The following is a 99535-nucleotide window of genomic DNA, read 5'->3' on the forward strand; positions in this document are numbered from 1 at the left end:
ACTTCTGTGGCAATTAATACCTGCAGCTTCGCCGATTTGAAATCGGCAATAGCCCGGCGCCGGGCGCCCTGGCTTTTATCGCCATGGCACACTGCGGCGTCGATGCCGCGTTGTTGTAAGCCGGCTAACAGTTGGTCGGCCTGCTGTTTGGTGCTGGTAAATACCAGCACCTGAAACCAGTTCTGCTCGGCTAACAGCTGCTCAAACAACTCGATTTTGCGGCTCTCTTCTACCGGGTACACCACATGCTGCACCGTATCTGCCGTGCTGTTTACTTTGGTTACCCGAATTTGCTGGTGGTTTTTCAAAAGCTTATGCGAAAGCTCATTTACTGCCGGCGAGCTGGTGGCAGAAAACAGCATGGTTTGGCGAGAGGTTGCTGTTGAGCCGACAATTTTCAGCACGTCGGTACTAAAGCCCATATCCAGCATGCGATCGGCTTCATCCAGCACCACAAATTCCACATCAGACAAGATCACATTACCCAGTGCCATATGCTCTAACAACCGCCCGGGGGTGCTGACGACTATATCAACGCCTGCGCTGAGTTTATTGGCCTGCAAACCCATTTTCACGCCGCCGTACAATGCGGTGGCGCTAAGTGGCAGTAACTTCGCATAACGTGTTACGGCGTTGGCAATTTGCTCGGCTAACTCGCGGGTGGGCGTAAGTATTAATGCGCGCGGGCGCTTGGCCACGTTAGCTTTGGGTTTATCCAGCATGCGCTGCAGAATCGGTATAGTAAAGGCCGCCGTTTTACCGGTGCCGGTTTGGGCGGTAACCTGTAAATCTTTGCCGCGCCGCGCTGGAGGTATGGCCTGCTGTTGTACCGGTGTCATCTCGCTGTAGCCACAGGCATCCAGCGCCTGTTGTAGCTCAGCGGCTAAATCTAATGATGAGAATTGCATAAGGTGTCCTTGGTAGCAGCGCTACCCTAAAAAGCTGTAGCTGCGCAAGCATAACATGCGCTGGCGAAATTACTCGGCGCTGTCAGTATCCGGCCGTGGCTGATGCTTACAAGCGCGGGCCAAAATTTCAACGTACACCGCGTCCAACTGCTGTGCGGCCGCGGCATCAATATGTTTATTAATTTCCGAGGTGAATATTGCAACGGCTTCGTCTGCTGTGGCGCCAAAGCGGCAATCAAAGGTCCAATAGTCCATACCGTCAGGCAGGGCTTTGCGCCGCTCGCGGTTTAAATACTTTTTAATGTCATGCTTAACAAGTTCAACCCAGCGCTCGGCTTTATGTTTGGGGTGGGTTAACAAAAAGGTTTTTTTCATCTGTAGTCCTGCCAATAGGCACCAGGGCGCCAACACGGAGTGTGTTATAAAGCGCGCATTCTACATGGTTAGCGCCAAGATAACCGGCATTATCTGCTATTTTGTTACAACAGCCTGAATGTGCATGGTATTTGCCGGTAACTGCAACGTTAAGCCTGCTTGCGTTTTACTAACCACCAGGTAAAGAGCCGGGCGTAGCACTTGTTGGAAGTTCGCCAGGCGCAGCTCATGCGTAAATGGCCTGGCACGCAACGGCTGCTCAGCTTGTGTTCATCCCTCTGCAGGTTAAACTTAGTGCACATCTTTACCACTAAGGCATGGTGCTTTATGGCGCGAACCTTATCTCCCAACGCGACATCATTGCTTTATCGGCGGCACATTTTTGTTTATCTGGCGATGGCTGCTGCCTCGTTGTTGCTTATCCCTTTTACTGCCATGCAGTTAACTGACGAAGTTAATTGGAGCAATGGCGACTTTATTATGATGGCGCTGCTGTTGTTTTTCAGCAGCAGCGCCTTTGTAGTTATTGCGCGTAAAGTAGCACCGGCGCAGCGGCTGTGGCTAGCATTAGGTGTGGTACTGGTGTTTTTTTACTGCTGGGCCGAGCTGGCAGTGGGGATCTTTTTTCAGTTTGGCAGCTAGTGTTACACCAGTTTGACATGGTGAAGTGAGTTTAAATGATTGAGACAATTACCCCAGCGCAGTGGCAAACCCAGCGCTGGCAAAACGGTGGCGGCGTTACCCACCAGCTATGTCGTCAGGACGATGAACAGGGCCTGCTATGGCGTTTATCCATCGCAGAAGTAGCCAGCGACGGGCCGTTCTCCCGCTTTGATCATATCGATCGTATTATTATGCTGCTTGAAGGCAGTGGTTTTCGCCTGCATGGCGTGGCAGATAGCCCCAAATTGCTGGACACACCGCTTGTCCCCTTTGCCTTTGCCGGTGAAACGCCTATTCACTGTACTTTGATAAACGGCGCCGTGCGCGACTTTAACCTGATGACCCGCCGCGCTGCAGTACAACCCCAGCTGCAGGTGCTCAGTATTGGCAGCGAAGCCCAAACATTAGCGCTAAGTGCGCAAACACTTATTTATGTCGCCAGTGATAGTGTGGATATCGTGCTTGGCCATCAGACATTAACATTAGCGGCCCAGCACACGCTAAGCCTAAGTAATGAAAGCGGCAGCGTGCAGTTAAGCAGTATTGCGGGCACTAAGGTGATTTTTATAGGGGTGTCATTTACGCAGGATTAGTAAACGACTTTTAATGGGGGGCAGGACGGTCGCTAATATTCGCTCCTACAAGAGTTTAGTGACTTTGACAGCTGGCTGAGGTAGGTTTAGCCGATACTGCTTTGATAAAAAAGCCTCTAATGCCACTAACTTCTGCGCGTCTGTATATGACGCCACTTACTCAGCAAGACTGGCCGTTGTTTCAGCAACTGCACAAGACACCTGATGTTATAGCGCAGTGTTTTGATGAACCAACAGACGCCGAGTTACAGCAGAAATTTCAATCACGGCTGCAGGCTTGGCACAAAGACGCCAACCATTGGTTATGTTTGGTAATGCGCCAGCGGGATACCGGTGAAGCTATCGGTGTTACCGGTTTTGGTATGACAGAGGGTAGAGCCGAAGTAGGGTATTTGTTGTTACCCGCGTTTTACGCTCTAGCTTTTCTGGCAAGTAGCATTAGCTTGGATAATTCAATCTAAAGGTGTACTATGTACATCATCTTTGGCTTACAAGGAGGTAAGTTTTGATATGGCATGCCATAGAGTTTATTGAAACGTCGCTGTTTACCAGGCAGATAAAACAGATTGCCACTGATGAAGAGCTGAGAATATTACAGCAACAGCTGATAGCTCAGCCGATGAAAGGTGATCTGATAGCTGGTACTGGTGGGCTACGAAAGGTGCGTATGGCAACTGACGGGCAGGGTAAAAGTGGTAGCGCCAGAGTCATCTATTTTGTGGCAACGGCAGAGATTATCTATCTTCTGTTGGCTTACGCTAAGAACGAAAAAGACAGCCTGACCGCAGCTGAAAAAGCTGAGTTAAAGCAGTTAACCAAGTTACTTAAAGGTGAGGTGTAGTATGAGTATCTTTAATGAACTAAAGGATTCTCTGACAGAGGCAGTACAGATTAAGCAAGGCCAGAAAACGGCGAGCCGGGTGACCCGCTACGAGGTTGCCGATGTGAAAGCCTTGCGTGAAAGCCTGGCCATTACTCAAGCGCAGTTAGCCCAAGCGCTGGGTACCAGTGTTGATACCATTAAAAGCTGGGAGAGCAAGCGGCGCAACCCAACCGGCCTGGCCGCCAAAGTGCTGGCCACTATTCAGGATAACCCCGAGTTCTACCACCAACTGGCCGCACATTAATCTGGCAGGTACACCAAACAACCAAAAAGGCGCATTATTTCGCCCTTAACTTTTGCAGCAAATAAAGCCTTGACCAAGTTTGGATTTTCGGTAAATGTACCTTAGCAGTTAAACCAGCAGTTCTATTTGTATTGGAGTGAGTCAAGCAAAAGCGAAACCTGACGACGAAGAGGCGATATGCGAGTCGGTTGGAAAAAGAATAAGTGGACTTAACATTCTGAGCTCGTACGCACGACCATTCGCCTTTCCCCACCACTCCTTGTATAATACGCGCCCTTGTTACACTCAGGTGCTTAATTTATGTCCACTGTTGCTACTACCGTTTCCCGCAAGTCTGCCCCTGTAGCACGCATGGCGCCTGAGCGCGATTTATTCTCCTACCCGAAATACTGGGCCGAGTGCTATGGCACGGCGCCGTTTTTACCTATGTCACGCGCCGAGATGGACAAACTGGGCTGGGATAGCTGCGATGTTATTTTGGTAGTAGGCGATGCCTATGTAGACCACCCCAGCTTTGGCATGGCGGTAGTCGGGCGCATGTTAGAAGCGCAGGGCTATCGGGTGGGCATCATTGCCCAGCCAAACTGGCACAGCAAAGACGACTTTATGCGCCTGGGTAAGCCGAACCTGTTTTTTGGCGTGTCGGCCGGCAATATGGACTCGATGATTAACCGCTACACCGCGGATAAAAAGCTGCGCCATGACGATGCCTACACACCGGGCGATGTCGGCGGCAAACGGCCGGACAGGGCTGTTACGGTGTATACCCAGCGCTGTAAAGAAGCCTATAAAGACGTACCGGTAATTATCGGCGGTATTGAAGCCAGTTTGCGCCGTATTGCGCACTATGATTACTGGTCAGAGAAAGTGCGCCGTTCGGTGATTTTCGATGCCAAGGCCGATATCTTAATTTACGGTAATGCCGAGCGTCCGTTGGTGGAAGTGGCACACCGCATTGCCTCGGGTATACCGGTAAGTGAGATACAGGATGTGCGCGGCACGGCGGTTATTCGCAAAGAGCCTCTGCCTGGCTGGCGCGGGGTAGATTCCACCGCTATTGATAAAATCGGCAAAATTGACCCTATTCCTAACCCCTACGGAGCTGATGATGTCGGCTGTAGTAGCTACTCTGAGTTTGCCAAAGCCGGTATCGATTTAACTAAGCCTGCGGAAGTGGAAGCTAAACCCATTATGGTGCAGCCGCCGCGGCAAAAACCGTGGGAGCAAACCTACGTTAAGCTGCCGGCCTTTGAGCAGGTAAGCGTAAATAAGCCGCTGTATGCCCATGCCTCGCGCATTTTGCACCAGGAAACCAACCCCGGCTGTGCCCGCGCTATCATGCAGCGCCACGGTGACCGGCACATTTGGGTGAACCCGCCGGCATTTCCGCTTAGCACCGAAGAGATGGACTTAGTGTTTGGCCTGCCGTATCAGCGCGTGCCGCACCCGGTATATGGCAAAGAGAAAATTCCGGCCTACGAGATGATTAAAACCTCGGTGAATATTATGCGCGGCTGCTTTGGCGGCTGTTCGTTCTGCTCGATTACCGAGCATGAAGGCCGCATTATTCAGAGCAGGTCGAAAGAGTCGATCATGCAAGAGATCAAGGATATTCGCGACAAAGTTCCCGGTTTTACCGGCGTGATATCCGATCTTGGTGGCCCAACGGCCAATATGTACCGCTTAAACTGTAAGAACCCGAAAGCCGAGCAAACCTGTCGTCGTCCGTCTTGTGTGTATCCAACCATTTGCGAGCATATGGATACCGACCAAAGCCCGACGGTAGAACTGTACCGCGAAGCGCGTAATTTACCTGGCATTAAAAAGGTGCTGGTCGCTTCAGGCGTGCGTTACGATTTAGCAGTAGAGGACCCTAACTATGTGCGCGAGCTGGTGCAGCACCATGTTGGCGGCTATTTAAAAATCGCGCCGGAGCATACCGAGGAAGGCCCGTTATCAAAAATGATGAAACCGGGCATGGGCGCCTATGACAAGTTTAAAGAAATGTTCGACCGCTTTAGTAAAGAAGCCGGCAAAGAGCAGTTTTTAATTCCGTATTTTATTGCCGCGCATCCCGGCACCACCGACATGGACATGGTTAACCTGGCATTGTGGCTTAAAGAGCGTGATTTTAAACTGGACCAGGTACAAAACTTTTACCCCAGCCCGATGGCAAATGCGACCACCATTTACCATACCGAAATGAACTCGCTGAAGAACATCAACAAAGCCAATGATGAAGTGGTACCGGTGCCCAAAGGTGAACGGCAGCGCCGCTTGCATAAAGCCATACTGCGCTACCACGACCCGAAAGGCTGGCCAATGATCCGCGAGGCACTAATCAAGATGGGTTTGGCACATTTAATTGGCCGCACCAAAGGCTGTTTAGTGCCGCCCGAGAGCAAAGACGAGCAGTTTAAAAAGCCACTTAAAGGCGGTAAGCCTGCGCTAAGTCGCCATACCGGTTTAAACCCGGCGGCCAAGGCGGTAGCCAAGCGCAGTGAGCATGGAAAGCTTAGTGAGAATGGTAAACGCAGCCAGACGGAAAGCCAGGGCAAGCAGCCGTTTAACGCTAAGGCTGGAAGCAAAGCCAGCAACGGCGCTAAAAACGGTAAAGGCCGTAAGCACTAATCGGCGGCCGTTTTTACTTAGCTGGCTTTACTGTTGAGTGATTTTAGTGTCGTAGCCAAATCTTGCAGCAGGGTTTGATTGCGGCTTACTACACTATTAATCTCACTGGCTGAACTGCCGGCTTTGGCGGCCAGGTTACGTACCTCGTCGGCGACTACAGAAAAACCGCGCCCGGCATCACCGGCGCGGGCCGCTTCAATAGCAGCGTTCAGTGCCAGCAAGTTGGTTTGATCGGCAATGGCATTAATGGTCGATACCATCTGATTAATACTGCTGCCTGACTGCAACAGCTGTTGCATCACTTGCTCTGACTTACTGACTACTTTCAAACGTTCAGAGATATCAGTGCCATATAAAATGACCTTATTTACCTTACCGTAAGGATCAGTTATCGCGCTGATATTGGCAGCAAACCAATATTCTTTTTGTTGAGGTTTAAACATAAGCTCTTTGCTAACGGAGCCGCCTTTCATTATTGTGCTGATTTGTTGCTCGCTGAGTAAGTTTCTCCAACTACCAACGGCAGTTCGGAATTTATCACTGCTAATATCTGAGTGACCATCCAAATAGTTATTTATACCAACAAGGGTGCCATCGAGGCGCCACTCCAATACCAACTGTAACTCATTAAGCGCCGCCAAACGTGTTTCAGACTCCAAGGCGGCCATTTTCACCGAGGTAATATCGGCCAAAATTGCAATATAGCCGCTGTAGTGGCCATTTGCTGACGTAACCGGGTTACTGGTGACAGATATCCATAACGAACTACCGTCTTTTCGGTGCACTTCAATTTCATCATAAAAAGCATTCGGTGCGTCTAACTCCGCCGTCATACGATCAAAGGTGGTTTTGTCAGAGCGCGGGCCAATTAAAAACTCTTTCGCCCTATGGCCAATCACCTCTTTTGCGCTATAGCCCGTCATTCGCTCAAAGCCGCGGTTTACATACAATACCAACTTTTGGCTGTCAGAAATGATAACGGCATTGTCTGTTTCGTTGGCTACTAATGACAGTAATTCAAACTCTTCCCGCTGTAGTACGTCGGCCGTGATGTCACTGGCAAACTTAACAATTTGTACTACTTTGCCGTCAGCCGATTTAATCGGGTTGTAGGTTGCATGGATCCACACTTCTTTACCGTCTTTGCCAAAACGGCGGTACTCAGCAGTCTGAAATGTGCCGCTACGCAAATTCTGCCAGAATTTCTGATAGGCGCTACTTTGCGCCTCGGCCGGTGCGACAAACATTTTATGGTGCTTACCCTGGATCTCTTGCAGTGAATAACCCATGAGTGACAAAAAGTTGTCGTTGGCGTCTTCGATAATGCCGTCAGTCGTAAAGGTAATAACAGCCTGGGCACGATGAATGGCTTTTATTTGTGATTCTACCGCAGCACGCGCCATAACTTGCTGTGTTACATCGCTGGCAAATTTTATAATGCGTTCAACTTTACCCCGGCGCAGAATGGGCGTGTAAGACGCCTGAATCCAAACCGGCTTACCTTGTTTGGTTCGGCGGCGAAATTCTGCTGTTTGTGCTTTGCCGTTTCTAAGTTGTTGCCAGAAATCTTTATACTCTTTGCTATTGTGCTCTTGCGGCTCAACAAAAATAGCATGATGCTTACCCGTGACTTCATCCAGGCGATAACCCATCAGGTTAAGAAAGTTATCATTAGCGCTTTGAATATTGCCGTTCAAGTCAAATTGAATGACGGCTTGTGTTGAGTTTATCGCAGAAACAATATCGTTGGCTGAAGAGCGAATTCCGAACATAGCGACACTCCGGTTAGTTTGCTAGTTAATGTAGGTGAGCAATTGCTGCCGATCAACCTGTTAACAAAAGTATTTATGTTTTAAGCGATAGAGTGGAGCGGTGAAATTGAGATTATTTTTCAGCCTTAAATTTACCCCTGAGCAGCAACAGCTTTTGCAGCCTTATCAACAGCAGGCGCTTGATTTGTGCCCGGCAGCCAAAGCGGTTGATGTCGATAATTTGCACTTAACGCTGTTTTTCTTGGGGCAGGTTGATGCAACACAACAGCAGCAGCTGATTAGCGCAGTAAAGCAGATTACTATTCCGCCGTTTGGCCTGACACTGGACACTCTGTCAGGCTTTAGCAGGCCGAAAATTGTTTATCTGGCGCCGTCTGAGGTACCAGATGCGCTGTTACAACTTCACCAACAGCTGGCGGCGCTGTGTTAAGCAGCGGGCTTTAGCGATATCCATGATAAGTACCGGCCGCATATTACCTTGGCGCGGCACGCTGTGCGCGATGCTGCATTGCAGCAGCCGGTGGAGCCATTAACTCTACAGGTTAGTGAGTTTGCACTGTATCAGTCCGGTCAGTTTGACGGCCGTTTGCAATACCGGCCACTACAGTGTTTTTCGCTGTTATAACAACTCTTTACCAACACAGGCTTAAGCCTTAATCGCTTAACTGCTATAGTTCATCGGTGATTAACCTTCACTGCCTATACTCGCTTAACGTTTTGCTGTACTGCCCGTTTACAAGGATGGCTTATGTCTGGCTCTATTTCATTTTTTCATACTTTGTTTCGAACGCTGTTTGGTGATATTAGCTGGCGCGCGCCAGCCTGGTTTAAGCGGCTTAAACACAGCGCTAAACAGCAGCCACTGAAGTTTTACAGCGCATCGTTGCTAATATTGGCAGGCATAGCAGCCCTGACCGGCGGTTATTACTATTATCAGCAGCTACCCAAACCGTTACAGGTGATTGCCCACGTAGAGGCACCTGTGATTGGCGATTATGTTGATGATACCGAGCAGCCGACACCGCTAACCCTGCGCTTTGCGTATGATATGCCTGACAGTCCGGCACAGATCATGCCGGCAACGCCGCTATCCGCCGCCCGGCTGGATTTAATCGGCGAGGTAATCACCGCAGGCGTTAGCCTAAACCCCACACTTGCCGGTAAATGGTCATGGCAGGATGACAATAGCCTGGTTTTTACCCCTGAACAGGCCTGGCCGGCTGGCACCGCCTATACCGTTAACCTGGATAACGCCATTTTTGCGCCTGCCACCAGGCTGGCACAACGCCAGTACCGCTTTAGCACGAAGGAGCTCACGGTTGACATTGAGCAGCTGCGTTTTTATCAGCACCCCACCGAACAGGCTACACGCCAAGTAGTGGCGACACTGAATTTTAGCCACCCGGTACAGCTTGACAGCGTAAAGCGTAACCTATCACTGCTCATGCGCCCCTCTGGTGCAGATGTGAACAGTAAAGGCCAGCCACTAGGCTTTAGCTTAACGGCTGATAATAGCGGCCGTCTGTTGTATCTGCAGTCTGATGCGCTGACCTTACCCGCACAAGAGCAGTATTTAACGCTGCGCCTGAAGCCGGGCATCGCTGCTAGTAATGGCAAGGCCAACACGTCGCAAGAACAAGAACAGCAGCTGCTGATCCCTGATAAAAGCAGCTTTTTAAAAGTGGCCGAGCTTAAAACCGATATTGTTAAAAATGACGCGCAAGAGCCCGAGCAGGTGCTGCTACTAAGCTTTACTGACCGCATTAACCGCACTGAGCTGGCGCAAAAGCTGAAGCTGTATCAGCTGCCGAAGCATCCAAAGCGCAGCTCAAATTATTGGGCGCCGGGTGAAGTAACCAGCGCGGTATTGCAGCAGGCCAGCCTGCTGGATTACACGCTGCTGCCAACCCCAGAGGCGCACGACAGTGCCTTTAGTATTAAGCTGGACTTACCGCCCGGCCAAAGCCTGTTTGTCAGTCTGCAAAAGGGCCTGGCGTCATTTAATGAATTTACTTTAGCCAATGAATATCGCGCTGTGGTGCAGGCACCACAATACCCGAAAGAAGCGCGCATTAATGGTGAAGGCGCACTGCTTACGCTAAGTGGCGAGCAAACCCTGCAGCTGTTAAGCCGGGGTGTTAAGGGTGTGCGGGTGAGCTTAAATAAGTTACTGCCCGGTGAGCTGCAGCATTTTATCAGCCAGAGTGGCGGCGATATCAGTAAGCCCTATTTTTATAACTACGAATTTGATACCAGCAATATCAGCCACCGCTTCGAGAAAACCTTTACCCTGGCTAATAGCCACGCTAAGGCGGCTAATTATTTAGCGCTGCCGTTAAAGCCTTACCTGGCTGAAGCGGGAATGGGCGTGTTTTTTATTGAGCTGACAGAATACGATCCGGCGCGGCCGGATGATACCGGCCAAACGCTGGACAAGCGCGTAGTGCTGGTGACCGATTTAGGCTTACTGGTAAAACACAACAATGATAGCAGCCAGCAGGTATTTGTGATGTCACTGGCCAGCGGTAAACCGCTGGCCGGCGCGAAAGTGGCGTTGCTGGGTAAAAATGGCTTGCCGGTATTAAGTGGCAGCACCGATGAGCGCGGCAGTGTGATGCTGGGTAAAACCAATGGTTTTAACCGCGAGCGTCAGCCAGTGGTGTATCTGGTTAGCCACAGCGCTAATGGCGTCAGCGACGCCAGCTTTATTCCGTATGACAGATACAGCCGGCAGCTGGATTACTCGAAATTCGACACCAGCGGCCGCTACCAGTACGAGCAAACTGACAAAGCGCTCAGTGCCTATATGTTTAGCGATCGCGGCATTTACCGCCCAGGCGAGCAGGTGCAGCTGGCGGCGATTATCCGTCATAGCGATTTATCCGCCGCGGCGCAGCAATTGCCGCTAAGAATACAGGTGCAGGGCCCGCGCGGCGCTACCTTTTATCAGCAAAACTTCAGTTTATCCGGCCGCGGACTGCACAGCTTCAGTCTGGAGACCCAGCCCTACAGCGACACCGGGAATTACCACGCCAGTATTAGCCTGCTGGATAAAGACGGTAATGCCAGCGACTATTTGGGCTCGGTCAGCTTTGCGCTGGAAGAGTTTTTGCCTGACAGCTTAAAAATTAGCAGCCGCTTTAATCAGGCGCTGGCTAATGAGGAGCCGGGCTGGTTATCGCCAACCGACTTGGTCGCGCAGGTGCAGTTAGATAACTTATTTGGCACGCCGGCACAGCAGCGCCGCGTCAGTGCGCGTTTTGAGCTTATCCCCAGCCGCTTTAGTTTTAGCCAATATCCGGATCATGTTTTTATTGCGCCGCAGGATGAAAACGCCGAAAAAGCCGGCCGGGTAAGGCAGAGCCTGGACGATCAGCAAACCGACGCCGAGGGCAAAGCCCGCTTTGCACTGCCGCTGGCACAATACAGCGGCGGCAGTTACCGTTTGATATTAACCACCGAAGGCTTTGACGGCGCCGGCGGGCGCAGTGTGCAGCATATCAGCAGCGCCCTGGTGTCACCGCTCAATAGCCTGGTGGGGGTAAAAACCGATGGCGAGCTAAGCTACCTGAAAAAGCAGCAAAGCCGCAGCGTACAATTTATTGCCATAGATAACCGTCTGGAGCAGGTAGCGCTGGATGATCTTAACCTTAGCCTGATAGAAAAGCGGCCGCTGTCCAGCCTGGTAAAACAACGCGATGGCACCTATCAGTACCAGAGTATAGTGCAGCAGGTTAAGCTTACTGAGACCCCGTTCAGTATTGCCGCCAGCGGCAGCAACTATAGCCTGCCAACTGACACACCCGGTGATTTTGAGCTGCAGCTGCATCAGGGCCAGCAGCTATTGGGCACGCTGAGCTTTAGCGTGGTGGGCGAGGGCAATATTAACGCCATGCTGGAGAAAAACGCCGCCCTTAGCGTGAAGCTGGATAAAACCGACTACAAAGCCGGTGACTGGATAGAGCTTAATATTACTGCGCCTTACACCGGCAGCGGCCTTATCAGTATTGAAAGTGACAAGGTACACGCCTTTAGCTGGTTTAACAGCAATAGCACCAGCAGTATTCAGCGCATTCAGCTGCCTGAAGGCATTGAGGGCAATGCCTATATTAATGTCAGCTTTGTGCGTGCAGCCGACTCGGACGCGCTTTTTGTCAGCCCGCTAAGCTATGCGGTAGTGCCGTTTAATATTGACCGCAGCCGCCGCCAGCTGGCCATAACGCTTGATGCGCCTGAAGAAGTAAGGCCGGGTAAAGCCTTTACTGTGCAATACCAAAGTGCCCAAAGTGCCGATATGCTGCTGTATGGCGTAGACGAAGGTATTTTGCAGGTGGCCGGTTATGAGCTGCCCGATCCGTTATCGCACTACTTGCAAAAGCGTGCACTGCAGGTACGCAGTATGCAAATGCTTGATCTGCTGTTGCCGGAATTTGGCCTGTTGAAGCGCCAATTAGCCGGTGTTGGCGGTGATACCGAGCGTAGGGCCATGGCAGGCATGATGATGGATAAAAACCTCAACCCCTTTGCCCGGCGTGCCGAGCAGCCAGGGGTATTTTGGCTGGGTCGCTTAACGGCAGGCCCCGAGCGGCAAACGGCGCAAGTTAGCCTGCCGGCCAGCTTTAGCGGTAATGTGAAACTGATGGCGGTGGCGGTAAGTGACACGGCGCTGGGCTCAGCGGTGACCGATATCCGCGTGCGGGGGCCCTTTGTGCTAACGCCGGATGTGCTGTTAAGCGCCGCGCCGGGTGATGAGTTTGATGTTAGCATCACGGTGGCCAACGGTATTAAAGGCTCAGGCGCCGCAGCGCCGGTAAACGTAAACCTTAACCTGCCGGCTAACCTGAGTGTTATCGGGCCGGATAAGGCTACACTTACCATTAGCGAAGGCAGTGAGCAAAGTGCACGCTTTCGGCTAAAAGCCGGCCCGGCGCTGGGCAGCGTCGATCTTGGCTTCACCGCACAGTATCAACAGGGCGGGGTAACTGAACAGGCCAGCCGCAGTGTCAGTATCAGCGTTCGCCCGGCCATTGCCTATCAAACCACATTAACCGCAGGCTATGCCGACAAAGGCCCGCTAAGCATTGACACCCGCTATCCGCTGTATGGCGAATTTGCCCAGCTTAACGTAACGGCATCAAGCAATCCGCTGGTGCTGGCCGAGGCTTTTACTGATTATCTGGCGCAATACCCACATGGCTGTACCGAGCAGGTGGTATCGCAGGTGTTCCCCTGGATTGGTTTAGTGCAGCAGGACGCTTATCAGGCACAGTTGCCGGCACTGAATGAAAAATTTGCCGTGCTGGTGCAAAAACTGGCCGAGCGCCAGCAAAGCGATGGTGGTTTTAGTTTCTGGCCGGGGGGTTATCACAGTGCCGATTTCCCCAGCATTTATGTGATGCACTTTTTGCTGGCCGCGCGTGAGCAGGGCCTGGCGGTGCCTGATTATCTGTATCAGCAGGGGCTGGATTATCTGCGCGGCGTAGCGCGGCAAAGTGGCGCTAATTTATACCAGGCCAGGCTAAGGGCCAATGCCATTTACCTGTTAACCCGCAGCGGCGAGGTAACCACCAATTATCTTACTGCGCTGCACGAGCGGCTGGAAAAACAGCACCAGCAAGGCTGGCAAGGCGATATTACGGCAGTGTACATGGCGGCTACTTATCAGCTGTTGCAACAACCGGCATTGGCCAACGGCCTGCTATCAGGTTACCGGCTGGGTAAGCCTTCTGGTTTGCAAAGCCAGTATCTGGCACGTATTGCTCAGCCACTGCCCCCTTTTGCTAACCCGGCGTTTCAGTCGCAGCTAAGTTTAGATGCGCAGTATGTTTACCTGTTGGCCAGCCATTTTGCTGACAAGGCACGTGCTCTGGACGGTGAGCAGATCTTACAGCTGCTCAAGCCGGCCTTTAGCGGCCAGTACAACACCATTGCCAGTGCTTATACTGTGCTGGCATTGTCGGCCTATGCTAAGTTAAATGCCGATGCAGAGCAGACGGTACCGGCGTTTTATCAGCGCCTGGCTGATGGCAGCGAGACACAGCTTAGCCTGGCGGACAACCAAAGCGTGATACCTAAAGTGGCCTTTGATCATCAGGCAACGCAGATTGTGCTGCAAAGCCAGCAAGCGCTGTTTTATGCACTAAGCGAAGCCGGTTTTGCCAAAACCGCACCGGAAAAAGCCGTATCGGCAGGCCTGGAGCTGGTGCGCGATTATCTGGACAGCGACGGCAAGGTGGTGACACAGGCCAGCCAGGGTGATGAGCTGACGGTGCGCTTGAGGCTGCGCAGCACCGATGGCCAGTGGCATAACAATATCGCCTTAATTGACTTGCTTCCAGCCGGTTTTAGTATAGTGCGCAGCTCGGTAGCGCGGCAAAGCGGGCACTGGCGCGCCGATTATGTCGATATCCGCGAGGACCGTCTGGTGTATTACGCCAGTTTCGGCAGCCAGATGACCGAGCTGAGTTACAAAGTAAAACTGACCGCCGCCGGCGACTTTACCCTGCCTACAGCGCAGGCACAGTCGATGTACGATCCGGCGGTGCATGCCAGCACCGCGGCTGGCCGCTTTATGGTTGACGCCCGATAACCGGCGCCGACGATGTTAAGCCGGTTAAGTCAAAAAACGCGCTTATTGGCATTGGGCCTGGCTGTGCCGGTAGCACTGGTGCTGCTGGCTGTATTGCTGCTGAGCTTATCGCCCAAGCCAGAGCTGTACAGCGGTTACCGACAAAGCAGCGCCTATTTTGCCGCCGGCGGTGAGCTGTTAAGCCTGCGTCTGGCGCAGGATGAGCGCTACCGGCTGAAGGTGGCGCTGGACGATATCGCCCCTACGCTACAACAGGCTACTTTGCTGTATGAAGATCGGCGCTTTTATCAGCACTTTGGTGTAGACATCACGGCCGTTGGCCGCGCGTTCTGGCAAAGCATAGTAAAGGGCGGCCGCCGTCAAGGCGCCTCGACTATCACCATGCAGCTGGCCCGGCTACGCTATGGCCTGAATACCAGTACCTTATCCGGTAAGCTGCAGCAGCTGGCGCTGGCGCTGTATCTGGAATGGCATCTGAGCAAAGCCGATATTTTACAAGGCTATTTTAATTACGCGCCCTATGGTGGCAATATTGAGAGCGCTGCTGCCGCCAGCCTGATTTATTATGGCAAAGAAGTAAGCCGCCTTAGCCTGCCCGAAGCGCTGGCGCTAAGTGTGATACCGCAAAATCCTAACCAGCGCAGCCCGTTAAGTGCAACCGGCCGTAAGCAATTAGAGCAGGCGCGTCAGCGTTTAGCTGCGCTTTGGCTGGCGCAGTACGGTCAAACCATTGAGGCTGCCCGCTTAAACCTGCCGCTGCAGTATTATCAGCGTAGCGATCTGGCTAATCAGGCACCGCACTTTGTTAATCAGCTGCAGCAAGGTGGTGTGCTCTCTACAGCAAATACCGGTGCTGAAGGCCGCTTTTATACCAGTTTGCAGTTACCGCTGCAGCAGGCGATGGCGCAGCAGGTTAACCGCTATTTGCGCCGCCAACAGCAAGCCGGTTTTACCAACGCCAGCGCACTTCTGATAAAGCGCAGTAGCATGCAAGTACTGGCCTGGCTCGGCTCGGCCGATTTTCACAATGCCGCTATTTTAGGCCAGGTCGATGGTGTCAGCGCCCTGCGCTCGCCGGGCTCGGCGTTAAAGCCCTTTGTCTATGCCCTGGCGCTGCAGCAAGGGCTTATTCACCCGCAAAGTTTGCTCAGTGATATACCACGGCGTTACGGCAGCTTTAACCCGGAGAATTTCGACGGTAAGTTTGCCGGTCCGTTGCCGGCAACCGAGGCGCTGATTAACAGCCGCAATGTACCGGCGGTACAGTTACAAGCGCAGTTAACTGCGCCGGATTTTTATCACTGGCTAAAGCAAGCCGGGGTAAACCTGCCACAGGGGCCTGATTATTATGGCTTGGCACTGGTATTGGGCGGCATGGAAATAAGTATGGCACAGCTGGTGCAGTTGTATGCAAGCCTGGGCAATGGTGGTAACTGGCAAACGCTGCAATGGCAGGCTACGCCTGACACAACCGCAGCGCAAACACTGCTTAGCCCCGAGGCGGCTTTTTTAACGCTGGATATGCTGCGTCAGCACCCCAGGCCACAGGCCGGGCTGGTGCACAAGCTAATTGAGCAGGTGCCGGTGGCCTGGAAAACCGGCACCTCTTATGCCTTTCGCGATGCCTGGGCTATTGGCTTAACGGGCGACTATGTGCTGGCGGTGTGGCTGGGCAATTTTGATGGCAGCAGTAATCCTAACCTGGTTGGTTTAACCGCCGCTGGGCCCTTATTGTTTGAGCTTCTGGCCTTGCTGCCGGCAGATAACGACGCGACTACGGCGCTCTTTACACCATCCAGCAAGCTAAATATTCAACAGGTTGCGCTGTGTAGCCGCAGCGGGCAGTTGCCGAACAAATACTGCCCGCACACCACACCGGGCTGGTTTATTCCGGGCGTGTCGCCAATCAAGGTTTCTGACGTGCACCGCGCGGTGCCGGTGTATACCGACAGTGGCCTTAGGGCCTGTAGCCATCAGCCGCCGAAAACTGAGCTTAAAGTGTATGAGTTCTGGCCGTCAGACATCGCACGGGCTTATCAGCAGGCTGGCCTTATGCTGCAAACTGCACCAGAGTATCAGCAGCCGTGTACTTTGCTTCAACTTGCCGGTCAGCCGCCGCAGATCCGTTCACCACAGCCGGATCTGATCTATCAGCTGGGCAACACGCCACAGCAGCGGCAAATTGCGCTAAACGCCAGCTTTGATGGTGGCGTAAGTCGGGCGCACTGGTTTATCGACCAGCGGTATATCGGCGCAGTTACACCGGGGGAAACCCTGCTCTGGTCGGCTGAAGCTGGTCAGTTTCAGCTACGAGTGGTGGACGATTTAGGCGGTGTTGCTACGCAGCGTTTACAGGTGCAGTAAAAGCTTATGCTAAGGCGGCAGCTGCGCTAAAATGGCGGTGTTTTTTCTAAGATGTCGGATCTGCTATGTACTGCGCCCATTTTGCGGCTAAACGCTGTCAGTCCTGCCACTGGTTGGATAAACCCTATGCTGAGCAGCTACAGCTGAAGCAGCAACACCTTAAGGCCTTGTTAGAACCGGCAGCAGAGGTTGAGCTGTTACCGCCGGTGGCCTCAGCCGAACAGGGCTTTCGTTATAAAGCCAAAATGGTGGTGCAGGGCAGTAGTGATGCGCCTATATTGGGCATTATCAATGCACAGCGCGAGGCCGTGGATTTAGCCGATTGCCCGCTGTACCCTGCGGCGTTTGCTGCCGCTTTTAGCCTTTGTAAAGCCTTTATTCGCAAGGCGAAGTTATCACCTTATGACATTAATGCCCGCCGCGGCGAGCTAAAATATATTCTGCTTAGCCAAAGCCTGAATAGCGGCCGATTTATGCTGCGTTTGGTCCTGCGCTCGAAGAACTGCCTGGCGTCGATTGAAAAACATTTACCCTGGCTGTTGGCGCAGTGGCCAGAGCTTGAAGTGTGCTCGGTTAACCTACAACCTAAACCGGCCGCGCTGTTAGAAGGCGATGAAGAAATTGTGCTAAGCACTCAACATCAGCTGGCCGAGCAGCTAAATCAGGTGCCGTTGTATTTAACGCCGCAAAGCTTTTTTCAAACCCAGCCAGTGGTGGCGGCCAGTTTGTACCAGACCGCCGCACAGTGGGCAACAGAGCTGCAGCAAGAACAAACCTTTAATGAAATTTGGGATTTATTTTGTGGTGTCGGGGGTTTTGGCCTGCATGTGGCAACGCCAGCGCAGCAACTGGTCGGCATTGAAATTGCCCCCAATGCCATTACCAGTGCCAGCCGCTCGGCAGCAGAGTTGGGGCTTGGCAAGGTAAACTTTCAAGCGCTGGATGCCAATGCCTTTGCCAATGCTGCAGCCAAAGCGCCTGATCTGCTGCTGGTTAACCCGCCACGGCGTGGCCTGGGTGCGACACTGTGTCAGGATATTCAGCGGCTGGCACCACGCTGGCTAATGTACTCGAGCTGTAATGCGCAAACGCTGGCACAGGATTTGGCCCAGCTGACGGATTACAAGTTAGTCAAAGTACAACTGTTCGATATGTTCGCCCACAGTAGCCACTATGAAGTGCTGAGCTTATTAAGCCTTAACTATTAGAGGCCACATAAACTTAGCGATGGCCATCGAGAATACGCACGATTTCTCTACTGTGTTCAAACAGTTCGATAATAGTGCCTTCAATTTGCACGGTGATAATGCCGTCAGTAGCAGGGCGGCTAATTACTCTGGCGCGGCGGTAATAGTCTTCTGCCAGAAATTGGCCGGGTGCCAGTTTCTTCTGCCAGCCAGGGGGTAAGGGTTCACCTTTGGCCAGCTTTTTGGCCAGGCCCGGTGGTAACGGCTTATCTTTATCCGGTTTGGCTTGCACGGCAAAACTCACACTCACGGCTAAAACACATACCAGGGGAATGAAGGTTTTCATCATCATTTACTCCGTTTGTTTTCACCGTTTTTAACATACCAGGCTTAATGCCGGCTTAATTACATGCTGTGCTGCACCACTTGCATCCTGCTAGTCATGTTATATACTGTATTTGTATACAGTAATTTGGTGGTGTATGTCAGCAATTATCGCGCAATTAACCCGGCGCCAGCTGTTATGGCAGGGCAATAATCAACAAGCCGCTTATCAGGCGTTAAGCTCCGGCTTTGCTGAGCTGGACGCCCGCTTAGGTGGTGGCTTTCCGGCCTCTGGCTTAATAGAGCTGCAAACGGCTGCAGGTATTGGCGAGCTGCGTTTAATGCTACCTTATTTAAAGCAGCAGCAGGCTAGTGGCCGTTTGTTGGTGCTGATTGCGCCGCCGGCCGAGCCTTGTGCTGATATGCTCGCCGCTGCCGGTATTGATTTAAGCGCTTTACTGATTATTGCCCCGACCAATAACAAAGACATGTTGTGGACTGCCGAGCAATGCCTGCACAGTGGTTGCTGCGCTTCGGTACTATTGTGGCAGCCGCAGCTAAACCTGGCGCAGGCGCGGCGTTTACAACTGGCGGCAGAGCAGGGCGCCGCCAGTTTAATTGTGCTGCGAAAACCGGCGCAGTATTTAAGCCTGCCGGTAAATTTAAGTCTGGCGTTAACTGCCAAAGCGCAAGGCCTTAGCGCTAAGGTGCTAAAACGTAAAGGCGGCTGGGCTGGCGAGGTCATCGATATCAGCATGCAGCAGCACTGGCCGGTGCTGTGCTTAGCTGACAGTAGTGCTGCCACCGTTTTAACGGCTGTTGCAGGTTAGCCGCTATGGCGCTGTATTTGTATTTACAGTTTCCATCGCTGCTGGTCGATTGTGTCAGCCCGCTGCCGGCTAAGGTACCGCTGGCAGTAGCCGATGCGCAGCACCGTATGGTGCAGTTAAACACAGAGGCCGCAGCATGTGGCATTAGGCTGGGGATGTCGCTGGGCACGGCCGCCGCGCTCTGTGCGGATTTGCAGCTGCTGCCGTACCAGGTAGATCGGCAACAGCAGTTGCTGCAAAGTGTGGCGCAGCAGCTATATCAGCTGACAGCCGATATCGCGCTGGACCCACCGGATGGCCTGTATTTACGCCTTTGTGCCATGTTAAGGCTCTACCGCGGCCTTAACGGCTACTGGCAGGTGCTTTATAAGGCACTGCAGGCGCTGGGTTATCGCTATCAGTTTAGTTGTGGCACTACACCACTGGCCGCCAAATGCCTGGCGCGGCAGCAGCTTAACCTGTTAAGTGCCGATAGCACCGAGCTTAGCGCAGCACTAAAACGCAGCCCGCTTGTGGCGAGCGAGCTGAGCCTGCCAGCGCAGCAGCAGTTAAAACGGTTGGGTATTACTACCTTAGGGCAGTTGCTGGCGCTGGCGCCGGCCGAGCTTTCGCGCCGCTTCGAGCCTGAGCTGTTAAGCTATCTGGGCCGGCTTAACGGCGATTTTTATCATGCACTTAATTATATTCAGCCGGCACCGGGTTTTAACCGTTATATCGAGCTGTTGTACGATATTGCAGACACCAGCGTACTGACGGCACCGCTTAGTGGCCTGCTGCAACAGTTATCCATGCAACTGAAACAGCGTGATGCAGTGTGTTACCAACTGCAGCTTAGCTTGCATTTTCGCTCGCAGCGGCAGGCGATTGAACTTACGGTGGGTTCGGCGCAGGGCGAATATCTGCCAGAGCGCTGGTTAATGCTGTGTCAGCTGCAGTTATCCCGGCTTAAGCTGACCGAGCCGGTCAGCGGTATTGAACTTAATTGCAATGATTTTAAGCCGAGGCAGGCGCAAACCGCTGCTTTATTTGACAACTCAGTGGCTACCCTGTCGCCGTTGCAGTTGGTGTCATTGCTGCAGGCACGCTTAGGCTGCGATGCTGTCAGCAGCCTTTGTCTGCAAAACCAACATTTGCCCGAGCTGGCTAGCCGCCGGCAGCCGCCGCAGGGCCCAAAGCAGAGCCTGTCTGAGACAGCATTGCAGCCGGTTACGCCTTTAGCGTTAAGGCCAGCCTTTATTTTACCCAGCCCCAGGCCGTTAACCGAGCCGGTAGAAATTACTTCTGGTCCGGAGCGGCTATGCCCAAACGGTTGGCAGCTGGCGGCGCAGCGTGATTACTTTATTGGCCGCAACCACAAGGGCCAGTGGCTGTGGCTGTACCGCACGGTGTCGCATCAGTGGTTTGTGCACGGCCTGTTTAGTTAGCACTTGCCATGGCCTACGCAGAGCTGTTTTGTCAAAGCCACTTTAGCTTTTTACAAGGCGCGTCCAGCCCGCAAGAGCTGGTGCAGCAAGCCGAAACGCTGGGGTACAGCGCACTGGCACTGACCGATGAGTGCTCTGTGGCCGGTTTGGTAAGGGCTTATCGGCACATTAATGAGCTAAAGCTTAACCTTAAGTTGATTGTCGGCAGTTACTTTCAGCTCGACAAACTACAGCTGGTGCTGCTGTGCCCGGATAAAGCCGCCTACAGTGAGTTGTGCCGTATCATCACTAATGCCCGCCGGCGCAGCAGCAAAGGCCAGTATCAGTTAACGCCATGGGATCTGATGTCGGTGAAACACTGTTTGCTGCTGTGGCTGCCCTCAGGCGAGCCTGACAGCGACCAGCACTGGCTGACCTGGTTGCAAAAATACCACAGCGACAGATTATGGTTAGCGCTTAGGCGTGAGCTTAGCCATAACGAAGCGGCTTTTAGCGCTTATTGTTTGGCGCTGGCGGCACAGCACAAGTTAAGTGTGGTGGCCTGCGGTGGCGTGTTAATGCACAGCCCCAGCCGGCTGGCGCTGCAGCACTGCTTAACCGCCATTAAAGCCGGTATGCCGCTGGCGCAACTGGGCCGGCAGTTACTGAGTAATGCCGAGCGTGCGCTTAGGCCACTGAGCAAGCTTTCACGCTTATTTACCGCTGAGCATCTGGCGCAAAGCGAACTTATCGCCGCACGCTGCAGCTTTAATTTAAGAGAGCTGAAATACCAATACCCCAGCGAGCTGGTGCCAGAGGGAGAAACCGCCAGCAGTTATCTGGCGAAGCTGGTGGCGGAAGGGGCGCAGCAGCGCTTTAATCAGCAGGTGCCGGCTAAAGTGCAAGCGCTGATTGATAAAGAGCTAACACTGATTCGCGAGCTGGGCTATGAGTACTTTTTCCTTACGATTTACGATCTGGTGTGCTTTGCCAAAAGCCGCGGCATTTTGTATCAGGGGCGCGGCTCGGCGGCCAATTCGGTGGTGTGTTACTGCCTGTTTATTACTGCTGTTGACCCCGCCAAGGTTGAGGTGCTGTTTGAGCGCTTTTTATCCAAAGAGCGGCAGGAACCGCCGGATATTGATGTTGATTTTGAGCACGAGCGGCGCGAAGAAGTGATCCAATATCTGTATCAGAAATACGGCCGCGAGCGGGCGGCATTGGCTGCTACCGTAATTAGCTACCGCTTTAAAAGTGCTTTTCGGGATGTGGGTAAAGCGCTGGGGCTGCCGCTGAGTCAGCTGGAGTATTTACTAAAAAATATTCAGCGGCGGGACCCTGCTGTTAGCTGGCAGCAGCAGTTAAATAGCCTGGGGTTAAATACCGGCGCAGAGCTTACCCGGCAACTTATCAGCCTGGTGGAAGAGCTGCGCGGTTTTCCGCGTCATTTATCACAGCATGTTGGTGGTTTTGTCATCTCCAGCGGGCCCTTGTACGAGCTGGTGCCACTGGAAAACGCCGCTATGGCAGATCGCACCGTTATCCAGTGGGATAAAGATGATTTAGAAACACTGGAGCTGTTAAAAGTCGACGTGCTGGCGCTTGGCATGTTAACGGCCATTCGTAAGTGCTTTGCCTTGGTAAAACAGCACTTTCAGCAAGACTTAACCGTAGCGGGTATTTGTGGCCAGGGCGATGATGCCAGCGTGTACCAGATGATGCAGCGGGCAGATACCATCGGCGTGTTTCAGATTGAATCACGCGCTCAGATGAGTATGCTGCCAAGGCTGAAGCCCAACTGTTATTACGATTTAGTGGTGCAAATTGCCATAGTGCGGCCCGGGCCGATACAGGGCGATATGGTGCACCCTTATTTAAAACGGCGTGATGGTAAAGAAGCGGTGAGCTACCCCTCTGAGGCGGTAAAAGGTGTGCTGGGCCGCACCCTTGGCGTGCCGATTTTTCAGGAGCAGGTAATAGCGCTGGCCATGGTGGCCGCCGGTTTTAGCGGTGGTGAAGCCGATCAGCTGCGCCGGGCTATGGCCAGCTGGAAGAAAACCGGCGAGCTGTTGCAGTTTAAGCGCAAGTTGATAGATGGCATGCAGCAACGCGGCTACCCGCTTGACTATGCCGAGCGTATTTACCAGCAAATTTGCGGCTTTGGTGAATATGGTTTTCCCGAGTCGCATTCGGCCAGTTTTGCCGTGCTGGCCTATGTGTCTGCCTGGCTTAAGTATTACTATCCGGCGGCGTTTTGCGCAGCCTTGTTAAACAGCCAGCCAATGGGATTTTATTCGCCATCGCAATTATTGCAGGATGCACGTCGCCATGGTGTCACTGTGCTGCCGCTGTGTGTTAACCACAGTCAGTGGCTGCATAGCCTTGAGCAGCAAGGCAAGGCTATCCGGCTGGGGTTAAAGCAAATTAAAGGCCTAAGCCAGGCTGGCGCAGAAACGCTGGTCGCCAAGCGCCCGCTAAACGGCTATCGCAGCCTGACTGAGCTAAAACAGTTGGGCTTAAGCCGCGCCGATTTACAGGCACTGGCCAGTGCCAATGCGCTAAAGGCATTAAGTGGTGACCGCTATAACAGCCGCTGGCAACTGCTGGATCAGCAGCATACCTTGCCGCTGTTTGCCGCAGTGGCCGAGCCGCAAACCGCTTATCTGGCCCCACCAGACGCGCTGGCCAATGTACTGGAAGATTACGCCGCCACCGGGCTTAGCTTAACCCAGCACCCGCTGGCGCTGCTGCGCCGTGCTAATAAATTGCCGCGCAGCAAGCAGGTGGCAGAGCTTAGCAGCGTAAGGCACAACAGCCCGGTGCGGCTAAGTGGCCTGGTGACGTTGCGCCAGCGGCCCGGCACTGCAGCAGGGGTAACCTTTATGTCGCTGGAAGATGAAACCGGCACGGCCAATGTGCTGGTGTGGCTGGCTACTGCTCAGGCGCAGCAGCAGGCGTTTTTGACCTCGACCATTTTGCAGGTCGATGGCATTTTGCAGCGCGAAGGCGAGGTGGTGCATATTATCGCCGGTAAGCTGGTTGACTTATCGCCACTTTTGGCTGAACTTAGGTTAGCCGCCCGGCATTTTCACTGAAGCAAAGGGGCTTGTATGCTAGTTAATCCAGCGCAGAGTCAGGTATTACTGATTGATATTCAGCAAAAGCTGGCACCGGCTATTTACGACGGCAAAGCGGTAGAGCAAGCCGCGGCCTGGGTGCTGCAGGTAGCGTTACAGCTGGATATCCCGCTATGGGCCACTGAACAATACCCGCAGGGGCTTGGACATACAGTGCCGGCGTTAGCCGAGTTAATTCCGCCTGAGCGGGTGCTGCAAAAAATGCACTTTAGCGCTTTAAGAGAGCCGCTGATTGTCAGTAACTTAGCCTGCACTGAGCGTAAGCAGGTGGTCGTGCTGGGCACGGAAACCCATGTCTGTGTGCTGCAGTCGGTGCTGGATTTACTGCAGCTGGGCTATCAGGTATTTGTGGTGGTCGAGGCGGTAGGCTCGCGCACTGAGCAAAATAAACAGCTGGCGCTTAGCCGTATGCAGCAGTGCGGCGCTTATATAATCAGCAAAGAAATGCTGGCGTTTGAGTGGTTAGAGCGCTGCGGTACCGATACCTTCCGTCAGATCAGCAAAGGCTGGATCCGTTAACCTTTAGCAGCTTTATCAGCCAACAGCTGCTCAAGCAGCATAGCCAAACGCACTGCAGCTTGCAGCAGGCGCTGCTCCAGTACCGGCTGTTGCTGCGCTACATAATCTGCATCAATCAGCATGCCGGGTTTATAATCACGATAAATTGCCTGAGTTATTTGGGCCGATTCGTTGGCCCAGGCGAGTACCTCTGTGTGTTGCCACTGCGCCTTAAGCTGCCGGCCTTGTTCGCTGTTAAGTTGGATTAACAGTGCGCCGGCTTTGGCGGCATCGTCTTCATAGCCTAACTGCTTTAGCATGGCAAAATCCCACACGCCGTGCAGGTTATTCGGTTGCCCGAAAAAATACACCGCTGTGCGGTTACCGCCTAAATCATCAGCAAAGCTAACATGTAGCGGCTGGTGTAAATCGGCAATAAAATGGGCTAAAAACAGCAGCGCCTGCCAGTCGGTGTTATCTTGCCTCAGGCGCTGTTGCATAGTGTCAATGGCTGACAAAATACAGCCCTGCGCCGGGCAATCTGCCGGCGTAACCTGGTGTTTATCGCGGGCAAAATTGACAAAATGCAGCGGCGCGCTCCAGCGAAACTCCGGCTGTGAGCGCACCTCATCGGGCCAAACACAGGCGCTGGCAAAATCGGTATAGCCGGCTTTATTGGATAAAACGTCCAGCTGCTGACGGCTGTTGGTGCTAACCAGCTGATACGCCATACCACATACCAGCTGATGGCCTTTAGCGCCAAAGGCCAGTGCCTGTGCCGGGCTGAGTATCAATAATATTGCCAACAGAAACTTTTGCATGTTTTACTCGGCTACCAGCTGGTGCACGCTAAAATCGCCAGCCGGGCTTAAAAGCGGGCTAAGCTCGGTTAACGCTTCCCGCATGGTGTTGGCCAATGTATAGGGCGGATTAACCACCAGCATACCGCTGCCGGTCATACCAAAACCGCTGCTGTCAGGCAGCGGGCAATATTCAATGCGTAGCATATCTTTAATGCCTGTCGCCACTAAGGCGCTGATAAAGGCTTCTACCGCCGCACGCTCTATTACCGGGTACCAGATAGCATAAGTGGCTTGCGGAAAGCGGCTATAAGCCAGGCTCAGGCTGTTTACCACATCCTGATATTCGGTTTTCAGCTCGTAGGGTGGGTCTATCAGCACCAGGCCGCGTTTATGCAGCGGCGGCAGCATGGCTTTAAAACCAGCCCAGGCGTCCATGTTTTCAATGCGGCTATGGCGGCGGCGGACAAACTGGCTGGCCAGAATAGGGTAATCGCTTGGGTGCAGTTCAGTGGCCTGAATGCTATCGGTATCACGTAGCAACAGGGCAGCAATTTTTGGTGAGCCGGGGTAAAACGCCAGTTCGCCTTCCGTGTTTAGCTGCTTTACCAGGTCAATATAATGCTGCAGCGCCGGGTTTTGTGCACTGTAGTGCCACAGCTTACCAATACCGGTTTGATACTCACTGGTTTTTTGTGCCTGCTCGCCGAGCAAGCTATACAAGCCGGCACCGGCATGGCTGTCGTGGTAGCAAAAGGGTTTATCTTTTTGCAGCAGGTAATCCAGAATAGCCACCTGCACCAGGTGCTTAATAACATCGGCATGATTGCCGGCATGAAAACTGTGTCGGTAACTCAGCATAATTAGCCCTGTAGCGGCAAAATCAAAGGTCGCCAGCTTACTGCGCGAGCAGAAAAATACAAGTATTGTCGTGGCGTAGCTGCTAAAATTCGCCGCATTAATGATTGCCAGCCTTAAGGCTGATACAGGAATACCGATGTCGCAACAGCGCCCGAATAAGAACAAAACCGCCAACCCGTTACATAAGCCATGGACCAAAACCGATAAGGCGGCGGGACAAAAGCCCAGCCGCACTGCGGCAGCGGTTAAACCTCAGCTGGCTAAAGTGCCGCAGGCGAAAGTGAAGGCGGTGCTGGACGACGAGATTAAAGTATATAGTGCCAATGCTTGCCGGGTATTGTTTCAACAGCGGCCGGAGGCGGTGATCCGCTTGTATGTGTCGGAGAAAATGGCACCTAAATTTGCTGATGTGATGAAATATTTAGCAGCGACTAAAAAAGCCTACCACATTGTGGATGACGCTGAGCTTGAAAAAGTTGCCGCCAGTGGCCATCACGGCGGCGTGGTGATGCTGGTAAAGCGTAAGCCTATTGTCACCTTAGCGCAGTATTTGCAGCAGGGCGGCCGTAAGCGGCAAGACTGCTTATTGGCGTTAGACGGCGTGGGCAATGCCCACAATTTAGGCGCAATAACGCGCAGCTGTGCCCATTTTGGCGTTAGCGGCGTGATTATGAAGCAACCTGAGCTGTTGCAGTCTGGCGCGGCGCTACGCACGGCAGAGGGTGGGGGCGAGTTTGTCGAGGGCTTAAGCTGCGACAATCTGCCACTGGCGTTAAAGCTGTGTAAAGATGCCGGCTACACACTTATTACTACCTCCAGTCATGGCGGCAGCTCGTTGTATCAAACCAAATTACCGGCCAAGGTGGTAATCGTATTTGGCGAAGAGATGTTTGGCGTGTCACAAAACGTGGCAAAAAGCGCCGATATTGCGCTGCAAATTCCGGGCTCTGGCAAGGTAGAGTCGTTAAACGTGAGCGTGGCAGCCAGTTTAATTGTTGGTGAGTGGTATCGCCAGCAGTTGTGATTTACAGCGGTAACTCAGGGCCGTGTTGTGCCGGGTGGCGTATCCTGCACACCCGGTGGCAGGGTGTTACCTATATACTGAAAACGTGGCAAGAGCTCACCGGCTATTTCAACGTTTTCAGTAAACATGTTAAGTGGTCGTGCCCACAGGCCGTAGTCGCCGTAAAGGGCGCGGTAAATCACCAGCCACTCTTCTGTTTCACTGTGACGGGCGCAATCCATTACCTGATAATAGGCCCCTTTGTAATGCTGGTAATAACCTGCTTCCAGCGGTGGTTTATTGTTGTTCATACCAGCTCTCAAAGATAATCTTCGCCGACAGGCTGTCTACCTTGTCCTTCGCCAGGTTGCGATAGCCACCCTCGGCAAACAGCATGCTGCGGGCTTCTGTGGTGGTGAGGCGCTCGTCATGCAGCGCTACCGGCAGGCCAAAACGGCCATGCAGGCGGTTGGCAAATTTACGCGTGCGGGCAGTAAACGGCTGCTCAGTGCCGTCCATATTCAGTGGCAAACCCACCAGTAACAACTGCGGTTGCCATTCTTTGATCAGTTTTTCTATTAGCGCCCAGTCGGGGGTGCCGTCCTGGGCTTTTAACGCGCTTAATAACGAGGCGGTGCCGGTAAGCTCCTGGCCTACCGCGACGCCAATACTTTTGGTGCCATAATCGAAGGTTAAAATGGTACGGCTCATCAGGCGTGTCCGGCCTCGTTGGTCAGTTGCCACGGCTTAATCCCCATCTTGGCGGTAGCGCTTTGCCACTTTTCAGCATGGGTCAGATCAAAAATAATGCTGCTGTCGGCCGGGATCACTAACCAGGAGTTGTCGGCAATTTCCTGCTCTAGCTGACCCGCTGTCCAACCGGCGTAGCCCAGCGCCAGTATAAACTTGTCTGGCGCGCGCTCGGTGGTTAAATCAAACAGAATATCTTTTGATGTTGTCACCATCAGCTCGTCACTGAGCGCCATACTGCTGCCATAACCGGCTTTGGCGGTATGCAGCACAAAGCCTCTGTCGTGTTGTACCGGGCCGCCGGCGCAAACATGAGCCTGGGCAGCCGGGCTTTGGCTGTCAAATTCAATTTCCAGTTGTTTGAGTAAATCCGCTACCTTGACCTCCAGCGGATGGTTTATCACTATGCCCATGGCGCCTTCTTCGTTGTGCTCGCAAATATAGGTGACGCTGCGTTTAAACAGCGGATCGTCCAGCGATGGCATAGCAATTAAAAAATGATTCTGAAAATTCTGCATAGTGACCTCGATACATCTGGGTTGTCACTGGCGGGCTGCCAGCAGCTGTTCAATCTCATCAAATAACATGGCGGTAATACTGATTGGAAACGCCGCTTCAATTTCGCGGATACAGGTTGGGCTGGTGACATTAATTTCGGTCAACTTGTCACCGATGACATCTAGCCCTACGAACACTAAGCCTTTAGCTTTTAACGTTGGCGCTACCGCATTGGCAATGGCCCAGTCACTGTCTGACAGGGGGCGGGCTTCACCGCGGCCACCGGCCGCTAAGTTACCGCGGGTTTCGCCACTGGCCGGAATGCGTGCTAAGCAGTATGGCACAGGTTTGCCGTTGACCACCAAAATACGTTTATCGCCGTCGCTAATTTGCGGGATAAAGCGCTGCGCCATGGCATAGCGGCTGCCATGCTCAGTGAGGGTTTCAATAATCACGCTGACGTTGGCATCATTTGGCTTTAAGCGAAAAATAGAGGCGCCGCCCATGCCATCCAGCGGTTTTAAGATCACGTCCTGCTCGGCCTGATAAAAAGCTTTTAGCCTGGCCGGGTCGCGGCTAACCAGGGTTTTCGGCGTAAATTGGCTAAACCAGCTGGTGTACAGCTTTTCATTAGCATCGCGCAGGCTTTGCGGCTTGTTCACTATTAACGTACCTTCATCTTCAGCCCGCTCTAACATGTAGGTGGCGTAGATGTACTCGGTATCAAACGGCGGATCTTTGCGCATTAAAATGACATTAAGCTCGCTTAACGCTATATCCTGTGTGGCGCCGAACTGATACCAATTAGCCGGATCTTGCTGCACAGTTAAATGCTTGGTACTGGCTCTGGCCTGGCCTTCAAGCAAGTACAGATCAGCCATTTCCATATAATGTATTTCATAACCACGTTGCTGCGCCTGCAGCAGCATGGCGAAGCTGGAGTCTTTTTTGATATTGATGGCGCTTATCGGGTCCATCACTATGCCAAGCTTAATCGGTGTTTGCATGCGTTATCCTCAGGCCAGATCGCCAAATTGTAGTTGCAATGCACTGATCGCGGTAAGGGCAGCAGTTTCGGTGCGCAGTACACGTGGCCCCAGCTGAATACCGGTAAAACCGGCAGCCGTAGTTTGCGCCATTTCCTGCTCGCTAAAGCCACCTTCCGGGCCAATTACCAGGCGGATCTGTGTATTGGGTATTAACGTCTTAATGGTGTCTTTTGCCCACGGATGCAAGGTTAGCTTTAATGCTTTTGTTTGCTGCGCCAGCCAGCTGTCCAATGTAATGGCCGGATGCACTATCGGCACTATACTGCGACCGCTTTGCTCACAAGCACTGATGGCGATTTTTTGCCACTGCTCGTTGCGTTTACTCAGCCGCTCGCCATCAAGCTTAACGCCACAGCGCTCGGTAAATAGCGGGGTAATTTCAGTGACCCCAAGCTCAACGGCTTTTTGAATGGCGAAATCCATTCTGTCGCCGCGGGAAATGCCCTGGCCCAAATGTATGCTAAGTGGCGACTCGACCGGGTTGTCGTGCTTAGCTGTAGCGATAACCCAGACCCGCTTTTTATCGCTGTTGCTGATGTTGGCGCTGTAGTTAAAACCATCGCCATTAAACAGCTGTAGCTCGCTGCCAGTTGGCATACGCAGTACACGGCCAACATGGTTGGCAGCATCGTCATCAAGTTGAAATTCGCTATTCAGGGCTATAGCGCCGCTGTGATAAATTCGGGGTATACGCATAGCTTAGTCGCACAGAGAAAACAGGCTGCTATGGTAGCAGGCCGCCTTGTTTAGCAACAGAAAAAACAAACCCTGCCGGGGCAGGGTTTGTTGAAGTGGTAAGCTTAATTCGCAGCAGGGTAGGTGTAACTTGAACCTAAGCCCAGCGGAATATCCAGCGCCCAGAAGCCCAGCAAGAAGGCGGTCCACAATACCAGCATCACCACAGAGTAAGGCAGCATCAGCGCGACCAGGGTGCCGATACCGCTGTTTTTCACATACTTCTGGCAGAACACCACGATCAGTGGAAAGTAAGGCAGTAAAGGCGTGATGATATTGGTTGAAGAGTCACCTACGCGATAAGCCGCTTGGGTTAAGTCGGGTGAAATACCCAGCTCCATCAGCATAGGCACCATAATAGCGCCAATCAGTGCCCATTTGGCTGACGCAGAGCCGACCACTAAATTTACCAATCCTGACAGGAATACTATACCCACCAGTGTCATACCAAGCGGCAGGCCCATTTCTTTTAATGCGTTAGCACCTTTCAGTGCCAGTAATACGCCTAAATTAGATTGGCTAAACGCATATAAAAACAGTGCACAGAAGAACGCCATAACAATGTAGTAACCCATGCCGCTCATGGCATGGCTCATGCCTTTTACCACATCGCGATGGTTTTGCACTGAACCTGACACATAACCATATACAATACCTGGCACCAGGAAGAAGATAAAAATAATGCTGACAATAGACTTCATTAATGGCGCAGCGGCAGTAAGCAGTGGGTTTACACCGGGTAATACTTGCTCAGGTTTAGCCGCCCATGGGGTCACGTCTGGCACCACTATTGTTAGTATCAACAAGGCTGTTACCGCCAGCATAGATAAGCCCGCAGCCCTTAAACCACGCAGCTCGTTCGGTTTGAGTGCTTCCATGGTAACCATTTGAGAGGTATCACCATCGACTCTGGTGCCTTTTAAGCGTGGCTCAATCACTTTATCGGTGAGTACCCAACCGATAATCACGATCAGGAAGGTTGAAGCCGTAGTGAAAATGTAGTTGTTCAGCGGGTTCACGGTAACGCTCGGGTCTAAAATCTGTGCCGAAGTTTGCGTTAAACCTGCCAGTAATGGGTCTAAGCTTGACGGCAGGAAAAAGGTGGCCGAGAAACCGCCGGATACCCCGGCAAACGCCGCAGCAATACCCGCCAGTGGATGACGCCCGGCAGCGTAGAATATAACGGCGCCAAGCGGCACCACTAACACATAGCCGGCATCTACCGCGACATGGCTTAGCACGCCTACCGCAACCAGCACTGGCGTTAACAACATTTTTGGCGTAACGCTTAAGATTGAGCGTAAGCCGGCATTAATAAAACCGGTATATTCCGCGACACCCAGGCCCAGCATGGCGACCAGCACCACACCTAAAGGCGGGAAGGTAACAAAGGTATTGACGATACTGGAGGTAAAGTTGGTCAGCGCTTCACCAGAGAGTAAATTAACAATTTGTATTTGCTGACCAGAGCGCGGGTCGAGCTCGGTAAAGGTGACACCGGAGAGCAGCCAGGAGATCACCCAGACCACAACCATTAATAAGGCAAAAAGTACGGCAGGGTCAGGCAGTTTATTACCGACCACCTCAATGGTATTTAGCGCACGGTTAAGCCAGCCGGCTTTTTCAGCAGTGGCAGTTTGTTCAGACATAGTGGTTCCTTTCTTATAGTTTTTAAAGCGCTGTGCAAGGCAACACAGGACCCTGGTATTTTTTACAACGGCTTATCATACACAAAAAGTGCCGGATGATAAGGCTAAACTGTGGTTTATCCGGTAAGGCGATTAAAATAGCAGCTGAAAAAAAGGAGAGCCAGGCTCTCCTTTTTTGACATCTAACGGGCGTTACTTGGCGTACTGGCGCAGTAACTCGGCCTTATCGGTTTGCTCCCACGGGAACTCGTTACGGCCGAAGTGACCATAAGCTGCTGTTGGCTGATAAATTGGCCGCTCTAACTTTAACATTTCAATTAAGCCGTATGGGCGTAAGTCAAAGTGTTCGCGTACCAGTTTAATCAGCTCGTCTTCGCTCAGTTTGCTGGTACCAAAGGTTTCCAGGCTGATAGACGTTGGCTCGGCCACGCCGATAGCATAAGACACTTGAAGCTCACAGCGGTCGGCCAGGCCAGCAGCGACGATATTCTTTGCCACATAACGGGCAGCGTAAGCGGCTGAGCGGTCAACTTTTGATGGGTCTTTACCCGAGAAAGCACCACCGCCGTGACGGGCCATACCACCATAGGTATCAACGATAATTTTACGGCCGGTTAAGCCGCAGTCGCCCATAGGGCCGCCGATAACAAAGCGGCCGGTTGGGTTAATAAAGAACTTGGTTTTGCTGCTTAACCACTCTGCCGGTAACACCGGCTTGATGATGGTCTCCATAACTGCTTCACGCAAATCAGCCGTGCTGATGGTGTCGCAGTGCTGGGTAGACAGGACTACCGCATCAATACCCACAGGTTTGCCATCTTCGTAGATAAAGCTTAACTGTGATTTGGCATCCGGGCGTAACCAGGGCAGGGTACCGTCTTTGCGCACCTGCGCCTGGCGCTGTACCAGGCGGTGTGAATAAGTAATAGGGGCTGGCATTAACACATCAGTTTCGTTACTGGCGTAACCGAACATCAGGCCCTGATCGCCGGCGCCTTGCTCTTTCGGGTCGGCTTTATCTACGCCCTGGTTAATGTCAGGTGACTGCTTACCGATGGCATTTAGTACCGCACAAGAGTCAGCGTCGAAGCCCATATCTGAGTGGGTATAGCCGATTTCGCGTACGGTTTTACGGGTGATTTCTTCAATATCAACCCAGGCTGAAGTGGTAATTTCGCCACCAACTAGCACCATACCGGTTTTAACAAAGGTTTCGCACGCAACACGGGCTTTAGGATCTTGTTCCAGGATTGCATCCAGTACGGCGTCTGAAATCTGATCGGCGATTTTATCCGGATGACCTTCCGATACCGACTCAGAGGTAAAAATGTGTTGTGCCATCTGTTGTATTCCAAAAATAAGGTTAATGCAGTTAAGTCCATAGTCAGGCTTTACACCAGCATGAACTCAAAAAAATAGGCGGCTATTCTAGAGAAAGCGTTAACACTTTGCCAGAAAAATCTGCCACCCAGACGTCTTTAATGCTATTTTAACGGCAATAATACGCTAAGCAGCGCGCTTGGATTAGTGGCAGGTAAAATTCTTTTTTTAGCGCCGATTAAAATTTGCCATCTGGCAGGGGCTCTGGGAAAATAGCGCGCCATGCCGCCTTGAGCAATCAGCTTTTATAATAAGTCGCTTCGTCAAACAGAAGCCGCCTACAGTCAGGAGTGAAGATGCCATCTCGTAAACAACTCGCTAATGCGATCCGTGCGTTAAGTATGGATGCGGTGCAAAAAGCCAAATCAGGACACCCGGGCGCCCCTATGGGCATGGCAGATATTGCCGAAGTATTATGGCGTGATTTCCTCAGGCACAATCCGCAGGACCCGAGCTGGCCAAACCGCGACCGCTTTATCTTATCTAATGGCCACGGCTCTATGTTGTTGTATTCACTATTGCATTTAAGCGGTTACGAGCTAAGCATTGATGATTTAAAGCAGTTCAGACAGCTGCACTCAAAAACGCCGGGCCACCCGGAGTATGGCTATGCACCGGGCGTAGAAACCACCACAGGACCGCTGGGCCAGGGTATTACCAACGCCGTGGGTATGGCGATTGCGGAAAAAGCATTAGCGGCTCAATTTAACCAGCCGGGTTTTGATATTGTTGACCATCATACCTATGTATTTTTAGGTGATGGTTGCTTGATGGAAGGCATTTCGCATGAGGCCTGTTCATTAGCCGGTACTTTGGGTTTGGGTAAGCTGATTGCGTTTTGGGATGATAACGGCATTTCTATTGATGGCCATGTTGAGGGCTGGTTTACCGATAACACCCCGGCGCGATTTGAAGCCTACGGCTGGCATGTGATCAGTAATGTTGATGGCCATGATGCGGCTGCGGTAGAAGCGGCCATTAAACAAGCCAAAGCCGAAACAGGCAAACCAACGCTGATTTGCTGTCGCACGGTAATAGGCTACGGCGCGCCTAATAAAGGTGGCAGCCATGATTGCCACGGTGCTCCGCTGGGCGATGCTGAAATCGCTGCCGCCCGTGAATACTTACAGTGGCCGCATGCACCTTTTGATGTTCCAGCTGATATTTATGCCGACTGGGATGCCAAAGCCAAGGGCGGTGAAGCGCAGCAAAGCTGGCAGCAATTGTTCGCCCGTTACAGCGCTGCACACCCAGAATTAGCCGCTGAGTTTAGCCGTCGCGTCTCCGGTCAGTTGCCTGAGGGCTGGGCGGTACAATCACAAGCTTATATCGAGCAGCTGCAAGCCAACCCTGCCACTATTGCTACCCGTAAAGCGTCGCAAAATGCGTTGAACGCCTTTGGCCCGTTATTACCTGAATTTATGGGCGGCTCAGCGGATTTAGCCGGCTCTAACCTGACGATCTGGTCTGGCTCTAAACCGCTTACTGCACAAGATGCCAGCGGTAATTACATTTATTATGGTGTGCGTGAATTTGGTATGTCGGCCATTATGAACGGCATAGCGCTACACGGCGGCTTTGTACCTTATGGCGCAACCTTCCTAATGTTTATGGAATATGCCCGTAATGCGGTGCGTATGGCAGCGTTGATGAAGCAGCGTGCTATTTTTGTTTACACCCACGACTCTATTGGCTTGGGTGAAGATGGCCCAACGCATCAGCCGGTAGAACAGCTGGCAGCGCTGCGTGCTACGCCAAATTTGATGAACTGGCGTCCTTGTGATCAGGTTGAATCAGCCATTGCCTGGCAGGCCGCGATTGAGCGTACCGAAGGCCCAACCACGTTGATTTTTACCCGGCAAAATCTGGTACAGCAAACGCGCGATGCTAAGCAACTGGCCGACGTGAAACGCGGCGGTTATATCTTACGGGATTGCGCCGGCACGCCAGAGCTTATTTTTATTGCTACCGGTTCAGAGGTTGAACTGGCGATGCAGGCGGCTACAAAGCTTGCGGCAGAAGGTAAGGCAGTGCGAGTGGTTTCTATGCCATCGACCGATGTATTTGAGCAGCAAGACGCCAGCTACCGCGAAGCGGTGTTGCCCTCTACTGTAACCAAACGGGTGGCGGTTGAGGCTGGTATTACCGATTGCTGGTATAAATACGTCGGTTTAACCGGCAAAATTATCGGCATGACCAGCTTTGGTGAATCGGCGCCGGCTGAGCAGTTATTTGAACACTTTGGCATTACGACCGATAAGGTGCTAGAGGCTGCGCGTGAGCTTCTGGCATAAGGGTTAATCTAATGGGATCAGCACTGGTCCCATTTTTCTATGTGGTGATATGGCAATTCGACTGGCGATAAATGGCTTTGGCCGTATTGGCCGCAACATACTGCGGGCAATTTATGAAAATGGCTTGCAACAACAGTTGCAGGTGGTGGCAATTAATGAACTGGCCGATGCTAAAGGCGTCACGCACTTGTTAAAGTATGACTCGTCGCATGGTCGTTTTGCCTTTGATGTAAACGCTTTTGATGGTGGTATCCGCGTTGCCGGTGATGCGATCAGGTTGTTTTGTGAGGCAGATCCGCTGGAGCTGCCCTGGCGTGAGCTGGATGTTGACGTCGTGCTGGAGTGCACCGGCGTGTTTCACAGCCGTGAGCATGCTAACTGGCATTTAACAGCCGGCGCGAAGAAAGTGCTGTTTTCTCATCCGGCCGACAGCGATATCGACGCCACTATTATCTATGGCATTAATCAGCAGCTGTTAACGGCGCAGATGTCGGTGGTATCGGCAGGCTCCTGTACCACTAACTGTATTGTGCCGGTGATCCAGGTGCTGGATCAGCATTTTGGTGTAGAAAGCGGCACTATCACCACTATTCATGCCTCAATGCACGATCAGCAGGTAATAGATGCCTATCATCCGGATCTGCGTCGTACCCGTGCGGCTAGCCAGTCGATAATTCCGGTGGATACCAAATTAGCGCTGGGGATAGAACGTATTCTGCCAAAATTTGCCGGCCGCTTCGAAGCTATAGCGGTGCGGGTACCTACCTTAAATGTCACCGCGATGGATTTAAGCGTAACACTGCATCAGGATGTCAGCATTGCAGCAGTTAATCAGGTGCTGGCGCAAGCGCGTCAAGGCGCCCTTAACGGGATTTTAGATTACACCGAAGAGCCGCTGGTATCAGTCGATTTTAACCATGATGCCCACTCTTGCATTGTCGATGGTTCACAAACCCGGGTCAGCCACAAGCGGCTGGTAAAATGTCTGGTGTGGTGCGATAACGAATGGGGTTTTGCCAACCGCATGCTCGACACTGCGCGGGCGATGATGCAACCGAATTTACAACAAGGAGCTTGAAATGTCTGTTATTCGCATGAGCGATCTGGATCTTAACGGTAAACGTGTACTGATCCGGGAAGATTTAAACGTGCCGGTAAAAAATGGCAAGGTTACGTCAGATGCGCGGCTAAAAGCGGCTATCCCGACGATTGAGTTGGCGCTGAGTAAAGGTGCCAAAGTGATGGTGATGTCACATTTGGGCCGGCCGGAAGAGGGCGTTTATGACGCTGAAGCCTCATTGCAGCCAGTGGTAGATTATCTGGCTCAGGCATTAAAAGCACCGGTGCGCTTAGCGGCCGATTACTTAAACGGCATCAATGTTGCTGCCGGTGAAGTGGTGGTATTTGAAAACGTGCGCTTTAACAAAGGCGAAGGTAAAAACGACGATAGCCTGGCACAAAAGCTGGCCGCGCTGTGCGATGTGTTTGTCATGGATGCCTTTGGTACTGCGCACCGCGCTCAGGCGTCGACCCATGGTGTGGCCAAGTATGCGCCTGTAGCCTGCGCTGGCCCCTTGCTGGTCGCTGAGCTTGATGCGTTAGCGGCAGCATTAAAGAACCCGAAACGGCCATTAGTGGCGATTGTCGGCGGCTCTAAAGTATCGACCAAACTTACCGTGTTGGAGTCCTTATCAGGTATTGTTGACCAGCTGATTGTTGGCGGCGGCATCGCTAACACCTTTATTGCGGCAAGCGGTCATAATGTGGGTAAATCCTTATATGAAGCCGATTTAATTGCCGAAGCGCAGCGCTTGATGGCGCAGGCCAAAGCGCGTGGCGGCAATATACCGGTACCAACCGATGTGGTGGTTGGCCAGGCGTTCAGTGAAACCACCCCCGCCACCTTAAAGCCGGTATCAGCCGTTGCTGCTGACGATATGATTTTCGATATAGGCCCGGATACCACCGCACAGTTAGTAGAAATCTTAAAAACGGCAGGCACCATTGTCTGGAATGGCCCTGTAGGTGTGTTTGAATTTGACCAGTTTGCCAAAGGCACTGAGGCGATAGCACAGGCTATTGCGCAAAGCCCGGCATTTTCTATTGCCGGTGGCGGTGACACCCTGGCGGCGATAGATAAGTACAATATTGCTGACAAAGTATCTTATGTCTCAACCGGTGGTGGTGCCTTTTTAGAGTTCCTGGAAGGTAAAACCTTACCGGCAGTGGCTATACTGGAACAGCGTGCTAAAGCATAAAACATAATAATAATGTCATACTACAACTGTACCCTAAAAGATTAAGAGAGGATTTCATGGCCCTTATTTCAATGCGTCAGATGCTGGATCACGCCGCCGAGTTCGGTTACGGCATTCCCGCATTTAACGTCAACAACCTCGAGCAGATGCGCGCTATTATGCTGGCAGCGGATAAAACCGACAGCCCGGTGATAGTGCAGGCTTCTGCCGGTGCGCGCAAATATGCCGGTGCGCCTTTTCTGCGCCACTTAATTCTGGCGGCAGTAGAGGAGTTTCCACATATTCCGGTGGTGATGCACCAGGATCACGGCACTTCACTGGCTGTGTGTCAGCGTTCTATTGCGCTGGGCTTCTCTTCCGTGATGATGGATGGCTCTTTAGGCGAAGATGGCAAAACGCCGATGGATTATGCTTACAACGCCGGTGTAACGCGCAAAGTTGTTGAAATAGCGCACGCTTGTGGTGTCTCGGTAGAGGGCGAGTTAGGGTGTTTGGGCTCGCTGGAAACCGGTGCTGCCGGTGAGGAAGATGGTATTGGCGCTGACTGTATTTTAAGCCATGACCAGATGCTGACCGATCCGGAAGAAGCGGCACAGTTTGTGCGCGAGACGCAGGTCGATGCACTGGCTATTGCCTGTGGTACCTCGCATGGCGCTTATAAATTCAGCCGGCCACCGACAGGCGATATTCTGGCGATTGACCGAATTAAGGCTATCCATGAACGTATTCCGGATACACATTTAGTCATGCATGGCTCATCATCTGTACCACAGGACTGGCTGCAAATTATCAACGAGTATGGCGGTCAAATCCCTGAAACTTATGGTGTACCGGTAGAGCAGATTCAGCAGGGTATTAAATACGGTGTGCGTAAAGTTAACATTGATACCGACTTACGCTTGGCTTCAACCGGTGCTATCCGTCGTTATCTGGCGAAACATCCGGCCGAGTTTGACCCGCGCAAATATTTGCAAGAGTCAGTGAAAGCCATGATGGAAATTTGTATCGCCCGTTATGAGGCGTTCAATGCCGCAGGACATGGCAGTAAAATCAAACCCATATCGTTGGATGCTATGGTCGCTTTATATGCTTCGGGAAAACTAACACCGAATATAAAGTAAGCTAAAAAATTAATGAACTATAACAAATTAATTTTCATTTGTTTAATAGTGCATAAATTGGGTATAAAACCATGCAAGGTACCGCGTCAGAGCAGACCTCTGAGCGCCTGAGTCGGCTTGACAAGGGCGTTTTTACCTGTAATGATGCGGACGGTTTACCCTCTAACCGAGGGCCTTTTCTGTCGTTAAGAATGGCTGGGCCCTTACACTTTCAGGTTACGTTAATCAGCAATAATTGGTTGGGAACTATGTTTAACAATAAAATTCGCAAGAGTCTTGTTGCAACAGCTCTGGCCGGTACCTTCGCGTTATCTGCGAATGTTCTGGCAACAGATTTAAAAGCGTTGCAACAGGAAGGCAGTCAGATCCAACGCGCAGCAGTGCAGTCTCAGGAAAAAATCAACACTATTTATGAACAGTCACAGGAATTACTGGGCGAGTACCGCCAAGTTGTTGACCAGACTGAAAACCTGAAGGTTTATAACGACTTCTTAGCAACACTGGTTGCTGACCAGCAGCGTCAGATTAATTCTATCCAGCGCCAGATTAACGGCCTGGAAGATACCCGTAAAGGTACAGTGCCGCTGATGTTCCGCATGATTGATGCGTTAGAACAGTTCGTTAAGGCTGATATCCCGCTGCGTACCGAGCGCCGTTTAGAGCGTGTTGAGCGCCTGCGTGAGCTGATGGGCCGTTCAGATGTGCAGTTGTCTGAGCAGTACCGTCAAATTCTGGAAGCCTACAGCATCGAAGTGAGCTACGGCTCAGAGTTAGCTGCTTTCCAGGGTACCTTACCGCTGAACGGTCAGGACATCACTGTTGAATATGTGCATGTTGGCCGTCTGTCTTTAATGGCACTGGCGCTTGATGGCAGTGCCGGCTGGGTGTGGAACAAGCAAACCTCGAGCTGGAATGAGTTACCAGGTTCATACCTGACCTCAGTAGCCCAGTTCATCAAGATGGCGCGTCGTGAAGCCACGCTTGAGATGGATCGCGTACCACTTATCGCAGCGGAGTAAGAACAGATGAAACAAGTATTTAAATCAATGTTAATTGCCGCAGCGGTAACATTATCCGCTGGTGTTGCTTTTAACGCAGCCGCTAACACTGAAAAGCTAGATCAGCTGTTAGAGCAACTGAAAAAAGAACGTACGGTAGAAGGTCGAATTAACCAGGAGCGCGAGCGTGCGTTCTTAGCTGACCGTGCGGATAAACAAGCGTTATTAAACACTGCAAAACGTCAGTACTCTGAAGAAGAAGCTCGCGGAAAACGTTTGCAAAAAGAATACGCTGACAATGACATTTTAATTGGTCAGAAGCAGCAAGAGTTAGAAAGTGCTTTAGGTACCATGGGTGAGTTGTTCGGTGTTGTTCGCCAATCAGCTAACCAATCTATCGGTACTATTACTGGTTCTATCGTTAGTGCGCAATACCCAGGCCGTGATGTACCACTGCGTTCTGTAGCATCTGCGACTGAATTACCTACTCTGACAGAAATGGAAGAGTTGTGGATGGCACTGCTGACCGAAATGACCGAGTCAGGCAAAGTGGCTCAGTTTGATGCAGAAGTGGTTAAACTAGACGGTGGTGTTGAAACCAAGCGTATTACCCGTTTTGGTACTTTCCACCTGACGACTGACTCAGAGTACCTGATCGTAAACAACGACACTGACCAGATCCAGCCACTGGGTCGTCAGCCTCAGTCGAAAATTCACAACTCAGTTGCGGCTTATCACAATGCAAGCACTGGTGAAGTAACGGGTATTTACCTGGATCCAACCAAGGGTAACAGCTTGCTGCGCTTAAACCAGCAGCGTTCTACCTTGTTTGAATACTATCAGGCTGGTGGTGAAGTAGGTTACATCATTACTGCCGTATTCTTTATTGGTTTGCTGATTGCACTTGAGCGTATCCTGGTGTTGTCTGCTGTTGGCGGCAAAATCCGTGCTCAGCTGAAAAACCTGGCTAACCCTTCAGATTCAAACCCGCTGGGTCGTATTCTGCGTGTTTACCATGAGAACAAAACTGCTGATGCAGAAAACCTGGAACTTAAGCTGGATGAAGCCATTCTGCGCGAAACACCAAAAGTGGAACGTGGTATCGGTTTAATCAAACTGTTCTCTGCAGTGGCACCATTACTGGGTCTGTTAGGTACTGTTATCGGTATGATCTTAACCTTCCAGCAAATCACGCTGTACGGTACTGGTGACCCGAAACTGATGGCAGGTTCGATCTCTCTGGCGCTGGTAACAACTGCTCAGGGTCTGGTTGCGGCTATTCCGTTACTGTTCGTTCACTCATTGGTATCGTCAAAAGCAAAATCAATTTTGCATGTGTTAGATGAACAGGCTGCCGGCATCATTGCTGCGCACGCGGAGCAGGAGAAAGCCTAATGATACTCCAGCTAGTAGAGCTGTGGGAATCTGTTCAGGATTTTATCCATACCGGTGGCAACGTCTTGTACGTTGTCGCCCTGGTACTCTTCGTCATGTGGTTTTTGATGATAGAGCGCTACTGGTTCCTTAAAACGGAATATCCAAAAATGAAAAAGGATATTATCGCCCGTTGGGATGCCAGAGCTGATACCACGTCATGGTATGCACATAAGATCCGTGATTGTTGGATTTCCGAGGCTTCAGATAAATTAGATCAGCGGATGCTGCTGATTAAAACCCTGGTTGCACTGTGCCCACTGGTAGGCTTGTTGGGAACCGTAACTGGTATGATTGCTGTATTCGATATTATGGCAACGCAAGGTACTGGTAACCCAAGAACCATGGCAACAGGTATCTCTATGGCGACTATTCCGACAATGTCGGGTTTGGTTGCAGCGATATCAGGTGTATTTTTCAGTGCGCGGTTAGACGTACAGGTGAAGCGTGAAAAAGCAAGCCTGGCTGACAGTCTGCCGCATCATTAAAGAGAGTTTTTTATGGCACGCAAACGTATTCGCGAAGCTGAAACAGCAGAGATCGATATCACGCCGATGATGGATATCGTCTTCATCATGCTGATCTTCTTCATCGTTACGACTTCTTTCGTGAAAGAAGCCGGTATCGATGTAAATAAACCAGAAGCTGCACAAGCTCAGAAGAAACCCAGTGCAACTATCTTTATCGCCATTCGTGCAAACGGTGAGATTTGGATGGACAAACGCACAGTCGACGTTGAGCGGGTGTCAGCAAACATTGAAAGGCTACGTGCCGAATCACCAACTGACACGATCATCATTCAAGCTGATAAAGAAGCCAAGCATGGTATCGTAATGGAAGTTATGGATCAGATTAAAACAGCTGACCCGTCGCTGGTGATTAGTGTGGCCGGGGAGACTAAGTAATTATGGTACGTTTCCTGACATCGTTAATAATCGGTGCGGTGGTAACGTTTCTGTTGTTTTTAATGATGGCTACTTTGCTGCAATCCAGTGGAAAGCGTGAAGTAAAAGAGCAAGAGCGTATTGTTATTGAGATTAACACTACGCCGCCAGACTCAGAAACGCAGACACGGCGTCCGCCACCACCACCGCCGCCGCCACCGCCAGCTCAGCCGCCTAAAGCGCCACAGCCTGAGCCTGACAATGTAAATGCGGCTGGTGCTATCGGCTTTAATATGCCTGGGTTAGATTTAGGCGCTGGCTCAGGTGGTCTTGGCGACCCGTCCAGCATGATGCGCGATGGCGATGCAACACCGATAGTAAGGATTGAACCGCGCTACCCTGTACAAGCTGCACGTGATGGCTTACAAGGCTGGGTACGTTTACGCTTTACCATCATGGAAGACGGCAGTGTAGACGAGGTTGAAGTGATCGAGGCTGAACCGCGTCGCGTATTTGACCGTGAAGCTATCCGTGCGCTGCGTCGCTGGAAATACAGCCCGAAAGTTGTCGACGGTAAGCCGATGCGTCAACCTGGCATGCAGGTACAGCTAGACTTCACGCTTGATATGGCAGGAGGTTAATATGAAAAAGTTTAAGAGACTTACCTCAGCATTAGTGGTGATGACGGCGTTGGGCGTATGTACCTCACCGGTCTTCGCCGCTGTACAGCCTAATATGGCCAAAGTGGAAGAGCGCAAAGCGCGCAAAACCCAGATAGTTGGTGAGCGTGTCGGTAAAGTGTTGGTCAAAGCCTTTGAGCTTTATAACGAAGAGAAGGTTGACGAAGCGATTGCGGCATTACTCGACGTTAGCTCAAGCAATGAGTTTGACACAGCAACCTTAAATCGTTTTTTAGGTAACTTATATGCTACTAAAGACGAAAAGCAGGCCATTAAATATCTGACACTTGCCGTCAAGCCAGATGTGCTGACTTTTGCTGACCAGGCATCTTCGATGAAGCTGTTGGCAGATATGTTGTTGCAGGACAAACAGTATCAAAAAGCCATTAAAGCTTATGAAGACTGGATTATGTTTACTGGTGAGCAGAATGCTGATGCTTATATGCGTATAGCTAACGCTTATTGGTTGATGAACCAGTATGATAAAGTGCTGGCTCCTGCAGATGATGCCATCCGCTTTTCGTCTAAGCCGATTGAAGGCCCGTATCAGCTTAAGATGGCTGCGCTTTATGAGCTTAAGCGTTATAAAGAGCTGGTAGCCGTGGTTGAAACCATGGTGCAACTGTTTCCTGAAAACAAGCAGTTCTGGGTCTATCTGGGTAACTTCTATACGTTAACCGAAGAGTACGGCAAGGCGTTATCTACGCTGCAAATGGCCTATTCACAAGGTTATCTTGAGAAGGATTCAGAAGTAAGGATGTTAGCGCAAATGTACGCTAACAATAACATTCCTTACAAAGCTGCTGTGACGATGGAAAAGCATATGAAAAGTGGTTTGGTGAAGAAAGATAAAACCAATATCACATTTATTGCTTCTAACTATCAGGCTGCGCGTGAGTTTGCCCGAGCTGCTGAGTATTACGGCGAGTTGGCAAAGTTAACCAATGATGCCGATGCTTATCGTCGCCAGGGTACTGCGTTATCCTCTATCCAGAAGTATAACGAAGCCATTGCCGCTTACGACAAAGCACTGTCGCTTAACGTTGATAAAGCGTCAAGTGTTTATATGAGCCTGGTCGATGCTTACTTCTACCAGAAGAAGTATAAAGAAGCTTATGCCGCGTTGATGAATGCAAAGAAAGACCCTGCTATGTCCCGTCAGGTGCGTAGTTGGGAGTCGTATATCAAAGATAAAGCGAAACAAAAAGGCATTAGCCTGTAATAGAAAACCCCACTTCGGTGGGGTTTTTTGTTGGTTTTAATCATATGGTTTTACGATAAGATGTTATCGTTTATCCAGCATCGGAAAAAAGCCAGGCCGATATGGTGTCAAACTTCGGCTTCAGTGTTACGCAAATCGTGTAAGCGATATTTATCAATCAGGGCATATAGTGTTGGCCGGGTAATTCCCAAGCTGTCAGCCGTTTTTGATAAGTTACCATTGGCCAGGGTGTAGGCGTGACGAATGGCCTGTGTTTCAGCCAGCTCGCGTACTTTTCTTAGCGTATCGGTTTTAATATGTTGACTGGCCAATCCTAAATCGTCTGCGCTTATGTATTTGCTATCGGCTAAGATAACCGCAGATTTAAGCTTGTTTTGTAACTCCCGAATATTGCCGGGCCAATGATAGGCTAACATGGCCTGTAGCGCGTTGTCGTTAAAGCCCTGAACCTGAGTATTAAACTCCTGATTAAACTTATGCAGCAAGGCTTTGGCTATCACAGCTATATCATGGCCGCGCTCACGCAGCGGCGGTATGGTTAAGGTAATCTCGCTAATACGATAGTACAGATCTTCACGGAAGCTTTGTTGCGCGACCATATCAGCAAGATTACGGTGGGTGGCGCAAATTACTCTGACATCTACTTCGAGCTCCTGGCGTCCACCAACGCGCTCAATAACCCGCTCTTGTAAAAAGCGTAGCATTTTTGCTTGCAAGCTAAGGGGCATATCCCCTATCTCATCAAGTAACAGGGTACCACCGTTTGCGCACTCAATTTTACCGAGCGTGGTCTTGTTGGCACCCGTAAAAGCGCCTTTTTCATAGCCGAATAGTTCACTTTCTAACAGGTTTTCGGGTATTGATGCGCAGTTAATTGCCACGAAGGGTTTTTTATTGCGAGGGCTTTGCCGGTGAATGGCGCGGGCAAATACCTCTTTGCCTGTGCCACTTTCACCCAGTAGCAAGGTTGTTATCTCGGTAGGGGCTATTTTCTCTACCGTACGGCAGGCTTTTAAAATTGACTCGCTATTGCCAATAATTTCGTTACTGGTTAGACCCGCACTTTTAAGCGCCCGATTCTCCGCTTCAAGCTCACTTATTTTAAATGCCCGTGCCAGTATGACATTCAAAACATCTATATCTATAGGTTTCTGATAGTAGTCGTAAGCACCGAGCGCTATGGCTTTCAGCGCATGCTCGTTGTCTGTGCTACCTGTGATGACAACCACTTTACACTCTGGCTGAGTGGCTAATATTTCATTCAAACAGGCGAGCCCTTCGCTCGCGTTAGCCGCATCAGGGGGTAAGCCTAAGTCCAGGGTTACCACTGCCGGCTCGTAACGTCTCAGTTGAGTAAGCGCAGAAACTCTGTCAGTTGCAAATACCAGTTCGTAATCAGTTAAACTCCATTTCAGCTGTTTTTGAATACCAATGTCATCTTCAATGACTAATACTGTCTTCATGCAACAATCCTTGTAATTATTTTATTGCTTGTACTTAGTTTAACGGAAGCGTGAGGCTAAAGGTAGTTCCAACGCCTGGCTCACTTTCTACCAGCAACTGTCCCAGATGCTGTTGGGCAAAGTGTAGCGCATCATAAGCACCAACGCCCATGCCAGAGTTGCCTTTTGTAGAGTCAAACGGCTTAAACAGACGTTGCTGGATAAATTGTTCCGACATACCACAACCAGTATCACGGATTCTGATGCAAAGGCTATTCTGTTCTAAAGATAGCCGAACGGTAACATGACCGTCATTGGCGGTGGCGTGCTGGGCATTGTCGATTAAATGATACAGCACGCTGGCAAGACGCTCTTTGTCGATTGACAGCTGTACATCCTGCTCTGCAATAAGTAACGGCAGCGGCCGTTTTGCCGCGCAGCGTTGTGTGATAACTTGCTCTATCAAGTTGCGTACACTGAAGGTGCTTGTGGTTGAAGCAACCGCGCGTTTATTGCTGAGCTGCTCAAGCATGTGCCCAAGTCGCAGCTGCATAGCAGCGAGTGTGTCGAAGGTATCGGTAATAAATTCGGGGTTATCTTTATGGCGCTGACTATTGGTAAGGATTAAGTCGATTTGCGCCTTAACGTTTTTCAGATCATGCACAACAAAGGCCGACATCCGGCTGAAAGCGGCGAATTGTGCATTCTCACTTAAGGTTTTACTGGCCTGCATGAGCATGAGATAACTTGAGATTTGCTCGGTTACGAGCATCAGATAATCCCGCAGTTCCCAGTTCAGTTTTTGTTTGTCCACTTCGGGGGCATTCATCAAACACAATCCCCAAAGCTCGCCGTCAGAGTGTACAGGCAATACCAGTTGAATATCGATATTAGCCAGATCGTGTTGCGCCTTGGCGAAAGGGTCCTTTACATCAGACAGATCTACCAGCCAATGTTGTTTAGCATAACGCGCTGTGTAGCGGTTTATCAGCGTTTTTTCATCGTCTGACAAGCTGCTACGTCCCGCGCAGGATAGTAGTTTTGGGGGGCTATTCACATTTAGTCTAACCAGGCAACCCCGGCTATACCCTATTGCATTTAACCAGGCTTGTAACAAGGTATCGTACTGTTCGGCGCTACTTAAATCTATCTGACGTAAGTGCCGTGTCAGTTCCAGCCATTTTTGCCGGTAATCAAACTTATTGGCGAAGAAGTGCTTTTCGATAAAGACGCGAAAATGTCTGCGCACTGTGCCGGAGAACAGCATCAGTGCCAGCATGGCGAAACCCAGCGCCAAAAATGTGGTTTGCAGTAGGTTAGACCAGGTGCCGCCAATATATCGCAGATAGAAACCAACGATGGAGATTAAACACAGGTAGATACCAGAGGCTAATACGAGTGAGCTTTGCAGCACTATATCGCGGCTAACATAAACGCTTATGCCCCAGGCTTGAATGCGACGCACAGCGACGACTGTTATGGGTAACATCGCAGCATAAACATAACCACGGGCCGCCCATAGCTGGTTATCGACCTGTCCGAACAGAGCAGATTCTGCCAATAACACAAAGTCGAACAGTATTGGCACGCTTAAACTTAATATCAGCGGCTTATATTGCCAGCGGTTATCTGCCGACTTACGATACATCGCTTCTAATAAGGCGAGTTTTAATACCCCAAGTACCAGGCTACCGGTAAATATCAGGTTAGCCGTTAGCCACGATGAAGCGCATAGCATAAACCATAGTAACAGTGTCAGACTGAGTAACCACACCGCGCGCGCGCGAAAAAACGGTTTCAGGTGTTGAATTTTTGCGTTAAGTGCAGACAGCAGAAACAGCAGTAGCAAGTAGCTACGGATGAGTTCAAGACCCAGGGATGTCAGCGTAGAGTAGGGGGCAATTTGCTCAAAGCTGTAATATAACGCCCAGACCACGCCGCCCAGCGCCCAACTGAGCAGCAACAACCGCGGTAGGTTTTTTACCCGGGTAACCAGGATCAACAGAAAAAAAACAGAATACGCCAGTGCAGCCAGCAAAAAGCCAATTTTGTCTACGGCAAGTTGGGTCAGCAGTTCCATAGCAAAGTTACCGTTTAAACAGCGTGCACATGGTGCGTTATTGTAATAACGGTAATAAAAACCGCACTGGAATAGCGTAGCTAATGGCGCTGGGGTCGCTTAATACCGCTTCGCGTGTCGACTTGACATATACCTTGTTAATAATGCCAATAACGTCGCCGGTTTGCGCATTATATAATGGGCTGCCGCTGTTGCCCGGATAAGCCGTGGCGTCTAATTGATACACCAGATAAGGTTGCTGTAACCGGCGCAGTGCTGCAGCTTGTAGCTGCCCAGAGTTATCCGCAGGTATGGCGATGGGGGTTAATGCAGAGATAATGCCCCGGTGAGTTGCTGGATATAGGCCCAACACAGCGGTAATAGGAAACCCTGTGAAAGCAATGGCAGTGCCTTCAGCCTGAAGCTCGCCAGAGCCTAACGTGAGAGCTGGCAGGCGCTCTTTTATCGTCAGCACAGCCAGATCATAAGCCGCTTCATGGCGGCTACTAATAATGGGGTGTACTTTAACCTGGTCGGCACTGCCGGAAAGCACGACATACTGTTCATTTTTATCATTATTTAATCGTGGTGCAATGACATGGTAATTGGTCGCAACTTTGCTGCCATCTGCAACAGCAAAGCCGGTGCCAATTAAACGGATCCTCGGTGCGCCAAGTGGGTTATGAATACCAATAGCGACCACTGAGGGCTTAACCTTAGCAATAGTATCCGGCAGGCTGGCAAGCACGGATAACGGCAAGCACAGCAGCAAGGCGAGAAAATACCAAACACGATACATAAGCCAGACATTCCTTATCTACATTCTTGTGTTCTGCCATCATCTTAGCCCAGATTGACGCAAATAGCTGCATCAATCTCTGGCAGAACACGCAATATGTCCCATACTAACAAGGTGATGTAAATGCTTAGGATAGAGCCCATATGCCGTTTCACACCAACGCACAGATAGTGCCGATTTTCTCTGGCGGTGGTACCCGCTTAAGCTGTTACATAGGTATCTTGCAGGCGCTAAATGACATGGGATTTCGATTTAATCACCTGGTGGGCGTATCTGGTGGCAGTATCGTTGCATCTTTGTATGCGGCAGGCTGGAGTTTACCAGACATTAAAGCTTTGGCACTGCAAACCGATTTTCGTCAGTTCTGGAGTTTCTCTTTTACCTCGCTGTTGCGAAGTGGCGGCTTGTGTAATGGTAACCGGCTGGAGCTATGGCTGGATAAGCAATTGCAAGGCGCAACTTTTGACAGCCTTGATTATGATTTGCACGTATTGGCCACCGATATTAACGGTGGCGGGCCTGTAGTGTTCAATAAAAGCCTGACGCCTAAACTTAAAGTGTCAAAAGCAGTGCGTTTTTCTATGTCTATTCCGTTGTTTTTTTCGTTTCAGGCGTTTGAAAACCACATTATGACTGATGGTGTGATTTTATCAGAAGACGCTTTGCATCATGACTGGTCGGGTGCCGGGCTGCCGCTGATTTGCTTTCGGCTAAAAAGTGACGCTGAAGCACGGCCTTTGCAGCCGCGTCGTTATTTTCCATTAGTTTCTTACCTGATTATGCTAACCCGCACCTTTATGAGCGCAGTGTCGCGCGAGTACGTGCATGCTGAGCACTGGCACAACACTATAGTGGTGAATACCGGTGCGGTGTCATCGGTCGATTTTGCCATGAACATTGAGCAAAAGCAGATGTTGTATGACGCCGGCTACACCACCGCCAGCCAGATAGTGCCGCTTAAACTGGCCCAGCTTTTCGCCGCTAAACCACAGGGTGCGCAGGCATAAAAAAGCCACTAAAAAGTGGCTTTTAAGACGCTAACCAGCTTTATGCTTGGCCGCGACGGATAATTTCCTGCGCCATCAGATCGGCAACAACACTGGTCGGTTGCTTTTCAGCATCGGCGCGTTGGAACAGGTTTAACAGCGTATCGTAAATAGTCATCACTTTTGACGTTGACTCCGCCTCAGAGTAACCTTGAGGCCGCATTTCAAAAGCAACGTTGATGATACCACCGGCGTTAATCACATAATCGGGTGCATACAAAATGCCTTTTTGCCGAAGTAACTCACCATGGCGCGCTTCTTTTAACTGATTATTGGCGCAGCCGGCGATGATGCTAACTTTAAACTGCTCGATGGTTTTGTCGTTTACGGTGGCGCCCAAGGCACAAGGCGCATAAATATCGGCGTCGACGCTGTAAATATCATCTAACCCGACGGCGACGGCACCAAATTGTTCAACCGCGCGCTTCACAGCGTCCTGGTTGATATCGGTAACAATTAATTTAGCGCCATCGCGGTGTAAATGCTCACACAAATAGAAACCAACGCTGCCAAGGCCCTGTACCGCAACTGTTTTGCCACTTAAATCATCGCTGCCAAACTGGTGTTTAGCCGCCGCTTTAATGCCTCGGTAAGTACCCAGCGCGGTAAAAGGTGCAGGATTACCGCTTTTACCTTCTAAGCCGGCAACAAAAGGTGTCTCTTTATTTACGATCATGATATCGCCAGTGGTTATGTTGACATCCTCTGCACTGTAGTAGCTGCCAGATAACCTGTGCACCATACGGCCAAAAGCACGGAATAGCGCTTCAGATTTAATGCTCTTGGCATCGCCGATGATTACCGACTTGCCACCACCCAGCGGCAAACCCGCCATAGCATTTTTATAGGTCATACCGCGTGATAAGCGCAGCACATCATTAATGGCATCTTCATCTGTGGCGTAATTCCATAAACGGCAGCCGCCAACCGCAGGGCCTAAGGCTGTACTGTGTACTGCAATAATGGCTTTTAAACCGGTTTCTGCATCACTACAGAACACCACTTGCTCATGATTATCGAATTCAGAATGATTAAATACTGCCACGACTGATTTCTCCGTATATTGGCCACCTGATGGGGCTTAACGTCTGTCTGGTAACTGCCGGCCTAGTGCCTGCTTTTCCGCGGCGCAATGTAACATTTCAGCCTGGCTTTCACCATATTTTACTGAAAATAATACCTGGTCAGGCCAGTGGATTGTCGACAATCTGTCAAGGTGCTTGATTGTCGGCCGGGAGTCACCTAAAGTAGCGCAAACATTAATGCAGGAACCAAAACTCATGAGTGAGCAGTTAACTCAGGAACAAATGGAGCAGGCCAGAGCCGAGTGGGTGCGGGCGCAGTTTCAAAAAGCAAACGAGTATTTAGCCAGTAAAGGTATCATACCCGATAATGTTGCCGTAAATGATAGCCGCTATCTGCCGCCTTATCTGGCGGTTTGGAAACTAAATACCAAAGATAAACAAAGCTTTTGGGTAATTAGTGGTGATTTGCCAACAGATCACTTGCCGTTGTCGGCGGCCAAAGATGCGCGTGAAGCAGTGCGGGCGTTTTCACTTAATTGGCAGCTTAAAGCACAACAAATTGTAGATGCGGGTATTAGCGATAAAACGCAGCAGGATTTTGCCAATTTGTTGATAGGACGGGCTCATGGCCTGTATGACATGTTTAACAAAGATGAACTTTGGCAGCAAAGCCAGCCCAGCTAGCTGTAATTAAAACGTTACAATAAGAAAAAACCGCAATTAATGCGGTTTTTTTATGTTTATCAAGAGCTGCAAAACCTACTCGCTAAAGTACCAGTAGCCCTGATTAATTAAGCTGGTTAATAGCATAGTACGCTCGGCTGAGCTGCAAAAGTGCTGATTCTGCGTCTGATCAAGTTCGGTAAAATCGCACAGTAACCGTGCTGTTAGTCGCTCAGAAGGCGGCAGTCTAATTTCATCGCCGTTGATAAACAGCAAGATGTCGCTACGTTCATCCTGCTGGAAATAACAACAGCGTAAGCCACCAAGGCGGCTAAGCACTGAGCCTTCTTCCAGATACTCTGCAATTTCATCACTGCCATAGTGTGGTTCGGGCTCATTTAAATCCAGCTCGTGTTTAGCTCGGGTAATCAGGCCGCCAAACCAATGTGGCAGTAGGTTGTTATCTGACACCAGTTGCTGCAACAGCTGCTGTACTTGGGTTAAATCCTGCGTTGAAATCGCGCCGACAGATTGCACCTGCTGCCGACCGGCATCAGTAAAGCGGCTGCCGGTAAGGTCATGGTCAAGCAGATAATCTGCTAAACCGGTGAGTAAGTCTTTTTGCGCCGGTGCACGAAACCCTACCGAATAGTTCAGGCTGTTTTCCAGGCTGATGCCATCATGCGGGCAGCCCGGCGGTATATATAAAATGTCGCCCGGCTCGGTAATCACATCAATACAGGCGTTAAACGGGCTTACCTGCAACAAACGCGGATGCGGGCACAGCTGTGTTAAGCTGTTATCAGGCATACCAACCCGCCAGTGACGTTTACCTTCGCCCTGAATGATAAACACATCGTACTGATCTAGATGCGGGCCTACGCCACCACCTGCGGTGGAGAAACTGACCATCAGATCATCAATCCGCCAGTTGGGGATAAAACGAAACGGATCCAGTAAGGACGCTGCCGGTGGATGCCAGTGATCGACTGCCTGCACCAGAAGTGTCCAGTTTTGCTCGCCAAAAGCTGCAAAGTCCTCGAAGGGGCCACTTTGCATATCCCATTGCTGATTAATATTGCTAACGACCCGTGACTCCACGTTCTCATCCAGCGCCAGTCCAGCCAGCTCATCGGCCGTTAACGGATCCTGAAACTGTTTAAAGCCGCCTTTAATCAGCAACGGTTTTTGCTGCCAGTAATCACGTAAAAACTCTGCAACGGTAAGGTTGCCAAAGTCTAATTGATACATAGTGCGTCCTCGGAAAAAAGGCGCTGTTGAAGCGCCTTTGGGTCGTTAATCCAGTGTGCTGGTGATTTCAACTGCCGCACCGATGTAATTGGCCGGGCTCAGTTGTTTCAGTTGCTGCTTTACCGGCTCTGGCAGTTCAAGCTTGTCAATAAACAGGTGTAAATCTGCTTTGGTAATGCGCTTGCCACGAGTAAGCTCCTTCAGCTTTTCATACGGCTGCTCAATGCCGTATTTACGCATTACGGTTTGTACCGGCTCAGCTAATAGTTCCCAATTGGCATCAAGCTCAGCCAGCAAGTTAGCAGCGTTCACTTCAAGCTTACTAATACCTTTTAATGTCGCCTGATAGGCAATAAGAGTATAACCAAAGCCCATGCCTAAATTACGCAGTACCGTCGAGTCGGTCAGGTCGCGCTGCCAGCGTGATACCGGCAACTTGGCTGATAAATGATTAAACAGCGCATTGGCAATACCGAGGTTACCCTCAGAGTTTTCAAAATCAATCGGGTTAACTTTATGCGGCATGGTGGATGAGCCAATTTCACCGGCCACAGTGCGCTGCTTAAAGTGGCCCAGAGCGATATAGCCCCAGACATCACGGTCAAAATCGAGCAATATCGTATTAAAACGTGCTACCGCATCAAACAACTCGGCAATATAGTCATGTGGTTCAATCTGGGTGGTAAAGGCATTCCAGCTGAGGCCCAGGCTGGTGACAAACTGCTCAGACAGCTGGTGCCAGTTAAGTTCAGGATAAGCTGACAGGTGGGCATTGTAGTTGCCGACAGCACCATTTAGCTTGCCGAGGATCTCCACCGCCGCTATCTGGTCACGCTGGCGCTTCAGGCGCACGTACACGTTGGCCATCTCTTTGCCCATAGTTGTGGGCGAGGCTGGCTGACCATGGGTGCGTGCCATCATCGGTACCTGCTTCAGTTCTTGCGCCAGCTGTTTAATCGCCTCTAACAGGGCGTCGCACTGTGGCAGTAACACATCACGACGCGCCTCGGTTAACATCAGGCCATGTGACAGGTTATTAATATCTTCAGAAGTACAGGCAAAATGGATAAACTCGCTGATAGCGGCAAGCTCAGCATTTGCGGCCACTTTTTCTTTTAGCAGATACTCGACAGCTTTAACATCATGATTGGTGGTGCGCTCAATCTCTTTTACCCGTTCGGCATCGGCCAGGCTGAAATTGTCGACAATATCATCTAGCAGCTGATTGGCGCTGGCCGACAAGGCCGGTACTTCAGCGATACCAGCCGTAGCGGCCAGTTGCTGTAACCAGCGTACCTCTACCATTACCCGGTATTTTATCAGGCCAAACTCACTGAAATAGTGACGTAATTCAATGGTTTTGCTGCCATAGCGCCCGTCTACGGGGGAGATAGCGGTAAGGGCATTCAGTTGCATACAGGCTCCTATAAGCTTGATGAGGGTAGTTGTGCCAGCATTTGCCGGGCTTGTTCTACCAGCTTGCGACGTTTAAAAATAAAGTTAAGACGGCTACCACCGGCCTGGCGCCATAACACTGCGGCGCGCACAGAAGCGAGCAGCAAGGCGCGTACTTTGTGCTGTACAGCCGGTTGTTTTAACAGCTCTGGGTGGCCGTAAATCTGAATACGGCCACCTAAACTGCTGATACAGTCTGAGTAAATATCGGCGAGGTTAGCCAGCATGTTGTCATCTAGTACACTAAAGTGCTGCAGTTGCCGCTGCAGGTGCTGAAGTTTATCACCGAGCCGTGCCAGGTTGGCCGGCGTTTTGGCCAGCCGGCGTTCCAGCGCCAGCACACCGACAATATACCGGGTTAGCTCAACATCTTTTTGTGGTTTGTCACCCAGTTGGTCGACAATAAGTTTAAAACCTTCACCTAAGTTAGCCGTGTCGTCGCCGTATATTTGCAGTGGTCGCTCAGCGTCAATTACGGCAACACTTTGCAGTATCAGGCTGACGGCGTCTTTGTCCAGTTCGCTGCTACGCGCTACCTGTTGCACCAGTTTAAGCGCCTGGCACAGTGCGGCCAGCGCAATAATTTGCGTCGAAAGTGAGTATTGCATGTTAGTTTATCGCCTGGTCAATAATGCCGCCGCCCAAACAAACGTCGCCAAGATAAAACACTGCTGACTGGCCCGGTGTAACGGCCTTTTGCGGGCTGTCAAACTGTACGCTGAGGCTGCCATCGGCCTGTGGCGTTACTAAGCAGGGGATATCCTGCTGGCGGTAACGTGTTTTAACACTGCAGCGCAGCGGGGCGGTTGGGCCCTGGCGATCTGTCCAGTGCAACTGGCTGGCAATTAAGCCACTTGACAGTAAGCTTGGGTGGTCATGGCCTTGCGCGACAATAAGCTGGTTAGTCTCAAGGTTTTTACCTACCACATACCAGGGCTCGTCAGAGCCATCGCGTAAGCCGCCAATGCCTAAGCCTTTACGCTGGCCAAGAGTGTGGTACATCAGGCCTTCATGACGGCCAATAATATCGCCATCTACAGTCATAATATCGCCAGGTTGGGCGGGCAGATATTGCTGCAGGAAATCTTTAAATTTACGCTCGCCGATAAAGCAAATACCGGTACTGTCTTTTTTGTCGTGGGTAACCAGCCCTTGCTGTTCGGCAATGGCGCGCACCAGCGGTTTTTCCAATTCGCCAACCGGGAACAGCGTTTGGGCCACATGCTCTTCGCCCAGGGTGTACAAAAAATAACTTTGATCTTTGTTGTTATCCAAGCCGCGCAGTAACTGCCAGTGGCCATCTTCAAAGCGGCGGCGTACATAGTGGCCGGTGGCAATATAGTCAGCGCCTAAGGCTTCGGCGGCAAATTCTAAAAACGCTTTGAACTTGATTTCTTTGTTGCACATGATATCTGGGTTGGGTGTACGTCCGGCTTTATATTCTGCCAGAAAATATTCAAACACATTGTCCCAATATTCGGCGGCAAAGTTGACTTTATGCAGCACTATCCCGAGCTTGTCGCATACGGCTTGGGCATCGGCCATGTCTTGTGCCGCTGCGCAATATTCGTCATTGTCGTCTTCTTCCCAGTTTTTCATAAACAGGCCCTCTACCTGATAGCCTTGCTGCAGCAGCAAGTAGGCAGAAACAGAAGAGTCGACACCACCGGACATACCGACGATGACTTTCTTATTGCTGTTGGCTGATGACTCAACCAGGTTAGGCTCGGACATAGGCTTCATTACCACAACAGGATCGCAACAAAAAACAAGGCGCGGATTATACATGAAATTTATCGCCAGCGCATGTTATCGCGCCGGTTTAAGCGCTTAGCGCGCCGGCTGGATCAGCGCTAAGGGTAAACGCACTCCCTGCCGGTATAAGTCGATTGCGTCACTTACCAGCGCGCTTCGAAGCGGTAGTGCATGCTCAGTCAGCTGGGCTGCGGTTAACCAGTGCAGCGCGAGGATATCGCGGTCTTGTGGTTGATACTTAACAGGCAATGACACCGGCTCAAACACAAAGTTAATACGCACATAACGATGGTTATTGGCCGCTTTTAACTGCGAAATGCCAAGCCAAGCGCAAGGCTCAAGCATTAAGCCGGTTTCTTCCAACAGCTCTCGTTTTACTGCATTGAGTAAATCTTCATCCTGCTCGACATGTCCGGCTGGCTGATTTAACACACGCTGGCCGCTTAGCTTGTCGGTTTCTTCTACCAGTAGAAATTTTTGTTCAAACTGCACTATGGCAGCCACGGTAAGGTGTAACTGTGCTCTGTTCATTCAAAAAGGCCTTAGGTGATTGCGTCGTTTGCTGTTAGCGCAACACTGCGATACTCGCCTGGCGCTAACTCGGTCAGCTGCCAAGGGCCTATAGCCACGCGCACCAAACGCAGGGTAGGAAAACCTACAGCGGCAGTCATGCGTCTTACTTGACGGTTACGGCCTTCGGTAATGGTTAGACTTATCCAACTGGTAGGAATAGCTGCGCGGTAACGTACCGGTGGATTGCGAGGCCAAAGGGGAGGTGTGTCAATACGGGATGCGGTCGCGGGTCGCGTCAGACCATCGTTCAACATTACGCCTTCGCCTAGCTGTTGCAGTGCCGCATCGGTAATATCCCCCTCAAGCTGAACCCAGTACGTTTTGGCCATTTTATGCTTGGGATCACTTATGAGATGCTGGGTTTTACCACAGTTGGTCAGTAGCAATAAGCCTTCACTGTCACGATCGAGCCGGCCGGCCGCATAAACGTCGGGCACGTTAATATAATCGGCCAGCGTAGCCCGTTTCGGGCTGCTATTGTCGGTAAATTGGCACAGCACATCAAATGGTTTATTAAACAACAGCAACAGCGGCGACGCGACCTTAGTCGCATTGCGTTTTTTCGCCGCTGCGTTAGGGTAGGGTTTGGCTTTATAGCGTGCAGTTTTCACGGGCAGTTATCTCAGTAAATGTCGGGGTAGCTTGGGCATAACATACTGTAAGTATTAGTGAACAGCTAAGCGTCTGATAGCATAAAATACCCGCTGTCAGTGCAACTGGCCCGAGCAGCGCGTTGCCTATTTTATTGATTGTCATGCTGCTATACTAGCGCCGCTTTGCAACAAATGCGTTTTAAACACCAGCACCATCAGGGTGCGGGTAGGCGCTGATCCGCTGTGCTATGAGGCGTTCAGTGCGTCGCGAACACATTACAGGAACTAACATGTCACAAGAAATTGCAAAAATCATTTACACTGAAACAGATGAAGCGCCTGCGCTGGCAACCTACTCGCTGCTGCCTATCGTGCAGGCGTTCTCTGCTGCTGCCGGTATTGCGGTAGAAACCCGTGATATTTCTTTATCTGGCCGTATCATTGCCAACTTTGCCGATTTTTTAAAGCCAGAGCAGCGTATCGGCGATGCGCTAGCCGAGCTTGGCCAACTGGCCAATCAGCCAGAGGCAAACATTATCAAACTGCCAAACATCAGTGCGTCTATTCCGCAGTTAAAAGCGGCGATTAAAGAGCTGCAGCAGCAGGGCTATGCACTGCCAGATTACCCGGCTGAGCCAAAAACCGAGCAAGAGCGCGACGTTAAAGCGCGTTATGACAAAATTAAAGGCAGTGCGGTAAACCCGGTGCTGCGTGAAGGAAACTCAGATCGTCGGGCACCGGCATCGGTTAAGCAATACGCCAAGAAAAACCCGCATAGCATGGGTGCCTGGTCGGCAGAGTCGAAATCACATGTGGCACACATGAGCCAGGGCGATTTTTACGGCAGTGAGCAGTCAACCACCTTCGCCAGTGCCGATACACTGAAAATTCAGCTGGTTGCCACCGATGGCTCTGTGTTGGTATTAAAAAACAACGTTGCCGTGCAGGCTGGTGAAGTGGTGGATGCCGCTACGATGAGCAAAAACGCCTTGCGTGCTTTTTATCAGCAGGAAATTGCTGCCGCTAAGCAGCAGGATGTGCTGTTATCGCTGCATTTAAAAGCCACCATGATGAAGGTATCAGACCCTATCATGTTTGGTCATGCGGTAGTGGAGTTCTTCAAGCCGGTATTTGATAAGCATGCTGCACTGTTTAACGAGTTAGGCGTGGATGTCAATAACGGTGCCGGCGATTTGTTTGCGAAAGTGGCCAGCCTGCCACAAGCACAACAGGATGCAGTGATGGCAGACATCAAAGCCTGTTATGCTGCCCAGCCTGCGTTAGCGATGGTGAACTCTGACAAAGGTATCACTAACCTGCATGTACCCAGCGATGTGATTATCGATGCGTCTATGCCGGCGATGATCCGCAGTTCAGGCCAGATGTGGGGCCCGGATGGCAAGCTAAAAGATACCAAAGCGATGATCCCTGACCGCTGCTACGCCGGTGTGTATCAGGAAACCATCGACTTTTGTAAAAAGAACGGTGCTTTTGATCCGCGTACTATGGGCTCGGTACCTAACGTGGGCCTGATGGCGCAAAAAGCGGAAGAGTACGGCTCGCACGATAAAACCTTTGAAATTGCTGCCGATGGCAAAGTGCAAGTGCTGAACAGCAAAGGTGATGTGGTGTTTGAGCACAACGTCGCGCAAGGTGATATCTGGCGTATGTGTCAGGTGAAAGATGCACCTATTCGTGACTGGGTAAAACTGGCTGTAAACCGCGCCCGCTTAAGCAATACGCCAGCGGTATTCTGGCTGGACAGCCAGCGCGCGCATGACGCTCAGCTGATCAGCAAAGTGCAGCAGTACTTAAAAGAGCACGACACTGCCGGTCTGGATATTCAAATTTTGTCACCGGTAGAAGCGACACGTTTGTCATTGCAGCGTATGAAGCAAGGCCTGGATACTATTTCTGTTACCGGTAACGTACTGCGTGACTACTTAACCGATCTGTTCCCAATTTTAGAGCTGGGTACCAGTGCTAAAATGCTTTCAGTGGTGCCGCTGATGAATGGCGGCGGCCTGTTTGAAACCGGCGCTGGCGGCTCTGCCCCCAAACATGTTGAGCAGTTTATTGAAGAAAATTATCTGCGCTGGGACTCTCTGGGCGAGTTTTTAGCGCTAGCCGCTTCACTGGAGCATTTAAGCCAGGTTACCGGCAATGCCAAAGCTAAAGTTCTGGCAGATGCGTTAGATGCGGCAACGGCTAAGTTTCTTGATAACGATAAATCACCACGGCGTAAACTGGGTGAGCTGGATAACCGCGGCAGCCATTTCTACCTTGCCATGTACTGGGCAGAGGCACTGGCGGCGCAAACGGCCGATGCTGAACTGCAGGCGCGTTTTGCCAAGCTTGCCAAAGCGTTGCAACAGCAGGAAGCGACTATTGTTGCTGAGTTAAATGGTGCTCAGGGTAAAGCGGTAGACATTGGTGGTTACTACCGGCCAAACCCTGAATTGGCGGCTAAAGCGATGCGGCCAAGCCAAACCTTTAATCAGGCACTGGCTAACGCTTAATGGGTTGATTACCAGTTTTAAAAGCAAAAGCAGGCGAAAGCCTGCTTTTTTATTTTTAAATATGCTCTACGCTGAGCGAATATTTATTCTGTTAGATCACCGGGCACTTTAATATTCACAGCGTGTAAGCCTTTTGGGCCTTCAGACAGATCAAACTCAACATCCTGTCCGGCCTTTAGCGTGCGGTAGCCATCCATGCTAATGGTTGAATAATGAGCAAAGATATCTTCATCACGACCATCTTCACGAATAAATCCAAATCCTTTGGCATTATTGAACCATTTTACTTTACCGGTAGCCATACAACTTACTTCCTTCTCTAAGTTAGCTAAATTCTGTATTCTTAGTCTTGATGTCGGGATTGTTTGTTGATCCCAACAACTAATGTAGATAATTTGAGCATACAGTCAAGTTATTTGCATAATTAAACTAAAAATTTACCAATAATTAACCTAAAGCTCCTTTGATGGAATACGCAGGCGTGGCTATAGTTTATGAGCGGCAATAAAGAAAGCAACGTACAACAGGGTGGATTAGAAGAGCTGACACGGCAACGTGTTGCTCCGCCGCCAATGTATAAAGTGGTACTACACAATGACGATTACACCCCGATGGATTTCGTTATTGATGTGTTAAGCCGGTTTTTTAATATGCAGTACGAGCAAGCGACGGAAGTAATGTTAAAAGTACATTACGAGGGCAAAGGGGTATGTGGCGTCTTTACCGCTGAAATAGCGGAAACCAAAGTGCAGCAGGTGATGCAGTATGCCAAAGAGCACCAACACCCGCTGCTGTGTACCATGGAGCGCGCTTAAGGTCAGTCCTGGCATGATTCTGGTGTCGTTACTCAGGTGGATTAGGAGTGGTGTATGTTAAATAAAGATCTTGAGTTAACTCTGAATTTGGCTTTCAGGTTTGCGCGCGAGCGTCGTCATGAGTACATGACGGTAGAGCACTTACTGCTGGCGCTTTTAGATAATCCGGCTGCCGGTGAAGCACTGCGCTCCTGCGGCGCTAACATTGAAAAGTTGCGCCAGGAGCTGGCCAGTTTTATCGACTCTACCACGCCGGTATTGCCCGAAGGCGAACTGGAGCGTGATACCCAGCCCACCTTAGGCTTTCAACGCGTATTACAACGCGCAGTATTTCATGTGCAGTCGTCTGGTAAATCTGAAGTGACCGGCGCCAATGTGTTGGTTGCGATTTTCAGTGAGCAGGAGTCACAAGCGGTGTACCTGCTTAAAAAGATTGATATTACTCGCTTAGATGTGGTGAATTTTATCTCGCATGGTGTTACCAAAACCGAGAAACTGGACCAGCACGATGAACATGCACAGGAAGAGGGTGCAGACACTGCCAGCGATGACAGCAAATACCTGGAAAATTTTACCGCGAACTTAAATTTACAGGCGAAAAATGGCCAGATAGATCCGCTTATCGGCCGTGAGCATGAAGTTGAGCGCGCAATACAGGTATTGTGCCGGCGTAAAAAGAATAACCCGTTGCTGGTGGGCGAGGCTGGTGTAGGTAAAACCGCTATTGCGGAGGGGTTAGCCTACCGTATTGTGCACAACGAAGTGCCGGAAGTGATTGCCAATGCCACTATTTACTCTTTAGATATGGGCGCCTTGCTGGCTGGCACCAAATACCGCGGAGACTTTGAAAAACGCTTAAAATCGTTACTGAAAGAGCTGGAGCGGGAAAAAGACGCCATTTTATTTATTGATGAAATTCATACCGTGATTGGCGCTGGCGCGGCATCGGGTGGCGTCATGGATGCCAGTAATCTGATTAAACCACTGCTGTCCAGCGGTCGTCTGCGCTGTATGGGCTCGACCACCTATCAGGAATTTAAAAGTATCTTTGAAAAGGACACCGCATTGGTGCGCCGCTTTCAGAAAATTGATGTGGCAGAGCCTAGTGTGGAAGATACCACCCGTATTCTGCTTGGGTTAAAAGAGCGTTATGAACAGCACCACAATGTACGCTATACGCAAAAAGCCATTCGGGCGGCAGCTGAACTGTCCGCTAAATACATCAACGAGCGGCATTTGCCGGATAAAGCGATTGATGTGATAGATGAGGCCGGTGCCAGTCAGCGCTTATTGCCAAGCTCAAAGCGCAAAAAAGTGATCAATGTACCGGAAATTGAGCATGTGATTGCCAAGATGGCGCGTATTCCGGAAAAGTCGGTGTCGGCCTCAGATAAGGATGTGCTGGCTAACTTAGACCGTAATTTGAAACTAGTGGTGTTTGGCCAGGATGAGCCGATAGAAGTACTGACGGCGGCTATTCGTTTGTCGCGCTCAGGCCTTGGCAGTGAAGAGAAGCCTATAGGTAATTTCCTGTTTGCTGGCCCAACCGGTGTCGGTAAAACCGAAGTGACTAAACAGCTGGCCAAAGCGCTCGGCGTTGAGCTGTTGCGGTTTGATATGTCGGAGTATATGGAGCGTCATGCCATTAGCCGCTTAATTGGCGCCCCCCCGGGCTACGTCGGTTTTGAGCAGGGTGGTTTATTAACAGATGCGGTATCAAAGCACCCGTATTCTGTGGTGCTGTTAGATGAAATTGAAAAAGCCCATAGTGACATTTACAACATTTTATTGCAGGTGATGGATCACGGCACTTTAACGGACAACAACGGCCGTAAAATTGATTTTCGTAATGTGGTGCTGGTCATGACAACTAACGCCGGCGTGCAGGAAACCATTCGTAAATCGATAGGCTTTAAGCAGCAGGACCACAGTCACGATGCGATGGCGGAGATTAACCGTACTTTTAGTCCGGAGTTTCGTAACCGGTTGGATGGTATTATTTGGTTCAAACACCTATCTGCAGATATCATTTTGCAAATCGTTGATAAATTTATTTGCGATTTACAGGTGCAACTGGATAAGAAACAAGTATCGCTGGAGCTTAGCAGTGCAGCCCGGCAGTGGCTGGCCGATAAAGGCTACGACCATGCGATGGGCGCGCGGCCAATGGCCAGAGTGATCCAGGAGCAGTTGAAAAAGCCGCTGGCAAACGAGATCTTGTTTGGTCGGTTGGTAAATGGTGGTGATGTCAGTGTTGATCTGCACGACGGCGCTTTAAGTTTTAACTATCACACGTCAGAGGAAGCGGCCTTAGCTGATTAGTCAGGGCTGCTTAAGACGACAATAGCTTACCAAAGCAACAAACCCGGCCAGTGCCGGGTTTGTTTTTAAAGCGGATAATGCTGCCGGCTTAACGCTGGCGAAACACGATGCGGCCTTTGGTCAGGTCGTATGGTGTTAATTCTACGGTTACCTTATCGCCGGTTAAAATACGGATATAGTTTTTGCGCATTTTACCTGAGATATGAGCGATAACGACATGGCCGTTTTCCAGTTCAACTTTGAACATGGTATTTGGCAGGGTATCCAAAATGGTACCTTGCATTTCAATTACGTCTTCCTTCGCCATTCAGCGCACTTGCCTCTTAAATTTGGGTGAACCAGAAAAAACTGCGCAGATTGTGCCGAAATCATCAGCATAAGTAAAGCGAGAAGCGCTTTTTTAGCCAAATGAGCGCCATTGTCCCTGAATAAACCGCTGTTGCGGCAAAAAAGCCGCCTTGTAAGCCATTTTCTGGCAGGCATCAATTTGATAGCCCAGATAGAGCCACTTTTTCTGTCGCTGCATTGCTGCTTGTAGCAAAAACAAAATAGCCAGTATGCCGGGGGAAAGCTGGCTAACAGCGGGCTGATAAAAGGTGTAAACCGCTGACAAAGCATCGTCGGTTTCGTCGACAATGCTAACGGCAACCAGCTCGCCCTGATAGAACTGTTTAAGCAGACGCACTGATAGCCAGGAGCAGCTGAGCATGCCCTCAAGCTGCTCTGGGGCAGGTGGATACATACTGCCATCAGCATGCTTGGTCCTGATATAGTCAGCAAATAATGGGTAATAATCTCCGGAAGTATCATTATCCAACTGATACTGCCAGCCCAGGCGCGCGGCTTTGTTTAATAAGCGCCGCTGACTTCGGCTTGGTATAAAATGTTCTGGCGCTATACGCACTGACTGACAGGCCTGACAACTGGGGCAATGTGGTGTGTACACCTGCTCAGCACTGCGGCGAAAGTTCAGCTGCAGTAACTGCTGGTATAAGCTGGCATCCAGCGGCTGTTCTGGCAATAAAAACACCAGCTGCTCTTGCTGGTTGGGCAGGTAACTGCAAGGCATAGGTGCGGTCAGACCAAATCGCAGTTCAGTCATACTTATTTTCCAGGACAAAAAAGCGTGGTTGCCAAAATTCAGCTGGTAGGGTGGCCTCGCGCTGCGCTGTTAACAGGGTCAGGTATTGCTGGCGCGATATAGGCTGCACGCCCAGCTGTAATAAGAAAGGGTTGGGCATTTGGCAATCTATCCAGCCCGCAGCTGCTTGCTGTAGCAAGGTTTGCAGTGCCACCAGCGCCAGCTTGGCGGTATCGGGCAGGCGGTTAAACATCGATTCACCACAGAATAAACCGCCTATTTGCACACCGTAAAGGCCGCCGACCAGGTTATCCTGTTGCCACACTTCTATGCTATGAGCATGCCCTTGTTGGTGTAGCGCCAGGTAAGCCTGCTGCATGGCCGGTAAAATCCAGGTGCCGGGTTGTTTGGTTCTGGGGGACGCGCACTGACTGATTACCTGAGCAAAGGCACGGTTGACGCTAAAGCGCAACTGATAACGACGCAGCTGTTTTTTCAGCGTGCGGCTAAGTGTCAGGCTATCCGGGGCAAAGACGGCCCGGGTGGACGGGCTCCACCATAACAGCGGGTCACCTTCGCTAAACCAGGGGAAAACGCCCTGCCGGTAGGCACTTAACAAGCGGGGAACGGATAAATCGCCACCCATCGCCAAAAGGCCATCTGGCTCCCTCAGGGCACGATGTAGCGGGGGAAAGCTGACATCGTGCACACTAAGTTCGGGCAAATAAATGGCCATTACAGGCGTTATTTACTTAATGCGTCCAGGTAGCGCTCGGCATCCAGTGCGGCCATACAGCCGGTGCCTGCTGAGGTAATAGCCTGGCGATAGATATGATCTGACACATCACCGGCAGCAAACACGCCTTCAATACTGGTTTGAGTGGCGTTGCCTTCAGTGCCACTTTGCACTTTTAAATAACCGCCGTTCATCTCCAGCTGACCTGCGAAAATGTCGGTATTGGGCTTATGACCTATAGCTATAAACACGCCCTGTAAGGCTAATTCTTCAGCTGATTCGCCTTTGGTTGACTTCAGACGCACACCGGTCACGCCCATATCATCACCTAAAACCTCTTCCAGCTCACGGTGCGTATGCAGCACTATATTACCACTTGCCACTTTGGCCATCAGGCGGTCGACCAGAATTTTTTCTGCTTTGAAGCTGTCACGCCTGTGCACTAAGTGCACTTCGGCGGCAATGTTTGACAGGTACAAGGCTTCTTCTACCGCAGTATTGCCGCCACCGATTACGGCCACTTTCTGGTTGCGGTAAAAAAAGCCATCACAAGTAGCACAGGCTGATACACCGCGGCCACTGAAAGCCTGCTCAGACGGCAGGCCCAGATACTTGGCAGAAGCACCGGTACAAATAATCAGTGCATCACAGCTGTAAGTACCATTGTCGCCGGTAAGCATAAAAGGACGCTGCTTAAGGTTTACGGTGTGAATATGGTCAAACACAATTTCAGTATTAAAGGTTTCAGCGTGCACGCGCATGCGGTCCATCAATGCCGGGCCGGTCAGACCATGTGCATCACCGGGCCAGTTTTCTACTTCTGTGGTGGTGGTTAACTGACCGCCTTGCTGCATACCGGTGATCAGCACCGGGTTTAAATTCGCACGGGCAGCATAAACGGCTGCAGTATAGCCAGCCGGGCCTGAACCTAAAATAAGCAGGCGGCTGTGTTTAACATCAGACATGTCTTTCTCCGGGACAACATAATTAAAATAGCTAATGCGGGCGATTCTAAAAGAATGCAACTGCAAGCGAAAGTGTCAGGACAGATTTAATCTGCGGTGCGCTGTAAAGCATTATGTTCTGCGTTATGTTCGGCCCATAACGAGGTTTGTTTTGTTTTCAGACGTAATCTGTTCGGGGCTGCTTTGACGCTGGTTAAAAGCGGTGTAGTTGAGTGTCGGTTAAACGCCTTGCCACCCATGAGTCCGGCACGAGCAATCCGTTAACATAGGTTATTTTACCCAATGACAAATCTAAACAAGTACCTAAAAATTTTAATTTGTTTCTGATAGTTATATAAATTTCCTATCCTGGGTTTATCTCATGCATTTGTAATGAATTTATAATCTGTTTGTAATGGAGCTCTGGTCCGTATTTGGTTATTTTTTGCGCTGCAGGATGCCCAATGAACAACATGGAACATAAAAATTAATCAAGGGTACTATGATGAAAAAAATGACCACTATGCTGGCAGCTGCGTCTGCTGGTTGTTTTGCGCTCAGCCTGACCTCTGTCGCTGTTGCCGAAGGCGTAAAAAAGCCGGAAGCTAAGTTGAGCCTAGCTGAATTGGCTGAGACAAAACCCACCCGTTATATCGTTAAATTTAAAGATCCTGTTGCCACTATGGGTACTGATGGTCGCAGTCAGCGTCCGGAGTTTTCAGTGGCCCGTGCCCAGCAGGCCCTGCAAAAAGCTAACGTAAACGCCTTGTCGCATTTAGCATCGGTGCATGCCAGCGTGGCAGAGCTGACACCGAAACAACGTAAATTGCTGCAAGCTAACCCAGAGGTTGAATACATCGAAGAAGACAGCAAACGCTATCTGATGGATGTGATTACACCGATGGCGCAAAGCACGCCTTATGGTATTACCATGGTGCAGGCCAATCAGGTAAGTGATGCCAGCGCGGGCAATATGAAAGTATGTGTTATTGATACCGGTTACGATCTGGACCATGAAGACTTACAAAGCTCAGGCGTAACAGGTTTCTCTTTCTCTGGCCATGGTAACTGGTATGAAGATGGTAATGGCCATGGTACCCATGTCGCCGGTACTATGGTGGCGTTAAACAATAACACCGGTGTGGTGGGCACCATTGGCAACGGCCAGGCAGGTGTGCATATTGTTAAGATATTCAATAACTCCGGCAACTGGACTTATGCGTCAGATTTAATTCAGGGCATTCAGTCGTGTCAGAACGCCGGCGCTAAAGTCGTGAATATGAGTTTGGGTGGCAGCTCGTCTAACCAAACTGAAAACACCGCGATGAATAACTTTTTTAACAACGGTATGTTGTTAGTGGCTGCGGCGGGTAATGGCGGCAACACCAGCTTCTCCTATCCAGCCTCGTACAATGCCGTTGTCTCTGTTGCTGCAGTTAATTCCAGTGGTGCGCTGGCCAGTTTTTCACAGCGTAACTCGCAGGTTGAAATTGCCGGCCCTGGCGTTAGTGTAAGCTCTACCTGGAACAATGGTGGCTATAACAGCATCAGCGGTACTTCTATGGCATCTCCGCATGTTGCCGGTGTTGCCGCCCTAGTGTGGAGTAACCACCCGCAATGTACAGCTGCACAGATCCGCAGTGCCTTAAACGCCACGGCAGAGGACAGGGGCTCAGCGGGGCGTGATACCTCTTACGGTTGGGGTATTGTTAAAGCCAAAGCTGCGCACGACTATCTGACCAATAACGGTTGTGATGGCTCAGGCGGCGGCGATGGCGGCAATAATCCACCACCAACGGGCGGCGCCAGCTTCCCGAATTTGTCAGCGTCAAGTGGCCAGTGGCTGCGTGGCAGTTATACGATTCCGTCTGGCGTATCCAGCGTGACCTTCCAGATCTCTGGCGGTACCGGCGATGCCGATCTGTACGTGCGTTATGGTAGCGAGCCAACCACCACTAGCTATACCTGCCGGCCTTATCTGAACGGTAACAATGAGGTATGTACCATTAATAACCCGCAGGCTGGAACCTGGCATGTTGGTGTTCGTGCCTATACGGCCTTTAGCGGTGTAACCTTTAGCTACCAGTATTAATCTTAAGCTGTAAGCGAAGTGAAAAACGACAGGCAGGCCAGTTCTCTGGCCTGCCTTTTATCTTGTCAGGGCAAAATAATACACGGCAAAAAAATGCAGTACACTGCCAGCCAGTACAAACAAATGCCAAATCAGATGATGCAGAAATAAACCTTTCCAGACATAGAAAATGACACCAAACGAATAACTCAACCCGCCAGCCAGCAGCAGCAATAAGCCTGGCGTATCTACATAACGCAGCATAGGTTCAATGGCAACGATTACCAGCCAGCCCATGCCCAGGTATAGTGACAGCGACAACTTTTTATATTTAAGCCCGGTAGCCAGTTCAATGATTACGCCTGTTAGGGCGATAAGCCAAATTACAGCAAAGAGCACAAAACCCCAGCTGTCACGCAAATTGATGAGCAAAAAAGGCGTATAGGTGCCGGCAATAAGGATAAAAATGGCAGCATGGTCCAGTTGACGCAGTCGTCGTTTCAGCACAGTGTCTGATACAGCGTGGTACAGCGTAGAGCTGCTGTACAGTAAGACCAGGCTGCTGCCGTAGATAATGCTGCTGGCGATATACCAGCCATCTTGCAGTGGCAGGCTAACGGTCAGCATGACTATCAGAGCGGTAATGCCCAGTAACGCGCCTAGGCCATGGCTTAGTGCATGCAATAGCTCTTCTGCTTTGGAGTAATGACTGACACTCATGCTGATATTCCAGATTAAACGTTGTCGTATCTTAGCACGACAGCAAGCCCTGCCAAGCTGTTGCCCCGGGCAAAAAGGCGCTACACTGCCGCTTTTTAACAGGTGGGGACAACAGTGAGTCAGATACCTATGCTGGTCGTGGTCGGTTATGTCTGGCCTGAACCCAACTCTTCAGCGGCTGGCTATCGTATGCTCAGCTTGCTTAAACTCTATTTGGCACAGGGCTGGCAGGTTATGTTTGCCAGTGCTGCCGAGCCTGGAATGCATCGTTATCCCTTATCTGAGCTGGGTGTTGTTGAGCAGCAGATTGCGCTAAATGACGCTAGCTTTGACACCTGGATTGCTGCGCTAAAGCCACAAGCGGTGTTATTTGACCGTTTTATGCTCGAAGAGCAGTTTGGTTGGCGGGTTGAACAGGCTTGCCCAGAGGCAATACGCATACTGGATATGGAAGACTGCCATGCGCTTAGAGCAGCGCGTGAGCAGTGTGCAAAAACGTCAGCACCGCTGGATACCGCAGCACTTAATTCAGAGCTTGCGCTGCGCGAAATTGCTGCCATTTATCGCTGTGATATCACGCTGGTGATCTCAAGCTATGAAATGCAGCTGCTGCAACAGCATTATCAGGTGCCCGAGTCCTTGCTGTGTTATTGCCCCTTTTTGCTTGAACACACGCCAACACCAAGCCTGATGAACTTTGAGCAGCGCGAGCATTTTATTGCTATTGGCAATTTTCGCCATGCACCCAACTGGCATGCGGTGTTATGGTTAAAACAACAGATCTGGCCATTAATTCGTGCCCGCATTCCAGAGGCACAGCTACATATCTATGGCGCTTATCCGCCGCCCAAAGCGACGGCCTTACACAATGCTCGCGAGGGATTTTTGGTAAAAGGCTGGGCAGAGGATGCGTGTGCTGTTATGCAGCAGGCCAGAGTCTGTCTGGCACCCTTGGCATTTGGCGCCGGTTTAAAGGGTAAACTATTGGATGCGATGTGCTGCGGTACGCCCAGTGTCACCACCGATATTGGTGCAGAAGGCATGTTGCCTGATAGTGCAACCGCACAAACTAATAACGTGAACAAAAGCGAGTGGGCAGGAATGGTCGCTAATGACGCTCTAGGTATCGCTGATGCTGCTGTAACGCTGTATCAGCAGCCTGAGCGCTGGGCAAAATGCCAACAGCAAGGCTATGCTATCGTAAACGAAAAATTTATGCTGGCAACGCATAGAACAAGAATTTGGCAACATTTGGAGCAGCTAAGGCAGCAGCTTGCATCACACCGGCAGCGCAATTTCACCGGCTTAATGCTCAGGCACCATGCTTATCGCAGCACCAAGTTTATGGGGCAGTGGATTGAAGCTAAAAACCGGCTTAGCGCTTTTGCATCGGCAAAGCCGGATGCAGCGCCAGCGCCGGATGCAAACTAGCGCGTGCCGCGCGGTTTGCGTTGTTGCTCACCGATACGATTAGCCCACAACGCCGCTGCCGATTGGCCATTACCACTGGTTTTACTTTTTGCTTTTGGCGCTGATTTTGCGGCAGCTTTCGGGGCTGCAGCTTTAGCAGCGGGTTTTTTATCAGCGGCTTTTTTGTCTGCTGCTGTGTTGGCCGCTTTGCCTTTAGCGCTGGCATAACTGGCGGCTAGCTCTGCAAGCTCAGCCAAGCGGATATTTTTACCGCCGTCTACACTAAACCAGCCTGGTTTCTGCTCCAACTGTGGTGCCTTACCAAAAGCCGCTTTATAGGCCGCAGTAAATTCGGCAACCACCTGATCTTTATCCAATTTGCTCATACGGATCCTTAACTGACATTATTTAAGCAAGTCGCGCATTATTTATACACCATTTTGGCGGTTTAACACAAATGTGCCTGATTTCTTAGCCAGTTGCAGTACAATAACCCAACGTTTAGCTAAGGAGCACTGCTAATGATTTCCCGCGATGAGCTGGTCAGTTTCTTAAACCAGCATTTGCAAAGTGATCGCATCCGAGATTATTGCCCGAATGGTTTACAAGTAGAAGGTAAGCGCCAGATCCACAAAGTAGTAACTGGGGTTACCGCCAGTCAGGCGTTGTTAGATGCGGCGGTTAAGGCCAATGCCGATGCAGTTTTGGTGCATCATGGCTATTTTTGGAAAAATGAAGCGGCGCAGGTAACCGGCATGAAAAAGCGCCGGCTGCAAACCTTATTGCAGCACGATATCAATTTGCTGGCCTATCATCTGCCGTTAGATGTGCACCCGGTGCAGGGGAATAATGCCCAGTTGGGTGCCTTGCTGCGCGCACAAAATATCCTGCCACTGCCAAGTGTTGAGCCAGAAGGAGTGGTGCAACAGGGAGAGCTGGCAACAGCGTTAAGCCCGACGCAGTTGGCGGCTAAGCTAGAGACGCTGCTAAAGCGGCCGGTGTTACTGCATCAGGCAGAGGTTGCAGCCGATAGCCTTGTCAGCAAGCTGGCCTGGTGTACCGGTGGCGGGCAGGGCTATATTGAACAGGCCGCTGCCGCGGGGGCGCAGCTGTTTATCAGCGGTGAGGTATCAGAGCAAACCATTCACGTGTCCCGCGAGCTGGGCATTCACTTTATTGCTGCCGGCCATCATGCTACCGAGCGTTACGGCGTAAAGGCGCTGGGGGAGCTTATTGCCCAGCAGTTTGGCCTGGATGTGCAATTTATTGATATCGATAACCCGGCATGACAAAAAAAACCGATCGCAGTTTTGATGGTATTGCCGCTAAGTTTGCCCGCAACATCTACAGTAGTAGTAAAGGTGCGCTGCGCCAGGCCGTATTACTCAGGGACTTGCAAGAGCTGCCACAGCTAAAGCAGCCTTGTCAGGTTTTAGATGTCGGTGCAGGTCAGGGCCAGGTTGCGCTGGCGTTAGCCGGGCAGGGGCACAGTGTGCATCTTACCGATATTTCCGCCGATATGCTGCAACTCGCCCGGCAACAGGCGGAGCAGGCACAGTTACACCAGGTTAGCTTTGAGCAGATTGGTTTGGCCGGGCTTGTTGCGTCAGCGCACGGCGTTTATCCGCTGGTGCTGTGCCATGCCATGCTGGAGTGGCTGGCCGAGCCTGAGCTGGCACTGGCTCAGCTGCGTCAATTGGTCGCGCCAGGTGGGGTCTTGTCACTGATGTTTTACAACAAAGACGCCAAGCGTTTTGCCAACATGGTGTTTGGCAATTTTGACTATGTTGCGGCTGATTTACAGGTGAAGAAAAAGGTCAGCTTAAACCCGCAGCAACCACTGGTGCCGACTGAGGTGTTAACCTGGGCGCAGCAGGCCGGTTTTCGCATCTTGGCTAAAACCGGTGTGCGCTGTTTTCATGATTACCTGCGTGATCCCAGCCTTCAGCAAAGCCATTTTGACCAGCTTCTGGCTTTGGAGCTTAAGTTTAACCGTCAGGAGCCTTATGCTTCGCTGGGGCGCTATCAGCATTTGTTGTTAAAAGCGGTTTAGCGTTACAGGGCTGGTAGCCACTTAGTCAAACTCAAATTTATATAACAGATCGACGGCGTTATCTAACCCTGATACCGCCTCCAGATACAGCCGGCGCATCAGGCGGTAGCGCAGGGTGAATTCGCCCACCGCATTAAAAATGCCGTAACCGTATTTTAGCTGTAAGTCGCGCGATAAATAGCCGCTTACCGTAACCTGAGAGTTGTCACCGGCCCCGGCGGTGTCCAGTGTCAGATCGCGTAAGCCAAAAGCTTCGCCAATTTCGCCCACCACTTTGCTGCTGGATGACAGTGTCATGCCAATCAAACTGGTTGTAACAGCGGTACCGGCATTACCACTGTCACCGCCCAGGTCTCGCCCCATGACCAAATAAGCCAGGGCACTGGCCTGCGATTTTGCCGGTTCGGAAAATATCACCACATTGGGATCATCAGCCGGGCCTGTTACCCTGATACCAGCGATGACATCATCTTCCATATTGGCAGGGTTACGGATAGCCTCGACGTTTAAAAACGGTTGATCGGCCGGGCCGTTAAAGTTCATTTTGCCTTTGCGGATCAATAAGTCCTGACCGTAAGCCCTAAAGGTACCATCAACTAAGTTGACATCACCATTTAATTGCAACGGCTGCAAGGGTTGCTGCCGTACCCGAAGGTTACCACTGAGCCGGGTTTGCAGGCCAAAAGCAGACAGCCTGACCCGTTCACCCAGCTGTAGGTTCAAGTCTGTTTGCAGCGCAAACAGGCTGTCTTTACTAACGGCTTGCGGTCTAAGGTCGGCATCCAGTAATACGGTATCGTCGGACAGCTCTACTGCGCTGGCTGGCAGATCGTCAATGTTGATACGGGCGTTGGGAATACGCACGGTGCCAGTGAGCCGGGTCAGCTGTGGGCTGGCGTTAATCGTTAGATCCGGCGCGATTTGTAAGCTGGCTTGTGGCACCTGCAATCTGAGTTCATCGCCTTTAATGTTCAGTTGCCCCTGCCAGTTGTCCAGCTGTTGCCAGTCTGCCTGGCCCGTTAGTACTACTTCGCCTTTGGGGGTGATTACCTGGCCGCTGAGGCTGGCGTTACTGCCGCTGAAATCAAGCTGTAGCTGTGCATTATCAATATCTACCGGTGCCAGCTTGCCTTTTACTTTGGTGTTCGCAAGGCGGGTCTGGCCATGCAGTAAAGGGTGTTGCAGGGTACCACTGAGCTTAAGTTCAGTGTCCAGCATACCTTTAAGCTCGGTAAGCTCGCCCAGTAATGGCTGCAGAAAATCGATAGCAAAATCATTAAGCTTCACATCACCACTAAGCGGTTTAGCCCCCGCATCGGCATAAGCCAGCATGATATTGGCATCAAGTTTGGCTTGATCGTTAAACGCCACCTGCAGCCTATTTCGCAGGCTGTTATCACGCACGTCAGTATGTATTGCAAGTTGCTGCCAGCTCAGGGTGAGAGCCGTGTCCAGTTGCTGTGTGAAACTGCCCTTTGCACTCCGCATGTGTAAATTAGCTTCCAGCGGTTTATCCTGTTGCCAGTTAAACGTCGCTCCGGCATAAATACTGCCCTCCAGGCTAGTGTTCAGCGGCAGTAACGCTGTTAAGGTGCTGAGCTCAAACTGCTGCAAAGCAATCTTTGCGCTGGCTTGTTGCGGGCTAAACTGCATGGCCTCTTCGGCGCACAGCCTGGCTGGGCTTTGTTGCCAGCAGTGGGCTGCAACACTCAGCTGCTGCCCGGCGTCCTGATAGTTCAGTGCCACGGGGGAGTCGAGCTGCCAGGTACCCAATAGGCTGCTAATTTGTGCTTGCTGTAACTGACCTTGCCATTGCGTCTTTTGCCAACTGCCATCCAGGTTCAGCTGCGCCTGGTGCTGGCCGGCATCAATATCAAGCGTTAATGCGTGTTGCTGCTCGCTGCCTGTTAACTGCAGCGTCAGCTGGGTTAAATCGTGTTGCTGATAGCGGCCGCTTTGCGCCAGTAGGCTAACATCCGTGTGCCAACGCTGTTGCTCATCCAGCCACAGCGAACTATCAAGATTGAGCCGCTCCAGCTTAAGCTGTTCAAAGACTATATTCTCAGCGCTCAATGAACCGCTAAGCTGAGGTTGCAGGCGGGGGCCGGTTAACGCGAATTGCCCTGTTGCCTTACCTTGTGCCCGATCCACCGACTGGCTGATATCGCTGATACCCAGATCCAATGTCAGGGCCCAGTTTTGTTGCACACTGCCGGCCAAACGCAGCTGATTTTCGGCATGGCTTATTTGTAATCCCGGGCTGCTAAAGCGGTAATCGCCGTTGCCGGTAGCATCATCGGCCTGAGCACTACCGTTTACCGTTAACAGATAATCACGCAGCTTGCCGCTGATATTGATATTAGCCAGCGCCAGCTGCCAGCCATTTTGCTGATTTACTTCAGCGTCAAAGTGCAGGCTGCCGTTTAGCTCACCTGGGTAGGCTGGCCAGAACATACCGGGTTGAATAGTGCTGAGCTTAGCGCTTCCTGCTACCTTAATGCCTTGCAGCCAATTGAGTGTCAGTGGGCTTTGCACCAGGCCACCCAGGGTATCAAGCTGTAACTGTGACAGCACCAGTTGTTCGGCTGTCAGCTGGCCGTCAAAAGCGATGGCCATTGCAGGTAGGCTGTCGCTGCCAAGGCTGACACGGCCGCGCAGGGCGCTTTGCTTGATATCGCCGGACAAGTTGAGCTCACCGCGCGACAGGGTAAGCATGGCGTTTTGCTCATCTTCCGCCATGGGCCAACTGAGGTTGGTAAGATTCAGCACAAGCTGGTGTGGCAATAGTTCGCTAAGTAAGTCCAATTGAACGTCAGCATCCAGCGTAACGGGGCCGCGCGCCGTCAGTTCAAGGTTAAGTGCTGACAAGTCACCACGGGCATCAAGTTGCAGTCGCTGCTGCGCTAAGGCTCCCTCGTTGATATTTGCTAATACTTGCGCGCTAAGTGGATAAAGCCCGTTTGTGCTAAGCCGGGCGGCACTTTGCACCCTGCCAAGCGGATGATAAAGATCGAATTGCGTCAGGTTTAGGTCGCTTTGCTGCCACTGCAAGCTGAGATAAGCGCGTTCTAATATGAATTGCTGGTGTTGCTGTTTTACCACGAGATTGTGCAAGCGAAAGCCGTCAATAAACAGGTGTAGCGGCAGGCTAAGCTCAGTAAGCACCGGCGGTATATAACTGAAACCTGCATCTTGGTCAGCGTCTGCTGCACTGTCAGGCAGCACAAGTTGCACGTCTTGCCAGTTAGGGCTGGACAGCTGCAGTTTATTGCCCCAGGCGTTTACCCCGCTGCTAAGCTGTTGCCAGCTTAATTGATAGTCATCAATACGGATATCGGCGTCATTAACGCTAAAGCCAGACAGTTTAACCGGAAAGGGTAGCCAAAATGCACTGACTGTTGTGGCTTGGGTGGCGGTTTGACCTGGTTGGGCACTCGCCGCTTCTGCAGCCGTGTGCCAGCTCACCCTCAGGTTATCCAGTTGAAGCTGCTCAGTGCAGACAGAGAGCTGCAGTAAACAGTGGTGATTAAAGCGCAGTGAAAACTGTTTGAGCAGTATGGCATTATTACCTTGCTGCCATTGCACCTGTTGCAGCGTATGGCCACCCAATACACTGCCTTGGCTGGCACCAATGCTAAGGCCCGGCAGCAGCATTTGCGCCAGCGCGATATTCAACCGCAAGCCGGCATGTGTAAACAACAGTATTGCCAACAGCAGACACAACAGCAGGCTGGGTAAAAGTATGGTCCAATTCAGCCATTTCAGGCTAAGCCGGAGTGCAGCTTTTGCGCGCAGCCAGTTCATAACTCAGGCCCCAACGAGAAATGTAACTGAAAGCCGCTGCCGGGTTGGTCCAGGCCGAAGGCAAAATCAAGCCGGATAGGGCCCACGGGTGAAGCCCAGCGCACACCAAGGCCCACACCCTGTTGCCAGTCGGGTTTGTCATCCCAGGCACTGCCGTAATCGGTAAAAGCGGCCAACCACCAATTGCCCTGTATCCGATACTGGTATTCTGCTGAACCCGTAAGTAAGTAACGTCCACCGATCAATTCGCCCTGCTCGTTAGTAGGCGAGAGCGTTTCGTAGCCAAAACCACGAATGCTGTTGTCGCCACCGGCAAAAAAACGCAATGAAGGAGGGAGCTTACGTAGCGCTTCCATTAAAATGGCGCCGGCGTCTAACCGGGTGACAAAACGGTGGTTATCACCGGCGCTACCAATCCAGCCAGCACGTCCGCGCAACCTGACAAAGCTTGCATCCGAGCCCCAGGCCTCGTCTGACACTTCTACCCGTAGGGCTAACCTGTCAGCACTGTGGGGCATGGCACCACCGGCCTGACGGCTGCGGTTATAACTGATGCCCGGCATGATAAGGCTGATATTGTCACGTTGGTCAGCCTGCACAAAGTCTTCATACAACCAGCGCAGTGACGCGGTGCGATACCATTGGTTTCCCATTAACCAGTAGCGCTCTAACACCAGGTTAGACTCGCGACTTGCGGTATCTTCTGTGTCTCGGTTTCGTACCCCCAGCTGTAACTGATAGTAATCTGTTGCGCTGTGCTGTAACGGTAACTTATAAGCTGCTTCAATACTTTGCTCTATTTCTGATAACGCGAGGTCGCTACGCAAGCTGTGGCCGGCGCTGTTTAACCAGGGTTTCAGCCAATTAAGTTTGAGCCTGGCGCCGACATCCGTTGAATAGCCAATACCAGTTTCAATAATATTACGCCGCTCTGGTTCCAGAGTAACATCAATAGGTAAATGAAAATCGCTGATTTGCTCGGTGTCACCTTCAACCAGAATGGAGGAAAACCAACCCGTTGTGGCCAGCACCTGATTAAGCTCACCCAATTGGCTTGCCAGATAGGCATCGCCCGCAGTGAACGGCACCAGTGACTGAAGCATGGAGGTGTCAATCTGACTGCCGCTAAAATTAATCTCACCAAAGCGGTAACGCACATCGCTGTCAAAATGCAACCGCACAAATGCCTGGTTTAATTCCGGCGCCACTTCCAGCCGGTTCACGCTAAAGCGGGCATCGAAGTAGCCTTTACGCAACGCCAGGCTGCGCAGGGCGCTTTTTAAACCCTCGTACTGACCGTGGTGTAATATTGCGCCGCGTTTGGGCGCCTGCTGCTCTAACAAAGACTTAAAATCTGCATCCGTAGCAGCGTCACCCTTTAACTGTATATCGACAGTGTCTATAAGCACCGGCTTGCCGGCCTTAATGTGCAGGGTCAACACCAGTGGGTTATCGGGTTTGCTGTGCACAGCAATCTCGCTTTGGTAATAACCCAGTGCCTGCAAGGCTTTCTCAGCCTCCTGCGTTAGCGCAGCGTGTAAACGGGAGCCGGCGCTGACTTCATCTTCAGTGAATTTTTGCAGGTATACGGTCACATTCTCTTTTAACTCACCTTTAATTCCGGTGATATTCAGTGTTAAAGCCGACTGCGCTATAGCTTGCGCACTGATTGTTAGCAGGGCGCAAAGTAATGCACAGCGGAGTAACACAAAATTAGGCATGGGTGAGATAAAATCCTGCGTGTTGACCATTTAGAAGACCAGATACCAGTTATTATGACCCAGCCGCGTGCATACTGTACACCGCTTAGGTTAAACCTGATCTGAATAACATATTGGTTTACGCCGCAATTTATCTGACCGGCTCAAATCAGGTATACTGATGCCATTCACCGGGCGGTTAGCGTACCGCTGTAACCAAGGTTGTGAAAATGAAAAAAGTCGTCATAAGTGGATCAGGGTTATTTACCCCAAGCGAAACGGTCAGTAACGAAGAGTTAGTAGCCAGTTATAATACGTACGTCGACCAGTTCAATGCCGAGCATGCACAGGCAATTAGCTGTGGCGAAGTGGCTGCGCTGGAGCACTCCAGCTGTGAGTTTATTGAAAAAGCGTCGGGGATTAAATCACGCCATGTGCTGTATAAAGAGGGTATTTTAGACCCTGCAATTATGCGCCCGGTGTTTGCACGGCGTAGCGAAGAACAAATGCCGGAAATGGTCGAAATGGCCGTTGCTGCCGCCCGTGAAGCCATGGTTCAGGCCAATAAAACGGCTGCAGACATAGATCTGATTATTTGTGCTGCGTCAAATATGCAGCGGCCTTATCCGGCGCTGTCCATTGAACTGCAGCAACAGCTTGGCTGTGGTGGCTATGCTTTCGATATGAACGTTGCGTGCTCATCAGCAACCTTTGCAATCAGTAACGCGGTGAACGCCATTCGTGGCGGCACGGCGAAAGTGGTGTTGGTGGTAAACCCGGAGTTTGCTTCGCCGCAGGTCAATTACCGTAGCCGCGACAGCCACTTTATTTTCGGTGATGTTTGTACTGCGACGATTATTGAAGCCGAAGAGAGTTGCACCAGCGACAATGCCTGGCGTATTAACGGTATGCGCCTTAAAACCGAGTTTTCTAACAACATCCGCTGTGACATGGGTTATACCGAGCATTGCTTGCCGGCCGATCCGCTGGTGCCATTTTTTAAACAGCAGGGCCGAAAGGTATTCAAAGAGTTGCTGCCCATTGTTGCGGATGTGATTTTAGATGAAATGGCTGCCCAGCAGCTGGCGCCTGAACAGCTAAGACGCTTGTGGCTGCACCAGGCCAACATCAACATGAATATTTTTGCGGCGAAAAAAATTCTCGGCCGTGACCCTCTGCCTGAAGAAGCGCCGCTGGTGCTGGATACTTATGCCAACACGGCGTCTGCCGGCTCTGTTATCGCCTTTCATAAGTACAAGCAAGGTCTTCAAGCTGGCGACCATGCTATTTTGTGCTCGTTTGGTGCCGGTTATTCCGTAGGGTGTTTGGTGTTGCAAAAATGCTAGTGAGTAGGGGTGGTTAAGATTAAACAGGGCAGCTTCGGCTGCCCTTGTTGTTGGTCAGCTAAGTTCACAGCCGCACAACAGAGTTGTGGTCGTACGACACTGGCGATGGCTGGTAACTGTCTGCCGCCTCGTCATTTAACCAGGTACCGCCGTTTACCAGGTAGCGGAACTGGTATTCTTTGTTTTTTTCCAGGTTCAGTGTTGCAGTAAAATCCCCGCTTTTAGTTTTCTTCATCGGCAAAGCAATCGGATCCCAGTCATTAAACTCACCCAATAATGCAGCTTGCTCTATTTGTGCCAGTCGGTGTGCGGGCAGGGTAAAGGTGACTTTGCACAGCGGTTTGGTTTTCAGATATTGTTTACTGATACTCATGGTAGTTCCCTCATATTATTAAATAGAAAGACGTCTGTGCGCTTGTCCGCTCATCATGCGCTACTGGTGTGATGTTTTTATGATCAGTTTGCGCAAAAAATACCATAGTGAATTTAACCACTAACGGCAAATAACCCTTTTAAAGGTCGTTATAACCAAAACTAAACGGTGTTAATGTGCCGCTTGTTAGCCTCAGTTGTAACAAGATATTACTAACATCTAAAGCGCACTCGCTGGATTTTCACCTATGCTGAGGTATGGCTGATGTCGTAACAGGGTGCTACCCCCCATGGTTTTACGGCATCTGTACCTGATGACAGTGTCAGGTAAACAATAGCGACAGGCCCGTCAGGTCGTGCAGCTTTTTTACACTGATACAAAGCGTAACATTCACGGCATTACTTTAATATTTAGCCGTTTTACTATAAAGCCAGTAAAACAGCATTGTGGAAATCAACATGGCAGCAAAAATTATAAAAATTCTGGTTCCAGTGGGCGTAATTGGTATTGCGGTTGTGATGGCCGTCGGCTTGACCAGTATGCGTAAACCGCCGGAAAAAAAGGATGAACAGCGCCCGGCGGTATTAGTCAATGCCGCGCCAATCGTTGCAGAAGATTTAGTGTATAAAATTCAGTCGCAGGGCACAGTAAAAGCCAAGCTGGAAACCAACCTCAGCTCAGAGGTCAATGGCCGTATCGTTGAGGTATCGCCAAACTTTGTTGAAGGCGGCTTTTTTAACGCTGGCGACTTATTGCTGCGGGTAGAGCAGGCTGACTACTTAACCAATGTAAAAGCCGCAGAGGCCAGCCTAGCCAATGCCAAAGCCGCATTAGAAGAAGAAAAAGCCCGCGGCAGGGTAGCGGAAGAAGAGTGGCGCTCTTTTACTGATGGTAAAGCGCCTGAATTAGGATTGCGCCGGCCACAACTGGCTGGAGCCTTGGCTAATGTGCGCTCGGCAGAGGCAGAACTGGAGCGCGCTAAGCGCGATTTGTCACGTACCGAGATCCGCGCGCCTTTTGCCGGTATGGTAAAAAGCCGTAACGTGAACCTTGGCCAGTTTATTAGCCGGGGCACCAGTGTTGGTATGATTTACGGCACTGACATCGCGGAAGTACGCTTACCTATTACCGACAACGATTTAGCCTTTATGCAGATGCCTGATTTTGCCAGCGATGAGGTTAAGCCTGAAGTAGTATTAACGGCGGTGGTAGGTGGTCAAATAGCCCAATGGCCTGCCAGATTAGTGCGCACTGAAGGAGTACTGGACGAGCGCAGCCGGGTGATTTACGCCGTAGCACAAATTGAGGATCCTTATCAGCGCAATAACAGCGGCAAGGTGCCACTGCGCTTTGGCCGTTTTGTTCAGGCGCAAATACTGGGTAACCCTACAGAGAACGTGGTGGTGGTACCACGGCATTTATTATTGGCTCAGCAACAAGTGCTGGTAGTAGACAAGGACAGCCAACTGCAATTTCGTCCCGTAACGCTAGAGCGGACCGACGATAACTTTGCCTATATCACTGGTGGCTTTGTTGAAGGTGATCGGCTGGCAACCTCGGCTATTGCTAACCCGTTGGCAGGCACTTTGGTGCGCGTTGCCTCTGATAAAGCGCAAACAGAAGTGGCTGATAAAACAGAGGCCGCTGCGCCAGTGCTTACCACCCAGGTGAAGGAGTAACCTTATGGATACTAACAAGGGCCTGATATCCTGGTTCGCACGAAACAGCGTAGCAGCCAATTTACTGATGGCGATTATTCTGGTTGCCGGCGTATTTTCACTGTTTACCATTAAAAAGCAGATTTTCCCTGAAATTGTGCTGGAGCAGGTGAATATTCGCGTGCCTTATTTGGGCGCGGCACCGCAAGAAGTTGAAAGCGGTGTTATTGATAAAATTGAAGAAAGTTTGCGTGGTGTAAATGGCATTAAGCGTATTCGCTCGACGGCAGTAGAGGGGCTGGGTACGGTTCGTGCCGAAATCGCCAGCGGTTACGATGTGCAGGAAGTGATGGACGAGATTAAAACCCAGGTCTCGGCGATTTCATCACTGCCTGAGCAAACCGAAAAGCCGGTCGTTTACCGGGTAAGGTTTCAAAGTAATGTGATGTGGCTGTCGCTGTATGGTGATGCTGGCGAGCATACACTTAAAGAGCTGGCGAAAGATGTACGCGATGAGTTAAAAAAGCTGCCGGGCGTAAGCAAGGTTGATGTTGTTGGCGCGCGAGATTATGAAATTGCCATTGAGCTGTCTGAGCTTAAATTAAAAGAATACGGTTTAACCTTCGAACAAGTGGTTAATGCTATTCGTGGCAGCTCAGTGGATTTACCCGGTGGGTCAATTAAATCTGAAAGCGGTAATATTTTGCTTCGTACCAAAGGTCAGGCCTATTACGCGCAAGACTTTGAAGACATCGTACTACTCACCTTTGCTGATGGCACCCGTTTATCGCTAAAAGATATTGCCACTATCAATGATGGCTTTATTGAGCGTGAGGATTTATCCACCTTTGATGGCAAAAACTCCGTGTCAATCCGAGTGGATGCGGTGGGCGATGACAACACCCTGCGTATCGCTGAGCAAGTAAAAGCCTATGTTGAGCGTAAGCAAAAAGAGCTGCCATCATCTGTGTCGATAGCACACTGGGGTGATGCCAGTTACTACCTGCAAGGCCGCTTAGATTTAATGAGCACCAACCTGCTGATGGGCGCGTTTCTGGTATTACTGGCACTAACCTTGTTCCTGGAGTTTCGTATTGCCTTCTGGGTTATGGTGGGTATACCGGTGTGTTTCCTCGGCGCCATGGCTATGTTGCCGCTGCCGATGTTTAACGTCTCTATTAACATGATTAGCTTGTTCGGCTTTATTCTGGTGCTGGGCATAGTGGTCGATGATGCCATTATCATTGGTGAGAGCGCCTACAGTGAAATTGAGAAGCGTGGTAAATCCGTCGACGCGGTAATTGCCGGGGCTAAAAAGGTTGCTATGCCCGCCACCTTTGGTGTGTTAACCACGATAGCCGCTTTCGTACCTATGTTAATGGTCGGTGGTGCACAGGCGCCTATTTGGGGCTCTATTGCCTGGGTAGTAGTACTGTGTCTGATTTTTTCACTGGTGGAGTCAAAAATGATCCTGCCAGCGCACATTGTTAATATGGATACCAAACCCTGGGATCCTGAGCGTAAAGGGCTGTTTTACGGCATCGGCCGTGGCGGCAGCCGGGTACTAAAAGGCATTCGGGAAACCATTGCAGCGGCAATGCATCGTTTTGTGACTAAGCGTTATCAGCCCTTTGTTGAGCGCTGCATTGAGTATCGTTACACCACCATGGCCGTGTTTTTTGCCATGTTGATTGTGATGTTCGGTGTATTAGGCGGTGGTTTAGTGCGTTGGGTGTTTTTCCCTAATATCCCAAGTGACTTTATTAATGCCAACCTGACCATGCAAGAAGGCGCTTCGGCAGAAGCCACGGTTAATGCACTGCGTGAGGCCGAAGCGGCGCTTATTCGAGCCAACGAGAAACTCAGTGCTGAATTTGACGATGATATCGTTAAGCACCGCTTAATGTTTTTGGACAGCGACACCGGCGGCCAATTAGTGGTTGAGCTGGAAAAGAGTGAAGGACGTGAGGTTGACGGTTTTGAAATAGCCAACCGTTGGCGTGAAGAAATGCCGGAAATTCCGGGATTAAAAGCGTTTAAAATCAATGCGGCGACTGGCGGTGGCGGCGGTTCTGATATTGCCTTGCAGCTGCGTGGCACGAATTTAGACAATCTTAAATTGGCCACTGAAGAGCTTAAGGCCCGCTTGGCTGAATACGCCGGTATCTATGATATTGAAGACAATTTACTCGGCGGTAATGATGAAATAGTGCTTACGCTAAAGCCTGAAGCGCATTTGCTGGGCTTGACCTTGTCTGATGTCGCCCGTCAGGTACGCTACGGCTTCTATGGTGCCGAAGCGCAGCGTGTGCAGCGCGATGGTGAAGAAGTCAAAGTGATGGTGCGCTACCCGCGTGATGAAAGAAGCTCCATCGGTAACCTGGAAAACATGCGCATTCGCACGGCCGATGGCGGCGAAATTCCGTTTAGCCAGGTGGCCAGTTATTCGCTACAGCCAAGTTTTAGTGCCATAAACCGGGTTAACGGTGAGCGTGCGGTAACCATTACCGCTGCGGCAGACAAAAACATCGTCGAGCCGGGCAAAATTGTAGGTGACATGCGCAAAACCGTGATCCCGGAAATTACCGCTAAGTACGATGGTGTTACCGGTGAATTGGATGGTGCTAGCCAGGATGAGATCGATGCGCAGGTTGATTTACTGAAAGCTGGCGTGTTTGCGCTGTTTTGTATCTACGCCCTAATGGCGATACCGCTAAAATCTTACAGCCAGCCTTTGATCATTATGAGTGTGATCCCCTTTGGTCTTGTCGGTGCTGTGGTGGGCCATATGGTGCTGGGCCTGAGTATGAGCATAATGTCTATCTTCGGCCTGGTCGCCCTGGCAGGCGTTGTGGTGAATGACTCCCTGGTGATGGTTGACTTTGTTAACCGCGCGCGTGAAGAGGGCTTTTCAGTGCGTCAGGCGGTATCGCAAGCGGGTGCGCAGCGTTTCAGAGCGATATTGCTCACGTCACTGACCACCTTTGTCGGCTTAGCGCCGATAGTATTGGAGCGCAGTTTACAGGCAAAAATTGTCGTACCCATGGCAGTGTCGCTGGCCTTTGGTATTCTGTTCGCCACTATTATTACGCTGATTTTAATTCCGGCGCTGTATGTCATTCTGGAGGATGTGAAAAACCTGTTTCGTAAGAAAGAGGCAAAACAAGACACACGGATTGGCTCGGCCATGGCAAAGTAAGCTGGCAGTGAAGAAAAAGGCCACGCAATTGCGTGGCCTTTGTTTTGTGCTGCGTTAGCAGTTAATAAGCTTGCGTATGCACGTCACGCACAGCACGCCCAGATGGGTCGGTCAGCTGTGCCATTTTGGCATCCCAGGCCAGTGCTTCCGGTGTGGAGCAGGCGACTGACTTGCCGCCCGGTACACAGGCAATAGCGCCGGCATGCGGGAAGTGCTCTTCAAAGATGACCCTGTAGTAGTAGGCTTCTTTGCTGTCTGGCGTATTTACCGGAAAGCGGAAGCTGGCAGTAGCCATTTGCTGATCGCTGACTTCTTTTGCCGCATGGGCTTTTAAGCTGTCAATCCAGCTGTAACCAACACCGTCAGAGAACTGCTCTTTCTGGCGCCACAAAATTTCATCGGGTAACAAACCGGTAAAGGCCTCGCGCAGAATGTGTTTCTCCATCTTACCGCCACCGCACATTTTTGCCTGTGGGTTTAAGCGCATCGCCACGTCCATAAAGTCTTTATCTAAAAATGGCACCCGGGCTTCAATACCCCAGGCCGACATCGCTTTGTTGGCACGGTTACAGTCAAACATATGTAAGCGGTCTAGCTTACGTAGGGTCTCTTCATGAAACTCTTTGGCATTTGGCGCTTTATGGAAATACAGATAGCCACCAAACAATTCATCTGAGCCTTCACCGGATAACACCATTTTAATGCCCATGGCCTTAATTTTGCGCGCCATCAGGTACATTGGGGTCGAGGCGCGAATGGTGGTAACGTCATAGGTTTCCAGAAAGTAAATCACGTCACGCAGAGCATCCAGGCCTTCCTGCACGGTAAAGTGTACGGTGTGGTGCACAGTGCCAATGGCATCGGCTACTTTTTGCGCTGCCACTAAATCCGGCGAACCCGCCAGGCCCACGGCAAAAGAGTGCAGACGAGGCCACCAGGCTTCACTTTGATCGTCATCTTCTACCCGGCGTTTAGCAAATTGCTGTGCAATGGCTGAGATCAGAGACGAATCCAGACCGCCAGACAGCAGCACGCCATAAGGTACATCTGACATCAGATGGCTTTTCACGCTGTGTTCTAATGCCGCTTTAAGCTCGGGCAAACTGGCCGGGTTGTCTTTTACCGCATCGTAACTTTGCCAGTCACGCTGGTAGTACTTGCGTAGCTCGCCCACTTTGCTGTCAAAGTAGTGACCTGGCGGGAATTCTTTAATTTGTTTACACACCGGCACCAGGGCTTTTAGCTCTGAGGCAACAAACAGCTGGCCATGCTCATCATAACCGTAATACAGCGGAATAATGCCAATATGATCGCGTGCAATTAAGTAACGGTTTTGCTCGGCATCATACAAAATAAAGGCGAACATGCCTTGCAGCATATCGATAAATGCTGTGCCATGCTCCAGATATAAAGGCAAAATCACTTCACAGTCAGACTTGGTTTTAAACGGGTAGGGGCTACCGAGGCCCTTTTCGAGCTGCTTATGATTATAGATTTCACCATTCACTGCCAGAATGTGATTTCGATTATCATTAATCAGAGGCTGGGCGCCATTTTCAGTATCTACAATCGCCAGGCGCTCGTGCACTAAAATGGCGTTGTCGTTATTCCATACGCCAGACCAGTCTGGCCCGCGGTGACGTAATAACTTGGATAACTGCAGCGCCTGCTGGCGCAAGGCTTTAACATCAGTTTTGATGTCAAGCACCCCGAATATCGAACACATGATAACCTCTATTAAATTAATTCGAATAAACCCACTGGTTTAAACACATTGTTTGGCAGTATGTACGGCTAAACGTACCCACTGAATGTGCCATGCCATGCTAAAATTGCAAGCGCTTTTTCGCGCTTTTAACAAGTAAATGCAGCTGAGGCATTTCAGCTGCGACAACAGAACAGACGGTTTATGCAAAAAACAGAAGTAAAAAACCGCTTTACGCCACCAGCACAGTGGCAAAGTGCAATGATGGCAAATAATCCGATTTTTGCCGACTTGTGCCAACGCTTTGGTGTTAACCACTTAGCCCACTGGCCAGATGTTAGCTGGCTTAATGGTTTGGCTGCGCAATCGGCCATTAAGTTTGTCGATAATGACGCCTTAATGGCCGATGGCCGATATTACGAGGAATATATTTATTCAACCAGGCAGGTGCCAACACGAAAAGATAACTGGCATGACTTTTTTGGTGCGCTGATCTGGTGTTTATTTCCTAAAACTAAAAACCTGTTAAATCAGTTGCATATGGCAGAAATAGCAGAGTATGGCCAAAAACAGCGCAGCAAGCTGCGTAATAAGCTGACCTTATTTGATGAGTGTGGTGTGGTTATTTGCCTTGAACCGGATGCGATTAAGCACGCAGACTTGTTACGCCAGCATCAATGGCAACAAAGTTTTGTCACTCACCGCACAGACTGGTGGCAAAGCATACGGCCAGTTATTGTTGGTCATGCCATTTACGAGATGGCCACCGCGCCCTTTATCGGGCTTACGGCTAAGGCACTTTTCGTTGACGTGCCGCAGGGCTTCAGTAGCTGGCCTTTAACAGCTGCTTACAGTTTTGTTGATGATAAATTACATGAACAAATTGCTAACCAGGCACTACTTCTTGATAATCAACAGCTAACGCCTTTGCCAGTATTGGGCGTGCCGGGCTGGTATAACGACAACAACACAGCCAGTTTTTATAACAATACCGACTACTTCCGCCCCCGCCGGCCGCAGTAACGGTTTTGATAACAGGATGCTTGTATGATAGAAATTAAGGATTTAGCCAAGGCCTTTGCGCTGAGTAAAAACAATAAGTTATCTGATACCGAAAAACAGGATGTGCGCTACAGCAAAGAGGCGTTTCATTCTGTGCGTAACGTAAGTTTTCATTGTGGGCAAGGTGAGGTATTAGGTCTTTTGGGCCCTAATGGCGCGGGTAAAACAACCACCTTGCGTATGCTGTCAACAGCGTTAAAGCCGGATGCCGGCTCAGTGCTGTTAAACGGTGTTGATGTGTTAAAGCAGCCGGTTAAAGCGCGTCAGCAGATTGGTTTTTTATCCGCCGATACTGGCTTATACGGCAAACTGACTGCTTATGAAAATATTGCCTATTTTGGCCGTTTACACGGTATGAGCGAGCAGGCGCTAAAACAGCGTATCGACGAGCTGTTTACCTTGCTGAATATGCACGACTTTGCTAACCGCCGTGCGGATAATATGTCGACCGGTATGAAGCAGAAAACCGCCATTGCCCGCGCGGTAGTGCATAGCCCCAAAGTCGTTATTCTGGATGAACCCACCACAGGCCTGGATATTATGACGGTGCAGACGGTGCTGGATTTTATTAAAGGCCTAAAAGCCGCGGGTACACCGGTTATTTTTTCTACCCATCATCTAGATGAGGTCGCATCGTTATGTGACCGCGTGGTAGTGATAGATAAAGGGATCAGCGCCTTTTCCGGCGATATAGCACAGTTTAAAGCGCTATCGGATAAAGGCGATCTGCGCGAAGCCTTTTTGTCTGTGCTAAATGGGACACAACAATTACAACAGCAAGGAGCAGCATAATGTGGCAGGTGTATTTTAAAGAGCTTACCGAGCTGATGCGGGATAAAAAGACGCTGATTTTCGTGATTCTGTTACCGATTTTTATCTTTCCGGTGATCTTTGGTGTGATGGGCCTGGTGTTATCCAGTACCACCAGCAAAGCCATGCAGGAGCAGCATCGCTATGTCATTATTAATGCCGAACAGGCGCCTAAATTTGCTGATGCGTTGTTTTATCACAAAAACTTTAAGCAGCTAACCACCGACAAAACGACAGAGGAAGAGCTGATTGCAGCTATTCGCAATGACGAGTTCGATGTGGCTGTTGTTATTCCGGCTGACTTTAACGACAAGCGCATGGCGGTGGAGCAAGCGCAGTGGCAGATTATATATAATCAGTCATCGCAATTTGATTTTATGTATCGCTACTTTTCGGAAATCCTTGCTGATTTTAATGAGCAACTACAGCGCGACACCCTAACACAGCTTAATGTAGACCCGGCTAAACTGACGGCGATTATCAAACCGGTGGATGTGCAAAAAGTAGATACCGCGGCTAAGCGGGAAAACATTGGCGAAAAGTTCGGCGCCATTATTGCTTACATACTTATTCCACTTTGCCTGCTGGGTGCATCTTACCCGGCTATTGATATGGGCGCGGGGGAGAAAGAGCGCGGTACACTGGAAACCTTACTTATTTGCCCAATTAGCCGGGTTAGCATCGTACTGGGTAAGTTTTTAACTGTGCTCACCACAGGTTTAGTCGGCGCGCTTATTACAGTAGGAAGCTTTGGTTTGTGGGGCGCGATTATCGGCTCTTTCGCCGGTATGGCGGTGGTGCAGGAAGCCATGTCCGCTATTGCCATTACTGAGCTGGTGCTGATTTTCTCGCTGCTGCTGCCTATTTCTGCTGTATTTGCTGCGCTGTTGCTGGCGATATCGATTTATGCCCGCACCTTTAAAGAAGCGCAAAATTATATTAGCCCCTTGTCTATCATGATCTTCCTGCCACTGGTGGCGGCCATGATGCCGGGCGTGGAGCTAAATACCAAAACGGCACTGGTGCCGATAATGAACGTGGCACTGGCGATTAAAGAGCTGATAAAAGGCACGGCGGATTACACGATGCTGGCGCTGATCTTCGGCTCAACGCTGGTGCTGGCTGCCGTGGCGATTGGCTTTTGTGTGCACTGGTTCCAGCAAGAAAAGGTGCTGTTCCGCTAAGCCTCAGCATCGGTTGTACTTAGCTTATATCCCACAACGCCCGCACACTGCGGGCGTTGTTATTAGGAATGGTTTAACTTCACAAATACTATTGATAATAGTTCTTAATAATATTAAAATGCCGGCGTACTGTTACCGGAGTGCTGTTATGTACGTCTGTTTATGCAAAGCTGTGACTGATAAAACCATCAAGCAAAAAGTGGCTGAGGGTGTATCGACTATGCGTGAGCTGAAAATGTGCACCAGTCTTGGTACTCAGTGCGGCAAATGCACCTGCCAGGCGCAGCAAATTTTGCATAATGAGTTAGTACGCTTAGCCGATAACCGCTTTGATTTGGCCCAGCCTGCCGCCTAGTTGTTATTTAATCTAGCATTTATATTCTTAAAATCTGCATTTTAATTCCTTTGCTATTCTTTTTTTTACTCGTTCTGGTCATAATGCTGGCATTAATTTAGGCTAAGCTCTGGCTTAGTATGCGCATTCGGGGTGGGTAACATGACAGATAAAATACAGCAAGTCGCCATTGTCGGCGGCGTTCATGGCAACGAATTTTCCGGCATTTATTTAGTGAAGCAGTATCAGGCCAACCCTGAACAAGCGCAGCGCAGCAGCTTTACTACACAACTGGTATGGGCCAACCCGGAAGCGCATTATGCCAACAAGCGCTATTTACACAGTGATTTAAACCGCCAGTTTAAAACCGTGGATTTAGCCAACCCCCAGCTTGCCAATTATGAGCAAAGCCGCGCCAAAGTGCTTAATGCGCAATTAGGCCCCAAAGGTAACGCCAAAACCGATTTGCTGATCGATTTACATAACACCACCAGCAATATGGGCGCCTGTTTAATTTTGACGCAGGCCGGGCCTTTTTATAACAAGCTGGCGGCCTATGTAAAAATGAAGATGCCTGAAGCGATAATTTCGCGTGATGAAGATCATTTTGCCGCTGAAGATCATGCCTTAATGTGTACCCTGGGCCGGTATGGCGTCTTGGTAGAGGTGGGGCCACAACCGCAGTCGGTGTTGCGCCAGGATGTACTGGAGTTGATGCACAGCATGACGCAACATATTCTCGATTTTGTGCAGCTGTACAACACCAACAATTTGCCAGCGCTGCCCAAGCACACCGAAGCCTTTCGCTATCTGCACAGTATTAAACTGCCGATGAATGATAAAGGCGAACGTATTGGTATGGTACATAAAAACGTGCAGGATAACGACTATCAACCAATACACCCCGGTGACCCAATTTTCACCCTGTTTGATGGCACAGAGATTTATTACGACGGCGACAGCACGGTATACCCGACCTTTATTAATGAGGCGGCGTACTACGACAATAACCTGGCCATGTCGCTAAACGAAAAGGTCGTTATTACATTGGAATAACACTTTTGTTTAGCTTGCCAGGTGTCATAGAATTTTGATTTCTTTTTAGCAACGGCTGTGTTATTAACTTGTTAGGTTAACCAGAAGTATACCCAAGTGGTGAGACATGAAAAAAAAGCAGGCGTCACGCATACTGCTTTGCAAGGTGTTGTTTATTAAAATCTTATTTAGTTTCCCACTCGGTGCTGAAACGCAATTGCAATGGTTAACTGAGCACAGCCCGCCCGGCCAGTATCTGGACGAACAGGGCAAGCTAAGCGGGGTTACCGTTGCGCTGATCCGCGAGTTACAGCAGCGCTTAGACGAGCCGGCTGATATTCAGTTATTACCCTGGGGCCGCGCCATGATGATGGCAAAAACCGAGCCCAACACCGTGCTATTTGAAACCGTACGCACGCCAGAGCGCGATAGCTGGTTTAAGTGGGTTGGGCCTTTAATGCATTACCACATTAATTTATATGGCTTGCGCCAGCGCATAGGCGTAAATGCGAATACCCTGGCGCTGCCTGGTAAATTAATTGCCTGCAGTTATCGCAATGCCGCAACGGTAAACGATATTAAAGCTTTTGGTTTTGTCGAAGGTCGCAACTTAATCCTCACCAGTCAAACCGGTGAGTGTCTGGATATGTTGATTGCCGGTCGCATCGACGTGTTAGCGATTACCGAATACAGCTTTCCCGCCTATGCCGCCAGAGTGCAGGCTGCCGGCTTTGAGCTTACCACGGTGCATTATTTAACCGAGCGTAAACGCTATATCGCGTTTTCCAAAGATGTTGCTGATGAGCGTATTACTGCCTGGCAGCAGGCACTGATGCAAAGTTACCGCGACGGCACTATGCGTGAGTTTTATCGAGGGGCCTACAGTGAGGCGATTATTAGCCGGCTGGAGCACGCTGCCCAAGCAAAACAACACTAAGTAGGTTGCGCTTAGCGTGTCGCGCTTGGCAGCTTACTTTACTCTGTTACCTGACTTGCCTATAGCGTGTCGTAACGCTGTTTTTTCTGAATCAGTTCAATAGCATAGTTATCAGGATCGCGCACGAAGGCAATTTCCGTCGTGCCGCCTTTTACCGGGCCAGGCTCGCGGCTAATCACACCACCTTTAGCGCGAATTTTGTCACAAGCCTCATAAACGTTATCAACTTCCAGCGCAATATGGCCAAAGGCCGTACCTAAGTCATAGCTGTCGGTGCCCCAGTTGTAGGTGAGCTCCAGTACGGTGTTGTCCGTCTCGTCACCATAGCCAACAAAGGCTAAGGTGTACTTGTACTCGGGGTTTTCTGATTGGCGCAGTAGCTTCATGCCCAGCACTTCAGTGTAAAAGGCGATAGATTTTTCTAAATTACCCACGCGTAGCATGGTGTGTAGCATGCGCATACAGGTCTCCTAACTGGTTTTCTCTTTAAATTCACAAAGATCTTCAATAATACAGCTGCCACAGCGTGGTTTACGCGCCACGCAGGTGTAACGGCCGTGCAAAATAAGCCAGTGGTGTACGTCGAGTTTAAACTCGGCCGGTACTACTTTTAGTAGTTTTTGCTCGACTTCATCGACGTTTTTACCCGGTGCCAGTTTGGTGCGGTTGGATACACGAAAAATATGCGTATCTACTGCTATGGTTGGCCAGCGAAAGGCGGTATTTAACACCACATTGGCAGTTTTGCGGCCCACGCCGGGCAGGGCTTCGAGCGCTTCGCGATTCTCCGGTACTTCACCGCCATGTTGTTCTACCAGAATGCGGCAGGTTTTAATCACGTTTTCGGCCTTAGTGTTAAACAGGCCGATGGTTTTTATATAGTGCTTAACACCATCAACACCTAAATCCAGCATGGCTTGCGGGGTGCGCGCTACCGGAAACAAATGCTTAGTCGCTTTATTTACGCCAACGTCAGTGGCCTGGGCCGATAACAGCACGGCGATTAACAGCTCGAACGGTGAGCTGTACTCCAGCTCTGTAGTAGGCTCTGGGTTAGCCGCCCGTAGCCGGCTTAGCATTTCAATGCGTTTTTGTTTATTCATAATACTTATTGCGCGACGCCGGTAACCCGGGCGCGGGCGATGCTGCCTTTTTCAACAGCTTGTTTTTGTTTAAGTTTGTTGTCGATGCTGTTTTTCAGCGCGATTAACAGCCCCATACCCAAAAAGGCACCTGGTGGCAGTAACGCCAGTAAAAACTGGCTGTCTAGCTGGAATAATTCAACGCGCAGTACTTTGGCCCATTCGCCCAGCAGTAACTCGGCGCCGTCAAACAAGGTGCCCTGGCCCAGAATCTCGCGCATGGCCCCCAATACCAGCAGCACCAGCATAAAACCCAATCCCATCATAATGGCGTCAATAGCCGAGGGGAGCACCGCGTTTTTAGAAGCAAAAGCTTCGGCGCGGCCAATAATGGCGCAGTTGGTAACGATAAGTGGAATAAAAATGCCCAAAGACAAATACAAGTCGTAAGTGTAGGCATTCATTAAAAGCTGTACCACAGTGACCAGACTGGCAATAATCAGCACAAACACCGGGATACGAATTTCACTGGCAACATGATTGCGCACCAGCGATACCGCCACATTAGAGCCTAAAAGCACCAGCAAGGTCGCCAGGCCCAGCCCCAGCGCATTAGTGACAGTAGCGGTTACGGCCAACAATGGGCATAAGCCGAGCAGCTGTACCAAGCCTGGGTTGTTTTTCCATAACCCTTGCAGGGTTAACTCTTTAAACTGGCTCATAGGGTTACCTTATTGTTCCGGGCAATTGGCACTTAATGTCGCAAGTTCAGGGTGTTGCTGAACATACAGCGCAGCCTTACGCACAGCACTGACTACAGCACGCGGCGTGATAGTCGCACCGGTAAATTGGTCAAACTGGCCACCGTCTTTGCGCACCGCCCATTTGGCGCTGTTATCTTCGGTAACTTGCTGCTGCGAAAAGCTTAATATCCAGTTTGAGCGGCGCAGCTCAATTTTATCGCCAAGGCCAGGGGTTTCTTTGTGCTCCAACACCCGGCTACCTAACACAGTACCATCAGGCGTGACAGCCACTAACAAATCAATATTACCGCTATAGCCATCGGGCGCTGTGGTTTCGATAATATAGGCGCTTAGCATATCTTGCTGCCGCCAGCGATATACCGCTTGGGCGCTGTCGCGCCCCAAAAGCTCTGCGTCCTGCACTAATACGCAATCTGCCAGTAGGGTAGCGCCGGCGTCAGTGCCGGGTAACACCTCAGATAAGATGGCCAGCTTGCTGCTTAAACGTTGCTGCGCGATACGCTCGTGAGTAAGTTGGTTTACAAAGCCAAGAACCGCCACACAGAGCGCCGCAGCTGCGCCAAGCGCCAGGGCGTTTTTACTGATAGCACGGATCATTAGCGTTCACTCCGGGTACGATGGCCATAGGTACGCGGCCGGGTGTAATAATCAATCAGCGGTACCGCCATATTGGCCAGTAACACGGCGAAAGCATAGGCATCAGGGTAGCCGCCGAAATTACGGATCAAAAACACCAGCAGACCAATTAAGGCGCCGTAAATTAACCGGCCACGGTTAGTGGTTGACGCCGATACCGGATCGGTGGCGATAAAAAACGCCGCCAGCATAGTGCCGCCGCTAAACAGGTGAAACAGCGGGCCGGCCATAGTATCGGGTGCTGCCAGACTTGCAATAGCAGAAAGCACAAACAGGCTAGCCAGCACCGCTACCGGGATACGCCAGCTGATAATTTTTTGCTGGATAAGTAGTAAGCCCCCCAGCAGATAAGCCAAATTAACCCAAAGCCAGCCAGTGCCGGCAAAGGCGACAAACACCGGTTTAGCCAAGCTTTCATCCAGCGTAAGGCCACGGCTTAAATCTGTACGCAGGGTATCTAGCGGTGTGGCCATGGTAATGCCGTCAACACTGCTTTGTAATTGCGTCAGGCTAAAACCGCTACAGCTGTATTGGCTAAACACTGCACAAACTGCATCGGATGGCATTAAGCTGACACTTTGTAATGATAACGGCGGTAGCCACTGCGTCATCTGCAGTGGAAATGACACCAGCAGCAGCACATAGGCTGCCATGGCCGGATTAAACAGGTTGTTACCAAGGCCACCATATAGCTGCTTAACCATAATGATGGCAAAGGCGGTACCGATGACAATGATCCACCAGGGGGCATAGGGCGGAATAGCAATCGCAAGCAGCACGGCGGTTAGCAGTGCACTGTTGTCTTTAAGTCGCGGTAATATAGGCTTGTTGCGCAGCTTAAGCACCAACGCTTCACAGCACCAGGCCGTAATAATGGCCAGTAGCAGCTGAACAAGCACGCCATAGCCAAACAGCACAGCTTGCACGGCAATGCCTGGTACACAGGCAAAGGCAACCAGACGCATAAGCTGCGCCGTGCTGCGCTGATTGTGCTGGTGAGGTGAACTGGCGATTTTAAAACTCATGAGTTCTCACTGTCGGCTTGTTTTTTGGCTTTAGCGCGCGCTATGGCTGCAGCAATAGCGGCTTTGCGGGGATCGGTGTCATTACCGGCCTGGCTATTGGCCTCTGTCGGGGCGTGAGCAGTGTCTGCCCGTGTTGCAGTTGGTGTTGTTTCGGCAGCCTTTTTCGCTTTTGCACGGGCTAGTGCTGCCGCTACGGCGGCTTTACGTGGATCGGCATCGTTGTCAGGTTCAGTTTTAGCTTCGGCATCAGCGTGAGCCGGCACTGCTGTACCCTGAGCCGTCTCCGCCGCTTTTTTCGCTCTGGCCCGGGCTATAGCGGCGGCAACGGCTGCTGCCTTGCTATCCGCAGTGCTATTGCTGTTATCTGCAGCAGCGCTATCACCTGGCGTTGCTATTTGGCCTGTACGGACGTCAGTCGCTGCGTTTTGTTCTGCAGCCATCGCCGCTGCTTTTTGCTGCTGATATTCCCGTGCTTGCTGCTTTTTTCGTTCGCGCTCGGCCAGGATGCTGGCTTTATCGGTGCTGCTTTGTGTTGCTGCACTGGCGCTTTCGGTTTCTGTATTAGCCACTCCAGTATTGGCTTGCGCCTGTTTGGCTTTAATACGCGCTAAGGCATCAGCAACCGCATTATTGGCACCACTGGCCAACTGTTGTTGTTGCCTTGCAGCAGCTAATTGCTGGTTACGTTCGGCACGCTCTTGCTTTTCACGCTCCAGTCTGGTGTTTCGCGCTTCAAAGCGGGCTTTGGCCTGCTCGGCCTTAAGTGCTTCACGCTGTTGTTCTCTTAGCTCTGCTTTGGCTACCCGGTAGTATTGCACCAGGGGTATTTCACTTGGGCAAACATAAGCACAGGCGCCACATTCAATGCAGTCGGCCAGGTTATATTCAGCGAGTTTTTCGCTGTCTTTAGCTTTGCTGTACCACAACAGCTGCTGTGGCAATAAACTGGCCGGACAGGCATCCGCGCAGCTGCTACAGCGAATACAGTCCATTTCGTTACTGGCTGCCGGCAGCTCCTCTGCGGTAGGCGCTAAGATACAGTTGGTGGTTTTTACCACTGGTACACTTAAGTCAGCCAGGGCAAAGCCCATCATTGGGCCGCCCATTATCACCCTTTGTTTCGGCTCGCTCTGAAAACCACAAAAATCCAGCAGGCTGGACACCGGCGTGCCAATAAGCGCCAACACATTCTGCGGCTGGTTTAAGGTGTCACCGGCCACGGTGACAATGCGCGACAGCAGCGGATGATCGTCCAGCACCGCCTGGGCGATGGCAAAGGCGGTCCCGACATTTTGCATCACGATGCCAATATCAACCGGACGGCGGCCATTAGGCACTTCTTTATTGGTTAACAGCTGGATAAGCTGTTTTTCACCGCCTGAGGGGTATTTAGTCGGCACGGTTCGCACATAATAGTGTTCACGTTGGCTGCAGGCCGCCATCATAGCCGCGGCAGCGATAGGTTTGTCGTCTTCTATGCCAATTAACACCGCTTTGGGGTTTAACAGCTGGCAGAGAATATCAATACCTTTGACAATAGTGGTGGCGGCTTCCTGCATCAGCAAATCGTCGGCCGTAATGTAAGGCTCGCACTCAACCGCATTGATAATTAAGTAATCGACTGGCTGATTAACACCGGCTTTTAAATGTGTAGGAAAGCCTGCGCCACCCATACCGGCAATGCCACTTTCCTGGATCCGGTTTAGCAGGGTCATGTTATCGCAATTGGCCAGAGTAAGCGGCTCGCGCTCGCGCCATTGCTCTTTGCCATCGGGTTCCAGTACCAGCGTCAGCTCTGGCAAAGCAGAAGGATGAGCTCCGGTATGCGGCCTGATGTCAAGCACTGTGCCTGATGTGGGCGCATGTACCGGAACCGCCATCGAGTTATCCGCCTGTGTAAGTGGCTGGCCTTTAAGTACTGTGTCGCCTGCCTTAACCAGCAGTTGGCCGGCCACACCTATGTGTTGTCGCAGCGGTATGTAAAGCCGATCTGGCAAGGGCATTACCGCGACCGGTTTGTGGTTTGTTTGTTGTTTGCGGGTTGGCGGATGAATGCCACCATGGAAGTCCCACACCGTACCGGCTTGAATTTGCTGAAATAAACTTGGCATGCTTAATCCACCATCTTTACCGGTATGCTGGCTAAGTCCCACTTCCAACGCTCAGGTGTTAGGGCCAGGGGCACCATATCGATACAATCGACCGGGCAGGGTTCAACGCAGAGGTCGCAGCCGGTACATTCATCTATTAGCACGGTATGCATTAATTTTGACGCACCGACAATGGCATCGACCGGGCAGGCCTGAATACATTTAGTACAGCCAATACACTCATCTTCTCGAATGTAGGCAACCCGTTTTACGCTCTCGGTTTGGGCTTCGTTCAGTGGTTTGGCTTCAACCCCCATTAAATCGGCAAGTTTGCGGATAGTCGCTTCGCCGCCGGGCGGGCACTTATTAATGTCATCACCGTTGGCAATAGCTTCGGCGTAAGGGCGACACCCGGGATAGCCGCACTGTCCGCACTGAGTCTGCGGCAAAATATCATCGATTTGCTCAACCAGCGGATCGGCTTCCACTTTAAAGCGGATAGCGGCATAGCCCAAAACCGCACCAAATAATAAGGCTAGGGAGCCAACCGCAATTAAGGCAGTAACGAGGGTCATCCTATTTTTACCAAGCCTGTAAAGCCCATAAAGGCCAATGACATTAAACCAGCCGTAATCATACCAATAGCCGCACCTTTAAACGGCACTGGTACATCAGCTGCCGCTAAACGTTCGCGCATAGCGGCAAACAGAATAAGCACCAATGAAAAACCGACCGCAGCACCAAAGCCATATACCACCGAGTTGATAAAGTTGTGGCGGGCGTTCACATTTAACAGCGCTACACCCAACACGGCGCAGTTAGTGGTGATCAGCGGTAAAAAAATACCCAGCAAACGGTAAAGGGTAGGGCTGGTTTTATGTACGACCATTTCGGTAAATTGCACAACTACGGCAATAACCAGAATAAAGGCCAGCGTTTGCAGGTACAACAGGTCAAGCGGGGCCAATAAATAATGATTCACCAGATAACTGCACAGCGAGGCCAGTGTCAGTACAAAGGTCGTCGCCAGTGACATGCCAATGGCGGTTTCCAGCTTGCCAGACACACCCATAAAGGGGCATAACCCGAGAAATTTTACCAGTACAAAGTTATTTACCAGTACGGTACTGATTAACAACAGGAGAAATTCAGTCATCATTACGCCCGGGAAAAATAAGGGCCATATTATGCAATTAAGCGGCTGTAGACACAACCGGATAAAGCTTAGGGGTATTAAGGTGGGGCGCTTGCTTGCGCCCCAGGTGCCTATTCAGCTGTTAGCTTTATTGTACAGTTTACAAGGGGGCCGGTTTGCCGACGTAATAGCCCTGATTACCATCGATAAACAGTGACTCCAGCATATGTTTTTCTTCCTGTGTCTCAACGCTTTCGGCGAACACGCCCACACCGATGCGGTGCGCCAGGTCAATCATTAAACGCATAAAGTACTGGTTATTCTTATCTTCGTTGATATGACGGGTGTAACTGCCGTCCATCTTGACGTAGTCGGGCTTTAAATCCCGGAAAAACTTAAATGACGTAATACCGACACCGAATTTTTCTACTGTGACCCTGGCGCCGGCACGGTGCACCATATCAATAAAGCGTTTGCTGGTTTTTAAGTTTTGCTGCAGGCCAAATTCAGTTACTTCAAATACCAGTTTGGCGGCGATATGCGCATCTTTCAATAAACGCCGCTCCAGCCAGATAACAAATTGATCATCATGCACACAACGCGCCGACAGGTTTAAGCCAAAATACTGATCCTGCAAGTTTTTATTCTTTATGGTGACCAACGCCGTTTCGATAATTAAACGGTCTACCCCCACTATACGATCCAGTTTTTCTGCCATGGCCAAAAACGAGGCGGTTGGCAGAATTTGGCCTTCCTGTGTTTTAAAGCGCACCAGAATTTCTGAATAGGCTTTCGCCGAGCGGTTAGACGGCTGAATAAGCTGTGCCAGTAAACTGATGCGATGATTGGTTAACACATCGTCAATCACATTACGCCAGTTCTGGTTGCCATAACCACCACTGGCCATTTCCAGGCCGGCTGACTCTTTTTGTAAATGCCAGGCATTAGGCTGCTTGGTCTGTGCCAGGCTAATAGAGGTGTCAGCCACCGCCAGTAACTCGCCCAACGCCTTGCCAGATTCATAGGTTACCAGACCGGTATAGGCGACAGAATCTAACTCGGCCATTTTTTGGTATTCATTTAACCGGCTTTGCAGTTGTAGCGCGAAGTTTTCTGCTTCTTTTGGTGTTACCCGTGGCAGTAAAATGCCGAAATCCGAGCTGTTTAAGCGGTATATTTTGTGATCTTTGTAGGTGCCGCTTAGCTTTTTAATCAGATCAGCCACTTCGCGCACATAGTTATCGCCTTCCTGATAACCGCGTGTCTGGTTTAGGTTTTGTAATTCTGTACAACGGGTAATGGCAAATACACCAAACTCATTGTTGTCGTTCTGGCGGATATTCTCTTCATAAAACTGCACAAAACGATTACGGTTAGGCAGCTCGGTTACCGGATCTTTATAAGCCTCTTCGGCAATTTGATGCGCATTGGAGGCCATTTCGTTGTATTGGCTACGGGTGTAGTTGGCCAGTTTTTGTAAGGCAGTATTAATATCAGAAAATTCCGGTGGAATTTTCTGCCAATCGGGCTCAGCCTTTTGTGGATCTTTGATAAAGCGGTCTATTAACTCATTCACGGCCGTTGTTGTGCGGCGGTAGCTGCGGGTAATGCTACTTTTACTTAGCAGCACGGGTAGCCAGCCAATCAGAAAAGGTAGCAGGAACAGCACTAACACCATCAGCTGAAACTGTGCCAGGCGGGCGCTGAAATCCAGCTGATAAGTCACTTGTACATTTTGTTGCTCATTACGTAACGACTGGCTTTTAAACTGTGTGCCAAACAGCTCCAACAGCAAGGTCGCCACCGGCGTTTTATCGCCATTAATATTTTGTTCATGCAGCATAGTGTTATCAAGCTGACTTATTCTTAGACTTTTCAGCCGGAAACTGCGGTCCAACTGTCTGCTAAGCACTTTGCCGTCACCGGTGATATGATGCTCGAGAATTTGAGCAATCGCCATCCTGGCTGATTTCTCGTCGGCTTCAAGTTGTTGCTGAGTGTAGATTGCCAATACTGCTAGGGCCGCCATTGACAGTATGACAGCAGATAATAATTGGCTAATAAGCAGGGTACGTAATATTCTCATAAGCTTTGACCACCAGACATAACTAGTTTCCTTGTCCTAACGCTTAATATAGTTTAGGTATACGCAATAGAAAGCTAATTAAATCAAAAAAATACTGAGAAATATAGCAATAACGACAGACTGACGAAAAAACGCGGGTGAGTGTGGCTCCCCAGACTGGACTCGAACCAGTGACCTACGGATTAACAGTCCGCCGCTCTAACCAACTGAGCTACTAGGGA

86 protein-coding genes, 1 tRNA gene and 1 pseudogene (1 of these 88 only partly in view) are annotated in these 99535 nt (G+C 50.6%); 44 read left to right on the forward strand and 44 right to left on the reverse strand.

All coding sequences use genetic code 11. The features are described 5' to 3' along the window. Both ABGI61_RS06850 and ABGI61_RS06855 read right to left on the reverse strand, forming a co-directional pair. A protein-coding gene (locus ABGI61_RS06850; RefSeq protein ID WP_347598848.1) for a DEAD/DEAH box helicase crosses the window boundary here: on the reverse strand, positions 1-908 show its 5' portion. It extends 361 nt beyond the left edge of the window; 908 of the gene's 1269 nt are visible here — the first part of the coding sequence; it begins with the start codon at positions 906-908; the stop codon falls past the left edge of the window. 69 nt (positions 909-977) lie between these two features. Beyond that, positions 978-1283 (reverse strand): DUF6172 family protein, encoded by a 306-nt coding sequence (locus tag ABGI61_RS06855; protein ID WP_347598851.1) that lies wholly within the window; start codon positions 1281-1283, stop codon positions 978-980. 327 nt (positions 1284-1610) lie between these two features. On the opposite strand from ABGI61_RS06855, the gene ABGI61_RS06860 reads away from it, so the two are divergent. The 6 genes from ABGI61_RS06860 (at position 1611) to ABGI61_RS06885 (ending at position 6297) form a co-directional block, all read left to right on the forward strand. After that, entirely contained in the window at positions 1611-1925 is a 315-nt protein-coding gene (locus ABGI61_RS06860) for a hypothetical protein (protein ID WP_347598854.1), read from the forward strand. A gap of 35 nt (positions 1926-1960) precedes the next feature. Beyond that, on the forward strand, positions 1961-2539 hold the full coding sequence (locus ABGI61_RS06865; protein WP_347598857.1) for a HutD/Ves family protein: 579 nt from the start codon (positions 1961-1963) through the stop codon (positions 2537-2539). Between the two features lie 119 nt (positions 2540-2658). Continuing rightward, complete coding sequence (locus ABGI61_RS06870) at positions 2659-3000, forward strand: GNAT family N-acetyltransferase (protein ID WP_347598860.1); 342 nt, start codon at positions 2659-2661, stop codon at positions 2998-3000. Between the two features lie 47 nt (positions 3001-3047). Then, the gene (locus ABGI61_RS06875) at positions 3048-3380 is read left to right on the forward strand and encodes a type II toxin-antitoxin system RelE/ParE family toxin (RefSeq protein ID WP_440590635.1); all 333 of its coding nucleotides are present in this window, start codon (positions 3048-3050) and stop codon (positions 3378-3380) included. Between the two features lies 1 nt (position 3381). Beyond that, positions 3382-3666, forward strand: coding sequence for a NadS family protein (nadS, locus tag ABGI61_RS06880; RefSeq protein ID WP_347598863.1), 285 nt, complete (start codon positions 3382-3384; stop codon positions 3664-3666). A 351-nt stretch (positions 3667-4017) separates the two neighbouring features. Continuing rightward, complete coding sequence (locus ABGI61_RS06885; protein WP_347599098.1) at positions 4018-6297, forward strand: YgiQ family radical SAM protein; 2280 nt, start codon at positions 4018-4020, stop codon at positions 6295-6297. A 95-nt stretch (positions 6298-6392) separates the two neighbouring features. On the opposite strand, the pseudogene ABGI61_RS06890 reads toward ABGI61_RS06885, so the two are convergent. Next, positions 6393-8069, reverse strand: a pseudogene (locus ABGI61_RS06890) (methyl-accepting chemotaxis protein); the annotation flags it as partial. Between the two features lie 106 nt (positions 8070-8175). On the opposite strand from ABGI61_RS06890, the gene thpR reads away from it, so the two are divergent. From thpR to rlmC, 5 genes are all read left to right on the forward strand, one after another. Continuing rightward, entirely contained in the window at positions 8176-8499 is a 324-nt protein-coding gene (gene thpR, locus ABGI61_RS06895; protein WP_347598869.1) for an RNA 2',3'-cyclic phosphodiesterase, read from the forward strand. A gap of 48 nt (positions 8500-8547) precedes the next feature. Then, positions 8548-8694 (forward strand): 2'-5' RNA ligase family protein, encoded by a 147-nt coding sequence (locus ABGI61_RS06900; protein WP_347598872.1) that lies wholly within the window; start codon positions 8548-8550, stop codon positions 8692-8694. Positions 8695-8817: 123 nt separating this feature from the next. Beyond that, entirely contained in the window at positions 8818-14658 is a 5841-nt protein-coding gene (locus ABGI61_RS06905) for an alpha-2-macroglobulin (RefSeq protein WP_347598875.1), read from the forward strand. 12 nt (positions 14659-14670) lie between these two features. Continuing rightward, a complete protein-coding gene (gene pbpC, locus ABGI61_RS06910; protein ID WP_347598878.1) occupies positions 14671-17022 on the forward strand; it encodes a penicillin-binding protein 1C in 2352 nt (783 codons plus the stop codon). 65 nt (positions 17023-17087) lie between these two features. Then, entirely contained in the window at positions 17088-18230 is a 1143-nt protein-coding gene (rlmC, locus tag ABGI61_RS06915) for a 23S rRNA (uracil(747)-C(5))-methyltransferase RlmC (protein WP_347598881.1), read from the forward strand. 13 nt (positions 18231-18243) lie between these two features. Here the strand turns inward: rlmC and ABGI61_RS06920 are convergent, their stop codons facing one another. Beyond that, positions 18244-18558 (reverse strand): hypothetical protein, encoded by a 315-nt coding sequence (locus tag ABGI61_RS06920; RefSeq protein WP_347598884.1) that lies wholly within the window; start codon positions 18556-18558, stop codon positions 18244-18246. A 133-nt stretch (positions 18559-18691) separates the two neighbouring features. On the opposite strand from ABGI61_RS06920, the gene imuA reads away from it, so the two are divergent. The 4 genes from imuA to ABGI61_RS06940 are packed head-to-tail and all read left to right on the forward strand — an operon-like array spanning position 18692 to position 24422. Continuing rightward, positions 18692-19363 carry a translesion DNA synthesis-associated protein ImuA gene (gene imuA, locus ABGI61_RS06925; protein WP_347598887.1) on the forward strand — a complete coding sequence of 224 codons (672 nt, stop codon included), beginning with the start codon at positions 18692-18694 and terminating at the stop codon, positions 19361-19363. Between the two features lie 5 nt (positions 19364-19368). After that, a complete protein-coding gene (locus tag ABGI61_RS06930) occupies positions 19369-20787 on the forward strand; it encodes a Y-family DNA polymerase (RefSeq protein WP_347598890.1) in 1419 nt (472 codons plus the stop codon). A gap of 8 nt (positions 20788-20795) precedes the next feature. Then, a complete protein-coding gene (locus tag ABGI61_RS06935) occupies positions 20796-23861 on the forward strand; it encodes an error-prone DNA polymerase (RefSeq protein ID WP_347598893.1) in 3066 nt (1021 codons plus the stop codon). A gap of 15 nt (positions 23862-23876) precedes the next feature. Then, positions 23877-24422 carry a hydrolase gene (locus tag ABGI61_RS06940; RefSeq protein WP_347598896.1) on the forward strand — a complete coding sequence of 182 codons (546 nt, stop codon included), beginning with the start codon at positions 23877-23879 and terminating at the stop codon, positions 24420-24422. On the opposite strand, the gene ABGI61_RS06945 is transcribed toward ABGI61_RS06940, so the two are convergent. Next, the gene (locus tag ABGI61_RS06945; RefSeq protein WP_347598899.1) at positions 24419-25222 is read right to left on the reverse strand and encodes a S1/P1 nuclease; all 804 of its coding nucleotides are present in this window, start codon (positions 25220-25222) and stop codon (positions 24419-24421) included. The genes ABGI61_RS06940 and ABGI61_RS06945 overlap by 4 nt on opposite strands. A gap of 3 nt (positions 25223-25225) precedes the next feature. Beyond that, the gene (locus ABGI61_RS06950; RefSeq protein ID WP_347598902.1) at positions 25226-26062 is read right to left on the reverse strand and encodes a 23S rRNA (adenine(2030)-N(6))-methyltransferase RlmJ; all 837 of its coding nucleotides are present in this window, start codon (positions 26060-26062) and stop codon (positions 25226-25228) included. 136 nt (positions 26063-26198) lie between these two features. Between ABGI61_RS06950 and ABGI61_RS06955 the strand changes: the two genes are divergently transcribed. Beyond that, complete coding sequence (locus tag ABGI61_RS06955) at positions 26199-27086, forward strand: tRNA/rRNA methyltransferase (RefSeq protein WP_347598905.1); 888 nt, start codon at positions 26199-26201, stop codon at positions 27084-27086. A 14-nt stretch (positions 27087-27100) separates the two neighbouring features. On the opposite strand, the gene ABGI61_RS06960 is transcribed toward ABGI61_RS06955, so the two are convergent. The 7 genes from ABGI61_RS06960 to metK all read right to left on the reverse strand — a co-directional run bounded on the left by ABGI61_RS06960 (position 27101) and on the right by metK (position 33087). Continuing rightward, entirely contained in the window at positions 27101-27376 is a 276-nt protein-coding gene (locus ABGI61_RS06960; RefSeq protein ID WP_347598907.1) for a DUF1653 domain-containing protein, read from the reverse strand. Continuing rightward, on the reverse strand, positions 27363-27776 hold the full coding sequence (ruvX, locus tag ABGI61_RS06965) for a Holliday junction resolvase RuvX (protein ID WP_440590653.1): 414 nt from the start codon (positions 27774-27776) through the stop codon (positions 27363-27365). Before ruvX ends, ABGI61_RS06960 begins: the two co-directional genes overlap by 14 nt. Then, on the reverse strand, positions 27776-28333 hold the full coding sequence (locus tag ABGI61_RS06970) for a YqgE/AlgH family protein (RefSeq protein ID WP_347598910.1): 558 nt from the start codon (positions 28331-28333) through the stop codon (positions 27776-27778). Before ABGI61_RS06970 ends, ruvX begins: the two co-directional genes overlap by 1 nt. A 24-nt stretch (positions 28334-28357) precedes the next feature. Further along, the gene (gshB, locus tag ABGI61_RS06975; RefSeq protein WP_347598913.1) at positions 28358-29320 is read right to left on the reverse strand and encodes a glutathione synthase; all 963 of its coding nucleotides are present in this window, start codon (positions 29318-29320) and stop codon (positions 28358-28360) included. A 9-nt stretch (positions 29321-29329) separates the two neighbouring features. Beyond that, complete coding sequence (rsmE, locus tag ABGI61_RS06980) at positions 29330-30058, reverse strand: 16S rRNA (uracil(1498)-N(3))-methyltransferase (protein ID WP_347598916.1); 729 nt, start codon at positions 30056-30058, stop codon at positions 29330-29332. A 104-nt stretch (positions 30059-30162) separates the two neighbouring features. Further along, positions 30163-31746, reverse strand: a complete 1584-nt coding sequence (locus ABGI61_RS06985) for an AbgT family transporter (RefSeq protein ID WP_347598919.1) — start codon at positions 31744-31746, stop codon at positions 30163-30165. Positions 31747-31938: 192 nt separating this feature from the next. Beyond that, positions 31939-33087 (reverse strand): methionine adenosyltransferase, encoded by a 1149-nt coding sequence (gene metK, locus ABGI61_RS06990; RefSeq protein WP_347598922.1) that lies wholly within the window; start codon positions 33085-33087, stop codon positions 31939-31941. Positions 33088-33422: 335 nt separating this feature from the next. On the opposite strand from metK, the gene tkt reads away from it, so the two are divergent. The 10 genes from tkt to ABGI61_RS07040 all read left to right on the forward strand — a co-directional run bounded on the left by tkt (position 33423) and on the right by ABGI61_RS07040 (position 44017). After that, positions 33423-35420: a transketolase gene (tkt, locus tag ABGI61_RS06995; RefSeq protein WP_347598925.1), complete on the forward strand. Its 1998-nt coding sequence runs from the start codon at positions 33423-33425 to the stop codon at positions 35418-35420. Positions 35421-35469: 49 nt separating this feature from the next. Beyond that, positions 35470-36498 carry an erythrose-4-phosphate dehydrogenase gene (epd, locus tag ABGI61_RS07000; protein ID WP_347598928.1) on the forward strand — a complete coding sequence of 343 codons (1029 nt, stop codon included), beginning with the start codon at positions 35470-35472 and terminating at the stop codon, positions 36496-36498. 1 nt (position 36499) lies between these two features. Then, on the forward strand, positions 36500-37678 hold the full coding sequence (locus ABGI61_RS07005) for a phosphoglycerate kinase (protein ID WP_347598931.1): 1179 nt from the start codon (positions 36500-36502) through the stop codon (positions 37676-37678). 56 nt (positions 37679-37734) lie between these two features. Beyond that, positions 37735-38799 (forward strand): class II fructose-bisphosphate aldolase, encoded by a 1065-nt coding sequence (gene fba, locus ABGI61_RS07010; protein ID WP_347598934.1) that lies wholly within the window; start codon positions 37735-37737, stop codon positions 38797-38799. Between the two features lie 248 nt (positions 38800-39047). Further along, entirely contained in the window at positions 39048-39818 is a 771-nt protein-coding gene (locus ABGI61_RS07015; RefSeq protein WP_347598937.1) for a DUF3450 domain-containing protein, read from the forward strand. A gap of 6 nt (positions 39819-39824) precedes the next feature. Further along, positions 39825-41192: a MotA/TolQ/ExbB proton channel family protein gene (locus tag ABGI61_RS07020; protein WP_347598940.1), complete on the forward strand. Its 1368-nt coding sequence runs from the start codon at positions 39825-39827 to the stop codon at positions 41190-41192. Continuing rightward, positions 41192-41719: a MotA/TolQ/ExbB proton channel family protein gene (locus tag ABGI61_RS07025; RefSeq protein ID WP_237739877.1), complete on the forward strand. Its 528-nt coding sequence runs from the start codon at positions 41192-41194 to the stop codon at positions 41717-41719. Before ABGI61_RS07020 ends, ABGI61_RS07025 begins: the two co-directional genes overlap by 1 nt. Before the next feature lie 12 nt (positions 41720-41731). Continuing rightward, positions 41732-42136: an ExbD/TolR family protein gene (locus tag ABGI61_RS07030; protein ID WP_347598943.1), complete on the forward strand. Its 405-nt coding sequence runs from the start codon at positions 41732-41734 to the stop codon at positions 42134-42136. A 2-nt stretch (positions 42137-42138) separates the two neighbouring features. Beyond that, positions 42139-42756, forward strand: coding sequence for an energy transducer TonB (locus tag ABGI61_RS07035; protein ID WP_347598946.1), 618 nt, complete (start codon positions 42139-42141; stop codon positions 42754-42756). Position 42757: 1 nt separating this feature from the next. After that, positions 42758-44017 (forward strand): tetratricopeptide repeat protein, encoded by a 1260-nt coding sequence (locus ABGI61_RS07040; RefSeq protein WP_347598949.1) that lies wholly within the window; start codon positions 42758-42760, stop codon positions 44015-44017. Positions 44018-44124: 107 nt separating this feature from the next. Here ABGI61_RS07040 and prsR read toward each other — a convergent pair whose 3' ends face one another. The 3 genes from prsR to ABGI61_RS07055 are packed head-to-tail and all read right to left on the reverse strand — an operon-like array spanning position 44125 to position 48317. Further along, positions 44125-45480 (reverse strand): PEP-CTERM-box response regulator transcription factor, encoded by a 1356-nt coding sequence (gene prsR, locus ABGI61_RS07045; RefSeq protein WP_347598952.1) that lies wholly within the window; start codon positions 45478-45480, stop codon positions 44125-44127. 34 nt (positions 45481-45514) lie between these two features. Further along, a complete protein-coding gene (gene prsK, locus ABGI61_RS07050) occupies positions 45515-47539 on the reverse strand; it encodes an XrtA/PEP-CTERM system histidine kinase PrsK (protein WP_347598955.1) in 2025 nt (674 codons plus the stop codon). Between the two features lie 37 nt (positions 47540-47576). Further along, positions 47577-48317, reverse strand: a complete 741-nt coding sequence (locus ABGI61_RS07055) for a S1 family peptidase (RefSeq protein ID WP_347598958.1) — start codon at positions 48315-48317, stop codon at positions 47577-47579. 143 nt (positions 48318-48460) lie between these two features. Here ABGI61_RS07055 and ABGI61_RS07060 point away from each other — a divergent pair, with 143 nt between their 5' ends. After that, on the forward strand, positions 48461-49324 hold the full coding sequence (locus ABGI61_RS07060; RefSeq protein ID WP_347598961.1) for a patatin-like phospholipase family protein: 864 nt from the start codon (positions 48461-48463) through the stop codon (positions 49322-49324). A gap of 40 nt (positions 49325-49364) precedes the next feature. On the opposite strand, the gene ABGI61_RS07065 is transcribed toward ABGI61_RS07060, so the two are convergent. Then, positions 49365-50408 carry a Leu/Phe/Val dehydrogenase gene (locus tag ABGI61_RS07065; RefSeq protein ID WP_347598964.1) on the reverse strand — a complete coding sequence of 348 codons (1044 nt, stop codon included), beginning with the start codon at positions 50406-50408 and terminating at the stop codon, positions 49365-49367. A gap of 235 nt (positions 50409-50643) precedes the next feature. On the opposite strand from ABGI61_RS07065, the gene ABGI61_RS07070 reads away from it, so the two are divergent. Next, entirely contained in the window at positions 50644-51072 is a 429-nt protein-coding gene (locus ABGI61_RS07070) for a DUF4826 family protein (RefSeq protein ID WP_347598967.1), read from the forward strand. Between the two features lie 75 nt (positions 51073-51147). Here the strand turns inward: ABGI61_RS07070 and ABGI61_RS07075 are convergent, their stop codons facing one another. The 6 genes from ABGI61_RS07075 to ABGI61_RS07100 all read right to left on the reverse strand — a co-directional run bounded on the left by ABGI61_RS07075 (position 51148) and on the right by ABGI61_RS07100 (position 56696). Next, positions 51148-52302: a ribosomal protein uL16 3-hydroxylase gene (locus ABGI61_RS07075; RefSeq protein WP_347598970.1), complete on the reverse strand. Its 1155-nt coding sequence runs from the start codon at positions 52300-52302 to the stop codon at positions 51148-51150. 45 nt (positions 52303-52347) lie between these two features. Then, positions 52348-53718: an adenylosuccinate lyase gene (gene purB, locus ABGI61_RS07080; protein WP_347598973.1), complete on the reverse strand. Its 1371-nt coding sequence runs from the start codon at positions 53716-53718 to the stop codon at positions 52348-52350. Positions 53719-53726: 8 nt separating this feature from the next. Next, complete coding sequence (gene hflD, locus ABGI61_RS07085) at positions 53727-54365, reverse strand: high frequency lysogenization protein HflD (protein ID WP_347598976.1); 639 nt, start codon at positions 54363-54365, stop codon at positions 53727-53729. Position 54366: 1 nt separating this feature from the next. After that, on the reverse strand, positions 54367-55500 hold the full coding sequence (mnmA, locus tag ABGI61_RS07090) for a tRNA 2-thiouridine(34) synthase MnmA (RefSeq protein ID WP_347598979.1): 1134 nt from the start codon (positions 55498-55500) through the stop codon (positions 54367-54369). Between the two features lie 87 nt (positions 55501-55587). Then, on the reverse strand, positions 55588-56043 hold the full coding sequence (locus tag ABGI61_RS07095) for an NUDIX domain-containing protein (RefSeq protein WP_347598982.1): 456 nt from the start codon (positions 56041-56043) through the stop codon (positions 55588-55590). A gap of 11 nt (positions 56044-56054) precedes the next feature. Continuing rightward, complete coding sequence (locus ABGI61_RS07100) at positions 56055-56696, reverse strand: pseudouridine synthase (RefSeq protein WP_440590630.1); 642 nt, start codon at positions 56694-56696, stop codon at positions 56055-56057. A gap of 272 nt (positions 56697-56968) precedes the next feature. Between ABGI61_RS07100 and ABGI61_RS07105 the strand changes: the two genes are divergently transcribed. Then, positions 56969-59197: an NADP-dependent isocitrate dehydrogenase gene (locus ABGI61_RS07105; RefSeq protein WP_347598985.1), complete on the forward strand. Its 2229-nt coding sequence runs from the start codon at positions 56969-56971 to the stop codon at positions 59195-59197. 83 nt (positions 59198-59280) lie between these two features. Here the strand turns inward: ABGI61_RS07105 and cspD are convergent, their stop codons facing one another. Beyond that, entirely contained in the window at positions 59281-59499 is a 219-nt protein-coding gene (gene cspD / locus ABGI61_RS07110; protein ID WP_008218396.1) for a cold shock domain-containing protein CspD, read from the reverse strand. Positions 59500-59691: 192 nt separating this feature from the next. Here cspD and clpS point away from each other — a divergent pair, with 192 nt between their 5' ends. Both clpS and clpA read left to right on the forward strand, forming a co-directional pair. After that, positions 59692-60012 (forward strand): ATP-dependent Clp protease adapter ClpS, encoded by a 321-nt coding sequence (gene clpS / locus ABGI61_RS07115; RefSeq protein WP_008218397.1) that lies wholly within the window; start codon positions 59692-59694, stop codon positions 60010-60012. A 54-nt stretch (positions 60013-60066) separates the two neighbouring features. After that, positions 60067-62334, forward strand: a complete 2268-nt coding sequence (gene clpA / locus ABGI61_RS07120; RefSeq protein WP_347598990.1) for an ATP-dependent Clp protease ATP-binding subunit ClpA — start codon at positions 60067-60069, stop codon at positions 62332-62334. 88 nt (positions 62335-62422) lie between these two features. On the opposite strand, the gene infA is transcribed toward clpA, so the two are convergent. From infA to trxB, 4 genes are all read right to left on the reverse strand, one after another. Continuing rightward, positions 62423-62641, reverse strand: a complete 219-nt coding sequence (gene infA / locus ABGI61_RS07125; protein WP_008610216.1) for a translation initiation factor IF-1 — start codon at positions 62639-62641, stop codon at positions 62423-62425. A gap of 93 nt (positions 62642-62734) precedes the next feature. Continuing rightward, complete coding sequence (locus ABGI61_RS07130) at positions 62735-63436, reverse strand: arginyltransferase (RefSeq protein ID WP_347598995.1); 702 nt, start codon at positions 63434-63436, stop codon at positions 62735-62737. Continuing rightward, positions 63429-64151 (reverse strand): leucyl/phenylalanyl-tRNA--protein transferase, encoded by a 723-nt coding sequence (gene aat, locus ABGI61_RS07135; protein ID WP_347598998.1) that lies wholly within the window; start codon positions 64149-64151, stop codon positions 63429-63431. Before aat ends, ABGI61_RS07130 begins: the two co-directional genes overlap by 8 nt. Before the next feature lie 8 nt (positions 64152-64159). Then, complete coding sequence (gene trxB, locus ABGI61_RS07140) at positions 64160-65116, reverse strand: thioredoxin-disulfide reductase (RefSeq protein ID WP_347599001.1); 957 nt, start codon at positions 65114-65116, stop codon at positions 64160-64162. A gap of 481 nt (positions 65117-65597) precedes the next feature. Between trxB and ABGI61_RS07145 the strand changes: the two genes are divergently transcribed. Beyond that, the gene (locus ABGI61_RS07145) at positions 65598-67187 is read left to right on the forward strand and encodes a S8 family serine peptidase (RefSeq protein ID WP_347599004.1); all 1590 of its coding nucleotides are present in this window, start codon (positions 65598-65600) and stop codon (positions 67185-67187) included. Between the two features lie 57 nt (positions 67188-67244). On the opposite strand, the gene trhA is transcribed toward ABGI61_RS07145, so the two are convergent. After that, positions 67245-67886 (reverse strand): PAQR family membrane homeostasis protein TrhA, encoded by a 642-nt coding sequence (gene trhA, locus ABGI61_RS07150; protein WP_347599007.1) that lies wholly within the window; start codon positions 67884-67886, stop codon positions 67245-67247. 114 nt (positions 67887-68000) lie between these two features. Between trhA and ABGI61_RS07155 the strand changes: the two genes are divergently transcribed. Further along, entirely contained in the window at positions 68001-69317 is a 1317-nt protein-coding gene (locus tag ABGI61_RS07155) for a glycosyltransferase (protein ID WP_347599010.1), read from the forward strand. Here ABGI61_RS07155 and ABGI61_RS07160 read toward each other — a convergent pair. Next, the gene (locus ABGI61_RS07160) at positions 69314-69682 is read right to left on the reverse strand and encodes a hypothetical protein (RefSeq protein WP_347599013.1); all 369 of its coding nucleotides are present in this window, start codon (positions 69680-69682) and stop codon (positions 69314-69316) included. The two genes, ABGI61_RS07155 and ABGI61_RS07160, sit on opposite strands and share 4 nt — an antisense overlap. Positions 69683-69817: 135 nt before the next feature. Here ABGI61_RS07160 and ABGI61_RS07165 point away from each other — a divergent pair, with 135 nt between their 5' ends. After that, positions 69818-70585: a Nif3-like dinuclear metal center hexameric protein gene (locus ABGI61_RS07165; protein WP_347599016.1), complete on the forward strand. Its 768-nt coding sequence runs from the start codon at positions 69818-69820 to the stop codon at positions 70583-70585. Beyond that, positions 70582-71349: a methyltransferase domain-containing protein gene (locus ABGI61_RS07170; protein ID WP_347599019.1), complete on the forward strand. Its 768-nt coding sequence runs from the start codon at positions 70582-70584 to the stop codon at positions 71347-71349. The genes ABGI61_RS07165 and ABGI61_RS07170 overlap by 4 nt, the downstream gene beginning before the upstream one ends. A 21-nt stretch (positions 71350-71370) precedes the next feature. On the opposite strand, the gene tamB is transcribed toward ABGI61_RS07170, so the two are convergent. Continuing rightward, a complete protein-coding gene (gene tamB / locus ABGI61_RS07175; protein ID WP_347599022.1) occupies positions 71371-75153 on the reverse strand; it encodes an autotransporter assembly complex protein TamB in 3783 nt (1260 codons plus the stop codon). Continuing rightward, positions 75150-76904, reverse strand: a complete 1755-nt coding sequence (tamA, locus tag ABGI61_RS07180) for an autotransporter assembly complex protein TamA (protein WP_347599025.1) — start codon at positions 76902-76904, stop codon at positions 75150-75152. Before tamA ends, tamB begins: the two co-directional genes overlap by 4 nt. A 179-nt stretch (positions 76905-77083) precedes the next feature. Here tamA and ABGI61_RS07185 point away from each other — a divergent pair, with 179 nt between their 5' ends. Next, entirely contained in the window at positions 77084-78199 is a 1116-nt protein-coding gene (locus ABGI61_RS07185) for a beta-ketoacyl-ACP synthase III (protein ID WP_347599028.1), read from the forward strand. Between the two features lie 64 nt (positions 78200-78263). Here ABGI61_RS07185 and ABGI61_RS07190 read toward each other — a convergent pair whose 3' ends face one another. Then, entirely contained in the window at positions 78264-78572 is a 309-nt protein-coding gene (locus ABGI61_RS07190) for an isoamylase early set domain-containing protein (RefSeq protein WP_347599031.1), read from the reverse strand. 458 nt (positions 78573-79030) lie between these two features. Here ABGI61_RS07190 and ABGI61_RS07195 point away from each other — a divergent pair, with 458 nt between their 5' ends. Further along, the gene (locus tag ABGI61_RS07195; RefSeq protein ID WP_347599034.1) at positions 79031-80251 is read left to right on the forward strand and encodes an efflux RND transporter periplasmic adaptor subunit; all 1221 of its coding nucleotides are present in this window, start codon (positions 79031-79033) and stop codon (positions 80249-80251) included. 4 nt (positions 80252-80255) lie between these two features. Beyond that, positions 80256-83429, forward strand: a complete 3174-nt coding sequence (locus ABGI61_RS07200) for an efflux RND transporter permease subunit (RefSeq protein ID WP_347599037.1) — start codon at positions 80256-80258, stop codon at positions 83427-83429. Positions 83430-83490: 61 nt separating this feature from the next. On the opposite strand, the gene asnB is transcribed toward ABGI61_RS07200, so the two are convergent. After that, positions 83491-85155 (reverse strand): asparagine synthase B, encoded by a 1665-nt coding sequence (gene asnB / locus ABGI61_RS07205; protein ID WP_347599040.1) that lies wholly within the window; start codon positions 85153-85155, stop codon positions 83491-83493. A gap of 183 nt (positions 85156-85338) precedes the next feature. Here asnB and ABGI61_RS07210 point away from each other — a divergent pair, with 183 nt between their 5' ends. The 6 genes from ABGI61_RS07210 to ABGI61_RS07235 all read left to right on the forward strand — a co-directional run bounded on the left by ABGI61_RS07210 (position 85339) and on the right by ABGI61_RS07235 (position 90496). Beyond that, a complete protein-coding gene (locus ABGI61_RS07210; protein ID WP_347599043.1) occupies positions 85339-86157 on the forward strand; it encodes a DUF3025 domain-containing protein in 819 nt (272 codons plus the stop codon). Between the two features lie 24 nt (positions 86158-86181). After that, entirely contained in the window at positions 86182-86988 is an 807-nt protein-coding gene (locus tag ABGI61_RS07215) for an ABC transporter ATP-binding protein (protein WP_347599046.1), read from the forward strand. After that, complete coding sequence (locus ABGI61_RS07220; RefSeq protein ID WP_347599049.1) at positions 86988-88190, forward strand: ABC transporter permease; 1203 nt, start codon at positions 86988-86990, stop codon at positions 88188-88190. The genes ABGI61_RS07215 and ABGI61_RS07220 overlap by 1 nt, the downstream gene beginning before the upstream one ends. Positions 88191-88338: 148 nt before the next feature. Next, a complete protein-coding gene (locus ABGI61_RS07225; RefSeq protein WP_008218446.1) occupies positions 88339-88545 on the forward strand; it encodes a bacterioferritin-associated ferredoxin in 207 nt (68 codons plus the stop codon). A gap of 141 nt (positions 88546-88686) precedes the next feature. After that, positions 88687-89580 (forward strand): aspartoacylase, encoded by an 894-nt coding sequence (locus ABGI61_RS07230; RefSeq protein WP_347599053.1) that lies wholly within the window; start codon positions 88687-88689, stop codon positions 89578-89580. Between the two features lie 106 nt (positions 89581-89686). Then, the gene (locus tag ABGI61_RS07235; RefSeq protein ID WP_347599056.1) at positions 89687-90496 is read left to right on the forward strand and encodes a substrate-binding periplasmic protein; all 810 of its coding nucleotides are present in this window, start codon (positions 89687-89689) and stop codon (positions 90494-90496) included. Positions 90497-90555: 59 nt separating this feature from the next. On the opposite strand, the gene gloA is transcribed toward ABGI61_RS07235, so the two are convergent. The 10 genes from gloA to ABGI61_RS07285 form a co-directional block, all read right to left on the reverse strand. Beyond that, positions 90556-90957, reverse strand: a complete 402-nt coding sequence (gloA, locus tag ABGI61_RS07240) for a lactoylglutathione lyase (RefSeq protein WP_347599059.1) — start codon at positions 90955-90957, stop codon at positions 90556-90558. 9 nt (positions 90958-90966) lie between these two features. Further along, the gene (gene nth / locus ABGI61_RS07245) at positions 90967-91599 is read right to left on the reverse strand and encodes an endonuclease III (protein WP_347599062.1); all 633 of its coding nucleotides are present in this window, start codon (positions 91597-91599) and stop codon (positions 90967-90969) included. A gap of 5 nt (positions 91600-91604) precedes the next feature. Further along, a complete protein-coding gene (locus tag ABGI61_RS07250) occupies positions 91605-92300 on the reverse strand; it encodes an electron transport complex subunit E (protein ID WP_347599065.1) in 696 nt (231 codons plus the stop codon). A 9-nt stretch (positions 92301-92309) separates the two neighbouring features. Next, the gene (gene rsxG, locus ABGI61_RS07255) at positions 92310-92939 is read right to left on the reverse strand and encodes an electron transport complex subunit RsxG (RefSeq protein WP_347599068.1); all 630 of its coding nucleotides are present in this window, start codon (positions 92937-92939) and stop codon (positions 92310-92312) included. Beyond that, a complete protein-coding gene (rsxD, locus tag ABGI61_RS07260; RefSeq protein ID WP_347599071.1) occupies positions 92939-94003 on the reverse strand; it encodes an electron transport complex subunit RsxD in 1065 nt (354 codons plus the stop codon). Before rsxD ends, rsxG begins: the two co-directional genes overlap by 1 nt. Then, positions 94000-96114 (reverse strand): electron transport complex subunit RsxC, encoded by a 2115-nt coding sequence (gene rsxC, locus ABGI61_RS07265; RefSeq protein ID WP_347599074.1) that lies wholly within the window; start codon positions 96112-96114, stop codon positions 94000-94002. Before rsxC ends, rsxD begins: the two co-directional genes overlap by 4 nt. Before the next feature lie 2 nt (positions 96115-96116). Then, complete coding sequence (gene rsxB, locus ABGI61_RS07270; protein WP_347599077.1) at positions 96117-96668, reverse strand: electron transport complex subunit RsxB; 552 nt, start codon at positions 96666-96668, stop codon at positions 96117-96119. After that, complete coding sequence (rsxA, locus tag ABGI61_RS07275) at positions 96665-97249, reverse strand: electron transport complex subunit RsxA (RefSeq protein ID WP_008218474.1); 585 nt, start codon at positions 97247-97249, stop codon at positions 96665-96667. Before rsxA ends, rsxB begins: the two co-directional genes overlap by 4 nt. A gap of 139 nt (positions 97250-97388) precedes the next feature. Next, complete coding sequence (locus ABGI61_RS07280; protein WP_347599081.1) at positions 97389-99314, reverse strand: EAL domain-containing protein; 1926 nt, start codon at positions 99312-99314, stop codon at positions 97389-97391. 144 nt (positions 99315-99458) lie between these two features. Next, positions 99459-99535 (reverse strand) — tRNA-Asn (locus ABGI61_RS07285).

It is taken from the genome of Rheinheimera fenheensis (assembly GCF_039871805.1).
Taxonomy (GTDB): domain Bacteria; phylum Pseudomonadota; class Gammaproteobacteria; order Enterobacterales; family Alteromonadaceae; genus Alishewanella; species Alishewanella fenheensis.

Excerpts from the sequence above, each read along its gene's own strand:
- ABGI61_RS06970 (WP_347598910.1), bottom strand. The coding sequence starts at position 28,333 with ATGCAGAATTTTCAGAATCATTTTTTAATTGCTATGCCATCGCTGGAC.
- ABGI61_RS07190 (WP_347599031.1), bottom strand. The coding sequence starts at position 78,572 with ATGAGTATCAGTAAACAATATCTGAAAACCAAACCGCTGTGCAAAGTC.
- ABGI61_RS07235 (WP_347599056.1), top strand. The coding sequence starts at position 89,687 with ATGAAAAAAAAGCAGGCGTCACGCATACTGCTTTGCAAGGTGTTGTTT.
- ABGI61_RS07185 (WP_347599028.1), top strand. The coding sequence starts at position 77,084 with ATGAAAAAAGTCGTCATAAGTGGATCAGGGTTATTTACCCCAAGCGAA.
- ABGI61_RS07210 (WP_347599043.1), top strand. The coding sequence starts at position 85,339 with ATGCAAAAAACAGAAGTAAAAAACCGCTTTACGCCACCAGCACAGTGG.
- cspD (WP_008218396.1), bottom strand. The coding sequence starts at position 59,499 with ATGGCTACCGGTAAAGTAAAATGGTTCAATAATGCCAAAGGATTTGGA.
- rsxB (WP_347599077.1), bottom strand. The coding sequence starts at position 96,668 with ATGACCCTCGTTACTGCCTTAATTGCGGTTGGCTCCCTAGCCTTATTA.
- prsR (WP_347598952.1), bottom strand. The coding sequence starts at position 45,480 with ATGAAGACAGTATTAGTCATTGAAGATGACATTGGTATTCAAAAACAG.
- ABGI61_RS06945 (WP_347598899.1), bottom strand. The coding sequence starts at position 25,222 with ATGCAAAAGTTTCTGTTGGCAATATTATTGATACTCAGCCCGGCACAG.
- ABGI61_RS07015 (WP_347598937.1), top strand. The coding sequence starts at position 39,048 with ATGTTTAACAATAAAATTCGCAAGAGTCTTGTTGCAACAGCTCTGGCC.
- clpA (WP_347598990.1), top strand. The coding sequence starts at position 60,067 with ATGTTAAATAAAGATCTTGAGTTAACTCTGAATTTGGCTTTCAGGTTT.
- ABGI61_RS07170 (WP_347599019.1), top strand. The coding sequence starts at position 70,582 with ATGACAAAAAAAACCGATCGCAGTTTTGATGGTATTGCCGCTAAGTTT.
- ABGI61_RS07215 (WP_347599046.1), top strand. The coding sequence starts at position 86,182 with ATGATAGAAATTAAGGATTTAGCCAAGGCCTTTGCGCTGAGTAAAAAC.
- ABGI61_RS06940 (WP_347598896.1), top strand. The coding sequence starts at position 23,877 with ATGCTAGTTAATCCAGCGCAGAGTCAGGTATTACTGATTGATATTCAG.
- ABGI61_RS06860 (WP_347598854.1), top strand. The coding sequence starts at position 1,611 with ATGGCGCGAACCTTATCTCCCAACGCGACATCATTGCTTTATCGGCGG.
- asnB (WP_347599040.1), bottom strand. The coding sequence starts at position 85,155 with ATGTGTTCGATATTCGGGGTGCTTGACATCAAAACTGATGTTAAAGCC.
- ABGI61_RS06870 (WP_347598860.1), top strand. The coding sequence starts at position 2,659 with ATGCCACTAACTTCTGCGCGTCTGTATATGACGCCACTTACTCAGCAA.
- ABGI61_RS07160 (WP_347599013.1), bottom strand. The coding sequence starts at position 69,682 with ATGAGCAAATTGGATAAAGATCAGGTGGTTGCCGAATTTACTGCGGCC.
- tamB (WP_347599022.1), bottom strand. The coding sequence starts at position 75,153 with ATGAACTGGCTGCGCGCAAAAGCTGCACTCCGGCTTAGCCTGAAATGG.
- ABGI61_RS06960 (WP_347598907.1), bottom strand. The coding sequence starts at position 27,376 with ATGAACAACAATAAACCACCGCTGGAAGCAGGTTATTACCAGCATTAC.
- ABGI61_RS07040 (WP_347598949.1), top strand. The coding sequence starts at position 42,758 with ATGAAAAAGTTTAAGAGACTTACCTCAGCATTAGTGGTGATGACGGCG.
- ABGI61_RS06855 (WP_347598851.1), bottom strand. The coding sequence starts at position 1,283 with ATGAAAAAAACCTTTTTGTTAACCCACCCCAAACATAAAGCCGAGCGC.
- ABGI61_RS07105 (WP_347598985.1), top strand. The coding sequence starts at position 56,969 with ATGTCACAAGAAATTGCAAAAATCATTTACACTGAAACAGATGAAGCG.
- mnmA (WP_347598979.1), bottom strand. The coding sequence starts at position 55,500 with ATGAAGCCTATGTCCGAGCCTAACCTGGTTGAGTCATCAGCCAACAGC.
- clpS (WP_008218397.1), top strand. The coding sequence starts at position 59,692 with ATGAGCGGCAATAAAGAAAGCAACGTACAACAGGGTGGATTAGAAGAG.
- infA (WP_008610216.1), bottom strand. The coding sequence starts at position 62,641 with ATGGCGAAGGAAGACGTAATTGAAATGCAAGGTACCATTTTGGATACC.
- ABGI61_RS06885 (WP_347599098.1), top strand. The coding sequence starts at position 4,018 with ATGGCGCCTGAGCGCGATTTATTCTCCTACCCGAAATACTGGGCCGAG.
- ABGI61_RS07025 (WP_237739877.1), top strand. The coding sequence starts at position 41,192 with ATGATACTCCAGCTAGTAGAGCTGTGGGAATCTGTTCAGGATTTTATC.
- trxB (WP_347599001.1), bottom strand. The coding sequence starts at position 65,116 with ATGTCTGATGTTAAACACAGCCGCCTGCTTATTTTAGGTTCAGGCCCG.
- imuA (WP_347598887.1), top strand. The coding sequence starts at position 18,692 with ATGTCAGCAATTATCGCGCAATTAACCCGGCGCCAGCTGTTATGGCAG.
- nth (WP_347599062.1), bottom strand. The coding sequence starts at position 91,599 with ATGAATAAACAAAAACGCATTGAAATGCTAAGCCGGCTACGGGCGGCT.
- ABGI61_RS07250 (WP_347599065.1), bottom strand. The coding sequence starts at position 92,300 with ATGAGCCAGTTTAAAGAGTTAACCCTGCAAGGGTTATGGAAAAACAAC.
- ABGI61_RS07070 (WP_347598967.1), top strand. The coding sequence starts at position 50,644 with ATGAGTGAGCAGTTAACTCAGGAACAAATGGAGCAGGCCAGAGCCGAG.
- purB (WP_347598973.1), bottom strand. The coding sequence starts at position 53,718 with ATGCAACTGAATGCCCTTACCGCTATCTCCCCCGTAGACGGGCGCTAT.
- ABGI61_RS07130 (WP_347598995.1), bottom strand. The coding sequence starts at position 63,436 with ATGACTGAACTGCGATTTGGTCTGACCGCACCTATGCCTTGCAGTTAC.
- ABGI61_RS07225 (WP_008218446.1), top strand. The coding sequence starts at position 88,339 with ATGTACGTCTGTTTATGCAAAGCTGTGACTGATAAAACCATCAAGCAA.
- rsxG (WP_347599068.1), bottom strand. The coding sequence starts at position 92,939 with ATGATCCGTGCTATCAGTAAAAACGCCCTGGCGCTTGGCGCAGCTGCG.
- ABGI61_RS07280 (WP_347599081.1), bottom strand. The coding sequence starts at position 99,314 with ATGAGAATATTACGTACCCTGCTTATTAGCCAATTATTATCTGCTGTC.
- pbpC (WP_347598878.1), top strand. The coding sequence starts at position 14,671 with ATGTTAAGCCGGTTAAGTCAAAAAACGCGCTTATTGGCATTGGGCCTG.
- ABGI61_RS07035 (WP_347598946.1), top strand. The coding sequence starts at position 42,139 with ATGGTACGTTTCCTGACATCGTTAATAATCGGTGCGGTGGTAACGTTT.
- ABGI61_RS06920 (WP_347598884.1), bottom strand. The coding sequence starts at position 18,558 with ATGATGAAAACCTTCATTCCCCTGGTATGTGTTTTAGCCGTGAGTGTG.
- ABGI61_RS07030 (WP_347598943.1), top strand. The coding sequence starts at position 41,732 with ATGGCACGCAAACGTATTCGCGAAGCTGAAACAGCAGAGATCGATATC.
- aat (WP_347598998.1), bottom strand. The coding sequence starts at position 64,151 with ATGGCCATTTATTTGCCCGAACTTAGTGTGCACGATGTCAGCTTTCCC.
- ABGI61_RS06935 (WP_347598893.1), top strand. The coding sequence starts at position 20,796 with ATGGCCTACGCAGAGCTGTTTTGTCAAAGCCACTTTAGCTTTTTACAA.
- trhA (WP_347599007.1), bottom strand. The coding sequence starts at position 67,886 with ATGAGTGTCAGTCATTACTCCAAAGCAGAAGAGCTATTGCATGCACTA.
- ruvX (WP_440590653.1), bottom strand. The coding sequence starts at position 27,776 with ATGAGCCGTACCATTTTAACCTTCGATTATGGCACCAAAAGTATTGGC.
- ABGI61_RS07195 (WP_347599034.1), top strand. The coding sequence starts at position 79,031 with ATGGCAGCAAAAATTATAAAAATTCTGGTTCCAGTGGGCGTAATTGGT.
- ABGI61_RS07055 (WP_347598958.1), bottom strand. The coding sequence starts at position 48,317 with ATGTATCGTGTTTGGTATTTTCTCGCCTTGCTGCTGTGCTTGCCGTTA.
- ABGI61_RS06930 (WP_347598890.1), top strand. The coding sequence starts at position 19,369 with ATGGCGCTGTATTTGTATTTACAGTTTCCATCGCTGCTGGTCGATTGT.
- ABGI61_RS06955 (WP_347598905.1), top strand. The coding sequence starts at position 26,199 with ATGTCGCAACAGCGCCCGAATAAGAACAAAACCGCCAACCCGTTACAT.
- tkt (WP_347598925.1), top strand. The coding sequence starts at position 33,423 with ATGCCATCTCGTAAACAACTCGCTAATGCGATCCGTGCGTTAAGTATG.
- gloA (WP_347599059.1), bottom strand. The coding sequence starts at position 90,957 with ATGCGCATGCTACACACCATGCTACGCGTGGGTAATTTAGAAAAATCT.
- rlmC (WP_347598881.1), top strand. The coding sequence starts at position 17,088 with ATGTACTGCGCCCATTTTGCGGCTAAACGCTGTCAGTCCTGCCACTGG.
- metK (WP_347598922.1), bottom strand. The coding sequence starts at position 33,087 with ATGGCACAACACATTTTTACCTCTGAGTCGGTATCGGAAGGTCATCCG.
- hflD (WP_347598976.1), bottom strand. The coding sequence starts at position 54,365 with ATGCAATACTCACTTTCGACGCAAATTATTGCGCTGGCCGCACTGTGC.
- tamA (WP_347599025.1), bottom strand. The coding sequence starts at position 76,904 with ATGGTCAACACGCAGGATTTTATCTCACCCATGCCTAATTTTGTGTTA.
- ABGI61_RS06865 (WP_347598857.1), top strand. The coding sequence starts at position 1,961 with ATGATTGAGACAATTACCCCAGCGCAGTGGCAAACCCAGCGCTGGCAA.
- fba (WP_347598934.1), top strand. The coding sequence starts at position 37,735 with ATGGCCCTTATTTCAATGCGTCAGATGCTGGATCACGCCGCCGAGTTC.
- ABGI61_RS06985 (WP_347598919.1), bottom strand. The coding sequence starts at position 31,746 with ATGTCTGAACAAACTGCCACTGCTGAAAAAGCCGGCTGGCTTAACCGT.
- rsxA (WP_008218474.1), bottom strand. The coding sequence starts at position 97,249 with ATGACTGAATTTCTCCTGTTGTTAATCAGTACCGTACTGGTAAATAAC.
- ABGI61_RS07075 (WP_347598970.1), bottom strand. The coding sequence starts at position 52,302 with ATGTATCAATTAGACTTTGGCAACCTTACCGTTGCAGAGTTTTTACGT.
- epd (WP_347598928.1), top strand. The coding sequence starts at position 35,470 with ATGGCAATTCGACTGGCGATAAATGGCTTTGGCCGTATTGGCCGCAAC.
- ABGI61_RS07200 (WP_347599037.1), top strand. The coding sequence starts at position 80,256 with ATGGATACTAACAAGGGCCTGATATCCTGGTTCGCACGAAACAGCGTA.
- prsK (WP_347598955.1), bottom strand. The coding sequence starts at position 47,539 with ATGGAACTGCTGACCCAACTTGCCGTAGACAAAATTGGCTTTTTGCTG.
- ABGI61_RS07230 (WP_347599053.1), top strand. The coding sequence starts at position 88,687 with ATGACAGATAAAATACAGCAAGTCGCCATTGTCGGCGGCGTTCATGGC.
- rsxC (WP_347599074.1), bottom strand. The coding sequence starts at position 96,114 with ATGCCAAGTTTATTTCAGCAAATTCAAGCCGGTACGGTGTGGGACTTC.
- ABGI61_RS06950 (WP_347598902.1), bottom strand. The coding sequence starts at position 26,062 with ATGCTGAGTTACCGACACAGTTTTCATGCCGGCAATCATGCCGATGTT.
- nadS (WP_347598863.1), top strand. The coding sequence starts at position 3,382 with ATGAGTATCTTTAATGAACTAAAGGATTCTCTGACAGAGGCAGTACAG.
- ABGI61_RS06905 (WP_347598875.1), top strand. The coding sequence starts at position 8,818 with ATGTCTGGCTCTATTTCATTTTTTCATACTTTGTTTCGAACGCTGTTT.
- ABGI61_RS07060 (WP_347598961.1), top strand. The coding sequence starts at position 48,461 with ATGCCGTTTCACACCAACGCACAGATAGTGCCGATTTTCTCTGGCGGT.
- gshB (WP_347598913.1), bottom strand. The coding sequence starts at position 29,320 with ATGCAAACACCGATTAAGCTTGGCATAGTGATGGACCCGATAAGCGCC.
- ABGI61_RS07005 (WP_347598931.1), top strand. The coding sequence starts at position 36,500 with ATGTCTGTTATTCGCATGAGCGATCTGGATCTTAACGGTAAACGTGTA.
- ABGI61_RS07165 (WP_347599016.1), top strand. The coding sequence starts at position 69,818 with ATGATTTCCCGCGATGAGCTGGTCAGTTTCTTAAACCAGCATTTGCAA.
- rsxD (WP_347599071.1), bottom strand. The coding sequence starts at position 94,003 with ATGAGTTTTAAAATCGCCAGTTCACCTCACCAGCACAATCAGCGCAGC.
- ABGI61_RS07220 (WP_347599049.1), top strand. The coding sequence starts at position 86,988 with ATGTGGCAGGTGTATTTTAAAGAGCTTACCGAGCTGATGCGGGATAAA.
- ABGI61_RS07145 (WP_347599004.1), top strand. The coding sequence starts at position 65,598 with ATGATGAAAAAAATGACCACTATGCTGGCAGCTGCGTCTGCTGGTTGT.
- rsmE (WP_347598916.1), bottom strand. The coding sequence starts at position 30,058 with ATGCGTATACCCCGAATTTATCACAGCGGCGCTATAGCCCTGAATAGC.
- ABGI61_RS07020 (WP_347598940.1), top strand. The coding sequence starts at position 39,825 with ATGAAACAAGTATTTAAATCAATGTTAATTGCCGCAGCGGTAACATTA.
- ABGI61_RS07095 (WP_347598982.1), bottom strand. The coding sequence starts at position 56,043 with ATGAACAGAGCACAGTTACACCTTACCGTGGCTGCCATAGTGCAGTTT.